The following is a 115343-nucleotide window of genomic DNA, read 5'->3' on the forward strand; positions in this document are numbered from 1 at the left end:
GTGCCGGCCGCTGGCCGGCAACCTCATGAACCTGCCAGCGCACGCTGCGTGCCGGCCGTTGGCCGGCACATGCTGTCAGGGGGCTTTTACGCCGGATGCGAGGGGCAGCCGACCAACGGTCGGCTCTACCGGTCTCTTCAGAACGGGTCGCTGCCCGGTCGCACTTCCACGCCCAACAACGAGCACAGCGCCAGCATCGCGTCGTCGTCGCGGCTGAGCGCCATCCAGCCGGCCAGGCCGTCGTTGCCGGTGTCCACGCTCCACAGCGAGTAGTTCTGCTCGCGCAGGCGGTCGTAGGCGGTGCCCATCAGCACCGAGGCATCCACCTTGGCGGCGAAATCCTCGTCATCCAGGTCGCCGCCCCAGTCCAGCTGCAGGTTCCAGCGCGCGGACAGCTCGTTGACCGCCGACATCAGCGCATCGGCATCCTCACGGTCCACCTCGAACCCGGACTGCCAGGCGATGGCGGCCATCAGCGGCGGCAGCCAGTCGGCTTCTTCGTCGATCTCCTCGCCTGCTTCCAGCACCGCCTCGCGCCAGCGGTTGAACTGCTGCAGGCCCAGCTCTTCGTCGCCCGGGTTGATCAGCACGAACAGGTTCCAGATCCGCGCCTCGAAATCGTCTTCGTCGAAATCGCGCTCTTCTTCTTCGAAGTCGAAATAATCGCTGTTGTCAGGCATGACCGGTATTCCTGTAGGCAGGCGGGCATTCTGCCGTGCAGTGGCGTTGGCAGGAAGCGAAATTCGGCCACGGGGCCGCCGCGGTTTATCCTGTACGTCTGGAAGATGGCCGTGGTGGCCATTACGACGCACTGACCATGAGCGATACCCCTCCCGATCACCTGGCGATCAACCCGACCAGTCCCTTCCATGATGGCCCCGCGCTGGAGCGTGGCGTCGGCATCCGTTTCAACGATGTCGAGCGCGACAACGTCGAAGAATATTCGGTCAGCGAAGGCTGGATCCGCGTACAGGCCGGCAAGGCCCGCGACCGCCGTGGCAACCCGATGACCATCAAGATCAAGGGCACCGTGGTGGCGTATTACCTGGACCAGAAGCCGGACGCCTGATCGACCGAACGGGGGTAGAGCCACCCCATGGGTGGCTGCTTTCCGGGCCGGGCGCAGGCCAGACCTTCGGCGTTGCGACAGCCACCCATGGGGTGGCTCTACCCGTCGGTCGGGCGCAGGCCGACATCGGGCATTGCGACAGCCACCCATGGGGTGGCTCTACCCTCCGGATTTATGGTTTACCCGCGCTGGCGGGTTTCCAGCAGGTCCAGGTTGCGGATCAGGCGGCGCGAGACCTCATCGGAGATCGTGCCGCGCCGGGTCAGCCGGAACAGTTCCTCGCGCTCGGCGGTGAGCCCGGCGCCGCGCAGCTGGCGGTAGCCTTCTTCCATCCGCCGCACCTTTTCCGGGTCCGCATCGGGTCCGTCGTCCTTCTCCAGGTTGCGCTGGTACAGCAGGCTCACCCGCGAGGCGGCGTCGTTGTACAGCTGCACGTTCTCGGTGGTCTGGTTCTGCACCAGTTGCTGGCGCATGCGTTCCACCCCGGCCAAGGCCGCCTTGGACGCCAGTCGCCGTGCCAGGTCCTCGGCCTTGCGCTCGCCCGAATCGGCCGGCAGCTCCAGGCCCTTGAGCAGGCGCGGCAGCGCCACGCTGGCCGCCACCAGCGAGAACAGGATCACCGCCGCCGCCAGGAAGATCACCAGGTCGCGCGCGGGGAACGCGCTGCCATCGGGCAGGAACAACGGCAGGGTGAGCACGCCGGCCAGGGTGATCGCACCGCGCACGCCGGCCACCGAGGTCGCCACGACGATGCGCCACGAGGTGCCTTGCCGTACTTCGCCGCGATGGCGGGCACGCAGGACGCTCCAGCGCAGCGACACCCACACCCAGGCCAGGCGCAGCACGATCAGCGTCAGGTTGATCACCACCACGTACACCAGCAACCACCACGCGCTGTGGTGGCCGCTCTCGCTGACGGTGGTGATCGCGCGATCGACGATGCCCGGCAGCTGCTCGCCGAGCAGCACGAACATGATGCCGTTGAAGCTGAACTGCAGCATCCCCCACACCGCCGCGCGCTGCACGCGCATGCTGCCGGAGACGCGACCGGTCAGCTCGACGTAGCTCATGGTGATGCCGGCGGCCACCGCCGCCAGGATGCCCGAGGCATTGGCTTCTTCAGCCAGCAGGTAGGCCGCGAACGGAATCAGCAGGTTGACCAGCAACGCCGCGCCCGGCTCTTCACCGAAACGCCGCCACAGCCAGCGCTGGAACGTCGATACCCCCAGGGTCACCGCCACGCCGATCGCCAGACCGGCCAGCGCCACCCACAGGAAGGTCAGCGAGGCGGTCGCCAGCGAGAAGCTGCCGGTCATCACCGCGGCCACCGCGAAGCGGAAACAGACCAGGCCGGACGCATCGTTCAACAACGACTCGCCTTCCAGGATGTGCATCAGGCGCTTGGGAATCGGCGCGCGCGAGGCGATTGAACCCACCGCCACCGGATCGGTCGGGGAAATGATCGCCGCCAGCGCGAAGGCCACCGCCAGCGGCATCACCGGGATCATCCAGTGGATCAGGAAGCCGGCGCCGACCACGGTGAACACCACCAGCCCGAGCGCCAGCTCCAGGATCACGCCCTTGTCGCGGAACAGGCCCTGCTTGGGAATACGCCAGCCGTCGAGGAACAGCAGCGGTGGCAGGAACAGCAGGAAGAACATTTCCGGTTCCAGCGCGTGGCCACGGTTGAACACCCCGGCGATCACCGCGCCCAGCCCGATCTGCACCAGTGGCAGTGGCAAGGACAACGGCAATACCCGGACCAGGTAGCCGCTGGCGACAACGGCCACCAGCATCGCCAGGACGACTTCAATGGTATGCATGTATTTTCCAGTGGACGGCGCGAGGGGGAGGCTGCGAGGCAGCCGGCGCCGGAAACTGCAAAAAAACTACCACACCCGTCCGCCGGAGCGAACGCCGACGCGGCCCAGGCTCAGTCGCTGGACAGCAGCTGACGCGCGCTCCAGGCAGTGACTTCGGCCTGCATTGCCGGCGTCAGCGCGTGATCGGCCGCGTAGCTGCGCAGTGCGTGCGCTACGCCCAGCGCCTGCAGACGCGCCGATGCAGCGGTAGCCAACGCGAACGGCAACGTGCGGTCATCGCGTCCGTGCAGGATCAGACCCTGCACGCCACGGTGGGCGATGTCGGCCGGGATGTGCGGTGCGATCTCCGGCAGGATGCGCCCGGACAGGATCGCAAACTGCCGCGCCACCTGCGGTGCCGTGAGCGCGATGCCTGCGCTCATGATCCCGCCCTGGCTGAAGCCGGCCACCAGCGTGTGCGCGGCATCGATGCCGAGCTGCGCCTGCTGGTCGCGCACGTACGCGATCAACAGACGACGGCTGGCCTCGGCCTGTGCGGGATCGATCACCGGCCCGTTCGCGCCGAACTGCACCGTGAACCAGCCGAAGGCATCCGCTGCGAACGCGAGCGGACCGCGTGGCAGCAGCACCTGCAAGCGTGGATCCAGCCCATGGGCCAGCGCCTGCAGTGATCGTTCATTGCTGCCCACGCCATGCAACAGCACCACCAGCCCCTGCGCCGGCCCCGTGGCCGCACGTACCACCGTATGCAGGCTGCTCACGCAGCCGCTTGGCCGTCGAAGCGATAGATGTCCATCGCCAGGAAACCGGCATCGATACCGGCATCGATGCGCTGCGCGCCCAGCACCTCGCCGCCGGCCGCGCCCATGGCCAAGTGCAGCGGCTGCAGGTGCTCGTCACTGGGGTGCGCCTGCACCGCATGCGGCGCGCGGGCGCGGTAATCCAGCAGCGCGGCACTGTCATTGGCCTCCAAGCGCTGTTCCACCCAGTCGATGAAGGGGCGCACGTACGGCGCTTCCTTGCCCTCGGCGTAGTTACCCCAGTCGTGCAGGTTGTGGGTGATGCTGCCCGAACCGATCACCAGCACACCCTGCTCGCGCAGCGGTGCCAGCGCGCGGCCCAGTGCGTACTGGTGGGTCGGCCCCAGCAGCGGCTGGATCGCCAGCGGTACCACCGGGATGTCCGCCTGCGGGTACAGGAAGCGCAGCGGCACCCACGCGCCGTGATCCAGGCCCCGGCGTGGATCTATCGCGGCAGGCAGGCCGGCAGCATCCAGCCGTGCGGCGATCTCGGCCGCCAGCGCCGGATCGCCCGGCGCCGGGTACTGCAGGTCGAACAGCGCCTGCGGGAAACCGCCGAAGTCGTGGATCGTCGGTGGCTGCGCATGCCCGCCCACCGCCGGCTGGTGGGTGAGCCAGTGCGCCGAGGCCATCACGATCGCGCGCGGACGCGGCAACTGCTTGGCCAGCGTCGCCAGGCGCTCGCCGACCAGACCGGGGTTGAGCGCGGTCATCGGCGAACCGTGGGAGATGTACAGCGAAGGCAGACGGGACATCACAGACTCCAGGAGAAGAACATCGATGCAGCCGCGCTCAGCGCGACACCAGCGTCCACTTGCCATCGCCGATGCAGAACAGCACCAGCAGTGCGAACGCCCAGAACGCCGGGTATTCCCAGCCACCGCCGGCATTGGCGAAGCTGAAACCGTTGGCGCCGTGCACGCTGACGATGGTGCCCAGCAGCAGCGGCACGCCTGCCAGCCCGACCCAGCGCGCGTAGATGCCGAGCAGCAGCGCGGCGGCCAGGGTGAGCTCCAGCGCGATGGTCAGGTAGCCGAGCGCACCGGGCAGGCCCAGCGAGGCGAAATAGGCCGCGGTGCCGGCCGGGGTGAACACCAGCAGCTTGGTCAGGCCGTGGACCAGGAACAGCGCCCCCAGGCCCCAGCGCAGCAGGCTGGCACCCAGCGGGGCAAGTGCGGAAACACGTACAGGGGACGGTTGCATGGGGCACCTCGCGGATTAGGATGGGGACAGGTTATTGCGCTCAGCCACAGCGATAAATACGATCAGACGACGCTGTTTATTACGGGAAATGAAACAATGGACACTCTCGAGGCGATGCGTGTGTTCGTGGCCGTGGTCGAGCGCAATGGCTTCAGCGCGGCGGCCCAGGCGCTGGACCTGTCCACGGCAGGGGTGACGCGGCAGATCGCGGCGCTGGAGAAGCGACTGTCCACCCGTTTGCTGAACCGCACCACCCGCCGGGTCAGCCCGACCAGCACCGGTGCGGCGTATTACGCGCAATGCGTGCAGCTGCTGGCGCAGTTCGACGCGCTGGAGGCCGGGATAGGCGCGCAGGCGCTGGAGCCGTCCGGGCTGCTGCGGGTCAACGCGCCGGTGAGCTACGGCATCGCCCGGCTGGGCCCGCTGCTGGCCGGCTACCGCGCCCGCTACCCGCAGGTGCAGCTAGAACTGTCGCTGTCCGACCGCCTGGTGGACATGGTCGAAGAAGGCTACGACGTGGCCCTGCGCATCACCCGCCAGCCGAGTCCGGCGCTGATCGCTCGCAAGCTGGCCGATACCCACATCACCCTGTGCGCGGCACCGGCCTACCTGGACGCGCATGGCCGCCCGCAGCAGCCCGAGGACCTGGCCGAGCACGAATGCCTGGGCTACAGCTACTGGGGCGGCGGCGACAGCTGGCCATTGCGCGGGCCGCGCGGCGACGTTTCCGTGGCGGTGCGCGGCGGCCTGCGCGCCAACAATGGCGATGTCCTGCGCGAAGCGGCGCTGGCCGGGATGGGCATCATCCTGCAGCCGGATTTCCTGGTCGGCGACGCCCTGGCTGACGGTCGCCTTGAACGCTTGCTGCCGGAGTGGGACGTCGCCCCGATCGGTATCTACGCGGTGTACACCAGCCGCAACCACCTTGCTCCGAAGGTGCGCAGCTTCATTGATTACCTGGTGGAAGCGTTGGGCTGAGGGTGCGCGCCTGGGTGCGTTGATCTATGCAAACAGCAGCGCTTCTGTTTTCCGGAAGGCGGGGCCCGGGTAGGGCTCGACGGGACACGCCGTGGACCCATCCATGGGGGCTCGTACACGGCATCCATGCCGTGCACGGTCCCGTCGAGCCCTACCCGGCCCCCCTCTGGACGGATAGCGGCGTGCGGTTGGGCCAGCAAAGAGAAGCACCGCCGCAGCTATCGCTGTTGATCCTCCCTCCGCAGCGTGCAGCCCGCTGTGCGGAGGGCGCCGGGAAAGGCGCCGCTTTTTGCCGTCAGCGCTACAGCGCGTCGACGGTATCCAGCCGGGCGATCACCTCGGCCAGCGGCGACGGCCGTCCCAGCAGGTAGCCCTGAACCTGATCGCACCCATGCGCCGCCAGCCACTGGTGCTGGCCCGGCGTCTCCACGCCCTCGGCGATCACCGTCAGCCCCATGCTGTGCCCCAGCGACAACAGCGCACGGCAGATGGACGCATTGCGCGGATTGGTTTCCACGTCCGCCACGAAACTGCGGTCGATCTTCAGGATGTCCAACGGCAGGTGCTGCAGATAGGACATGTTCGAATAGCCTGTGCCGAAATCATCCAGCGAAATGCAGATCCCCTGCTCATGCAGCCGCTGCATCGTCTGCTTGGCCTGGGCCGGCTTGCGCATCAGGCTGCTCTCGGTCAGCTCCACCTGCAGCGCCCCGCGCTCCAGCCCGAACTCCTGGCTGGCGCGCGCGAACTCGGCCACCAGATCGCTGTTGAAGAACTGCACCGCCGATACATTCACCGCGATAGGCAACGGCTTGCCCGCATCGGCCAACTGCCGCTGCGCCGCCGCCGCCGCCCGGATCACCCAGCGTCCCAGCGCCAGGATCAGCCCGGTGTCCTCGCACAGCTGGATGAACTCGCCCGGCGGAATGAAACTGCCGTCGGCCTGCGGCCAGCGAAGCAAGGCCTCCAGCGCGGCCGGCGTGCCATCGCTGGCATGGCAGATCGGCTGGAAATACAGCTGGAACTCGGTGTCGATGGCGCTGTGGATGCGACCGGCCAGGCGCAGTCGCTCGGCCAGGCGCGAGGTCACCGTGTTGTCGAACCACGCAATCACGCTGCCCTCGTCGCGCGCGGCATGCGCGGCCTGCGCCGCCATCCCGATCACCTGTTCGGCCGGCACGTTGTCGCCATCGAACTTCACCGCCACACCGATACGCGGCTCGAACTGATGCAACCAATCCTGCCCGCGCACCGGCTCGGACACGGTCTGCACCAGCGTGTCCAGCGCGGTCTGGCGCTCGTGGTCGTCGCGGATGGCGAAGATGAAATCCTCCGCCGGCTGGAACGCCAGCAGTCCGTAGCGCGTGCCCAGCCCGCCCAGGCGTTTGGCCATGGCCTGCAGCACCACCTCGCCCACCTCGCGGCCGAGCGTATCGGCGACCAGCTGCAGGCCACGGAACTGCACGTAGGCGATCGTGTAGCTACCGCCCTCCTCGTCCAGCTGCGCGGCCAGCGCGCGGGTGTTGAGCAGGCCCGTGGCCGGGTTATGGGTGGCGTGGTAGGCCAGGTCGCGCTCGTAGGCCAGCCGCTCGCTGATGTCCTCGGCCAGCACCAGGCAGGCCTGGCGGCCATCGAAATCCAGCCGCGACAGGTGCGCGCGCACTTCGAACAGCGTGCCGTCCTTGCGCCGGTGCATGCGTATCTGGGCGTCCTGCGGGTCGCCCAGCGTGGCCCGCGAAATCGCGCCACGGATCTCATCCCAGCCTTCGCGCGGGCGGATGTCGAGGATGCTCATCGACAGGAATTCATCGCGGCTGTAGCCGTACTGCTGCACCGCCGCTTCGTTGACTTCCATGAAGCGCAGCGTGTCCGGGTCGAACACCCAGAACGGCGCCGGGTTGCGGTCGAACAGCAGGCGGAACTGGCGCTCGGCCTGCTGCACCCGCGCCAGCGCCTGCACCCGCTCGCTGACATCGGTCAGCGCGCCGATCATGCGCCGTTGCCGGTCCACCACCGCCACCCGCTGGCCGCGCGCCGACACCCAGCGCGTGGCGCCACCGGGCAACACCACCCGGAACATTTCATCGAGCACGCCATTGCCGGCGAAGGCCGCATCGAAGGCCTGCTGCATGCGCTCGGCATCCTCGCGGTGCACCCGCGCGAAGAAGGCCGCCACCGGCAGGCTCTCGATATCGATGCCGAAGATCTCGCGCGCCAACGGCGACCAACGCAGCAGCGAGGCATCCTCATCGACATACCAGGTGCAGACCTTGCCGACCTGATGGGCCATCAGCAGTTCGGCATGGCCGGTGCGCAGTTCCTCGGTCAGCGCGTCCTGGCTGCGGGTGGCGCGGCGCAGGCTGACATACACCAGCGCGAACATGCCCCAATACAGCAGGTACAGCGCCACCGAGGCCTGCACGTAGGGCCACCACGGCGCGAGCACGTCATCGCGTCCCAGCCCGGCATACACCGCGATCGGGTACTGGCCCAGCGTGGTCAGCGTGGAAATGCGCTCGATGTTGTCGATGCTGCTGGTCTCGATGCCCAGCGGAGTGACCGCATCGCGGCGCAGCATCTCGCGCCTGCCCAGGCTGAAGCGCTGCCCGGTCAGCCCCACGGCGTCCGGACTGCGCGCCAGCACGTAGCCCTGCGCGTCGGTGATCGAGATGACGCCGTGCTCGCCGGTATCCAGCCCGCCGATGATCGACTGCAGCTCGCTGGTGTGCAGCCGGCTCAACAGCCAGCGGTCATCGCCCATGCGCAGTGCCAGCGGCAACACCCAACGCTGTGCGTTGCGTTGCTGCGGCGGGCCCATGTACAGGCGGCTCTCGCTGCCGCGATTGGCGTCGGTAACCCACAGCGGCAGGTACAGGTCGCCACTGCCGCTGGTCAGTGCGCGGCCGTACTGGTCCACCACCACGATGCTGTCCAGTTCGGCGTGGCGCTGCAGCACGCCGCTGATCGCATCATCAAGCAGGTCAGGCGCCTGCGCCGGCACCCGCTCGAACAGCAGCGCGCCGTCCTCGGCGATGCCCAGCATGGCCCGTTCCAGATTGCGCAGTTCCAACCGCAGCAGGCGCTGCGAACCGGCGGCGAGCGCCGAGCTCTGGCGCTGCGCAGCTTCCTGGCGGCGCTGGTAATCGTTGCCCAGCATCGCCGTCAGGCCCACGGCGAGCAGCACGCCCAGGCCGACGCCCAGCCACACGATCGTGCGCAGTGGACGCGCCAATGCGTGGTTCAACGCGGGCATCGACGACCTCTCCCGCAGCGATGGGCTGACTTCATGCGTAACGCTTCCTGGTTTCCCCAAACCTGAGCGGCCGAAGCCTGGGAATCTTGACCGCTCCGTTAAGCGGTCCGACGCCTTGACACGCAGCATGCACCAGCGCGTGCGGCACGGGAAGGCCCGGATGTGCCGGATCGGGCCGTTCACGTTGACAAAGCCAAGGCGCGCCCCAACCGCCGGATGCAACGGCCGGGGCCGGCGCAACCAGCCCGGGCCGGGGAGATTAGACTTGGGGTTTCCTCCGTTGCCTGAGACGTCCATGCCCACGCTGCGCCGCCCCACCCTGATGCTCGCCATTGCCGCCAGCCTGTCGCTGGGCCTGAGCGCCTGCGACCGCGACGCGGCCGCCCCTGCCGCCACCGCGCCGGACACCGCCGCCACCGCCGCACCGGCCGCGCCCAAGCCGCAGCTGGGCAGCTTCGGCTTCGATGCCGCCGGCATGGACCGCAGCGTCGCCGCCGGCGATGACTTCTTCGGCTTCGCCAACGGCACCTGGGTGAAGAACACCGAGATTCCCGCCGACCGCTCCAGCTACGGCAGCTTCAATGTCATCTCCGAGAAAACCCTGGCCGATACCCGCGCCATCCTCGAAGGAGCCGCTGCCGATACCAAGGCCAGCGGCGAGACCAAGCTGATCGGCGACTACTACGCCGCGTTCATGGATGAGGCCGGCATCGAATCGCGCGGCGTGGCGGCGGTGAAGCCGGAGTTGGACGCGATCGGCGGCATCGCCGACAAGGCCGCGCTGGCCACCACCCTGGGCGGCACCCTGCGCGCCGACGTGGACCTGCTGAATGCGACCAACTTCTACACCGACCGCCTGTTCGGGGTGTGGGTGTCGGTGGACCTGCTGCAGCCGGACCGCAACGCGCCCTACCTGGTGCAGGGCGGCCTGGGCTTGCCGGACCGCGATTTCTACCTGCAGGGCGGCCGCATGGCCGAGTTGCGCAAACAGTACCAGACCTATATCGCGCAGATGCTGCAGCTGGCCAGCGTCGCCGATCCGGCGGCCAAGGCGCAGCGCATCCTGGCGCTGGAGACCAAAATCGCCCAGGCCCATGCCTCCCAGGAAGACACCAACGACGTGGCCAAGGGCGCCAACGCCTGGAAGCAGGCCGACCTGAGCGCGAAGGCGCCGGGCATGGACTGGCCGGCCTTCCTGGCCGGGGCCAAGCTGGATGCGCAGCAGGACTTCATTGTGTGGCAGCCCAAGGCCGTGGCCGGCATTTCGCGCCTGGTGGCCACCGAGCCGCTGGACGTGTGGAAGGACTACCTGGCGTTCCACGCGCTGGACCGCGCCGCGCCGTACCTGCCCAAGGCCTTCGCCGACGCGCGCTTCGCCTTCCACGGCACCACCCTCAACGGCACGCCGCAGCAGAGCGAGCGCTGGAAGCGTGCGGTGGACGACAGCAACCACGCCGTCGGCGAGGCGATCGGCAAACTGTACGTGGAGCGTCACTTCGACCCGGCCACCAAGGCACGTGCCGATGAAATGGCCAAGAACATCATCGCCGCGTTCGCCAAGCGCATCGATGCGCTGGACTGGATGTCGCCGCAGACCAAGGCGCACGCCAAGGCCAAGGTGGCCGGGCTGACCGTCGGCATGGGCTACCCGGACACGTGGCGCGACTACACCGGCCTTGAAATCAAGCGCGACGACGCGCTGGGCAATGCGGCACGCGCCGAGCAGTTCGAATACCAGCGCAACATCGCCAAGCTCGGCAAGCCGGTGGACCACAGCGAGTGGGCGATGCTGCCGCAGACGATCAACGCGATGAACGTGCCACTGGAGAACCGGCTGGTGTTCCCGGCCGCGATCCTGCAGCCGCCGTTCTTCGACGGTGCGGCCGACGATGCGGTCAACTACGGTGCGATCGGTGCGGTGATCGGCCACGAGATCAGCCACGGGTTCGACAATGCCGGTGCGCTGTTCGATGAGACCGGCAAGCTGCACAACTGGTGGACGCCGGACGATCTGAAGAAGTTCAACGCGGCCGGCGATGCGCTGGCGGCGCAGTTCAGCAGCTACCAGCCCTTCCCGGGCGTGTCGGTGAACGGGCGTCTGACGCTGGGCGAGAACATCGCCGACGTAGCCGGTCTGGCCACGGCCTACGATGCGTACCAGTTGTCGCTGCAGGGCAAGCCGGGGCAGACTGTGGAAGGCTTCACCCCCGATCAGCGCTTCTTCCTGGGCTTCGCGCAGGCCTGGCGCAGCAAGGCGCGCGAGCAGGCGTTGCGCAATTCGCTGCTGACCAACGTGCACGCACCGGGCCAGTTCCGCGCGCTGACGGTGCGCAACCTGGACGCGTGGTACCCGGCCTTCGAGGTGAAGGAAGGCCAGAAGCTGTACCTGGCACCGGACAAGCGGGTCAAAGTGTGGTGATGGGTTTTATCGCGTTGCGATGAAATGCAGGGAAACGGGCGCTTCGGCGCCCGTTTTTTTTGTCTTCCTGCTGCAGCGTTCTGCATTGAAGAGCAGAAGCCAGATCAATAGCAGAGGGTGTGCGCTTCTACTGGCTTGGGCGGGTACGGGCGGAAGTGTGCCGTTGCGCACCGAAACAGCCGAGGGAAAATCGCCGCGCAGGCCCGCATCGGACCGTGATTCTTGAAGTGCGCCTCTTCGCTTCTTTGCCCCGCGCTTCTTTGCTCTGTGTCTGTGCCCTTCGCTTTGTGCCTTCAAGTCTTGCCCATGGCCACCAGCCAACTGTCGAGGGTGGGGGTGTGTGGGTTCGCGGGACCCTCAAGCCGCATGGATGCGGCTTGGGAGCCTACACGGACGTACTTGCGGCGTGTCCCGCCAATCTACCCACGCCAGGCAAAACCATCACACCCGCAGCGCCGAGCCTCCAGCTCCGGTTCCGGCTCCCGCTCCGGCTCCAGCTCCCGATCCCCCTCTTCCCAGCACCACATCCCCCCACCCAGTACACTCCCCGCCCGCTCCCCGCTTTTCGTTGCCTGCCCGATGACCGACCCGATCCGACTCGACAAACGCCTCACCAGCCTGATCGGCTGCTCCCGTGGCGACGCCCAGCGCTACATCGAAGGCGGCTGGGTGACCGTGGACGGCAAGGTAGTCGAACAACCCCAGACCCTGGTCACCGACGAAACCATCGTCCTGCGCGAAAACGCCGAGGCCACCCGCACCGAAACCGTCAGCATGCTGCTGCACAAGCCCGCCGGCATGCGCGCCGACGAACTCAGCGCCCTGGTCACCCCCGACAGCCGCAGCGACCTCGATGCCACCGGCGTCACCCTCCTGCAGCGCCATTTCCACGCCCTGCAGCTGGTCATGCCGCTGGCCGACGAAGACAGCGGCCTGGTCGTGGTCAGCCAGGACGGCCGCGTCGTCTCGCACCTCAAGGATCGCGGCGCCACGCTCGAACAGGAATACCTGGTCGAAGTCAGCGGCGAACTGGTTCCGTACGGCATGAAGCGCCTCGCCCACGGCCTGAGCTTCCGCAACTGGCCACTGCCCCCCTGCAAGGTCAGCTGGCAGAACGAAACCCGCCTGCGTTTCGCCATCAAACCGGTACAACCGGGCCAGCTGCGCGATATGTGCCGCCAGGTCGGGTTGGAGGTGATCAGCGTCCGGCGCCTGCGCATCGGCCGCGTCGCCATGGGCAAACTCGCCCCGGGCCAGTGGCGCTACCTGGCGCCGGACGAACGCTTCTGAGCCGTATCGCGCGGCCCTGCACTCGCAGTGCACGCCGCGCCCGCTTAGCATCGGCGCATGACTGAAAAAAAGCCGCTCTGGCGCCGGATGCTGCGCTGGCTGGGAATCGTACTGGCCGTGCTGGTGCTGCTGGTGCTCAGTGGTCTGCTGCTCGCCGACCATCTCACCCCCAAGGCGATGGGCCCGCACAGCACCGTGCTGCCGCCGCAGCCCGGCCAGACCGCCATCGATCGCGAACTGGTACGGCTGCAGGCCGAGCATCCCGGCCAGTCCGGCGTGGCCTTCCTGGCCGATGGCCTGGACGCCTTTGCCGCCCGCGCGGTGATCACCCGCCACGCCGGGCGCAGCCTGGATCTGCAGTACTACATCTGGCACGACGACATGGTCGGGCACCTGATGGCGCAGGAGCTGTACCAGGCCGCAGAACGCGGCGTGCGCGTGCGCATCCTGCTTGATGACATGAACGCGCAGGACAAGGATGCGCTGATGATGGCGCTCGATCGGCACCCCAACATCGAAATCCGCCTGTACAACCCGTTCCGCAACCGCAACGGCCTGTGGCGGCTGGTGGAGATGGTGCAGCGCTTCTTCAGCGTCAACCATCGCATGCACAACAAGTCCTGGATCGCCGATGGCCGGGTCGCGATCGTCGGCGGCCGCAACATTGGTGAGGAGTACTTCAGCGCGCGTGCGGATGTGAACTTCCGCGACCTCGACCTGCTCGTCGCCGGCAAGGCCGTGTCCCAGGCCAATGACATCTTCGATGCGTACTGGAACAGCGAGACCGCGGTGCCGATCGCTGCGCTGGCGTTCTACACCCCGGCGCAGCTGCGCCTGCTGGTGCGCGAATCCGCGCACGAGGCCAAGCTCACCGCCGCGCAGCCCTACCTGCGCCGGGTCGAGCAATCGCAGTCTGCGCACTCCTACTACCGCGATACGGTGGACCTGCACTGGTCGACGACGGTGGAGATCGCCTCCGATCCACCGATGAAGCATCGCCGCGACGACCAGGCCAACTGGCTGGTCACCCGGCTGGTGCGCGAACTGCAGGCCACCGAGCACAAGGCGTTGCTGATTTCGCCCTATTTCGTACCGGGTGAGGAAGGTACCGAAGGCATGGCCGCGATGGTCCAGCGTGGGGCAACGGTCGGGGTGGTGACCAACTCGCTGGCTGCCAACGACGTGGCCGCCGTGCATGGCGGATATATGCACTATCGCGCGCCACTGCTGCGTAGCGGCGTGCACCTGTACGAGCTCAAGGCGCACACCCCTGCCGGCAACGGCGGGCTGTTCGGCAGCAGCGGCGCCAGCCTGCACACCAAGGCGTTCATGCTCGATGATCGGCGCGGCTTCGTCGGCTCGTTCAACCTGGACCCGCGCTCGGCGTATCTCAACACCGAGATGGGCGTGCTGTTCGACGATGCGGTGCTCGCCGCGCAGCTGCGCGCAGAATACCTGCGCCTGGCCGATCCGAAGCAGAGTTACTGGGTGACCCTGGATGCGCAGGACCGGGTGCGTTGGCTGGACCGTGCCGCACAACCGCCGGTGCTGCTCGACCACGAACCGGACACCTCGTTATGGCTGCGCGCAAGTGCGCGGGCGATCAGCTGGTTGCCGTTGGAATCACAGCTGTAAGCGGGCGCTGAACGGTGGCCACGCATGGCGTGGCGCTTACACCCGCACTCCGTCAATCCATCAGCAACACCGCCGGTAGTGCCACGCCATGCGTGGCAAGCGCTGGCTCCGGGCAGCAGGGCCATGCGCGCCCGGCACCCCTCACCGACTGCACGGCTCAGACCTCGATCGGCTCATCAACGTCCAGCGTCTCCACCGCGCGCCCGTGCAGACGCCGCCAGATCCACTGCAGCGCGTGCGCCGGGGTGGCGTGCTGCTGCTCCAGGATCGCCAGCGCCTGGGCCTGGCCGATGCTGCCGTGCCGGCACAGCAGGCTGGCCGCCGCCGCCGCCCGTGCGAAGCGCAGGCTGGCCGACAACCCCGCCTGCGCATCGTCACCGCCGCGCAGCAACGTTTCATGCACCGAAGGCGGCAATTCCCAGGCCGCCGCGATGCGGCTGGCCACCGGCAGGGTCCAGGCATCCAGCAACTGCGCGGCCAGCGCGCGCGAGGGTGCCGCCCCGTCCTGCCCTGCGCAGGCATCGAGCAGATGGCGCATCACCAGCGCGGCCCCCAGCCCCTGGGTCAGGCCCAGCCACTGCGCGGCGAACGCATCTTCGTGGGTCACCAGCCGCGCGTGATCGGCGGCCGCGCGCGAGGCCAGCAGCGCATGCTCCCAGATCACCGTGCCGAACTGAGGGAAGGCCTCGCAGTGCAGCTGCATCACCGGCTGCACCAGCACCGCGCTGATGATCTGGCGGATGCCCTCGGTCCCCACCAACGTCACCGCCCGCTGCAGGCTGTCCACCGGCTTGGCCTGCAGGCGATAGACGGGGCTGTTGGCGATGCGCAGCAGGTTGCCGGTCAACACCGGGTCCTGCCCGATGATGGCGGCCATCGCGCGCGCCGACGCATCGTCGTCGTTGACCGTCTGGATCAGCTGCGGCAACAGTTGCGGGCGCCGCGGCAGATGCCGGGCCGACCAGTCGCGCTGTTCCAGGGCGGCCACCACCGCCGCATGCAGCGCCGGATCGCCCGGCCCGGGCGTCGCATCCGCGTCACCGCTGCGCGAGACCAGGGCCAGCGCATGCAGCCCCGACTGCAGCAGCGCCGTCGCCGGCACCTCGCCGCGCCCCGGCGACGCCGCCGAGGCGTTCCCCGAGCGGTCACCCGTTGCGGTCAGCCACTCAGTGCCGGTTTCCGGACAGCGCGCGGCACGCCAGCGCACGATGCCCAGCGCAAGCGCACCGGCGCCCAACAGCCCTGCCCCCATCATCACGAGCATGCTCATCCGTGCCGCCGTCCTGGCCGATACCGTCTCTGTATTGTCGCCACTGCACCCACGTCGTCCGTCCTGGCATTGCTGGTACTGCGCACCGTTGCCACGGCATCGGCCTGATCTTCAGCAACTTTAATGACCTGCCCCACCGACGCCTGGGTCGACGCCTGTCAGCGGCCCATCCTGAACCCTGACAACACCCTCCGTCGGAATGCTCTAGAATGGCGCCGCGCGACCCGTCACCCGATCAGACGAAGTCGCTTTTTTTGTTTTGCAACCCACCTTTTGCTGGTTCGTTCGCCGCCGTTCGCCACCGTTCGCACCATCGGAGTCGCCATGTTATTTGAAACCCTCGAAACTTCCGGTCACGAACAAGTGGTGTTCTGCCACAACCGCGATGCCGGCCTGAGGGCGATCATCGCCATCCACAACACCACCCTGGGCCCGGCCCTGGGCGGCGTGCGCATGCGCCCTTACGCCAGCACCGACGATGCACTGGCCGACGCGCTGCGCCTGAGCCGCACCATGACCTACAAGAACGCCCTGGCCGGGTTGAACGTGGGCGGTGGCAAGGCGGTGATCATCGGCGACCCGCGCCAGGACAAGAGCGAGGTGCTGTTCCGCGCGTTCGGGCGTTATGTCGATTCGCTGGGCGGTCGCTACATCACCGCCGAGGACGTCGGCACCGACGTCAACGACATGGAAAACATCTACCTGGAGAGCGAGTTCGTCACCGGCGTACACCAGGTCCATGGCGGCTCGGGCGACCCTGCGCCGTTCACGGCCTATGGCGCCTTGCAGGCGCTGATGGCGTCGATGCAGCACAAGCTGGGGCACGAAGAAGTCGGCAAGGCCAGCATCGCCGTGCAGGGCCTGGGCCACATCGGCATGGAACTGGTGAAGCTGCTGCGCGATCGCGGCGCCAAGCTGTTCGTCACCGATCTGAACAGCGCACTGGTCGACCGCGCGGTCACCGAGTACGGTGCCGAGGCGGTCAAGCCGGACGACATCTACGACGTCAACGCCGATGTGTTCGCGCCCTGCGCGCTGGAGGGCGCGATCAACCCGCAGACGCTTCCGCGGTTGAAGTGCCGGATCGTCTGCGGCACCGCCAACAACCAGCTGTCCAGCCTGGAAGTAGGCGATGAACTGCATGCGCGCGGCATCCTCTATGCCCCTGACTATGCGGTCAACGCCGGCGGCGTGATGAACGTTTCGCTGGAGATCGACGGCTACAACCGCGAGCGCGCCATGCGCCTGATCCGCAGTATCTACCACAACCTTGGCAGGATCTTCGCGCTGTCCCAGAGCGAGAACATCGCCCCACAGCGCGCGGCCGACCAGATCGCCGAAACGCGCATCCAGTCGATCGGCAAGCTGAAGATGCCGCTGGGTCGCACCCGGCCGCGACTGGGGACGCTGCGCGGCAACTGATCGCGCGCGACAGCGACACCCATGAAGAAGGGCGCGATGCAATCGCGCCCTTCTTCATGTGAGACAACCGCGTGCAGGCCCGTGTTGGCACCGGCACGCGGTGGGTCAGAACGCTGCCGTGTAGCGCAGCGCGACCTGGCTCAGGTCGCCGCGCGGCCCGAAGCGCTGGTCGTAGCCGAACGACACGCGGGTGTTGCGGCTCAGCCAGGATTCGACCGACAGCCCGAACAGACCGCCCGAGCGCGCCGGCTGCAGGCCGGCCAGCGGCGCCCAGGCGTCCACGCCGACGAAGCTGGCATCCTGGGTCAGGCCATCACTGGACAGCAACTGCTGCCATTCGGCATAACCGCGCAGCGACCAGCTGCCCCACTGGCGTTCGGCGCGGACGCCGGCCAGTGCCTGGCTGCGCGTGCTCAGGTTGCCTTCGGTCCGCAGGCCGAAGCCCAGGCCCCCCTGCTCGGTGAAGCGGTCGCTGTCCACGCGCGAGTAATCCGCGCCAAGGTATGGCGTCAGCGACGCACGGTCTCCGCCAAAGCGATAGCCGGTTTCCACGCTGGCCGCACTGAAGCTGCCGCCATAACGGGCGTTGACCCCGTACTGACCGGCCCCCAGCAGCAGTTGGCGATCGATTTCGCGATTGAACTGACCGGCACCCACCTGGCCCAGCGCGTAGGCGCGGCCGGCGTTCCAACCGGCGTACAGCTGCGCCTGCGACTGGCGATCGCGGCCACGATCACTGCCCCAGTCGCGGCTGTTGTGGGTGCGGGTTTCACCGAAGGCAAAGCCCATCACGCCATTGCTGACCAGCGCCATGTCCTGGCCCATCATCCAGCCGCGGGTATCGGCGCCACTGGCCGAGAAGCTGCCCTGCCCGACTTCGCCCAGCTGGCTCTGCCAGGCGCCACGCAGGCGCGGCGCGCCCTGCACCTGGCCGAAGCGCGCCGACAATGCACGTCGGTTGAGATCGATGCTGTCGAACGTGGCGGCCGTGGCCAGCGCGTGGGCGGTGCCGGACAGGCTGTCCAGGCTGGCCTGCAGCGCCTGGTCGCCCTGCACGCGCTGCAGTTCGCCTGCGCCGTCGGCGAAGGCGCTGCCGGCCAGACCGCCACCGTCGAGCACTTCGAAGGCCGACTCCACCCGGGCCGCCGACGCCAATGCGGTGCCGCCCAGGCCGGCGTTGAGGCTCGCCGAGGTGACACTGATCCGGTCGGTGGTCAGGGTGACATCGTTGCTCGCATGGGTCAGCGACATCTGCAGCAGCGTCGTGGACTGGCTGAGATTGTGGGTGACGCCCGCAAAGGTGCCAATGACGCCCTGGTCGGCATGCAGCACGCGCTGCGTACGACCATCCTGCGGCACATAGCCACTGAGGATGGCATCGACGTAGACATTGCCCGCCAGCGTGGCGGTACCGGTGATGTTGAGCGGATTTGAACCCAGCGCAATCATCAGCTGGCCCGTGGAGCGCTGTACGTAGTTGCCTTCGATGGTGGCGGTGACATTGGCTTCGCGCACGATCACCGACGCGCCGTTGTCGACGTTGCCCTTGACCCGTGCGTTGCCTGACAGGAACTGCAGCGCCGCCAGATTGGGGCTGCCGCTCTGCGCGACGACCACCACGTTGGACGTGATCGAGCCACCATCGCGCAACGCCACCGTTCCCCGCTCGATACGCGTATCCCCGGTGTAGGTGTTGGTGCCCGACAGGCCCAGCGCACCGGCGCCCTGCTTGATCAACCCACCGCTGCCGGTGATGTTGTTGCTCCACACCGAGTTGAGCCCGGTCTGGCTGACATCCACGGTGGTGTTGCCCCAGTCGAATCGCCCCGGCCCGTTGATCGCCTTGGCGATGTTGAGCAGGCCGTAACCGAAGGTGCTGTCCACGCCCGCCGCACCCAGATCGGTGGCGGTGCCCAGCAGCGTCTGGCGGACCAGGTCGTTGCTGAAATACGGGTACTTCTGCCACACCAGCGCAGCGGCGCCGGACACCAGCGGCGCGGCGAAGGACGTGCCGTAATTCCACAGGTATTTCGGGGTGCCGGTGGTGTAGGCCGGGTCCACGTAGACCGCCGCACCGGGCGCGGCCAGGCAGTAGCGTGCGGCCACGCCGCAGGCGTTGGCGTAGGACGCCAGCTTGCTCGCGTCGGTCGAATCCACCGCGGTCACGCTCAGCCAGCCGCGTTCCAGGTCGGCCGCCGGCAGCGTGCCGGCCGGGCCGGGCTGGCTCGGCAGCGCGGCCATGCTGGACGGATTGGGCTTGCTTTCGTTGCCGGTGGCGAACACCACCAGCCCGCCGTTGCCCAGGATGAAGGGCCGGTATTCCTGTGCGATCGGCGCGGTCGCGGACGTGTTGGTCCAGTACAGACCGCCCCAGGAGTTGTTCATCACCTTCACGCCTTGGGTGATGAGGTCCTGATGGACCCCGGCCAGGCCCAGCGCGCCGTTCACTTCGTTGCCGTTGCCGCTGCCGTCATCGGTCGGGCGGGTGTCGGCGATGATCCGCGCCGAGACGATCTGCGCGCCCGGCGCGATGCCGCCCTGCCAGGAACCCACCGCCTTGCCCGCAGCCAGTTCGGCTACGGCGGTGCCATGGCCGACCACGTCATCGATGTTGAGGTTGTTGGTGCGCGAATCGACATAGCTGTAGTTGGCCAGCACCCGCCCGGCCAGCGCCGGATGGTTGCGCATGACGCCCGAATCGACCACGCCGATGCGCACGCCCGTACCATCGAGCCCGGCAGTGCGCGCGGCGCCGGCCTGGGTGATGGTCAGATGCGCGTCGAACGCAGGCTCAAGCGGCTTGGGCGGCGGCGGCGGGGTGGTCGGTGGTGGCGTGGTCGGCGGCGGTGTTGTCGGTGGTGGGTCGATCCGCACGTTGTTGCCACCGCCACCGCCACCGCAGGCGCCCAGCGCCGCAGCCATCGCGGTGACCAGCAGAGACCGCCCCAATACTGCCTTGTTCATCCTTGCATCCCCATTGACGTGTGAAATCTCCCGCCCGGTCGGTCCTCCTGGACCTGACCGGCGGCAAGTGCCATGCCTGCGTAGCCGGCCGGTGCTGCGCAGTGTGCCGGGAAAACACGGCACCGCCAATGGCGTACGTCCCACTCTGGCCTGCGCCCGCGCGGCGCTGGCCAGCCGACCCCGGTGGTAAAGCGCGACCCCCTATACTGGGCCACCCCACGCAGTCTGCCGGGAAGCGCCCCGGGTCCTGATGCCCGCGCTCCCATTTCGCATATCGCTCACGCACCAACGAGATTGCCATGTCCAACATCGTCATCGCCGCTGCCAAACGCACCGCCATCGGTTCCTTCCTGGGCCAGTTCAACGGCGTGCCCACCCCTACCCTGGGCGCCACCGCGATTGCCGCGGCGCTGCAGCAGTCCGGGGTACCGGCCGCGGATGTTTCTGAAGTGATCATGGGCTGCGTACTGCCGGCCAACCTGGGCCAGGCGCCGGCCCGCCAGGCCGCGATCGCCGCCGGTATCCCGGTCTCCACCGGCGCCACCACGCTCAACAAGGTGTGCGGTTCGGGCATGAAGGCGATCATGCTCGGGCATGACCTGATCAAGGCCGGCTCGGCCAGCATCGTGGTGGCCGGCGGCATGGAGTCGATGTCCAATGCCCCGCACCTGATCCCCAACTCGCGCACCGGCACCCGCTTCGGCAATTTCCAGGCGATCGACCACATGGCCCACGATGGTCTGGTCAACGCCTACGACGGAAAGGCCATGGGCGAGTTCGCCGAATGTGCGGTGGACAAATACCAGGTCAGCCGCGAGGACCAGGATGCCTTCGCGATCGAATCTGTGCGCCGTGCGCAGGCCGCGCAGGCCAGCGGCGCGTTCGCCGATGAAATCGTCGCGGTGACGGTGACCACCCGCAAGGGCGAGGTCGCCTTCGACCAGGACGAGCAGCCGGGCCGCTCGGATATCGCCAAGATCCCGACCCTGCGCCCGGCCTTCAAGAAGGACGGCACGGTCACCGCCGCCAGCTCGTCGAGCATCTCCGACGGCGCTGCGGCCGTGGTGCTGCTGACCGAAGAAGACGCCCACGCGCGTGGCGTGCAGCCGCTGGCCCGGATCGTCGGCCATGCCACCCATTCGCAGGCGCCGGAGTGGTTCACCACCGCCCCGATCGGTGCGATCCAGAAACTGCTGGAAAAAACCGGCTGGACCCTGGACCAGGTCGACCTGTTCGAGATCAACGAGGCCTTTGCCGTGGTGGCCATGGCGCCAATCCGCGAACTGGGCATCCCGCACGCGAAGGTCAACGTCAACGGCGGCGCCTGCGCACTGGGCCATCCGATCGGCGCTTCCGGCGCGCGTCTGGTGGTCACCCTGGTGAACGCATTGCGCAAGCGCGGCGGAAAGCGCGGCATCGCTACCCTCTGCATTGGTGGCGGCGAAGCTACGGCGATTGCCATCGAATTGATTTGATTGAAATTAACACGCATTTCGCAAAAATGAATGCGCGATCGCTTGACAGCCAATCGTGGCTTGTCATCATGTTGCCGGGCGCGCAATAGCGCGTTGCCTAATCTAACGACGAGGATTCACACAAATGAGCATCAACAAGCTGCTGATCGCGATGGCCCTGGGCCTGGCTCTGACCGCCTGCTCCAAGCAGGAACAGGCTGCTGACGCTGCTGCTTCGGCCAACGAAGCTGCCGCTGACGCCCAGGTCGCTGCCGACCAGGCCGCTGCTGCTGGCGCCCAGACCGCCGACGCTGCCCAGGCTGCCGCCGACACCGCCACCACCGCTGCTGACGCTTCGGCTGACGCCGCTGCCCAGGCTGCTGGCGCTGCCACCGACGCTGCTGCCGGCACCGCTGCCGACGCTGCCAAGGCCGGTGAAGCCACCGCCGAGCAGGCCAAGGACGCTGCTGAAGAAGCCAAGAAGTAATAACTTCTTTCTTCAAGCAAGTCTGAAGAAGCCGCTGGTTCGCCAGCGGCTTTTTCTTTTTCTACCGACCAACGGTCGGTAGCTACGGTATGTAGGCCAACGGTCGGTAGCTGCGGCACGCCGACCAACGGTCGATAGCTACGGTATGTAGGCCAACGGTCGGTAGTTACGGTATGCAGGCCAACGGTCGCAGCTACGGTGTGCAGGCCAACGATGAGTGGCTGTCGCGCCGACGACTACAGCGCTGACCAACTGTTGGTGGCTGCCACGCGCCGACCAGTAGCAGGTAGCAGGTAGCGACCCTGTCTTCACGCGCGGATGAATAGGCTGGCCTCCCCTACGATTCCCGTATTGGAGAGCGCCATGACCATCCGTCCGTTGACCACCTCCCTGTTGGCCGCCTCCCTGCTGCTCGGCTTGGCCGCCTGCAAGGGTCCCGAAGCCGAGCAGGCCCGCCAGGATGCTGCGCAGGCCGCCGACAGCGCCAATGCGGCTGCCCGCGAAGCCGTCGACAAGGCCGCTGCATCGACCCGCAACGCCGCCGATGAGGCCGCCGCTGCCTCCGAACACGCTGCCGCCGACACCCAGCAGGCACTCGACCGCGCCGCCGCCGCCACTTCCGAGGCCGCCGGCGAAGCCAAGGACGCCGCCAAGGATGCCGCCGCCCACGCCAGTGGCGCCACTGCCGATGCCGCCGAGAAGGTTGCCGACAAGGCGCGCGACGTCGCTGACGAAGCGAAAAAGAACGCCAACGAAGCCAAGCACTGAGTCACTGCGCACGCGTGACCAGGACGCCCCTTCCCTGAAGGGGCGTTTTTCGTTTACTCAGGGCAGCGCCCGGGCGAGCACCGCGGCAAAATCCAGATCCGCTGGCAGGGTACCGAAGGCCAGCGCGTGCTCGCCGCCAAGTCGCGAGCGGATGAATGCCGCCGCGTTGGGGCTGTCCGCGCGCAGCAGCGTGGCCGCCTGCAGCAGCAGCGCCAGCCGCTCGGTGATGCTGCGCGCCTGCGTCTCCGAGGTCGTTCCCGCGAGCGTGGCACGCAGCGCCTGCAAAGCCATGTCGTAGGCCGGATCGCGGCCGAGCACGCCACCCAGCTCGGCTTCCAGCACCGGCAGCACCTGCGCCTCGCGTGACAACGCCCGCAGCACGTCCAGGCACTGGATGTTGCCACTGCCTTCCCAGATCGAATTCAACGGTGCCTGCCGGTACAACCGGGGCAGGATCGATTCCTCCACGTAGCCCGCACCGCCCAGGCACTCCTGCGCCTCGTTGACGAATACCGCCGCGCGCTTGCATACCCAGTACTTGCCCACCGCCGTGGCAATGCGCGCGAACGCGGCCTCTTCGGCACTGCTGCCGGCGCGGTCCACCGCGCGCGCCACGCGCATCGCAAAGGTCGTCGCCGCTTCCGATTCGATCGCCAGGTCGGCCAACACGTTGGCCATCAGCGGGTGCTCGCACAGGCGCTTGCCGAAGGTGTCGCGATGGCGGGCGTGGTGCAGCGCCTGCGCCAACGCCATGCGCATTTCCGCCGCAGCACCCAGCATGCAATCCAGGCGGGTCATCATCACCATGCCGATGATGGTGGCCACGCCACGGCCTTCCTCCCCGACCCGTTGCGCCCAGGCGCCACACAGTTCCACTTCACTGGAGGCGTTGGACCAGTCGCCCAGTTTGTCTTTCAGCCGCATCAGCCGGAACGCATTGCGGTTGCCGTCAGGCAGGCGGCGCGGCATCAGGAAACAGCTCAGCCCACCCGGTGCCTGCGCCAGCACCAGGAAACCATCGGACATCGGTGCGGAGAAGAACCACTTGTGCCCTACCAGCCGATAACTGCCGTCGGCCTGCGGTTCGGCGCGCGTGGTATTGCTGCGCACATCCGACCCGCCCTGCTTTTCGGTCATGCCCATGCCCAGGGTGATGCCGTGCTTGTCGGCGATCGGCACGTCGCGCGGGTCGTAATGCGGGGCCGCCGCCTTGTCGGCCCACTCGGCCAATGCCGGGTCCTGGCGCAGCACCGCGACCGCGGCGTGGGTCATGGTCAGCGGGCAGCTGGTGCCGGCCTCGGCCTGGTGGTGGAGATAACTCAGTGCCGCACGCGCGACGTGTGCGCCTGCACTGCCGTCGTACCAGGACAGCCCGGCCACGCCGTGGCTCTTGGCCGCGTCCATCAGCCGATGGTAGGCAGGATGGAACTCGACCGTATCGATGCGATGACCCTGCCCGTCGTGGGTGCGCAGCCGCGGGCGATCGCGGTTGGCATCGAAGCCGAGCTGATACAGCAGATCGCCGGCCAGCGCGCCGTACTGCGCCAGCCGTGTACTGAACGCACCGCCGCCTTCGCGCGCCACCGCCGCCGCCAAGGCCACGTCGTCGGCCCACAGGTTGCGGCCACTGAACGGCGGTGGCTGGTTGAACACCTCGTGGGTATCGAACGCGGGCAATACGGACGTCATCGCAGCGGCCTCCTGGCCTGGGGTTGGCCCGATTCTGCCGCATCGGCGTGCAGGCCGCCGTTCAGGCGGATTCTCACCTCCTGCACGAGGGCGGCGGCACAGTGCGACGCATGAGCCTGACGACGACGAACAACGATCTGGTGATGCTGCGCCCGGAGGGCTTGTATTGCCCCGCCGGCGATTTCCACATCGATCCGTGGCGACCGGTGCCGCGCGCGGTGATCACCCACGGCCACGGCGACCACGCGCGCAGCGGCATGGGCGAGTATTACTGCAGCACCGACAGTGTGCCGATCCTGCGCTGGCGGCTGGGCGATGTGCCGCTGCAGGCCCACGACTATGGCCGTGCGTTCCGGCTGGGCGATGTCGAGGTGTCGCTGCACTCGGCCGGGCATGTGCTGGGATCGGCGCAGGTGCGCATCGATGATGGCACCCAGGTCTGGGTCGCCTCGGGCGACTACAAGCGCCAGCCCGACCCCACCTGTGCACCGTTCGAGGTGGTGCCCTGCGATGTGTTCATCACCGAGGCCACCTTCGCCCTGCCGATCTACCGCTGGCAGGACACCGCCGAGGTCGCCGCGGAGATCGTGGCCTGGCGCCGTGAATGCGCCGCGCGTGGCGAGGCGGCGATCCTGCTCTGCTACGCACTGGGCAAGGCGCAGCGGGTGCTGGCCGAACTGCTGCCGCTGGACGACCAGCCCGCGTGGCTGCACGGGGCCATCGCCAATGGCGTGGCGGTCTATCGGCAGGCCGGCATCGCCATGCTGGAGACGCATACCGTGGCCGAACAGGGCCGCGAACCCGATGCCGCCGGCAAGCTGATCCTGGCCCCGCCGTCGGCGGCGGGCACCCCATGGCTGCGCCGCTTCGGCAAGCATCAACTGGGCTTCGCCTCGGGCTGGATGCGGTTGCGTGGCAACCGGCGGCGGCGCAATTACGACCGTGGCTTCGTGGTATCCGATCATGCCGACTGGCCCGCACTGCTGCAGACCATCGAACAGACCGGCGCGCGCCGCGTCATCGCCACCCATGGCAACACCGATGCGTTGATTCCGTTCCTGCGCGAGCGTGGGGTGGCCGCCGAAGCCTTCCGCACCGATTTCGGGAGCGAAGAATGAGGGCCTTCGCCGCGCTTTACCAGCGCCTGGACCGCAGCACCGCGACGCTGGACAAGCGCGCCGCACTGGTGGCGTACTTCCGCGATGCGCGCCCGCACGATGCGGCCTGGGCGCTGTACCTGCTCAGTGGCGGCAAGGTCGGCGGCGCACGGCGGAAGATTGCGGCCAGCGGCGAACTGCGCGCCTGGATCGGCGAGGCGTCCGGGTTGCCGGCGTGGTTGGTGGACGACAGCTACGACCAGGTCGGCGATCTCGCCGAGACCTTGACCCTGCTGCTCGATGATCCGCCCGAACGCAGCGCCGACCGGCCCTTGGCCGAATGGATCGAAGCGCATCTGCTCACCGTGGCCAACCAGGACGAAGCGGTGCGGCGGGCGGCGGTGGTGGCAGGCTGGCGGCAACTGCCTGCAGGCGAACGGCTGGTGTTCAACAAACTGCTGACCGGCGCGCTGCGGGTGGGTGTGTCACAGCGCGTGGTGCAGCAGGCCCTGGCCGAATTGTCGGGCATCGACATCGCCCGCATCGCCCAGCGCATGCTTGGCGAATGGGTGCCCTCGCCCGGACTGCTGGCGGCACTGCTGTCGCCCGAAGAACGTCCGGAAGATCGCCAGCAACCGTATCCGTTCTTCCTCGCCTCGCCACTGGAAGCCGAGGTCGACAGCCTCGGTCCGATCGAGGCGTGGACCCTGGAATGGAAGTGGGACGGCATCCGCCTGCAGCTGCTGCGACGCAAGGGCGAGGCAGCCTTGTGGTCGCGCGGCGAAGAGCGGCTGGATGGCCGCTTCCCGGAGATTGAAGCGGCGGCGATGGCGCTGCCCGATGGCTGCGTGATCGATGGCGAGCTGCTCGCCTGGCGCGAGGGCGACGACCAGCCGTTGCCGTTCACCGCCCTGCAGACGCGCATCCAGCGCCGCAAGCCGGGGCCGAAGACCCTGCGCGACACACCGGTGCGGGTGCTGGCCTACGACCTGCTCGAAGCCGACGGACAGGACCTGCGCACGCAACCGCTGCACGCGCGCCGCGCGCGGCTTGCCGCGCTGCTTACCGCGTTGGACGATCCGCGCATCGTGCTCTCTCCGTCCGTCTCCGTTGCGGACTGGCCGGCCGCGGCCGCACAGCGCGCGCTGGCCCGCGAGCGCGGCGTGGAAGGATTGATGCTCAAACGCCACGATTCGATCTACCAGAGCGGTCGGCGGCGCGGCGACTGGTGGAAGTGGAAGATCGATCCGCTGACCATCGACGCGGTGATGATCTACGCCCAGGCCGGTCACGGCCGGCGCAGCACGCTCTACACCGACTACACCTTCGGCGTGTGGGACGGCGACAAGCTGGTGCCGGTAGCCAAGGCCTATTCGGGCCTGGACGACAAGGAGATCCTCGCGCTGGACCGCTGGATCCGCGCCAACACCGTCGAACGCTTCGGCCCGGTGCGCAGCGTGCGCGGCGAGCAGGTGTTCGAACTCGGCTTCGAAGCGGTCAATCGCAGCAGCCGGCACAAGTCCGGCATCGCGGTGCGCTTCCCGCGCATCCTGCGCTGGCGGCAGGACAAGCCGGCCAGCGAGGCCGATACCCTGGCGCAGCTGCAGGCCCTGGCGCGGTGACCCGACGCGAGGCGATGGCGACACTGGCCACGTGGTTCGCCAGCCGCGGCTGGGCGCCGTTGCCGTTCCAGAAGGCGATGTGGCGCCACTACCTGTCCGGCGCCTCGGGCCTGCTGCACACGCCCACCGGCAGCGGCAAGACCCTGGCCATGTTCGGCGGGCCGCTGCTGCAGGCACTGGCCGACCCGCTGCCCGTCACCGTTGCCGGGCGCGCGCGCACGCCGGTGCCGGTGCTGCAGGTGCTGTGGATCACCCCGCTGCGCGCGCTCGCCAGCGATACCGCGCGCGCGTTGCGCGAGCCGCTGGCTGGCCTCGGCCTGGACTGGCAGGTCGGCCTGCGCACCGGGGACGCCAGCGCCCGTGATAAACGGCTGGCGCGCGAGGGGCGCGTGGATGTGTTGGTGACCACGCCCGAATCGTTGGCGTTGCTGCTCAGCTATCCCGACGGCATGGCGAAGATGCGCCAGTTGCGCTGCGTGGTGGTCGATGAGTGGCACGAACTGCTGGGCAACAAGCGCGGCGTGCTGCTGCAGTTGAACCTGCGCCGGCTGCGCGATGCGTTGCCCGCGCTGCAGCTGTGGGGGCTGTCGGCGACGCTGGGCAATCTGGACGAGGCCCGCGAGGTGCTGCTGCCCGATATACCCGATGCCCCCCTGGTGGCGGGCGCGCGACCGCGTCCGGTCAGCCTTGAAACATTGCTGCCCGCGCACGGTGAACGCTTCCCCTGGGCCGGCCACCTCGGGCTGTCGCAGCTGCAGCGGGTGCTGGAAAAGCTGCTGTTGGTAGGCACCAGCCTATTGTTCACCAACACCCGCGCGCAGGCCGAGTTGTGGCACCAGGCGCTGTCGGCGGTGTGGCCGGAAGACCCGGCCACGCTCGCACTGCATCATGGCTCGCTGGACCCGGCGTTGCGTCGCGAGGTTGAGCAGGGGCTGCGTGACGGACGGCTGCGCTGCGTGGTGGCCACCTCCAGCCTGGACCTGGGCGTGGATTTTCCGGCGGTGGACCAGGTGCTGCAGATCGGCAGCCCGAAAGGCATCGCACGGCTGCTGCAGCGCGCCGGCCGCGCCCGCCACCGCCCCGGCGAATCGGGCCATATTGTCTGCGTGCCCTCGCATGCGCTGGAACTGGTCGAGTATGCGGCGGCACGACGCGCGCTGGCCGCCGGGGTGATCGAAGCACGGCGCCCCCCGCGGCTGTCGCTGGATGTATTGGCCCAGCACTGCGTGAGCTGCGCGCTCGGCGGTGGCTTCCAGGCCGATGCGCTGTACGAACAGGTCCGCCGCACCCACGCGTTCGCTTCGCTGGATGATGCGCACTGGCAGGGCGTGCTCGACTTCATCGTGCAGGGCGGCCGCGCGCTGGCGCAGTACCCGGACTTCCATAAAGTGGTGCGCGACGAGGATGGCGTGTACCGCGTGCACGACCGGCGCGTCGCGCTGCGCCATCGCCTGTCCATCGGCACCATCACCAGCGATGGCAGCGTCATGGTGCAGTTTCTGCGCGGCGGCCGGCTGGGCGCGGTGGAAGAACAGTTCCTGGGACGGCTGCGGCCGGGCGATCGCTTCCAGTTCGCCGGACGCCTGCTGGAACTGGTGCGGCTGGAAAACCTCACCGCGTATGTGCGCCTGGCCAAGGGCGGCGACGGCCTGGTGCCCCGCTGGCAAGGCGGCCGCTTGCCGCTGTCCGATGCGCTGGGGCATGAAATGGAGGCCGTGTTCGACGCCCCCGTGCAGTCGCCGGAGATGCAGTGGTTGGCGCCGCTGCTGGCGTTGCAGTCGCGCTTGTCGGTGCTGCCTGCGCCGTCGCGGCTGTTGGTGGAAATGGTGCGTCGGCGCGAAGGCCAGTTCGTGTTCGTGTACCCGTTCGCCGGCCGCCAGACCAACGAAGGGCTGGCCGCGCTGATGGCGATGCGCCTGGCCCGGCAGCAGCCCAACACCTTCGGCTACGCCGCCAACGATTACGGCTTCGTGTTGTCGCCAGCCCGCGCGATCGAACTGGACGCCGAGCGCGTGCGCGACCTGCTGCAGCCGGCGAATCTGTTCGAGGACCTGCGCGACAGCCTCAACCTGGCCGAGCTGGCACGCCGGCAGTTTCGCGACATCGCGCGGGTTTCGGGCATGCTGGTGCCGGCACTGCCCGGGCGCACGCCGCGCAGTCTGCGCCAACTGCAGGCATCCAGTGGTCTGCTGTACGACGTGCTGCGTCAACACGATCCCGACCACATCCTGCTGGGCCTGGCCGAACGCGAGGTGCTGCACGCACAGCTGGACCTGGACAGCCTGGCCACCACCCTGCAGCGCTGCCAGACGCGCACACTGAGCCTGCAGTCGCCGCCCAGCCTTGGCCCACTGTCGTTCCCGCTGTGGGCCGAGCGCCTGCGCGGCCAGCTCAGCAACGAAGACTGGAAAACCCGCGTGCAGCGCGCTGCACAGCAACTGGAGACACGTCATGGCCCCTGAACTGCCGACCACCCTTGCCGGTGAGTCGCTGCTGCTGCTCGGCGCGCGCGCCCTGTATTGGCCGGCGCGCAAGGCCCTGCTGATCGCCGACCTGCACCTGGGCAAAGCCGATGTGTTCCGGCGCGCGGGCATCGGAATGCCCAGCGGCGGCACCGCGGAGGACCTGCAGCGGTTGTCGACGCTGCTGCATCGGCACGACGTGGATACGCTGTGGATCCTCGGCGATGTGCTGCATGGCGTGGCCCATCGGACCTCGTGGTATCGGCAGTGGCAGGGCTGGCGCGAACAACATGGCGCGCTGCGGATTGGCGCACTGGCCGGCAATCACGACCGCGCACTGCCCACGGCCGACCTGGGTATCGAACTGCTGGGTGAGCGCCTGCAGGCAGGCCCTTTCCTGCTGCGCCATGATCCGCAACCGCACCCCTCACTGCATGTGCTGTGTGGTCACATCCATCCGCTGGCGCGCCTGCCGGGCATGCAGCGACGCTGGCCCGCGTTCTGGCTGCGCGAGCGCTTGACCGTATTGCCGGCGTGGTCGCGCTTTTCCGCGGGTATCGCCCCGGTGCTTGCCGCAGGCGAGCAGCTGGTGGCCTGCGTGGAAGACGAGGCGATCGCCCTGCCCGCCCGTCAGGCGCGCACGGCATAGCACGCACGCCGAAGCCACCACCGACACGGTAGTGGCTTACGCTCGATTACATTGCGGGAACGAGCACGTCCGGCATCAATCGGATGTCGGCCTTGTGGGGCCGGGGCCGCACCGGTTGGCGCAGGATCTCGGCCATCATGTCGTGTGCGGCGGTACGGATGCGTTGGTGCTGCTCCGGCGCGGAATGGGTGATGAGGCTGGTGACGTGGAACTCGAATACATCGTCCATCACATCAGGCTGATCCTCGTGCAGCATCTGCAACAGTCCGCGCAGCTTGCAGATTTCGGCATCCAGGACTTCGGCCATGAACAGCATGTCACTCTCCTTCGGGGGTGCGATCGGCCCATCAAGGACCGTAGGCGCAGGCGCCGCACGCAGGCCGCGTCTACCCGTCACTTGTCGCACACACGGGGTGAGTCCACCGTCAATGGATGTTAAATGCTCCTTCATCGACGCGCTGCGCACCGCTATCAAGGGTTATCAGCAGATGCGCGCAGCGTCCTGTGCAGCCATCGCGTCGATGAAACCGGGCGACAGGCCCAGCTTGCCCAGCCACCCACGCTGGGTGCCGCTGAGCACGCGCAACATGTGACCACGACCGACCGGCAGGTTGCCCATCGGCTTGAACAACACATCACGCGCACGCGCCAGCGTGTCGCGATCGGATTGGAACAACGGCGTCAGCCAGCGGCTCCAGAAGTGATAGATGGCCACATGCGCGCGGCGCTGCGCCACGTACGCCTGCAGCGCGGCATCGCGGTCGCGGTGCGCGCGCAGCGCATCGCGCAGCGCCAACGCGTCCATCAGCGCCATGTTCACGCCCTGCCCCAGCTGCGGGCTCATCGCGTGCGCGGCATCGCCGGCCAGCACCAGCCGGTCTCGGCTCCAGCGCGACATCACCGCATCACGGTAGCCCGCACGCGCCAGCTGCGCGCCATCGCGCACGCCGTCCAGGCGCGCATGCGCCTGCGGCCACAGCGTGGCGATCTCGTCCAACCAGCGCTGCAGGCCATCGTGTTCCCACTGCGCGAACTGATCACGCGGCAGGCTCCAGAAGAAACTCAGGCGCTGCTCGTCATCGCCGGGGCGCGTGCCCACGGGAAGCAGCCCGATCATCTTGCGCGCGGCCACATAGCGCTGGCGCAGTTCCTCGTAATGCGCCCAGTCGCCACGCGGCAGCAGGCACCACAGCGCGCCCCACGGGTACTCACGGTCCAGTTGGGTGCCCTGCACGTGCGTGCGCAGCGTGGAGCCGGCGCCATCGGCGGCGATCACCAGATCGTAGGGCCCGTGCCACACGCCGCGCGCGTCGCGCAGCCGTCCCTGCGTCGTGTCGACGTCGACGATGGCGGTGTCGGCGTGCAGGTTGCCCGGATGCTCCCAGGCCTGCGCCAGCAGCGAGAACAGCGCGCCACGCTGCATGCCCACGCCGTGCAGGCGCGCGTCCAGCGTGGCATAGCCCATCTCCATCACCGTACGTCCGCACGGCGTGTCGCCATACAGGCGACGCACGGCGGCACCGTGGTGCAGCACCTGCGGCAGCAGGTCCATCTGCCACAGCACCTCCAGTCCCGTGGGCTGCAGCAGGAAGCCGGCGCCGACCGGACCGGGTGCGGCTGCGCGCTCGAAGACGTGCACGTCGTGATGGTCGCGTGAAAGCAATACCGCCAATGCCTGTCCCGCCGTGCCGTAGCCGACGATGGCGATGGTCCGTCGTGGTGATGCCATGGATGTCCTTATTCGTGATCGGCATCACGCGCGATGCCGGTTGCCGCGCAGCGGTGGGTCCGCCGACAGCTAAAAAAAACCCCGCCGAAGCGGGGTTTTCAATGCGCAGCGCGATGAATTACTCGGCCGCCGGCACGATGTTCGAGGCTTGGGCGCCCTTCGGGCCCTGGGTCACGTCATAGGTGACCTTCTGGCCTTCCTGCAGACTGCGGAAGCCCTTGGAGTTGATCGCGGAGAAGTGCGCGAAGACGTCGGCGCTGCCGTCCTCCGGCGAAATGAAGCCAAATCCCTTGGCGTCGTTGAACCACTTGACGGTACCGTTCGGCATGGTGATGCGAGACCTTCTTCAATGAATGGGTGGTGTACGCTCAACCAGCGCACTGGCGGAGTATGCAAAGCTTGCTCCGCAATGACAATCACCCCCGTGCCAATTCGCCAATCAGTTCCGGCAATCCGGCCGACGCCGCGTCCACATTGGCCAGTACCTCGGCCATCGTGATTTCATCGCCATCGCCACAGCCGGCGGCCCAGTTGGCCACGATCGCCAGGCACGCATAGTCCAGACCCAGCTCGCGGGCGAGGCTGGCTTCGGGCATGCCGGTCATGCCGACCAGATCGCAGCCATCACGCCGCATCCGCGCAATTTCCGCGTTGGTTTCCAGCCGTGGTCCCTGGGTGGCGCCGTAGCAGCCGCCGTCGTGCAGGCGCACGCCGGTGACTTTCGCCGCCGCCAACACCTTGCTGCGCAGCATCGGCGTGTAGGGATGCCCAAAGTCCACGTGCAGGACCTCGCTGCCGGGCTCTTCGCTCAGGGTGGAGATACGGCCCCAGGTGTAGTCGATCAGCTGGTCCGGGCAGGCCAGTACGCGCGGGCCGCAGTGTTCGGTGATGCCGCCGACCGTGTTGAGGGCGAGCACGCGTGTGGCACCGATCTGCTGCAGCGCGGCAAGGTTGGCGCGGTAGTTGATCTTGTGCGGCGGCAGTGAATGGCCTTCGCCATGGCGGGCCAGGAAGGCCACGCGCTGGCCGAGCAGCGTACCGACCCGGATCGGGCCGGACGGCGTGCCGTAGCGCGTCTCCACCTGGTGGCTGCTGACATCATCCAGCTGGGCCAGTTTGTAGACGCCGGTACCGCCGATGACGGCGAGTGAAATCGCTTCCATCATTCCTTCATCGCATAGATGGCCGGCACGCAGCGCAGCGTTTCGTTGACGTCCATGCCGAACCCGAACACGTAGCGGTCCGGCAGGTCGATGCCGGCGTAGTCGGCCTTGACGTCGGGCAGCGCACGGTCGTGTTGCTTGACCGTCAGCGCGGCGATGCGCACGTCGGTGGCGCCCTGCTCCAGGCACCAGGTACGCACGCCCTGCAGGGTGTAACCCTCGTCGAGGATGTCATCGACCAGCAGCACGCGACGGCCGAACAGCGCGGTGGCCGGCTTGTGCTTCCACACCAGGTCGCCGCCGGTGGTTTCACCGCGGTAACGGGTGGCGTGCAGGTAATCGAACTGCACGTCCTGACCGCGCGCGCCCAGCTCCAGCGCAAGCTGGCCGGCGAACGGCAGCGCGCCGTGCATGATCGACAGGAAGAGCGGCACTTCGCCCTCGTAATCGCGCGCGATGGCGTCGGCGATGGCGGCGATGGCCGTGTCGATGGTGGGACGGTCGACCAGCAGGTCGGCCTGGGCCAGGGCCTGGGAAATGGTGAGGTTGGGCATCAGACGGTTCTTCCAAGGGTGTCAAGCAAACGGGATTGGGTGGTGCCATGGCGGGTATCGGCCAGCAGGCCGTCCCAGCCCAGCGCGCCGCGACCGATCAGACCGATCAGCGCAGCGGTGTTGAGGGTGCGCGGCTGGACCGCGCGCAGCGATTCTTCGACCAGTTCGGGATGGCAGACCAGCACCACGTCGCAGCCGGCATCCAGGTGTGCGTCCACGCGCGCCTTCACCCCGCCTGCGGAGAACGAGGCAGCCATGCCGATGTCATCGGAGAACACCACGCCGCGGAAGCCCATCTCCCCGCGCAGGATCTGCTGGATCCAGCGCGGCGAGTAGCCGGCCGGTTCCGGCGCGACCTGCGGGTAGACCACGTGGGCCATCATCACCGCATCGGCGCCGGCGTCGATGCCGGCCGCGAACGGCACCAGGTCCAGTGCACGCAGCGCGTCCAGCGTGCGCGGGTCGGAGGCATCATCGACATGGGTGTCTTCGCGGACCGTGCCATGGCCGGGGAAGTGCTTCAGGGTGGCGGCCATGCCGACGCTGTGCATGCCCTCGATGTAGGCGCGGGTGAAGGCGGCCACCACCTGCGGATCGGCGCTGAAGGCGCGGTCGCCGATGGCGAGGTTGCCGCGGCCCAGGTCGACCACCGGGGCGAAGCTCAGGTCCACGCCACTGGCGCGTACTTCGCTGGCCATCAGCCAGGCGTGCTGGGTGGCCAGCGCCAGGGCGGCCTGCGGGTCCTGCCGGTACAGGACATCGAAACCCTGCAACGGCGGCAGCGCGCTGTAGCCCTCGCGGAAGCGCTGCACGCGTCCGCCTTCCTGGTCCACGCAGATCAGCTGCGGGCGCGGTGCGGCGGCGCGGATCGCTGCGGACAGCTCGGCGACCTGCTGGCGCGAGGCGAAATTGCGCTTGAACAGGATGACGCCGGCCACGGCGTCGTGCTGCAGCCAATCGCGCTCCTGGGCAGTGAGTTCGGTCCCGGCAACGCCGATCACGAGCATGGTCGATCTCCAATACGGGGCGCCATGATGGCGCACTGCCGCATTGTCGCAGAACCCGCGCGCGCTAGGCCACGACTGCCGGTCGCCGCATATTCACCTAGGCGCAGCCGTCCGGGCCGCAGTGGGCCCCGTCGGTCGGACCGGCGACATCGTGCGTCGCCGCGGCGATCTCGCGCAGTGCCTGCGCGAAGGCCTCCGGCGGCTGGGCGCCCTGGATGGCATAGCGATCATTGACCACGAAGGTAGGCACCGACTGGATGCCCATGGCCTGGGCCTGGGTGAGCTGGGCCTGGATCTCCTCAAGCCCCTCCTCGCCGGCCAGCAGCTCGGTCACCCGCTCGGCCGGGATGCCGCCTGCGACAGCGGCGTCGATCAGTGTCTGCGGGTCGGCCAGGTTGCGGCCTTCGACGAAATGGGCACGGAACAGCGCCTCGCCCACCGGGCCCTGCACGCCTTCACGCCCGGCCAGCCACAGCACGCGGTGCGCCGGCAGCGTGGTCACCCGCACCTGGCCCTGGTCGAAGTCCATCGGCAGGCCCTCGGCGCGCGCGGCAGTCTGGGTCTGGGACAGGATCTGTTCGGTGCGCTCGGCACTGCCGAACTTGGCGGCGTAGGCCTGCCGCAGCGGCACCGGGGTGACGCCCGCATCGGGATCGAGCAGGAACGGATGCCAGTGCACCTCCACCTGCGGGGCGTCGTCGCCCAGCAGGGCCAGGCCCTGCTGGAAACGGTGCTTGCCGATCCAGCACCAGGGGCATACCACGTCGGACCAGATATCGATTTTCATCCGACCAGACTGTGGGCCGCCCGGGGCGATTGCAAGATGGGGCTCAGCCCCGTTCAGCAGCCGACCAGCGCGAGAACGGGTGCGCGGCCAGCGCCAGGTTGTAGTAGCGGACGTGGTCGGTAACCTCGGTGCCGGCCCACGCGGGCAGGTCGATGGCCTGGTCGGCGTGTTCCAGCTCGACTTCGGCCACCACCAGCCCGGCGTTGTCGCCGAGGAACTCGTCCACCTCCCAGACCAGGCCGCCGTGATGCACCAGGTGCCGCCGCTTGTCGATCAGCCCGCCCACGCACAGCGCCAGCAACGCGCGCGCATCCGCCACCGGGATCGGGTAGTCGAACTCCTGGCGGGTGTGCCCGATCTCGCGCGACTTCATGTTGAGGAAGGCCTGCTCGCCCTGGATGCGCACGCGCACCGAGGCCTTCTGCGCGCCGCTCTCCAGGGAGGCTGTGTCGTTGAGATAGCCCTGCGCCATCGGGATCACCGCGTGCGCGGCGCTGCGCCAGCCATCGCCGGTGACGAGGTATTTGCGTTCGATTTCAATGCCCATGCGCACAGTATGCGCGATCGTGGGGAAGCGGCCGAGCCATGCTTCTATACTGTTTGGCTGCCCTGCAAGGACGCCCGATGAACCACCTGCTCGCCTCCTCGTTGCTGTCGCTGCTGCCGCTGAGCGCAGTGGCTGCCACGCCGCCGACCCACGCGCAGATCGAGGCGTCGATCCTGGCGATGATCGACGCGGAGAAGAAGCCGGCCGCCTCCACCCAGGATCTGGTGCTGCACGCGATGTTCACCCCGCGCGGGTTCGAGCACGGGCCGTGTTTCGCCAGCGCTGACGTAAGCGGCGCGTACGAGTGCCTGGTCGGCATGGAGATCGGCATCAGGACCCGCTACCGCATGCTGCGCTTGGTTCCGCAGGGCATGGGCTGGGTGTTGGAAAAAGCAGATGTGCCGGCGCCGGTTCCTCCGCGCGAACGCGCCCGTGCGCTGCTCAGCGAACGACTCGACGAGCGCATGGCCAGCATCGCGGATGCGACGGCGCGCGGGGAGATGCGGGCCTCCCAGAAGCGGCTGCAGGTCCGGGCGATTCAGGACTGCGAGCTGCGCAGCACCGACGCGGCGGAGATCACCTGCGAGGTCACCGCAGGCGATGGCACCGAGCGCGGCACCGAGCCGCAGACGTATGTGTTCGATGCACAGGGGCAGTGGCAGAACGCTCCTCTCAATGCCGATCGGTAGGCGACGCTGGGGCTGACGCGAGGCCGCCAGCGCCGCACCGCGTATCGCCTCGGCAGGGGCGACGCCAGTCGACTGCCGATGGCAGGCCTCAGCGCGACGACGGCAGGTTCCCAGCGAAGGCCCGGCATCCCCGCGCATGCAGCCCACCATTGCCCTCGATCGGGGCATGCGTTCCCGGACGCGGTCGCAGCGCCGCCCGTCGACTCGCGTCCGACCCTGCCGGCATCCGCGCCGCCGCCGGGACCGGTCCCGGCGTGCGCCTACCAGCGGTGCGTCGGTTGCCTCGTCGGCATGCGTCCACCCGCGGTGCCGACGGTTGACTCATCAGCAGGCGTCCACCCGCGGTGACGAGGGCGACCGTACCGGTCGCCGGCCTGCGGTCAGCGCTTATCGCTTCTCGAACACCGCGATGCTCTCCACGTGCGCGGTGTGGGGGAACATGTCCATCGCACCGGCGCTGACCAGCGTGAAGCCCTGCTCGTTGACCAGGTAGCCGGCATCGCGGGCCAGCGAACCCGGATGGCAGCTGACGTAGACGATGCGCTTGAACTGCTTCAACGGCAGCTGCTGCAGCACTTCAATGGCACCCGAACGCGGCGGATCCAGCAGCAGCTTGTCGAAGCCCTGGCGCATCCACGGCGTCTGCCGCTGGTCCTGGGTGAGGTCGGCGGCAAAGAACTGCGCGTTGTCCAGGCCGTTGCGCGCCGCATTTTCCTTCGCGCGCGCCACCAGCCCGGCCTCGCCCTCCACGCCGACCACTTCGCGCACGGTGCGCGCCAGCGGCAGGGTGAAGTTGCCCAACCCGCAGAACAGATCGAGCACGCGCTCGTCCGGGCCCGCGTCAAGCAGTTCCAGGGCCAGCGCGATCATCTTCACGTTGAGCTTGGCGTTGACCTGGATGAAGTCCAGCGGGCGGAACGCCAGCTCGACATCCCACGGCGCCAGCTTGAACGACAGCGGCACCTCCGCCGGCCACAGCGGGTGCACCGATTCCACGCCACCGGGCTGTAGCGAAATGGCGAAGCCATGTTCCTGCCCGAAGGCGGTCCAGGCCGCACGGTCGGCATCGGTGAGCGGCTGCATGTGGCGGATGGTCAACATGATCGCGTCATCGCCGGCGATGAATTCGATCTGCGGGATGTCGCGCTTGCCATCGAGGGTTTCGATGAACGCGGCCATCATCCCGACCTTGCTGCCGATCTCCGGGATCACGGTCAGGCACTGCGACAGGTCGGCCACAAAGCGCGGATCCTGCTCGCGGAAGCCGACCAGGGTCTTGTCCTTCTTCTCGACCCGACGCACCGAAAACCGGCCCTTGCGGCGGTAGCCCCAGCTGTCACCGACCAGCGGCGGCAACACCGTGCCGGGCGTGACGTGGCCGATCCGGGTCAGGTTGTCCATCAGCACCCGCTGCTTGGCCACGATCTGCTGCGACTCCTCCAGATGCTGCAGCACGCAACCGGCGCAGACGCCGAAATGCGGACAGCGCGGCGTCACCCGCTGCGGCGAGGGCTGCAGCACGTCCAGGGTGCGCGCTTCGTCGAAATGGCGGTTGCGGGCGGTCGGTTCAGCGCTCACCACTTCACCCGGCAGCGCGCCGGTGATGAAGGTGACCTTGCTGCCCTCGCCTTCGCGGCGGGCCACGCCACGGCCATCGTGGCTGAGGTCGAGGATGTCGGTCTGGAACGGCGTACGGTCGAGGCGGGAGCGGGTTCGGGCCACGTGGCAACAGGCTGCGGGCAAAAAGGGTGCGTATTGTCGCAGATACGCAGCTCGGACTGCCAAAAGCACCCCTGTAACCGCTTGCAGCGCGCGTGCGCATGTTTAATATGGCGCATAGCTGACATGGAGGCAGCCACAAATGCAGATGACCCCGCGGGATCCCATGCCCCGATTCCTGCTCGTCGAGGACGACACCATCAGCCGCGGCTTCTTCAAGGCCGCGCTGGAAGCTCTTCCCGCCGAGGTGGACACCGCCGATTCGTTGGCCACGGCCATGGACCGGGCTCGCAGCGGCCAGCACGACCTGTGGCTGATCGACGTCAACCTGCCCGATGGCAACGGCACCGAGCTGCTGCAGGCACTGCGCCTTTCACGCCCGGATACCCCAGCGTTGGCGCATACCGCCGATGGCGACACCAGCATCCACGCGCGGCTGCGCGATGCCGGCTTCAGCGAGACCTTGGTCAAGCCGCTCAGTGGCGAGCAGCTGCTCAAGGCGGTGCGGCGCGCCCTGGTCAACAGCCCCGGCAGCGCACCCTCGGCACTGGGCACCGGCGCGGACGCCGAGCGCGAGGACTGGGACGAAATCACCGCCCTGGCCGCGCTGAATGGGCAACGCCATCACCTGATCGCGCTGCGCGAGCTGTTCCTGGCCGAGCTGCCGGGGGTCCGTGACGCGGTCGCCCAGGCCCTGCTGCAGCAGGATGTGCGCGCGCTGCATGGGCAACTGCACCGGCTCCAGGCCAGCTGTGGGTTTGTCGGCGCCGCACGGCTGGCGCGCGCGGTGCGCCAACTGCACCAGGCGCCGCAGTCCAGTGGTGCGCATACGCGATTCCAGGCGGCAGTGGAATCGTTGCTGCATTGAGGCCGAGGCAGAGGCCAAGGCAGCCGGGCATGGCCCGGCTCTACCAGGAGCGCGCGTAGCCGGGCATGGTCCGGCCCTATCGGGAGCGCGCGCGGCCGGGCATGGCCCGGCTCTACCAGGAGCGCGCGTAGCCGGGTATGGTCCGGCCCTATCGGGAGCGCGCGCGGCCGGGCATGGCCCGGCTCTGCCGGGAACGCACGTAGCCGGGCATGGTCCGGCTCTGCCGGGAGCGCGCGTAGCCGGGCTTGGTCCGGCTCTGCCGGGAGCGCGCGTAGCCGGGCTTGGTCCGGCTCTGCCCGGAGCGGGTGATGCTCCGTTGGGCACGGTGGCGTGCCCGGACCGCTCGCCTAGCGGCGACGCGCCAGGTCTTCGAGCATTTCCCAGGACTTGAGTCCGCGCCCGCCCAGATGGTGCAGCAGCACCGCGCGCATGCCACGGCGCAGGCTGGCCAGGTCGTCAGGCCCCGGCTGGCGGTCGTCGGCGAGGGCGAGCAGTGCACTGCCGGTGGCCGTGCCCCGGCGTGGGTCGGTGCCGCGTTCGCTGAGCAGCCGGCGCGGTCCCTCCTGCGGGTCCAGTTCGTAGCGGGCGGCCGGATCGACCGGTTCGCCCTCGCTGCCATGGGCCAGATCGAAGCCGAAACCGAGCGCTTCCAGCAGGTCGCGCTCGAACCGGCGCAGGGTCCAGGCCAGCGGTTCACCGTCGCGCAGCCGTTGGCGCACGAGGCCGTAATGGTCGTACAACTCGGGCAGCGGGTCCTGGCGGGGCGCCAGGCGCATGATCAGTTCATTGATGTAGAAGCCGGCCAGCATCGTCTCGCCGCCGAGCCGAGGCGCCGCGTCGAGCGCCTCGGCGCCCCGCAGCTGGGCCAGTTCGCCGCGCTGGACCGCGCTGAAACGGATCCATTGCAGCGGCTGCAGGGCCGCGCGCAGCGCCTGGCTGCGCGGGCTGCTGACGCCGCGCGCGAGCAACCCGAGCCGGCCATGCTGCTCGGTCAGTACTTCCACCAGCAGGCTGGTCTCACGCCAGGCCCGGGCATGCAGCACGAAAGCAGGTTCGTCGTCGATGCGCATGGCTCAGCCGTCAACGGCAGGCGGGTGGCAGGCCGGCGGCCGTCCTCGGACGGCACGCCTGCCCGGCTTATTCGTAGCCGAAGGCCTTCAGTGCGGCTTCGTCGTCGGACCAGCCCTCACGCACGCGCACCCAGGTCTCCAGGAACACCTTGGCGTCGAACAACCGCTCCATCTGCATGCGCGACTTGGCGCCGATGTCCTTCAGGCGGGTGCCGCCCTTGCCGATCACGATGGCCTTCTGGCCTTCGCGTTCGACCCAGATCACCGCGCCGATGCGCAGCAGGTTGCCGTCTTCGACGAAGCGCTCGATCTCCACCGTGGTGGCATACGGCAACTCTTCGCCGAGCTGGCGCATCAGCTGCTCGCGGACCAGCTCGCCGGCCAGGAAGCGCTGGCTGCGGTCGGTGATCTCATCCTCGCCAAACATCGGCGGGGCTTCGGGCAGCAGCTTGAGCAGGTCGCGCACCAGCGCTTCCAGCCCGTTGCGCTTCTGCGCCGAAATCGGGTGCACGGCGGCGAAGTTGCGGCCTTCGGTGACCTGCTGCAGGAACGGCAGCAGCGCGGCCTTGTCCTTCAGCCTGTCGACCTTGTTGACCACCAGCACCACCGGGATGCCCGAGTCGCTGAGGACGTTGAAAGCCAGGGTGTCTTCCTCGTCCCAGCGACCGGCTTCGATCACCAGCATGCCCGCGTCCACGCCTTCCAGCGAGCCACGCGCGGCGCGGTTCATCACCCGGTTCATGGCGCGCTTCTGCACACGGTGCAGGCCGGGGGTGTCCACCAGCACCAGCTGCCCTTCCGGGTAGCTGGCAATGCCGAGCAGCCGGTGCCGCGTGGTCTGCGGGCGGTTGGAAACGATGCTGACCTTGGCGCCCACCAGGGCGTTGGTCAGGGTGGATTTACCGACATTGGGACGGCCGATGACCGCCACGCTGCCGCAACGATGGGGGATTGCTTCGCTCACTTGGAATCCAGTTGCTCGAGGGCGGCCGCAGCCGCCTGTTGTTCGGCCAGCCGTCGCGAGGCACCTTCGCCTTCGGTGCTGACAGCGGGATCGGCTACGCCGCAGCGTACCCGGAAGGTCTTGGCATGATCATCACCCGACTCTGACAGCAGCTCATAGAGCGGCAATGTCTTCTGCCGGGCCTGCAACCATTCCTGCAGGCGGGTCTTGGGGTCTTTTTCGGGCTTGCCGGTGGCCGGCAGCGTATCCATCGAGGGACCGAACCAGGGCAGCACGACGCTCTGGCACGCATGGAAGCCAGCGTCCAGGTAGATCGCGGCCACCACCGCCTCGAGCGCATCGGCCAGGATCGAGTCGCGGCGGTGCCCGCCGGTCTTCATCTCACCCGGCCCCAGGATGAGCCGGTCGCCCAGCTCCAGGGTGCGGGCGATCACCGCCAGCGCGCCTTCGCGCACCAGCTCGGCGCGGGCACGGGTCAGCGCGCCCTCGTCGGCCTTGGGCCAGCGCTGATACAGCGCCTGGGCCACCATCATGTTGACGATGCTGTCGCCGAGGAACTCCAGCCGCTCATTGTTGGGCGTGCCGGCACTGCGATGCGTCAGGGCCTGCTGGAGCAGGCCCGGATCCTGGAAGGGGTGGCCGATGGGGTCACCGCGTTGGAAAGTCTTAGTCGACACCGTTGAGGGTCAGTTCCTGGTTCGTATCAAATTTGCCAACCACATCGAGGTTGCCGAGCAGTTCACGGCGGACCTCGTAGTTGACCTTCATGTTCCAGCCACCACTGATCCGGTCGAACTTCACATTGGCCGGCTTCACGTTTTCCGAATAGCTGATGTACAACCGCTTGAAGAACATATCCTGCACGCGCGCCGGCTCCATGTTGCCGACACCCGGCTCCTTGGCCAGGCTCTTGAGTGCCGAGCGGACCGCGTAGTACTCCTGGTACATCGGGAACAGCTTCATGCCGATATACAAGCCGAAACCGACCACGATCAGGACCACGAGGAACGAGGTCAGGGTCATGCCACGCTGCGTGTTCATCGTCTTCATTGCGTTCTCCCCAGATACGCTTGTGTGATGGATCAATTGATGCTCGAGCCGATCCGCGAGGGCTCGAAACCGTCCTTGCAGAACCAACCCGAGCAGTTCAGCCAGATCAGGAACGCCTTGCCGCGCAGATTTTCCTCCGGCAGCAGACCCCAGAAACGGCCGTCATCGCTGTTGTCGCGATTGTCGCCCATCACAAGGTACTTGCCCGCCGGTACGGTCCACTGGCCTTCGCCACGCGGATAGTCGGTTTCCAGCACGGTATGGGTACGGCCCGGCAGGTGCTCGACCAGCAGCGAGCTGCCCTCGCCCTGGCCGCGATGGCCGGCGTACAGACCCTTGTTGTCGTACTTGAGCGGCTCGCCATTGAGGATCAGGCCATTGCCCTGGAACACGATCTGATCGCCCGGAATACCGATCACCCGCTTGATGAAATTCTCGCCCTTGGCCGGGTCGGTGTCCGAATGGCCCGGGAAGTGGAACACCACCACGTCGCCGCGCTTGGGCTCACCCAGCGGCACGATCTTGGCGTTGTTCAACGGCAGGCGCAGGCCGTAGGAGAACTTGTTGACCAGGATGAAATCGCCGATCAGCAGGTTGGGCATCATCGAGCTGGACGGGATCTTGTACGGTTCGGCGATGAAGCTGCGCACCACCAGCACGATCGCCAGCACCGGGAAGAACGCCCGGGCGTAGTCGACCATCACCGGCTCGGTGTCCAGCAGGCCGGCGCGCTGGGCGCGGCGCTTGGCGAAGTAGAGCTTCTCGCCGAGCAGGATCAGGCCCGAGGCCAACGTCAGTACGACCAGGAGAATCTCAAACAATTTCATGCAGTGTCCTTGGGAACGATTGCAGCGGTGCGGGGGGTGGTTCCCCGCGCGCCGGGCGACACCGTCCGGTGCCGTCTGCCGCCGCCGGGAAAGCCATCCGGCCTTACTTGTCCATCTGCAGCACGGCCAGGAAGGCTTCCTGCGGGATCTCCACGCGGCCGACCTGCTTCATGCGCTTCTTGCCTTCCTTCTGCTTCTCGAGCAACTTCTTCTTGCGCGAAACGTCGCCACCATAGCACTTGGCCAGCACGTTCTTGCGCATAGCCTTGACCGTGGTGCGGGAGATGATCTGCGAGCCGACAGCCGCCTGGATGGCCACGTCGAACTGCTGCCGCGGGATCAGTTCCTTCATCTTTTCGCACAGCTCGCGGCCGCGGCGGTCGGCATGGCTGCGGTGCACGATCAGCGACAGCGCGTCGACCTTGTCGCCGTTGATCAGCACGTCCACGCGGACGAACGGGCCGGCGTCGAAGCGCACGAAGTGATAGTCCAGCGAGGCATAGCCACGGCTGACCGACTTCAGCTTGTCGAAGAAGTCCAGCACCACTTCGGCCATCGGCAGCTCGTAGCTGATCTGTACCTGGCTGCCCAGGTAGTTGATGCCGATCTGGCTGCCGCGCTTTTCTTCGCACAGCTTGATGATGTTGCCGATGTACTCTTCGGGCGTGAGCACGTTGGCGCGGATGATCGGCTCGCGGATCTCATCGACCATGTTCACCGGCGGCAGCTTGGCCGGGTTGTCCATGTTGATGATGGTGCCGTCGGTCTTGAGCACTTCATAGACCACGGTCGGCGCGGTGCTGATCAGGTCCAGGTTGTACTCGCGCTCCAGGCGCTCCTGCACGATTTCCATGTGCAGCATGCCCAGGAAGCCGCAGCGGAAGCCGAAGCCCATCGCCTCGGAGCTTTCCGGCTCGAAGCGCAGCGCGGCATCGTTCAGGCGCAGCTTGTCCAGCGCTTCGCGCAGGTCCGGGTAGTCTTCGGCATCGACCGGGAACAGGCCGGCGAACACGCGCGGCTGCATTTCCTGGAAGCCCGGCAGCGGCGTGGACGCCGGATCGGCGGCCAGGGTCAGGGTGTCGCCGACCGGCGCGCCGTGCACGTCCTTGATGCTCGCCGTCACCCAGCCCACTTCACCGGCACCGAGCGTCGGCAGCACCTTGCGCTTGGGGGTGAACACGCCAACGTTCTCGACCTGGTGATTGCGGCCGGTGGACATCACCTGCAGCTTGTCGCCGGCCTTGATCTGGCCCTGCATCACGCGCACCAGCGAGACCACGCCCAGGTAGTTGTCGAACCACGAGTCGATGATCAGCGCCTGCAGCTTGTCGGTATCACGCGGCACCGGCGGCGGAATGCGCTGCACGATCGCCTCCAGCACGTCCACCACGTTCAGGCCGGTCTTGGCGCTGATCGCCACCGCGTCGGTGGCATCGATGCCGATCACCGCCTCGATCTCGGCCTTGGCCCGATCGATGTCGGCGGTGGGCAGATCGATCTTGTTGATCACCGGCACCACTTCCAGCCCCTGCTCGACCGCCGTGTAGCAGTTGGCCACCGACTGCGCTTCCACGCCCTGGGCCGCATCGACCACCAGCAGCGCGCCTTCGCAGGCGGCCAGCGAGCGGCTGACTTCATAGGAGAAGTCGACGTGCCCGGGGGTGTCGATGAAGTTCAGGTGGTAGGTCTGGCCGTCTTTGGCGACATACGGCAGGGAGACCGACTGGGCCTTGATGGTGATGCCACGCTCGCGCTCGATCGGGTTCGAGTCGAGCACCTGCGCCTCCATTTCACGGGCCTGGAGGCCGCCGCAAAGCTGGATGATGCGATCGGCCAGCGTGGACTTGCCGTGGTCGACGTGGGCGATGATGGAGAAGTTGCGGATGAACCGCATCGAATCAGAAGACATAGGTGGCGGCGGCGCGTCGCGTCGTCAGGATGACTGCGGATTATCGCATGGCCGGCCCGCTCCCGCGTGGGCCATTGCGGCGATTGGCGTGAATGGGCTCCCAAAACGACCGGGCCCGCCGAAGCGGGCCCGGAAACGCAGTGGTGGCGGGAATTTACTGCCCGGCCTTGACCGCCACGAAGGCGCTGTTGCCGTTGGCACGAACCAGCAGCATGACCACATCGCCCTTCTTGTAACCGGCCAGCGCCTTGTCCAGCGCCGCCACGCTGCCGACCGGCGTGCGGCCGACCTGCAGGATCACCAACCCCGGCGACAACTGTGCATCACGCGCCGATTGGCCGTTGACCCGGGTGATGCGCACGCCCTCGCCGGCCTCCAGGCCCAGCTGCTTGCGCTGCGGGGCCGTCATATCGGCCACTTCCAGCCCGAGCAGGGCATTGCTGCCCGTCTGCGGGGCCGCATCCGGGGCAGCGGATGCACGCGGGCTGCCCGCCTCGGCGTCTTCGGCCTGGGCGGTCAGCGTGGCGGTCAGCTCACGCTCCTTGCCATCGCGCACCACGCCCAGCCGCACCTTGGAACCCGGCGGCAGTGCGCCGATGGCGGGGGGAAGATCACTGAAGGTGTTGATGGGGCTGCCATTGACCGAACGGATCACATCACCCGGCTCGATACCGGCCTTGAGCGCCGCGCTGCCCGCGACCACTTCGTTGACCAGCGCGCCACGACTGTCGGACAAGCCCAGACCCTGTGCCTTGAGCCCGTCGATCGGGCCGACCGCGGCGCCCAGCTGGCCACGGGTCACCCGGCCGGTCTTCTTGATCTGCTCGACCGCGCCCATGGCCAGGTCGATCGGGATCGCGAAGCTGATGCCCATGTAGCCGCCGGAGGCGGAGAAGATCTGCGAATTGATGCCGACCACTTCGCCGCGGGTATTGAGCAGCGGACCGCCCGAGTTGCCCTGGTTGATGGCCACGTCGGTCTGGATGAATGGCACGTAGCGCTGGTCCGCGCCGCCGGTGCTGCGTCCGACCGCGCTGACCACGCCGGCGGTGACCGAGTGGTCCAGGCCGAACGGCGAGCCGATCGCGACCACCCACTGGCCCGGCTTGAGCGTATTGGAATCGCCGACGCGCACGGTCGGCAGGTTCTTGCCGTCGATCTTGAGCAGGGCCACGTCGTACTGCTGGTCGCTGCCGATCACCTTGGCGGTGAACTCGCGTCGGTCGCCGAGCTTGACCTTCACCTCGCTGGCGTCGGCGACCACGTGGTAGTTGGTCAGCACATAGCCGTCGGCGGAGATGATGAAACCCGAGCCCATGCCACGGCCCTGGATGCGCGGGCCGTCGTCCTGGCCACCGGGGCCCTGCCCCGGCATCTGGAAATCGGGGCCGAAGAAGCGGCGGAAGAATTCGGGCATCTCATCGTCGCCGCCCGGACCCATGCCACGGGCCTGGCGGTTGCTGCGCACGATGGTGGTTTCAACGTTGACCACGCCGGGCCCGACCTGTTCGACCAGGTTGGTGAAGTCCGGCAGGCCGCTGACCAGCTGGGGCGCCGGCGCGCGCGGCGCGGCGGCCGGTGCGGCGGCAGCAGGCGCGGTCGGGGCCGGCGCCTGGGCGCAGGCCATCAGCGGCAGGGTCAGGGCCAACAGGGTCATGGCCTGGGTACGCATGCGTGGGGTCATCAGACTCGAGCCTCCGGGTCAGTAAGCGGGGAAAGGGGCAGCGTTCCGGCCGAAGGGCCGGGCGCGGGACAGATCGGGAAGGGAAACGCGGTGGCGCTCAGTCGCGGTGCCTGCGTGGGGTCGGCACACTCGGTTCGGATTCCTGCAGGCGCGGTTCGAACGGGTAGAACGCGGCCTGCGGCTCCTGCGTGGAGAAACTGGCGTTGAGTGCACCCCCGGCGGGGGCCAGGGTGGAACGCGGCCACGGCCTGGCCTGCAGGCTGGCGACGTCACCGAACGGCAGCTGGCGGGTCGTCACGGTGGCATGGGCGGCAGCCGGCGGCAGGGTCGGTGCCAACGGGGCCTGGCTGGCCAGCGCACGCTGCGGCTCGGCACTGCGCGCGGCGGCGCTGCGTGCGACCTGCTGGGTGCGGGTGGCGCTGGCGCGGCGTACCGACGCCACGTCCTGGCGGCGGCTGGCGGCGGCGACCGCAGCGGCCGGGGCCGCGGCCATCGCAACGGCGGCCTCCACCGGTGCTGCCGGGGTAGCCGGGGCCGTCGGCAGCTCGGCCTGGCTGGCGATGATGGTGGTGGTCGGGGCATCCAGCGGCGGGGCCTGGCTGGGCAGCTGTTCGCGGGTCATGAACATCGCCACGGCCGCCACCGAGGCGGCCAGCGCCGCGCCACCGCCCCAGCGGCGCCAGCCACTGCGGGATTCACGGGTACGCTCGGTGGACGCGGGCGCAAGCGGCGCGGGTTCAGCGGCAACCGCGCCACGCACGCGCTCGGCGAAGTCCAGCGGTGCCGGTGCGCATGGCTGGCCGCGCAGCACGTCGCCCAGCAACTGCCACCGCTCGTGGCAGCCGGCCAGGGCGTCGTCGTGCTCGAGCCGGCGCAGCATGAACCGCGCTTCGTCGGCCGACAGGGCGCCGTCGATCAACGCCGACAGCTGCTGGCGATTGTGGGCATCGAGTTTGTCCGGCGCAGCGCCGGTGGATCCAGGGTTGTTCATGTGGTGGCTCATACGCGGCTCTTCTCGCGGGTGGCACTGCCGACATCCAGCAGTGGCCGAAGTTCAGTGTCGATCGCCTCGCGGGCGCGGAAGATCCGCGACCGCACAGTGCCGATCGGGCACCCCATCTTCTGCGCGATGTCTTCGTAACTCAGCCCGTCCACCTCGCGCAGGGTGATGGCCGATCGCAGTTCCTCCGGCAGCGCCGAGACCGCCTTCATCACCGTCTGCTCCAGTTCCTGGCGCATCAATTCGCGCTCGGGCGTGTCGGTGTCGCGCAGCCGGGTACCGCTGTCGAACTGTTCGGCATCGCCGATGTCGATGTCATCGGTGGGCGGGCGGCGGTTGTGGGCAGCAAGGTGGTTTTTGGCAGTGTTCACGGCGATCCGATGCAACCAGGTATAGAACTGGGCGTCGCCACGGAAACTGCCGATCGCGCGATACGCGCGGACGAACGTGTCCTGGGCGACGTCCTGACATTCACTCCAGTCGGCGATGTAGCGCCCGATCAGTGCAATGATCCGATGCTGGTACTTGCGCACCAGGACATCAAAGGCCGCACTCTCACCGCGCTGCACGCGCCGGACTAGTTCCAGGTCCAGCTCCTGTGGTGTTTCAACCTCGGCCATGAGGGGCCGCACTCCTGTCAGCCCGACCAACGTCGAGCACTGAGACTGCCAATCCCGGGAAAAGTTCAGCGACCGATCACACGACGCCGCACCAGCTTTTAACCACCGTTCCGTTAAGGTTCCCGTTCACGGCAATGATCCGGGCCTTCCCTTCCCCCCAGCTATAGGGATTTGACGGGGAGGAAACAACCTCTGGATCATAGCCCCCTTCTCCATACACAACCGGATGGAACGTCCCCATGCTTTCAGGCTTCGATGGGCTTCGCTTCTCACATTGGCACCCGCAGATCCGTGATGATGGTGTCGTGGTGCTCAGCCTCGACCGCCAGGACAGCAGCGTCAACGCGATGTCCCAGGACGTGCTGCTGGAACTGGGCGACCTGATCGAACGCATCGCGATGGACCCGCCCAAGGCGGTGGTCATCCAGTCGATCAAGCCGGCCGGGTTCATCGCCGGTGCCGACCTGAAGGAGTTCCAGGAATTCGACCGCCGCGGCACCGTCACTGACGCCATCCGCCGCGGCCAGAGCACCTACCAGAAGCTGGCCGAACTGCCCTGCCCGACCGTCGCGGCGATCCACGGCCATTGCCTGGGCGGCGGCACCGAGCTGGCACTGGCCTGCCGTTACCGCGTGGCCTCCAATGACGCTTCCACCCGCATCGGTCTGCCGGAGACGCAGCTGGGCATCTTCCCCGGCTGGGGTGGCAGCTCGCGCCTGCCACAACTGGTGGGCGCGCCGGCGGCAATGGACATGATGCTGACCGGCCGCACCCTCTCGGCGTCGGCCGCGCGCGGCATCGGCCTGGTCGACAAGGTCGTCGCCCCGGCGGTACTGCTGGATACGGCGGTTGCACTCGCGCTGACCGGTACCACTCGCCCGTTCAAGCAGCGCGCCACCGCGTGGGCGACCAACACCTGGCTGGCGCGGAAGCTATTGGCCCCGCAGATGGCCAAGCAGGTCGCCCGCAAGGCGCGCAAGGAGCATTACCCGGCCCCGTATGCGTTGATCAACACCTGGGCACGCACCGGTGGCAGCCCGATCCAGACCCGCCTGGACGCCGAACGTCGCGCGGTGGTGAAGCTGGCCAGCACGCCGACCGCACGCAACCTGATCCGCATCTTCTTCCTCACCGAGCGCCTCAAGGCATTGGGTGGGAAGGACCACGGCATCAGCCACGTGCACGTGGTCGGCGCCGGCGTGATGGGCGGCGACATCGCTGCGTGGTCGGCCTTCAAGGGCTTCAACGTGACCCTGCAGGATCGCGAGCAGCGCTTCATCGATCCGGCGATGGAACGCGCGCAGGCGCTGTTCGCCAAGAAGGTGAAGGACGACAGCAAGCGTCCGGCCGTGGCCGCCCGCCTCAAGGCCGACCTCGCCGGTGAGGGGGTCGCGCTGGCCGACCTGGTGATCGAGGCCATCATCGAAGACCCGCAGGCCAAGCGGTCGCTGTACCAGACGCTGGAGCCGAAGATGAAGGCCGATGCGTTGCTGACCACCAACACCTCCTCGATCCCGTTGCTCGAACTGCGCGACCACATCGAGCGCCCGGCGCAGTTCGCCGGCTTGCACTACTTCAACCCGGTCGCGCAGATGCCGCTGGTGGAAATCATCCATCACGACGGCATGGCGCCGGACACCGAACGTCGCCTGGCCGCGTTCTGCAAGGCACTGGGCAAGTTTCCAGTGCCGGTGGCCGGCACCCCGGGCTTCCTGGTCAACCGCGTGCTGTTCCCGTACATGCTGGAAGCGGCCACCGCGTACGCCGAGGGCATTCCCGGTCCCGTCATCGACAAGGCCGCGGTGAAGTTCGGCATGCCGATGGGCCCGATCGAACTGCTCGACACCGTCGGCCTGGACGTCGCTGCCGGCGTGGGCAAGGAACTGGCGCCGTTCCTGGGCCTGCAGATTCCGGCCGCATTGCAGACCGTCGAGCAGGGCAAGCGCGGCAAGAAGGATGGCCAGGGCATCTACAAATGGGAGAACGGCCGCGCGCAGAAACCCGACGTGCCGTCCAACTACGAGGCCCCGGCCGACCTCGAAGACCGCCTGATCCTGCCGCTGCTCAACGAAGCGGTGGCCTGCCTGCACGACGGCGTCGTCGCCGACGCCGACCTGCTCGATGCCGGCGTGATCTTCGGCACCGGTTTCGCCCCGTTCCGTGGCGGCCCGATCCAGTACATCCGCGCCACCGGCGCCGATGCGCTGGTGGAACGTTTGAAGGTGCTGCAGCAGCGCCACGGCGATCGCTTCGCCCCGCGCCCGGGCTGGGACGATGCCGTGTTGCGTGAGCCGGTGATCTGAGTTTCCTGCCGGCAACGATGCAATGACGACGCCACCGAAAGGTGGCGTTGTTTTTGGTTCTTCTCCCGATGGCGGAGGCGTCTTGTTCCAACGGCAGCAGGGGGCGCACGGCGATGTGGGCGTTATCGGGTAGTCAGGCGTAGTGAGAGTCTGTTGGCGTCTCCGCTCGGGTCTGTCGCGAGCGTGTGGGCCCCGTCGCGGCCGGTAGGCCCCTGGTGCAAATGTCCCCCGGCCGCGGGGCGGCCTCCTCCTTTATTTTGCCCAGGGGCCTACCGGCCGCGACGGGGCTCGGCTTGCGGTACGCAGCCGGAAGCGAGGCTTTTCTGGCCTTGGTCAGTGGGTCGGGCGCTGGGCCCACCCACCGACCACCGCGCCTGGAAAGCGTCAAAGCACGCTTCTGCCTGCCACGCGGAAGACAGAAGAACCCTGTTTTTTTGGGGCGCTGAGCGCAACACCCTGTTACCCGTTTGGGGCATGCGGCGGGATCCCCTGCATGCCATCCTGCACCCCTGCCCACGCCAGCGAGAAAGCCCGCATGACCACCATCATCGCCCCCCGCGTCCACGATATCGGCGGCCTGCAGGTGCGCCGCGCCGTGCCGACCCTGCAGGCGCGAAGCGTCGGCCCGTTCGTGTTCGTCGACCAGATGGGCCCGGCCATCCTCGGGCCCGGTACCGGCATCGACGTCCGCCCGCACCCGCACATCGGTCTGGCCACCGTCACCTTCCTCTGGTCCGGCGCGATCGGCCATCGCGACACCCTCGGCTCGGACCAGGTCATCCGCCCCGGCGACGTCAACTGGATGACCGCCGGCCGCGGCATCGCGCATTCCGAACGCACCCCGCCGCCGGAACGCGAGCACGATCACCCCATCCACGGTATGCAGACCTGGCTGGCCCTGCCCAAAAGCGCCGAAGAAACCGAACCGGCCTTCTACCACCACGCCGCCGCCACCCTGCCCCAGCAGCGCCGTGACGGCGCCTGGCTGCGCATCATCGCCGGCCGCGCCTATGGCGAAGAATCCCCGGTGAAGGTCTTCGCCGACACCCTCAACGTGGCCATCGACCTGGACCCCGGTGCGGAAATCGACCTGGATACCGGGCATGTGGAACGCTCGCTCTACATCCTCGAAGGCGAGGCGCAGCTGGACGGCGTGGACGTGCCTGCCCAGCACCTGATCATTCCCGAACACAACGCGCGCGGCCGGCTGCGCGCCAAGACGCCGGTCAAGGCGATGCTGATGGGCGGCGAACCGCTCGATGCCCCCCGTCACCTGTGGTGGAATTTCGTCTCCAGCTCGCAGGAACGCATCGAGCAGGCCAAGCACGACTGGGAGGCCGGCCGGTTCGGCAGCATTCCCGGCGATGACAAGGAATTCATCCCGCTGCCGGCGTATTGACCGCCCACCGTTCGTCGGCACCTTGACGCCACGTTCACTCCGATGAACCGCGATTCAGCTACGGTCTGCCTGCCCGCCCCGGGCGTCTGGTGGAGAACGATCCATGAGCATGGGCAAACGTCTGGCCGCGGAGTTCCTCGGCACGTTCTGGTTGGTGTTGGGCGGCTGCGGCAGCGCCGTGCTGGCGGCCACGTTCGGCGGTGATGGCAATCCACTGGGCATCGGCTTTCTCGGTGTCGCCCTGGCCTTCGGCCTGACCGTCCTCACCGGTGCCTACGCGTTCGGCCACGTGTCCGGCGCGCACTTCAATCCTGCGGTCAGCGTCGGTCTCTGGGCCGGCGGCCGCTTCCCCGGCCGCGACCTGCTGCCCTACATCGTGGCCCAGGTGCTGGGCGGCCTGTTGGCCGGCTTCATCCTGCTGCAGATCGCCTCCGGCGCGTCCGGCTTCGCCATCGATGGCAGCCAGGCCGGAGCGTTCGCCAGCAACGGCTATGGCGCGCTGTCGCCCGGTGGCTACAGCATCGCCGCCGCGTTCCTGTGCGAAGTGGTGCTCACCGCGTTCTTCCTGGTGGTCATCATGGGCGCCACCCACGGTCGTGCGCCGGCTGGCTTCGCCCCGATCGCGATCGGCCTGGCCCTGACCCTGATTCACCTGATCAGCATCCCGGTGACCAACACCTCGGTGAATCCGGCACGCTCCACGGCCGTGGCGGTGTTTGCCGGCAGTGGCGCGCTCGGCCAGCTGTGGCTGTTCTGGTTGGCCCCGCTGCTGGGCGGGCTGATCGGTGGCATCGCCTATAAATGGATCGGTGCCGAACCGCGATGAAGGGCAACGCCCGGGGTCTGCCAATGCGGATCCCGGCTCAGTCCGGATCACCTGAAACAGTTATTTGTAGATCAAGTCACATTCCGTTAAGGTCGAGATCACCACGCCGTCACTTGGCGATGGGCGCTTCCGGGACGCGCATGGGGAAATGCGCAACGTCGGCCAGGGTTGTCTGCGGCCACCGGAACGTCCTGCCAGGCCAACGCGCGGCCATTCCGACCTTGGGGGAACCAATGAACATCCTGCGCGCTGCCCTGTGCCTGAGCCTGTCGTTGTCCGCTGCGGCCGCGTCGGCCCAGTCGCCGACCGAATGTCCGTCCCTTCCTGCCAGCAGCGGCCTGCAATGGCAGCAGCAGACGCAGGCCGATCTGCTGCTGTGCAAGGCCAGCACCGGCGACGGCCGCGAAGTGCTCAGCCTGATCCTCAGCGCGCGCAATCCGGAGCTGCCGCTGAGCCGCCCGCTGCGCCAGGAAAAGGGCCTGTTCGCTGGAGAATCGCTGTATTGGTACCAGCCTGACCTGGGCGGCCAGCAGCCGCCGGGCTACGAGAACCGCCGCATCACCGTGGTGAAGTTCGACAAGAACCGCTATGCGCAGATCGCGCTGTATGCCGGCGACGCGCAGGAGCTGGGCTCACTGCAGACGCTGACCCAGGGGATGAATCTGAATCCGACCGCGGTTGCCGCAGGTCGCTGAGGAGGATGGGGATGATGCCGCCATCCCCGCACTTCACCCACGGCCTCAGCTTCACCGCGCGCGCCGGGGCGTGCCCGGCGCGGGGTGTCATCCTGCCCTGCTGCTGCCCGCGATGGCGGCACCGGAACGGAAAGCAGCCGAGCATGGCTCGGCTCTACCCCGTGACGCTGGCCTCAGAAGCGGCCTTCCTGGAAATCGACGAAAGCCTGCATCAGTTCCTGCCGGGTGTTCATCACGAACGGACCGTGGCGCATCACCGGTTCGCGCAGCGGACGCCCGGCCACCAGGATCAACCGCGTACCCTCGGCGCCGGCCTGCAGTTGCAGCAGCTCGCCACCGCCCAGCACCGCCAGCTCCTGGCGCGCGATGGGGCGCGCATCCTCGCCCTGCCCTACCGACAACCCGCCTTCGAAGACGTAGGCAAACGCGTTGTGCCCTTCGGGCAGGATGTACTCCCAGCGCGCGTCTGCGGCCAGGGTGATGTCCAGGTAGACCGGATCGGTCGCCGGCTGCACGATCGGCCCGGCCACGTCACCGACCTGGCCGGCGATCACTTTCACCTGCACGCCGTCGGCAGGCGTGGCGACCGGAATGCGCTCCGGCGCGAATTCCTGGTACTTCGGGTCGGTCATCTTGTCGCGGGCAGGCAGGTTCACCCACAGCTGGAAGCCGCGCATCTGCCCCGATTCCTGCTCGGGCATCTCCGAATGCACCAGCCCACGCCCGGCGGTCATCCACTGCACGCTGCCCGGGGTAAGCAGGCCTTCGTTGCCGTGGTTGTCCTTGTGCCGCATGCGCCCGTCGAGCATGTAGGTGACCGTCTCGAAGCCCCGGTGCGGATGACTGGGGAAACCGGCGAGGTAATCCTCGGCACGGTCGGTGCCGAATTCATCCAGCAGCAGGAACGGGTCCAGGTCGGGCAGCGACGGGCCGCCGATCACGCGGGTCAGGCGTACGCCGGCACCGTCGGAGGTGGCCATGCCACGGATGGTGCGCTGCACGCGCACGGGGGTTGGGCTGCTCATCTGAACTCCAGCAAGAAGGTCTCCAGCCAACAAGATGGGCGCACACGGCCCGGGGGCCAACCGCCACGACCGCAACCGATTGTTCCAGCGATAGCGTTCGCGCACCGTGCAGGCAGCACGCTGGACCGGCCGCCTGGCCGTGCCGTTACGTGGTCCACGTTGCGACCTACGACCAAAGTACTAGCGGCAAGCGGCCGCCTTTGCATTGACCCCGCCGGTGCCAGGGCAGACTCTTACGACGATCTCCAGGGAGACGCAATCTCATGAAAGGTTTTTCCAAGCTCGGCTGGGCGGCGCTCGCGCTGCTCGGCGCGTTCTGTCTGGGCGTGGTTGCATTGCGCCGTGGCGAACACATCAATGCGTTGTGGATCGTCGTCGCCGCAGTGTCGATCTATCTGATCGCCTACCGCTTCTACAGCCTGTTCATCGCCGACAAGGTGATGCAGCTCGACCCGACCCGGGCCACCCCGGCGGTGCTCAACAACGATGGCCTGGACTATGTCCCGACCAACAAACACGTGCTGTTCGGCCACCACTTCGCCGCCATCGCCGGTGCCGGTCCGCTGGTCGGCCCGGTGCTCGCCGCGCAGATGGGCTACCTGCCCGGCCTGCTGTGGCTGGTGGTCGGCGTGGTGCTGGCCGGGGCGGTGCAGGACTTCATGGTCCTGTTCATCTCCAGCCGCCGCAACGGGCGCTCGCTGGGTGACCTGGTCCGCGAGGAAATGGGCCAGGTGCCCGGCACCATCGCGCTGTTCGGCGCGTTCCTGATCATGATCATCATCCTGGCGGTACTGGCGATGGTGGTGGTCAAGGCCCTGGCCGAGAGTCCGTGGGGTATGTTCACGGTGATTGCGACAATGCCCATCGCGATCATGATGGGCGTGTACATGCGCTACATCCGCCCCGGCAAGATCGGCGAGATTTCGGTGGTCGGGTTGATCCTGCTGCTGGCCGCGATCTGGTTCGGCGGCAAGGTCGCCGCCGATCCGGTCTGGGGCCCGGCCTTCACCTTCACCGGCATCCAGATCACCTGGATGCTGATCGGCTACGGCTTCGTCGCCTCGGTGCTGCCGGTGTGGCTGCTGCTGGCACCCCGCGACTACCTGTCCACCTTCCTCAAGATCGGCACCATCGTGGCGCTGGCGATCGGCATCCTGATCGTGATGCCGGAACTGAAGATGCCGGCATTGACCCAGTTCGCGGCCAGCGGCGACGGCCCGGTGTGGAAGGGCGGCATGTTCCCGTTCCTGTTCATCACCATCGCCTGCGGCGCGGTGTCCGGCTTCCACGCACTCATCGCCTCGGGCACCACGCCCAAGCTGCTGGCCAATGAGCGCCACATGCGCTACATCGGCTACGGCGGCATGCTGATGGAATCCTTCGTCGCGGTGATGGCACTGGTGGCGGCCTCGATCATCGATCCGGGCATCTACTTCGCCATGAACAGCCCGGCATCGGTGATCGGTCCGGACGCGGTATCGGCCGCGCACTACATCTCCACCACCTGGGGCTTTGCGATCACCCCCGAGCAGCTGGAAGCCACCGCGTTGGCCATCGGCGAGCCGACCATCCTGCACCGTGCCGGTGGCGCACCGACGCTGGCAGTGGGTATCGCGCAGATCCTGCACCAGGCCATTCCCAGCGGCAGCAACGCGATGATGGCGTTCTGGTACCACTTCGCGATCCTGTTCGAAGCGCTGTTCATCCTGACCGCGGTCGATGCCGGGACCCGTGCCGGCCGCTTCATGCTGCAGGACCTGCTGGGCAACTTCGTGCCGGCGCTGAAGAAGACCGAGTCGTGGACGGCGAACATCATCGCCACCGCAGGCTGCGTGGCGCTGTGGGGCTACCTGCTGTACACCGGCGTCAAGGATCCCTTCGGCGGCATCCAGACCTTGTGGCCGCTGTTTGGCATCTCCAACCAGATGCTGGCCGGCATCGCGCTGATGCTGGGCACGGTGGTGCTGTTCAAGATGAAGCGCGAGCGCTTTGCCTGGGTGACCGGCGTGCCGGCGGTGTGGCTGCTGATCTGCACCACGTACGCCGGGCTGATCAAGATCTTCGACAAGAACCCGGCCCAGGGCTTCCTGGCCCAGGCGCACAAGTTCCAGGATGCGATCGCCACCGGGACCATCACCGCGCCGGCCAAGAGCCTGGACCAGATGCATCAGATCGTGGTCAACGCCTACGTCAACACGAGCCTGACCGTGCTGTTCCTGTTCGTGGTGTTCTCGATCCTGTTCTATGCGATCAAGACCATCGTGCAGGCGCGCCGCAATCCGCAGCGCAGCGACAAGGAAACCCCGTACGTGGCGCTACAGCCACACCAGATGGCAGACCTGTGATGAGTACCGAACTGGTTCCCGTTGGCCAGTACCAGGCGCACCGCCGACTGTGGCGGCGCCTGGTGCAGACCGCACGCCTGTGCTGCGGCATTCCCGACTACGACAACTACGTGCGCCACGTGCTGGAAAACCACCCCGACCGCGTACCGATGGACTACAAGACCTTCTTCCGCGAGCGCCAGGAGGCGCGTTACGGGGGCAGGAACGGTGGCCGCTGCTGTTGAAGCGGATGCCTCGTTGAAGACACCGACGGCGGCGCGAAAGCGCCGCCGTTTTTCATGGGGCCATCCGGTAAGCCTTACCGGGCTCGACGTCACCTTCGCGTTGTTGGCCGCGCCCATCCGATCGACGTAGCCCTGACCGCGCTGCAGCCGGTAGACGCTGCCCAGGTAATCGGTATCGTTGACGAACCAGGTGGCCGGCATCGCCTTGAGGAGGGCAGCGGCGGCGCACCGGCCAGCGGCCGGCACTGCCAACCGCGCGCGTCGCCGCCCCGGAATTCGTCCGGGACGGGCGACTCCCCGGGGCCGATCAGGCCCCGGCCATCCATTTCAGGATCAGGCCGGTGACATACGCCAGGCCAGTGCCGGTGGCGTAGCCGACGGTGCCGAGCAGCACCCCGACCGGCGCCAGCGAGGGATGGAACGCGGCGGCCACCACCGGTGCCGAGGCGGCCGCACCGATGTTGCCCTGCGAGCCGATGGCAAAGAAGAACAGCGGCGCGCGCAGCAGCTTGGCCGCGATCCACAGCACCAGGATGTGGGTGAGCATCCAGATCGCGCCGAGCGCGAACAGCCACGGACGATCCAGCAGCGACAGCAGATCCATCTGCATGCCGATGCAGGCGATCAGGAAATACAGGAACAGTGTTCCCAGCCGCGAGGCACCGGCCGACTCCAACCGCCGCGCGCGGGTGAAGCTCAGGCCCAGGCCGAGCGCGGTGGACAGCAACACCACCCACACGAACGCACTGTCCAGGCTGAACTGGCTGGCCCAGCTCACATTGGCCTTGAACCAGCCGCTCAGCGGCGCGGCGATGGCGTGCGCCAGGCCGACGCCGCCCAACGCGACACCGACGATCACCATCAGGTCGGTCAGGCTGGGAATGCGCGCGTTCTGCGCTTCGTAGGCCGAAATCCGCGCCTTCATCTCATCGATGGCGCGGGTGTCGGCGCCGTTGCGCGCGTCGATCTGCGGGGCGCGGTTGGCCAGGAACAGCAGCACCGCCATCCACAGGCTGGCACAGGCCACATCGACCACCGCGAATTGGCCGAAGGTGGTCGCGTCGGTGCCGAACACTTCGCGCATCGCCACCATGTTGGCGCCGCCGCCGATCCAGCTGCCGGCCAGGGCGGCCATGCCTGCCCAGGTGTCGCCGGCGACGGTTTCCGGATGGATCCAGGACATCAGCTGGAACGAGACGATCGCACCGAGCATGATGCCGAGCGTACCGGCGCAGAACATCACCAGCAGCTTGGGGCCGAGTTTCATCACCCCTTTGAGGTCGATCGACAACGTCAGCAGCACCAGCGCGGCCGGCAGCAGGACGTCGCGTGCGATCGGGTTGTACAGGGAGGTGTTGTGGCCGTCGATGATGCCGGCGGTGTTGTAGATGGCCGGGATGAAATAGCACAGCAGGAGTGCCGGTACCCAGGCGAAGATCTTTTTCAGCAGCGGGGTCGGCCCGCTCGCGGCCCAGAAGATCAGCGCGAGCGTGGCGGCGATCAGGCCGAGGCCGACAATGTCATTGGTGATCAGTGCAGTGCTGGTTTCGGTCGGCATGACGCCATCCTCTGTCGATCGAAGAAAAAAAAACGCCGCATAAAGCGGCGCCTTTCCAGAGGTTAACATCATCTTCACTCGATGCCACGCCGCGGCACCGCGTGTGGCAGTCCGATTACGTCATCGCACGCCTGGAAGCGACGCACCCAGGTCAAGGATCACCTTCGTGCCACGCGGCGCGCACGGTTCGATCTGCAACGCCCACCCCAGGTGGTCGCAGAGCTTGGCGATCAGCTCCAGACCGATCCCGCTCTGTTCGTTGCGATCGCCGCGTGCCATCCGCGCGTGCACGGCGGCGATTTCTTCCGGACTCATGCCATGACCGGGATCCTGCAGGGTGACCACCGCCGCGCGCGACAGCTGGATATGGATGGTGCCGCGGCCGCTGTTTTCGATCGCATTGCGCAGCAGGTTACCGATGGCCGCCTGCACCACGCCCAGCGGCGCGATGATCTCCGCCGGCGCCAGACCCTCCACTTCGATGCGCAGGTCCTTGTCGCCCATCAGGTGGCGATGGTCCTCGATGATGTCCGGCACCAGCTGATCCAGTGCGATGCGCTCGCCGCGCGCGGCCAGGCGCGCCGGATCACGCGCCAGCACCAGCAGCAGCTGGATCAGCTGCTCCACACCCTGCGCGGTGCGGTGCACGCGCTGCATCTGCACGCGCGCGCGGTCCGGCAGCGCCGGCTGCCCCAACGCCAGCTCGGCTGCGCCGGTGATCACCGCGATGGGCGTGCGCAGTTCGTGGCTGGTGGTGGTGATGAAGGCGCGCTCGCGCTCGACGAACTGTTCGTTGCGGGCCAGGTAATCATTGACCGCGGCGGCGATCACATACAGCTCCGAGCTGCCGCGCGGGTCAACGGTCACCCGCTGCCCCGGCACGCCGGGCTTGAGCTGATCGATGCGCGTGGCCAGCGAACGCAACGGCCGCACCAGCCGACTGACGCCGAAGGAGGCCATCAGCACGGTCACGATGATCATCACCACCCCGGCCAGCATCACCCAGCGCGTGGCGAATTCCTCCAGTTCGTGGAAGTCGTTGATGTCCAGCACAAGCGCCAGCCGGCCGAGTTTGTCGGTATCGCGGATCATGACCGCGCTGGCCCGATCGTTGACCATCACCCCGTCGTGCAGCCCGGGATGCAGCGTACGCAAGCTTTCGGGGACGCCCACACGGCCATCGAGGGTGAACAGCCGCAGCGTGTCCGAGTCCTGCCACCGGTAGTGCGGTTCGTGCTCGATATGGTTGACGATGCTGTCCAGCTCGGAGTTGAGCAGCGCGCGCCACGCCGAATGCTCGGCATGTTCATGCACGTAGTTGCCCACACTGAACACGGCGATGGAGATCATGGCCAGGTACGCCAGCAACCACCACACCAGCCGGCGGTGCAGCGGTGCGGGCTTACGCGGTCTCATTGCTGGATTCCGTGCCGATCAGGCCCAGCCGATAGCCGACGCGTGGCAAGGTATGGATCAACTTCTGCGCGGAGGCGCCATCCACGCTGCGGCGCAGTTCGTAGACGTGCGAACGCAGCAGGTCGCCATCGGGCGGCTCATCGCCCCACAGGGCGAACTCCAGCTGCTGGCGGGTCACCGCCGCGGGACTGGCACGCATCAGCACTTCCAGCAGCTTGCGGCAGGCCGGGTACAAGTGCAGCACCTTGCCGTCGCGATAGGCCTCCAGCGTGGCCAGATCCAGCTTGAGGTCGGCCACTTCCAACACCTTGCGCGGATTGCGCCCATGCGCGCGCACCATCAGCGCTTCCAGGCGCACTTCCAGTTCGGGCAGTGCGAAGGGCTTGGTCAGGTAGTCGTCGGCACCGGCCCGGAAGCCGGCGATCTTGTCGGGCAGCTCATCGCGCGCGGTGAGCATGATTACCGGCACTTCCGAGCCGTGCTCGGCACGCAGCCGGCGCAGGACTTCCGGGCCCTCCATGCGCGGCAGCATCCAGTCCAGGATGACGACGTCGTAGGCATGGCTGACCGCCAGGTGCAGGCCGGTGACGCCGTCGGGCGCGACATCCAGCACGTGGCCCAGCGATTCGAAATAGTCGAACAGGTTGGCGACCAGCTGGCGGTTGTCTTCAATGACCAGGAGCCGCATGGCAGACTCTCGTGAACGGATCGGGGCATGGTAGCCCGATCCATGTCGGAATCCGGTCGCAATGGGCCGGTTTCGACGCTTTTCCCACGCTGTCGGGGAGACAGTGGCGGTTTAGCCGAAGAGTGCCGACATGCCCGACGCAACGTTGCTGCGCCATCGCTGGCCGATCCTGGTCTGCGTGGGCATCGTGCTGGCCCTGCTGGCCGGTATCGGCATGCGCCAACCCTCCCCGCCCGACGAGCCGCGCTTCGTGCTGGCCGCGCGTGCGATGGTGGACAGCGGCAACTGGCTGCTGCCGCATCGGGGCAGCGAGCTGTACGCCGAGAAGCCGCCGGTGTTCATGTGGATGCAGGCCGCCAGCCACACCGTGTTTGGCGGCTGGAACCTGGCCTTCCTGGTGCCCTCGCTGCTGGCCGGCCTGCTGACCCTGTGGCTGACCTGGGATCTGGCGCGACGGCTGTGGAACCGGCGGGTCGCGTGGTGGGCGGTGCTCGCATTGTTCAGCTGCCTGCAGTTCGGCCTGATGGCCAAGCGTGCGCAGATCGACATGGTGCTGGTGGCGATGACGACGCTGGCGATGTGGGGCCTGCTGCGCCACCTGCTGGAGGGTCGCAACCTGGGCGCGCTGTGGCTGGCCGGTTTCGCCGCCGGGCTGGGCACGGTGACCAAGGGCGTGGGCTTCCTGCCGCTGCTGGTGCTGCTGCCGTGGGCGCTGTGGCGCTGGCGCAGCCGCGATCAGCCGCGCCCGCCTGGCGCGGCAAGCGCGCGCAGCCTGTGGTGGCTGCTGCCGGCCTTCCTGCTCGGCACGGCCGTATGGCTGGCGCCGTTGGGTATCGCGTTGTTGAACGATCCCGAGCCGAGCCTCCAGGCCTACGCACGCGAGCTGTTGTTCAAGCAGACCGGCACCCGCTATGCCAACGCCTGGCACCACGTGCAGCCGGCCTGGTACTACCTGCAGGTGATCGCCACGTTGTGGCTGCCGGGCAGCCTGCTGCTGCCCGCGCTGCTGCCCGCCTGGTGGCGGCGCCTCAAGCGCCTGGACGGCCGTTACTGGCTGCTGCTGGGCTGGTCGTTGCTGGTACTGGTGTTCTTCAGCGCCAGTCCCGGCAAGCGCGAGGTCTACATCTTCCCGATGCTGCCGCTGCTGTGCGTGGCTGCCGCGCCGTTGCTGCCGGGGCTCTTGCGTAGGACGGGTACCCGCTGGCTGCTGCTGGCCTACGTCGCCCTGCTCGCCGTGGCCGCGCTGTACATCGGCACGCAACTGCTCAGTGGCAGTGCGTGGGCACACGCGCAGCTGGCACGGCGCGAGATGCCCGCCAGCCTGCTGCCGCTGCTCGGCAGCTGGATGCTGGGTTTCGGGGGGGTGCTGATCGGCGTGATGGCCTGGCTGCGCCAGCGCCGCGCGGGTGCGCTGGTGGTGATCACGTCATTCCTGCTGTGGAATCTGTACGGCTGGGGGCTGATGCCCGCGCTGGATCCCTACAGTTCGGCATCGGCACTGATGCAGCGGGTCGGCCAGCGGATCGGTCCGGATGGGGAGCTGGGCCTGCTGGCCTGGCGCGAACAGAACCTGCTGCAGGCCGATCGCAAGGTTGCCGAGTTCGGCTTCAAGCGGCCATGGGACGAGCAGTGGCAGGATGCCGGTCCCTGGCTCGCACTGGCACCACGGACGCGCTGGCTGCTGGTGCTGGACGAGGCGATGAGCCCCTGCGTGGACCGCGCGCAGGTGATCGACATCGGCAGCAGCAATCGCAACCGCTGGAAACTGGTGCCCGGCACCGCGTGGCGTGTCGATTGCCATTCGCATCTGCAGGGTGATGCGGTGTCGACAGACGAGCCGGACTGAATGGCAGGCCTGCACAGGGCCCCCATTTAACCTGTGTCCAACATCGCTCCGACTGCTCTCCGACACGCCGCTGACGACCATGGCCGCGAATCAATTCGCCTTTGAATCGCCCATGCCCTCAGCGTCCGCCGTTCCTGTCGCCCTTTCCCACGTGGCCCCCTCCCCGGTCGCGCAGTTCCTGCGCGGCCATCTGTGGTTGCCGCTGCTGGCAACCCTGGCGGCCAGCGCGCTGTTGATGGGCTTCGGCGGCGACCAATGGCTGGCCGACCAGTTCTATCGACTCGAAGGTCATCATTGGGCCCTGCAGAACGCCTGGGTCACCAGCCATCTGGTGCACAAGGTCGGCAAGTGGACGAGCACGGCAGCAGCGCTGGCAGCGATCGTGCTGTGCACGCATGCCTGGCGCAGCGAACGCGCCGCCGCGTGGCGCTGGCCACTGCTGTATCTGGTGCTGGCGGTGGCGCTGGGCACCGGGGTGGTGTCGCTGCTCAAGTCGGTGACCAACATGGATTGCCCCTGGGACCTGGCCCGCTACGGCGGTGCGCGGGAGTACATCGGCCTGTTCGCTTCACGGCCGCACGACATGCCCCGTGGCATCTGTTTTCCTGCCGGCCATTCGAGCGCGGGATACGCATGGATCAGTCTGTACTTCTTCGCCCTGATGGTGCGACCGGCCTGGCGCTGGCGCGGGCTGGCGGTCGGGTTGGTGGCGGGCGGGGTATTCGGGCTGTCCCAGCAGCTACGCGGCGCGCACTTCCTGTCCCATGATCTGTGGACGCTGGCCACCTGCTGGCTGGTGTCGCTGCTGTTGTATCTGGCGGTGCAGCCGCTGCTGAAACGATCGCGCAGTACCCAACCGGCACTGCCACAGGGAGAGCGGGCATGAGTGCATCGGTACCCCGCACGACACGGTTCGTGGAGCTGGCACGCTGGCGCAGCTGGCGGCCGCAGCTGTCCACCGAAGCGCTGATCGCGCTCACCAGCCTGTTCTTCGCGGTGGCCTGCAATGGCCTGTTCTGGCACAGCGCCATGGCCACCCATCCGGGCAGCATCCGCTTTGCGATCTCGCTGCTGCTGTTCCTGGTGGGCGCCCACTGCCTGCTGATGGGTCTGCTGGTGTGGCGCTGGAATGCCAAGATGGTGGTGGGTCTGCTGCTGCTCGGCACCGCCATGGCGGCGCACTACATGGGCAGCTACCACATCTATCTGGATGCGGACATGCTGCGCAACGTGCTGGCCACCGACCACAAGGAAAGCCGCGAGCTGATGACCCCGGCGCTGATCGCGCCGCTCCTGTTGCTGGCCCTGCTGCCGATGCTGGTGCTGTGGCGCGTGCAGCTGGTCAAGCGCAGCTGGGGCAAGGCGCTGTTGTGGCGTGCCGGTTTCCTGCTGTTGTCGGCGGTGGTCGCATTCGGCGGGGCCATGCTTTCTTTCCAGGAAATGTCCGCGCTGATGCGCAACCAGCGCGAGGTGCGTTACCTGGCCACGCCAGGCAACTTCCTGCTGGGCCTGCCCAAGGCGCTGCGCGGCGACAACCCGATCCAGCGCGCGCCGAAGCTGCCGATCGGCACCGATGCCAAGGCCACCCCACGCGCGGCCGGCAGCCGTCCGCGTCTGCTGGTGATCGTGATGGGCGAAACCGCCCGGGCGCAGAACTGGGGGCTCAACGGCTACGCCAAGCAGACCACGCCGGAACTGGCACAGGCCAGCGTGATCAACTTCCCGGACATGCACTCCTGCGGCACCAGCACCGAGGTGTCGCTGCCGTGCCTGTTCTCGCCGTATGGCCGCCACGACTACGACGAAAAGAAGATCCGCGCGCACCAGTCGCTGCTGCATGTGCTGGAGTACGCCGGCATCAAGACGTTGTGGCGCGACAACCAGTCCGGGTGCAAGGGCGTCTGCGAAGGCCTGGCGATGCAACCGCTGGATGATGCGAAGAACCCACAGCTGTGCGCCAACGGCCGCTGCATGGACGAAATCCTGATCGACGACCTGGCCAGCCAGGTGCGCGCCACCCCCGGCGACCGGGTGGTGGTGCTGCATCAGCTGGGCAACCACGGCCCGAGCTATTTCGAGCGCTATCCGGCGCGCTTCCGCCGCTTCACGCCGACCTGCGACACCGCCGACCTGGGCAAGTGCAGCCGCGAGCAGATCACCAACAGCTACGACAATGCACTGCTGTATACCGATCACCTGCTCAGCCGCACCATCGGCACGCTGCAGGGCATGGACGACTACGACACGGCGATGATCTACCTGTCCGACCACGGCGAGTCGTTGGGCGAAAAGGGCTTGTACCTGCACGGTGTGCCCTACGCGATCGCACCGCAGGAACAGACCCGGGTGCCGATGACGATGTGGTTCTCGCCCGCGTTTGCCGCCAACCGCGGGCTCAACCTTGCCTGCGTGCGCCAGCGTGCGGGCAAATACACCGACCACGACAACCTGTTTCCGTCGGTGCTGGGATTGATGCAGGTCAAGACGTCGGTGTACGAACGTGGCCGCGATCTGTTTGCCGGGTGCGAGGTTTGACCCGTTCAACGCGTAGTCGAGTGTCCGGCGCCTGAAGGTGAGAGCTGTCAGCTTTTCGCTCTTCCGTTTGGGGCGAGGCAGGCCATACCGTGGCGGGACGCGCCGTAAACCCATCCATGGGGGCTCGACGTGCGCCATCCATGGCGCCCGACGGTCCCGCCACGGTATCGCCTGCCTCGCCCCCCAGGGTGTGCGTCGGCGGAAGGTCGAGCAAAGACGCCCTGCCTGCGAGTTGGTCTTGCGCCGTTGTTTCTCCATGCGCACCGACCCGCACCCCGTAATACGGACGCCACGCCGTCGACGTTGACGCTACCCGGTCGACCGGGACCGTGCTGCCCTGCCCCTTGCGGTGCGCCCGGTGCTTCACTAGCCTTCGCCGGTCTGTCACCACCCAAGGATGTCCCCGTGAACCACCGCCCGCTCCTGCTGGCCCTGGCTGTCGGCGCTGCCGCACTGACCCTGGCGGCCTGCCAGAAGGAACCCACCCCGGCTGACGCCCCCGCGGCGACCAGCGCCAAGCCGGGCGAGACCGCCGACCAGTTCATTGCCCGCGTCAACGCCGAGTACAAGGCCATGTACCCGGAAATGACCTCCGCCCAGTGGCTGTCTTCGACCTACATCAACGAAGATTCCGAACGCGTGGCGGCCAAGGCCAACGAGCGCTGGCTCACCGTCCTCAACGGCTGGATCACCCAGGCCGCCAGGTACGACGGCCAGCCCATGAGCGAAGACACCAAGCGCCAGATCCACCTGCTCAAGCTCATGACCTCCATGCCTGCCCCGCGCGACCCGGCCAAGCTGTCCGAGCTCACCCGCATCGCCAGCCGCATGGAAGGCGCCTACGGCTCGGGCAAGTACTGCACCGACGATGCCAACCCGCAGAGCTGCCGCCAGCTCGGCGACCTGGAACAGGTCCTTGCGCGCAGCCGCGACTACGACAAGCAGCTCGACGCCTGGCAGGGCTGGCACGCCACCACCAAGCCGATGCGGGCCGACTACCAGCGCTTCGTCGGCCTGGTCAACGAAGGCGCCAAGGAAATGGGCTTCGCCGATGCCGGCCAGATGTGGCGCAGCGGCTATGACATGCCACCGGAGCAGATCGGCCCGGAAACCGACCGCCTGTGGGAACAGGTCAAGCCGATGTACGAGCAGCTGCACTGCTACGCACGTACCAAGCTCGATGCCACCTACGGCAAGGACAAGGCCGAGACCGGGGGCGGCATGATCGCCGCCCACCTGCTCGGCAACATGTGGCAGCAGGACTGGTCCAACCTGTGGGACCAGCTGGAACCGTACCCCGGCGCCGGCAGCCTGGACATCACCGCCGCGCTGGAAAAGCAGTACCAGGCCAACCTGAGCGGCGCGCTGGCCAAGGCCGGCAGCGGTGCCAACGTGGAGGCGCTGTACAAGGCCCAGCGTGAGGCCGAACTGCGCACCGCCAAGCAGATGACCGAACGTGCGCAGGACTTCTACGTCTCGCTGGGCATGCCGGCACTGCCGAAGTCGTACTGGGACAAGACCCAGTTCATCAAGCCGCTGGACCGCGACGTGGTCTGCCACGCCAGCGCGTGGGACATGAACATGGACGGCGATGTGCGCACCAAGATGTGCATCAAGCCGACCGAAGAAAACTTCACCACCATCTACCATGAGCTGGGCCACATCTATTACGACCTGGCCTACAACCCGCTGCCGCCGCTGTTCCAGGGCGGTGCCAACGATGGCTTCCACGAAGCGATCGGCGACACCATCGTGCTGGCGATGACCCCGCAATACCTCAACTCCATCGGCCTGGTCGACAAGCCGCAGGAAAGCCGCGAAGCGACCATCAACGCGCAGATGCGCATGGCCCTCAGCGGCGTGTCGTTCCTGCCGTTCGGGCTGATGATCGACCGCTGGCGCTGGGGCGTGTTCGATGGTTCGATCACGCCGGACCATTACAACCAGGCCTGGTGGGACCTCAAGGCCAAGTACCAGGGCGTGGCCCCGGTCGGGGCGCGCGGTGAGGAGTTCTTCGATCCGGGTGCCAAGTACCACGTGCCGGGCAACACGCCGTACACGCGCTACTTCCTGGCGCGCATCCTGCAGTTCCAGTTCTACAAGGGCCTGTGCGATGCCTCCGGCTACAAGGGCCCGCTGCACCAGTGCAGCTTCTACGGCAACAAGGAAGCCGGGCAGAAGTTCTGGGCGATGCTGAGCAAGGGTGCCAGCCAGCCGTGGCAGGCCACGCTGCGCGAGATCACCGGCGGCGACAAGCTCGATGCCGGCCCGATGATCGAGTACTTCACCCCGGTCAACGAGTGGCTAAAGCAGCAGAATCAGGGCCAGATGTGTGGCTGGCAGGCCGCGGGCGCCACCGCGGCGGCCAAGCCGGCAACGGCAGCCCCTGTGGCACGCTGACCGTCCGCGCACGTCGATGAACGAAAAAGCCGGCCCGTGGGCCGGCTTTTTTTGTGGTCGGTAGTGCCGAGCCATGCTCGGCAAACGCGCGGCGCGCGTCGGGTGTTATCGGCGTCGGTGCGAAAGGCAGCCACGCATGGCGTGGCTCTACCCGGACGAAAGGTTGCATTGTGGGAATGACGAGGCCGCGGGGATCCGAACGCCGCGCTCAGGAATGCGCAGGACGCTTCAGGCTGGCGGCAAGTTCCACCTTGAACTGCTCGAAATCCCTGCCGTCGGCCGTCGCCTCGGCATGCGCGGCATCCTTCAGGGCGTCCGAGTAGACCAGGCGTACCGGCGTGCCTTGGCGCTCGTGCAGTTCGGCGGCCTGCATGATCAGCGCCAGCACGCGCGCCGCGCTCGGGGTCTGGCCGGCGATGCGGCCATCCATGCCCAGTACCCACTCGCCGTCGCGGCGGACGATGCCGGCCAGCAGCGTGCGCTGCTGGTCACGCAGCTCGGCATGCGGCTCCACCGGCGGGGTGGCGGCCTGCTCGCGGTTGGCAGCCTGGGTTTCGCGGCGCCGGCGGATGTCGCGGCGCAGTTTGGAGGTGGTCGACATCTGGAACGTCCGGACTGCATCAAAGCGCAAAGGATACCGCACGGGCCCGGCCGGGCCCGTTGAGGGCCGCCGCCCGGCTCGGTCCCGCACCTTGCCGTGGCGCCGATAGCCCATGACGGTGATGGCCTGCCGATCGATGCCGCAGCCCTCGACCAGGTGCCGCCGGATCGCCAGCACCACGCCGGCCACGCCCGCGTCGCCCGCCATCGTAGCGTGCGCGTGCGCTTATTCGATCGGCGTCAGCACGTCACGGCGGCGCTCGCAGTGCCGCTCCCAGTACCAGAAGCTGCCACCGATGGCGAAGAAGCCCGCGTAGCCCAAGGCCAGGTGCAGCGGGCTGCTGCTGAGCATCGGCGAAACCACGCCGGCCACCACGGTGTTGATCATCAGCTGGATGAACATCTGCATCGAGGAGGCCAGGCCGCGCTGATGCGGGTACATGTCCAGCACGGCGAGCGCCAGGATCGGGAAGATCAAGGCCATGCCGACGCCGCCCAGGAAAATCGGCATCACCGCCCACGGCAGCGCGATCTGCGGTACCGATACCACGTAGCCCACGTTCAGCAGCGCCGAGACGGCGCACAACGCAAACCCGATCGCGATCTGCCGCTGCGCCACGATCCGCCCAGCCATGCGCCCGGACAGGAACGAGCCCACGGTCATGCCGCCGATGGTGGGGATGAACAACCAGGCAAAGCCGCCCTCGCCCAGCTTGAGGTGTTGCATCACAAACACCGGTGCCGAGGCGATGTACAGGAAGATGCCGGAGAAATTGAACGCGCCTGCCGCGGCCAGGCGCAGCAGGCGCGGGTTGGAGCCCATCCGCACATAGCTGCGCAGCAGTTCGCGCATCGACAGCGGCGTGCGCGCTTGGACCGGGTGGGTTTCCGGCAGCCATTTGCCGGTGGCCAGCAGCAGCACCACGCCGAACAGCACCAGGAACCAGAAGATCAGCGGCCAGTCGCCGCCGCCGAGCAGGATCCAGCCGCCGATGATCGGCGCGATGGCCGGGGCGACGCCGAAGATCATCGACACCTGGCTCATCAGACGCTGCGCGTCGGCACCGTGGTACAGATCGCGGATCACTGCGCGGCCGACGATCACCCCGACCCCGGCGGTGACGCCCTGCAGCGCGCGGAACACCAGCAGCGTGGTCATGTCGCGCGACAGCGCGCAGCCGATCGAGGCGCCGATGAACAGCACCAGCCCGCCGATGATCACCCGCTTGCGTCCGAACGCATCGGACAACGGGCCGTGCGCCAGGCTCATCAGGCCGTAGAACAGCAGGTACACGCTGATGGTCTGCTGCACGGCCACCTGGTCGACCTGCATGCGGTCGCCGAGCAGCAGGAAGGCCGGGAAAATGGTATCGATCGAGAACGGACCGAACATCGCCAGGCCTGCGAGCAGCAGGGCAAGGCGGCGGTTCGAGGGTGAGGCGGGCGTCATGCGGTCTTCCGTCTGGGCCGTGCGCACTGCACGGCGGGCGCAAGCCCGGAACGGGCGGCACCAGATGAATACGAGGGTCCGATGATGATAGGCCTTTGTACCGCCGGGCACCATCGCCGGAGGCCCGAGAGGGGCGCCCATACCACCCCGTATTCATGTGCCATGGGGACGCAGCTGAGAAAGCCGCTGGGCTATAATTGGCGGGCACCATGGTGGGAGAAGCGGACACCCGCTGCCGAAGGCGCAACGCCCGTAATCGCTCAGGCCCGATACCACCCGTACCAAAACTCTGGAGAGACCGGCCCATTGCCGGCGCCGAAGGGGCACGAAGCACGCAGACGCGCGCTTTTAAACTCTCAGGCAAAAGGACAGAGGGGCACCCAGGAAGACCGCAAGGTCCGGTGGATCGCTGTCGCCCGCGACGCGCCCTGGCCCCGGCTGCCTTCCGAACGTGCGTGCCCACTCTTCGAGATGCCAGCCATGTCCCAGAACACTCCTTCCCTGCGCGAGCTTGAACACAGCCACGCGTTCGTCGAACGCCACATCGGCCCCAACGACGCTGAAATCGCGCAGATGCTCGACGTGGTCGGCCACGCCTCGCTGGACGCGCTGACCGATGCGATCGTCCCGGCCGGGATCAAGTCGCCGGCCCCGCTGGACCTGCCCGAGTCGCTGACCGAAGTGCAGGCGCTGGCCAAGATCCGCGCCATCGCCGACAAGAACCAGGTGTTCCGCACCTTCATCGGCCAGGGCTACTACGGCACGCTGACCCCGAACGTCATCCTGCGCAACGTGCTGGAAAACCCGGCGTGGTACACCGCCTACACCCCGTACCAGGCCGAGATTTCGCAGGGCCGCATGGAAGCGCTGATCAACTTCCAGACCCTGTGCGCCGACCTGACCGGCATGGAGATCGCCAACGCCTCGCTGCTGGATGAAGCCACCGCCGCCGCTGAAGCGATGACCCTGGCCAAGCGTTCGGCCAAGTCCAAGTCCGACACCTTCTTCGTGCACGACGCCGTGCACCCGCAGACGCTGGAACTGCTGCGCACCCGCGCCGAGCCGATGGGCATCGTGCTGCGCGTGGGCACCCCGGCTGAGGCCTTGGAAGCGGAAGCCTACGGCGTGCTGCTGCAGTACCCGGACACCTTCGGCCATATCGGCGACTACAAGGCGCTGGCCGATGCCGTGCACGCCCGTGGCGGCCTGGTCGCGGTGGCGACCGACCTGCTCGCGCTGACCCTGATCGCCGCCCCCGGCGAATGGGGCGCGGACATCGTGGTCGGCAACTCGCAGCGTTTCGGCGTGCCGTTTGGTTTCGGTGGCCCGCATGCCGCCTTCATGGCCTGCCGCGACGCCTACAAGCGCTCGATGCCGGGCCGCCTGATCGGCGTCTCGGTGGATGCGCAGGGCAATGCCGCCTACCGCCTGACCCTGCAGACGCGCGAGCAGCATATCCGCCGTGAGAAGGCCACTTCCAACATCTGCACCGCGCAGGTGCTGCTGGCGGTAATGGCCTCGATGTATGCCGTGTACCACGGCCCGGAAGGTCTGACCCGCATCGCCCGCCGCACCCATCGCCTGGCCGCGATCCTGGCCAGCGCACTGCGCGCTGCCGGCGTCAATGTGGGCGAGCATTTCTTCGACACCCTGCATGTCAAGGACGTCGATGCCAAGGCGATCCACGCCAAGGCCGCGGCCGCACGCATCAACCTGCGTGCGATCGACAGCGATGCGGTCGGCATCAGCCTGGATGAAACCGCTACCCGTGCCGACATCGTCGCGCTCGGCCAGCTGTTCGGCGCCACCGTCGATGTGGACGCGCTGGACGCGGCCACCGCCGATGCGCTGCCGGCCGGTCTGGTGCGCACCAGCGCCTTCCTGACCCACCCGGTGTTCAACACCCACCACAGCGAGCACGAACTGCTGCGTTACCTGCGTTCGCTGGCGGACAAGGACCTGGCCATGGATCGCACCATGATCCCGCTGGGCAGCTGCACCATGAAGCTCAACGCCACCGCCGAGATGATCCCGGTGACCTGGCCGGAGTTCGCCAACATCCATCCGCTGGCCCCGGCCGACCAGGCCACCGGTTACAAGGAACTGATCGACGGACTGGAAGCGATGCTGGTGGAATGCACCGGCTACGACGCGGTCAGCCTGCAGCCGAACTCCGGCGCGCAGGGTGAATATGCCGGCCTGCTGGCGATCCGCGCCTACCACCGCTCGCGCGGTGAGGGCCATCGCGACGTCTGCCTGATCCCCGATTCCGCACACGGCACCAACCCGGCCTCGGCACAGATGTGCGGCATGAAGGTCGTGGTGACCAAGACCGATGCCAACGGCAACGTCGATCTGGACGACATCCGCGTCAACGCGGAGAAGTACAGCGACCGCCTGGCCGCGCTGATGATCACCTACCCGTCCACGCACGGCGTGTTCGAGGAAGAGGTGGTGGAGATCTGCGAAATCGTGCACAAGCACGGCGGCCAGGTGTACACCGACGGCGCCAACATGAACGCCCTGGTCGGCGTGGCCAAGCCCGGCAAGTGGGGCTCGGACGTGTCGCACCTGAACCTGCACAAGACCTTCTGCATTCCGCACGGCGGCGGCGGCCCGGGCGTGGGCCCGTGTGCGGTCAAGTCGCACCTGGCGCCGTTCCTGCCCAAGGTGCTGGGCGGCGAAGGCGATGTCGGCATGGTCAGCGCGGCCAGCTTCGGCAGCGCCTCGATCCTGCCGATCAGCTGGATGTACATCACCCTGATGGGCACCGCCGGCCTGCGCAAGGCCACCCAGGTCGCGCTGCTCAACGCCAACTACATCGCCAAGCGCCTGGCCCCGCACTTCAAGACCCTGTACACCGGCCGCAATGGCCTGGTGGCACATGAGTGCATCCTGGACGTGCGTCCGCTGGAGAAGACCTCCGGCATCGGCGCCGAGGACGTGGCCAAGCGCCTCATCGACTTCGGCTTCCACGCCCCGACGCTGAGCTTCCCGGTCGCCGGCACGCTGATGGTGGAACCGACCGAGAGCGAATCGCTGCACGAGCTGGACCGCTTCATCAACGCGATGATCCAGATCCGCGAGGAAATCGCCGCCATCGAAGACGGCCGCCTGGACCGCGAGGACAACCCGCTCAGGCACGCCCCGCACACCGCCACGGCGGTCTCGGCCAGCGAGTGGTCGCACGCCTACCCGCGCGAACTGGCGGCCTTCCCGCTGGCCAGCCTGCGCCAGCAGAAGTACTGGCCGCCGGTGGCGCGCGTGGACAACGTGTACGGCGACAAGAACGTGATGTGCGCCTGCATCCCGGTGGATGCGTACAAGGAAGACGAGGGCGTGGAGGTCTAAGCCTCCCTGCCCGGATGCAACGAAGAACGGCCCGCGCAAGCGGGCCGTTTTTGTTGGCGGTTGCTGGCCGTGAGCCGGCTCCCCCAAGACGCGTGATGCCTCCCGGTAGTGCCGGCCGCTGGCCGGCTCCCACGGATGCCGATTGGCATGGTGCAGAGCCGGCCAGCGGCCGGCACTACCGGTCAATCGGTCAATCGGTCAATCGGTCAACCGGTCAATCGATCAATCGATCAATCGGCCTGACGGCTGGCGCGCACGCGCCGCGCCACTTCGCTGCTGATCGCGATCACCGCGGTCAGTGCGGCCATCGACAGGAACTGCAGGCGGGTGTGCGATTCGGACAGCAGCAGGCCGAAGATCAGCGCCAGCACGCCCAGGCCGATCACGGTCAGATAGGGGTAGCCGGCCATGCGGAACGGCAGGCGGGTGCCATCGCGATTGGCGCGATGCCGCAGGATCAGCTGCGACAGCAGCGAGATCGTCCACACCAGCAGGCAGGTGGACCCCACGATGTTGAGCAGCACCGGCAGCACCCTGTCCGGAAACAGCAGCTCCATCACGGTGGCGGCAAAGCCGAACAGCACGCTGGCCAGCACCGCGATGATCGGCACCTGGCGCGGGTCGGCCCAGCCGAGCACGGCCGGTGCCTCCTGGCGCTGGGCCAGCGAATACATCATGCGTGAGGCGCCATAGAGGTTGGCATTGAGCGCCGACAGCAGCGCGATCACCGCGATCAGCGTGATCGCCGTGGCCGCACCGGGGATGTTGGCCACCTGCAGCACCGCGGCGAACGGCGACTTCAGCGCCTCGCTGGTCCACGGCACCACGGCGATGATCACGCTCAGCGAGCCGATGTAGAACACCAGGATGCGCCAGGCCACGGTACGGATGGCCCGCGCGATGCTGCGCTCGGGGTCTTCGGTTTCCGCTGCGGCCACCGCCACGATCTCGGTGCCCCCGAAAGCGAACACCACCACCAGCAGCGCCGCGCCCACGCCAGCCAGCCCCTTGGGCGCGAAGCCGCCATGCCCGGTGAAGTTGGACAGGCCCGGCGAGGCGACGTCCGGCAGCCAGCCCAGCAGCAGCGCGATGCCGATCAGGATGAAGGCGACGATCGCCACCACCTTGAGGATCGCGAACCAGAATTCGAACTCGCCGAAGTTCTTTACCCCGAGCAGGTTGATCGCGGTGAAGAACAGCATGAAGGCCAGCGCGGCCATCGGCACCGGCACCGCCGGCCAGACGGTGGCCAGCAGACCGGCCGCACCCACCGCCTCGGCCGCGATGACAATGACCAACTGCACCCACCACAGCCAGCCCACCGTGGCCCCGGCGGTGGCGCCCATGGCATCGGCGGCGTACACCGAAAACGCGCCGCTGGTCGGCTTGGCCGCGGCCATTTCGCCGAGCGCGTTCATCACGATGATCACCAGCGCACCGGCGACCAGATAAGACATCAGCACCGCCGGGCCGGCGGCCTGCACGCCCACGCCCGATCCAAGGAACAGGCCGGCGCCGATGGCGCTGCCCAGGCCCATCATGATCAGCTGGCGGGGTTTGAGCGCGTGGCCCAGTCGGGTGTCGGCAGGCGCGGTGGCAGGCGTCGGAGTCTGGGATGCGGGCATCGGAATCGCAGGCGGGCAACAGGTGCGACACGATACCCTGTCCAGCCGGCCGGCGGGATAGGCCACAAGGCCCGCCCCGGCTCAGGTTTCGGCGCGCTCGCCGATCTGCGCCCGGTAGCCGCGCGGGGACACCCCGACCTCGGCCTTGAACTTGCGGGTGAACGCGCTCTGGTCGGTGAAGCCGCAGGCCTGGCCGATGCTGGCGATGCTGTCCGGCCCGTGCAGCAGGTGCACCGCCATCTGGATGCGCAGGCGGGTCAGCACCTGCTGTGGGGTCATCTGGAACACCTTGCGGAAGGTACGCTCCAGTTTGGACAGCGAGAACCCGGTGATGTCCAGCAGGGTCTGCATGCGCACGTTCTCGGCGTAATGCGCGTTCAGATGCGCCAGCGCCAGCCGCAGCTGCTCGTACTGGGTGCCCAGGCTGTCTTTCTGACCCAGGTCGCGCGAGATGCCGATCAGGCCCCTGATCTGCCCGTCCACCAGCAGCGGGCGCTTGCAGGTCAGGCACCAACCCGGCTCGCGGTTGGCGAACAGATGCAGCTCCATCAGGTTTTCGATCACCTTGCCGGCCAGGACCTGCTCGTCCTGGGTGGCGTAGTCGGCGCCCAGCCCGGTCGGGTAGATCTCCGCGGCGGTACGCCCGATCACCTCCTTGCGCGACTTCAGCCCGAGCCGGCGCAGCATGGTCTGGTTGATGTGCGTATAGCGCCCGTCGCGGTCCTTCATGAAGAACAGCACGTCGGGGATCGCATCGAACAGGGCTTCGATGTCGGCAGGTTCAACGCGCATGCGAGGGCGGGCGGCAGGAGGACACGCCGCCAAGGATACGCGCCCTGCCGCGCCCACCCAACGCCGCATGTGAAGCGCGGGTGCATGCAGCGCCCGAATTGAGCACCGGCGATTAACGGCGGCCGCGCCAGTGTTGGGCATTGCCTTCCCGCCAGCCCGGAGCCACCCATGGCCGCCAGCAAGCCCCGCACCAAGAACACCCCTCCTCCCGCCGACAGCCGTGGCGAAGGCGACGAACTGCACCAGCACGCCGGTGGCGGCCATCCCGCGCTGACCACCAACCAGGGCATCCCGGTCGGCGACAACCAGAACTCGCTGCGCGCCACCCCGCGTGGGCCCACGCTGCTGGAAGACTTCATCCTGCGCGAGAAGATCACCCACTTCGACCATGAGCGCATCCCCGAGCGCATCGTGCACGCCCGTGGCAGTGCCGCGCACGGCTACTTCGAACTGACTCGTTCGCTGCAGGAATTCACCCGCGCGCGCGTGCTCACCGAGGTTGGCGTGCGTACGCCGGTGTTCACCCGTTTCTCGACCGTGGCCGGCGGTGCCGGATCCGTGGATACCCCGCGCGATGTGCGCGGCTTCGCCGTCAAGTTCTACACCCGCGAAGGCAACTGGGATCTGGTGGGCAACAACATCCCGGTGTTCTTCATCCAGGATGCGATCAAGTTCCCCGACCTGATCCACGCAGTGAAGATGGAACCGGACCGCGCCTTCCCGCAGGCGGCCAGCGCGCATGACACGTTCTGGGATTTCATCTCGCTGATGCCCGAGTCGATGCACATGATCATGTGGGCGATGAGCGACCGCGCGATTCCGCGCTCGCTGCGGATGATCGAGGGCTTCGGCATCCACAGCTTCCGCCTGCTCAACGAGGAAGGCGAATCGACCTTCGTCAAATTCCATTGGCGGCCGAAGCTGGGCATCCAGTCCACGGTGTGGGACGAGGCGGTCAAGCTGCAGGGTGCCGACAACGACTTCCACCGTCGCGACCTCTTCGAAGCGATCACCGCCGGCGATTTCCCCGAATGGGAGCTGGCGGTGCAGCTGTTCAGCGAGGAAGACGCCGAGGCTTTCCCGTTCGATCACCTGGACCCGACCAAGATCATCCCCGAGTCGCTGGTGCCGCTGACGGTGATCGGGCGGATGGTGCTGGACCGCTGGCCGGACAACTTCTTCGCCGAGACCGAGCAGGTGGCCTACTGCCCCGCCAACGTGCCACCGGGGATCGACTTCAGCAACGATCCGCTGCTGCAGGGGCGCCTGTTCTCCTACCTGGATACCCAGCTCAGTCGCCTGGGCGGGCCCAACTTCCACCAGATCCCGGTCAATGCGCCCAAGTGCCCGTTCGCCAACCATCAGCGCGATGGGCACATGCAGATGGGCATCCCGAAGGGGCGCGTCGCCTACGACCCGAGTTCGCTGCAGGATGACAGCCCGCGCGAAGTAGTCGATGGTTTCCCCAGCCACGCCACCGCGCCCGATGACGGGGTGAAGGGGCGCGTGCGGGCTGAGAGCTTCGCCGATCACTACAGCCAGGCGCGCATGTTCTTCCGCAGCCTGGAAGCACCCGAGCAGGCGCATCTGGCGTCGGCGCTGGTGTTCGAGCTGTCCAAGGTGGAAACGGTCAAGGTGCGCGAGCGCACGGTGAGCCACCTGCGCAACATCGACGAGTCGCTGGCCAAACGCGTGGCCGCGGGACTTGCGATGCCGGCCCTGCCCGAGCCTGCGCCGACGGCCACGCCTGCCCAGGATTTCCCGAAGGCGCAGGAAGTGCGCGTGATCGGCCGCACCAAGGACCTGCTCAAGGGCCGCTGCATCGGCATCCTGTTCGACGAGGGGTCCGATGCAGGCTTGATCAGCAACCTGCGCAAGGCTGCCGACAAGGCCGGTGCCAAGGTCAAGCTGGTCGCGCCGAAGATCGGCGGCGGCAAACTCAGCGACGGCAAGGTGCTTGCCGCAGATGGGCAGCTCGCCGGTACGCCGTCGGTGGTGTTCGATGCGGTGGCCGTGGTGCTCAGCAACGAGGCGGCCAAGCGCCTGCAGAAGGAATCGGCAGCGGTGGATTTCGTGGCCGACGCCTGGGCCCACCTGAAGGCGATTGCCGCCGATGAGGGCGCGCAGGCGCTGCTCAAGGCCGCGCGCGTGGGCAACGATGCGGGCGTGGTGGAAGCCGAGGACGCCAAGGGCTTCCTTGCGGCGGCGGCGACGCGGCAGTGGGCGCGGGAGCCGAAGGTGCGCACGCTGGCTTGATCCTCTTCCATCCCCACAGGAGACATCCCCATGCCGCGTGGTGACAAATCCAGCTACACCGACAAGCAGAAGCGCCAGGCCGAGCACATCGAAGAAAGCGAGAAGGAACACGGCCGCGGCGAGGACGCGGCCGAGCGCATCGCCTGGGCCACCGTCAACAAGCAGGATGGGGGTGGCAAGAAGCGCGCGCCGGTCAAAAAGGCAACCACGACATCGTCTGCGAAGACAGCGACTCGGAAGGCAGCCAAGACGTCGACCGCCTCGAAGGTTGCGAAAAAGGTAGCGGTGAAGAAGACCGCCGCCGGCAGAAGCGTAGCGAAAAAGGCATCGACGTCGGCGACGAAAACTACGACGACATCAGCGAAGAAGACGACGACGAAGACGGCGGCAAAGAAGGCAACGAAGGCAACGAAGAAGACTGCAACGACGTCGGCCACAACGAAGACGGCCGCGAAGAAGACAGCTGCCGGCAAGACGGCGAAGAAATCGGCCGTAAAAAAGGCGGCGGCGAAGAAGGCCCCCGCGCGCAAAGCCACCAGCAAAGCCGCCACAAAGAAGACGGTGGCCAGCACGTCGACAAAAAAGGTCGCAACGAAAACCGCGCGCAGGAGCACCACGCGGACGCCTGCGAAAAAATCCGCCCGCTGAAGCGACAAAGGGATGCGGCAGCATCGCGCTGCCGCGTCTGTTGCAGGGCCGCCTTGCCCTGCCCCGCCGGGATCGTGCTCAGCGCGACGCGGGCGCCGGTTTCCCCGCTGGCGGTGCCTTGACCCGCACCGGCACCACCACCGACTGCATCCGCTTGATTGCCGAAATCGGCACCGCTTCGGCGCGGTGCTGTTGCGGCCACCACAGGAACACGAACGCGCTGCTGCTGCCCAGCAGCCGTGCATCACCGGCCAGCGGCGCGCTGTCGCCCGCCAGGTGCACCATGACCTTGCTGCCCTGCCCCGCGTCGCGGATGTTCTCGGCCTTGTTCATGGAGTAGATGGCCGCGCCCAGCGCCATGAAGCAGGCCACTGCGATGCACAGGCCGGTCAGCGGCCGCAGCCCGGAGATGTCCCAGCTGGTCAGCGGCGACTGCGAGAACAACATCCGCCATCCCCAGTGCCGCGCGCGCAGCGCCTCCACCTTGGCCGGGTTGCGCCGACGCACGGTGTCCGGCCAGCCAGCCACGATGGCCAGCGCGATGCCGCCGGCCAGGATCCCCGCATAGGCCGGATCGCGCAGGCCGGCCACCAGGAAGTCGCTGATCTGCAGGTAGTCCAGGATGGAGAGCTGGAAGCGCAGGTAGAAGAAGTAGCTCGACCACAGCCCGAGCAGCGACAGCAGCACGTAACCGGCGCTCACGATCAACGCCGGTTCCTGGCGCAGCAGCCGCCACAGCACCATCACCACCGAATCTTCATTGCCCTGCACCACCGGCAGGACCGACCAGTCGGTGGGCGCCGTCTCGGCCGGTACCGTCGGCTGGCCGGCACCCAGGTGCGCGATGGCCCGCACGTCGCCGTGGATGTCGCCCTGATCCCTGCTTTCCATGCGCCCCCCCCTGGTGAGCGCAGAGCATCGCCGAAATCGCGGCGGTGCGGAAGTCGGGGCCCGGGGTGTACGCGACCGCCCGGCAAGCCGCCGCGGTTGCGGGTCGGCCGATTCTCGAGGGCATCGGCGGTCGATGATCCACACAGGGTTGACGCCTTCCATGATGCATCGGCGATACTCGCCTCACGCCGCAGGACGCGGCGATTCAAGGAACGATCATGCGCAGCGCTTCGCTACTGGCCATGCTGGCCGTGTTGTTACCTGCAACCGCGATGGCCCAAAGCGGCTGGCGCGACGCCGATGGCACACCGGTGCCGCAGACCGAGGCGGCCCGTTCCGAAGGCGGCTTCGCCGCGTCGCTGGTGATCACCGACGATGCCGACTGGCAGCAGAAGTGGGAGACGCCACCGGAGCACACCCCTTCGCTGCGCGGTGCCGACAGCGTCGGCCTGGGGGGCGAACTGTACGTGCTCACCCTGCTGTCCAATCCGATGCTGGACGCGAAGGGCGACACCAACGTCGTCTGCGGTGTTGAAATCCAGCGTCCCGACGGCAGCTACGACGCGCAGCACCCGCAGACGCCCTGCTTCAAAACCCGGCTGCACACCGATCCGACCCTGGTGTACATGACGGGCATGGTGGTGAAAATGCGGGTCGAAGCCGGTGATCCGCCGGGCGTCTGGACCGTGCGGATGAAGGTCAAGGACATCAACCGCAACGTCGAGCTGCCGTTGCAGTCCACCTTCGAGGTGCGGGATCGCTGAGGCCCCGCATCGGCGTCGGGCCAGTTCCGCCGCCACGCGTTCGCCGCGGAGGCGACCCGGGATCCGGATGCAGCGGCGTCCTGCCGCCGCATCCCTCCGTCAGGTCGATCAGGCCGCGCGCCGCACCGCCACGCCCAGCGCACTGCCCTGCTCCAGCTTGAACACCGCCACCGATTCGATCAGCGCATGTGCCTGCTGTTCCAGCGCGCGGCTGGCTGCGGTGGCTTCTTCCACCAGTGCCGCGTTCTGCTGGGTCACCTGGTCCATCTGCACCACCACCTGGTTGACCTGCTCGATGCCGGCCGCCTGTTCCTTGGTGGCCGCGGCAATGTCGCTCATCAACTGATTGGTGCGCGAGCTGGCCTGGGTCAGGCGCGCGATCGCCGCCTCGGATTCCACGGTGACGCTCAGGCCGGTCTTGACCTTCTCGCTGGATGCGTCGATCAGGTCCTTGATCTCCTTGGCGGCAGTGCCGGCACGCTGTGCGAGCGTGCGCACTTCGCTGGCGACCACGGCGAAACCGCGACCGTTCTCGCCGGCGCGCGCCGCTTCGACCGCCGCATTCAAGGCCAGGATGTTGGTCTGGAAGGCGATGCCATCGATCACCGAGGAGATCTCGCCGATGCGCGCCGAGGAGGTGTCGATCTCGCTCATGACCTTGGCCATCTGCGCGATCGCCTGCTCGGTGGCACGTACCGCGGCACCGGCCGCGTGCGCTTCGTGGTCGGCCTGGTTGGCCAGTTCGGCGTTCTGGCGCACGGTGGAGGTCAGCTCTTCCATCGAGGCGGCCGCCTCTTCCAGGTTGGCGGCCTGCTGTTCGGTGCGGCGCGACAGATCGTTGTGGCCGGCGGCCAGTTCCTGCGCGGCGTCGTTGATGCTGCCGGCCGCGCCCTGGATCTGCTGGACGATGCCGGTCAGCTGGGCGGCGGTCACGTTGGCATCGTCGCGCATCTGCGCGAACACGCCTTCGTAATGACCGCTCATGCGCGAGGTCAGGTCACCGGTGGAGATGGCACGCAGCACCTGCGACAGGTCGGCGATGCTCGACTGCGAACTGGCCATCATGCCGTTGAGGTTGGCGACCATCGCGCGGAACTGGAACTGGAACGCAGCCTCATCACCGCGCACCGAGAAATCGCCGGCACGCGCGGCGCTGGCCAGCGTGTCGATCTGCGCGTTGATCGCCATCAGGCTGGCCTTGACCGTGGCCATGGTGCGGGTCAGCAGCGCCTTCTCGCCGGGGTAGCTGTCCAGGTCGCGGCGGAGGTCGCCGACGGCATAGTCGGCCATCACATCGACCATGTGCGACTGCACGGCCACGTGCGAGCCGACCAGTTCATTGGTGGCGCGCAGCATGCGGCCGTAGTCGCCCGGCAGTGCGTCGGCATCCATGCGGTAGCTGATCGCACCGGCTTCGTGCTGCTGTGCCATCTGCAGCTGGGCGGTGATCGCGGCCTGCACGTTCTGGCGCACGCTGCCCATCGCATGGCCGAGCAGGGTCAGCTCATCACGACCGCCGAGGCGGAAATCCTGCTCCAGCTCGCCCTTGGCCATCTGGTCGGCCAGCCGGACCGCACGCGCCAGCGGCCCGGTCAGGCTGCGGCCGATCAGGATCGAGGCGGCAATGCCCACCAGCAGCGCGACGCCGCCCAGAACCAGCAGCTGCAGCAACGTGCGCTCGCCCAGGCGGATCGCTTCGGCGGCGGCTTCGCGGCTTTCTTTTTCTTCATACGTGACGCCATCGGCGAGCGCCTTGTTCCAGCCGCTGGCCGCTTCCTGCACCGGGCCCAGGGTCAGCGCGACCGCGCCGGGAAAGTCGCCCTGCGCCATCAGTTCGCTGGTCTGCTTGTTCAACGGGCGCGCAGTGGCGCGCCTGGCGGCAATGGCCGCGCCCATCTGCTTGCCCTGCGCATCGCTCGGCAGCGCCTGGTAGGCGGTCCAGCTGGCCTCGTAACGCTTGACCAGCGCGGCGATGCGCGCCTCATCGGCCTCACGCTCCTGGCCCTGGCGGATCAGCATCTCCCGGCGCACGACCATCATCTGGTTGTTGGCGTCGAGCATCTCCGAGAGCAGGCGCACCTTGGCCACGCCCACCTCGACCACCTCCTGCATTGCGTGCTTCTGCACCGCGCTGCCGGTGGCACCGGTGGCGACCACGGCCGCAACCAGCAGCAACAACAGGCCAAAGCCCGTACCTAGACGCCAGACGACGCTGACGTTCCTCAACAAATCCATGACTGCATCCAAACGTGGGGGGTGCCGGGTTATCGGCCCACGCGGACATGTTCTTGATCACACAGCCTTAACGGAACGGCGGCGGTTCACGTTGGGGGGCGTTGCTGACGCGTACAACGCCAAGCGGGCCGTGGGCACGCGCGCCGTCAGCCGTCCAATCCTAATGCCAGGCGCACCTGGTCCCAGGCGATGATCAAATCCAGTACCAAGCGCTCACTAACGTCGAGTTCGCCCTCGTACTCGGCGATGTTGCGCTGCTGATGGCACTTGTCCAGCACACGCCATACCTCCGGCCCCAAGGCGAGCGTATGCGGGAGTAGCTGGAAGACGATGTAGCGTTGCGCCGGGCGAAAGCCATGCTGTCGCAGCGCGCTCAGGCACAGCGCATGGGCCGCGTTGTAGGCCAGGTCGAAGCGGCTCTCCAGAGAAAGCGATGCGTTACGCGCGTCGTGCAACCGGGCGAGTCCTGATCGCTGCAACCCTTCGATTTCCCGGCGATCAGGCGGTTCGGCACTGAGTGATTTACCCGGTCCGGCCAGATTGTGCAGCGCTGAGATCATCATGTTCTCCAATGATCCAGATCTTGGTCTGCTCCAGCACACGCATCAAGAAGGAATTTTTATCGTGAATCCGCGATGTAAATTCAGCGCTTGAATACAGGGTCGGATTTACGGGGCGACCCAGCTTCAGTTCGGTCCCATCCAACGCTTGCATCACATCGGCATAGCCGAGGGTATCGGACAGGATCATCAGATCGATGTCGCTGCGCGCGGTATCGGTGCGCTTGGCCATGGAGCCATAGACGAACGCGGCGGCGATCTTGTCCTGTAGCGGCAGCAATGCCTCGCGCAGCGGTGCGGCCAGGCCGATGGTCTTCTGCACGATCGCCACCAGTTCGTCATGGATCGGTGCCTCGCCGTTGGCCTGGTAGCGCTTCTGGTTACCCGATGCCCTGACGCTGACCAGCCCGGCAGCAGCCAGCTTGGCCAACTCCCGCTGTACCGCGCCGGATCCCGCGCCGATCGATGCAATCAGCTCCGAAACCCCGAATGCGCGATGCGGCTGTCCGAACAACATCCCCAGCACGCGTTGCTGGGTCTGGGTGAAAAGAGCGTCGGCCAAGCCAGGTGATCGGTTGGACGACAAGCGACTTGAGGGAGATTTTGTACCCATATTGGGTACGTTAATACCCATATTGGGTATTTGCAAGCGGTACGGGTTCCAGGCGCGTGGCACTGGAACATCGAAAAGCCCCGCTTTCGCGGGGCTTTTGGATGTTGCGTCAGGCGTGTCGGTGGGCGCTGCTGCCGAGCATGGCTCGGCACTACCACCGGCGCTGGTTCAGGCGAACGGGTCCTGCAGGACCATGGTGTGGTCGCGGTCCGGGCCGGTGGAGACGATGCTCACCGGGCAACCGGCCAGCTCTTCCAGCGCGCGCAGATAGGCGCGGGCGGCCGGCGGCAGGTCGTCCCAGTTGGTGATGCCGTGGGTGTTTTCGGTCCAGCCCGGGAACTCCAGGTACACCGGGGTGCACTCTTCCCAGCCCTGCGCGTCCAGCGGGGCGTATTCGGTGCGCTTGCCGCGGTATTCGTAGGCGATGCAGACCTTGAGCTTTTCCATGCCGTCGAGCACGTCCAGCTTGGTGATGCACAGGCCGCTGATGCCGTTGATGGCCACGGCGCGCTTGAGCGCGACGATGTCCATCCAGCCGCAGCGACGCGGACGGCCGGTCGAGGCGCCGTACTCGGCACCGCGGTCGCGGATGCCCTGGCCGACTTCATCGTCCAGTTCGGTCGGGAACGGACCGCCGCCGACGCGGGTGGCGTAGGCCTTGGCAATGCCCAGCACGTAGTCGATCGCATCGGCGCCCACGCCGGCACCGGCCAGTGCGCCGCCGACGGTGGTGTTGGAGCTGGTGACGTACGGGTAGGTGCCGTGGTCGATGTCCAGCAGCGCACCCTGGGCGCCTTCAAACAGCACGCGCTTACCCTGCTTGCGCAGGTCGTGCAGGATGCCGGCGACGTCGGATTTCATCGGCTCGACGTATTCGCCGAAGGCCAGTGCTTCGTCGTAGGTCTTCTGGAAGTCGACCGCGTCGGTCTTGAGGTAATTGGTCAGCACGAAGTTGTGGTAATCCAGCGCGGTGCGCAGGAGTTCTTCCAACTGGGCCGGGTAATGCAGGTCGGCGATGCGGATGCCGCGACGCGCCACCTTGTCTTCGTACGCCGGACCGATGCCACGGCCGGTGGTGCCGATCGCCTTGCCGCCGGCAGCGCGTTCGCGCGCCTGGTCCAGGGCGATGTGGTACGGCATGATCAGCGGCGCGGCCGGGGAGATCTTCAGGCGCGAGCGCACTTCCACGCCGGAGGTTTCCAGCTCGGCGATTTCCTTCTGCAGCGCGGCCGGGGAGATCACCACGCCGTTGCCGATCAGGCACAGCGCGTCGGCACGCAGGATGCCCGACGGGATCAGGTGCAGCACGGTCTTCTTGCCATTGATGACAAGCGTGTGGCCGGCATTGTGGCCGCCCTGGAAGCGCACGACGGCGCCGATTTCCTCGGTGAGCAGATCGACGATCTTGCCCTTGCCTTCATCGCCCCACTGGGCACCCAACACGACAACTGACTGACCCATGACGGGTAACTCCTTGCTTTTGTGCGGCCATCGGGGCCGCGGGTTTGGGACCATGGCCGGGCGCGGACCATCACGGGGTGGCGGGCTCCAACGGGGAGCGCGCCGGCAATGGGGTGCCCAGACACGGAAAAAGCCGGACGAGTGACTCTGAAACAGAGTGCCCGTCCGGCTTTTGTGCATTATCCGGGTTTCCGGTGGGGGTTGCCACCCCGGGGGCCGGCGGACTTCACCGGCCGGTCAGAACCGCCGCATGGGTGGTGCCGGCCGCTGGCCGGCTCCAGGCCATCCCGGGAGCCGGCCAGCGGCCGGCACTACCGGACAAGGCCGTGCCCGCTCAGTGCTTCAACCACCACAGGGTGGTCAGCCCGGCCAGCAGGATCACCCCGCCCCAGGTACGCAGGGCGGCGCTGCGCAGCATCAGCAGTTGTTCGGCCATGCGCTTCCAGGCCAACGGGGCGGCGAACAGGAACAGGCCCTCCAGGATCGCGACCAGGCACAGGGCGGAGAAAAAGTCGTTCATGGCGCTCCAAATAAAACGGGGACCCGGTCTGCACCGGGTCCCCGTGGGTTGCTACCGCCTGCGACCTCAGCGATCGCTCTTGAGGTACTGCAGGAACGGGTCGTTCTTGTCGAGCACGATCACGCCGTTGCCGTCGGCCATGGAGCCACGGTAGGCCTCCAGGCTGCGGTAGAAGGCGTAGAACGACGGATCGGCAGAACCGGCCTTGCCGTAGATCCGCGCCGCTTCGGCATCGCCGGTACCGCGCATCTGCTGGGCATCACGCTCGGCTTCGGCCACGATCACGGTGCTGTCGCGGTCGGCCTGGGCGCGGATGGTCAGCGACTGCTCCTCACCCTCGGCGCGCAGCTTGGCCGCTTCCTGCTTGCGCTGGGCGCGCATGCGCTCGTACACATCGTTGATCACCTGGCTGTCGGTGGGCAGGTCGATCTGCTTGATGCGCAGGTCGATGATCTGCATGCCCAGGTCTTTGACCGACTTGTTGATGCCGGTCAGCTGGTTGGCGATCAGTTCGCTGCGGTCACCGGACACCAGTTGCTGCAACGTGCGCGAGTTGATCTGGTTGCGCAGCGAGTCGGTGATGATCGGGGCCAGGCGCGCATTGGCCACGGTGGCGTCGCCGCCGGTGGCACGGTAGTAGTCGCGCACGTCGGAGATGTACCCGATGGCGAAGAAGTCGACGCTGACGTCCTTCTGCTCGGCGGTGAAGTAACGCGCCGGCGCGGTGTCGAGCACCTGGAAGCGGCGGTCGAACACCCGCACCGTTTCCACCAGCGGCACCTTGAAGTGCAGGCCCGGTTTGATGTCCGCGCGCACCACCTTGCCCAGGTTGAGCACCATCGCGGTCTGGTCTTCGCGGACCACGTACACCGAGCCCAGCAGGGCCAGCAGGGCGGCCACGGCCAGCCCGATCCAAAGGGAACTCTTCATCGGCTGACTCCTTCACGACCGGTGGGGCGGGTGGTCGGACGTTCGGTGTTGCGCACGCCATCCACCGGCGTGCTGGCCGGCAGCGACGGCAGCATCACTTCCGGGGTCACGGGCGGGGCAGCCGGGGCGGCCGCACCGCCACGGGTGTCGGCCGGCATCGGCACGTAGATCAGCTGGCGGCCATCGCCGCCGATGATCTTGCGGTTCTGGCCGAGCACCTGCTCCACCGTTTCCAGCCACAGGCGCTTGCGGGTGACTTCCGGGGCGTCCTTGTACTGGACCTGGAGCAGGCTGAAGCGCTCGGCATCACCCTGGGCCTTGGAGACCACGGCCTGCTTGTAGCCCTCGGCGGTGGTGCGCGCACGCGAGGCCTGGCCACGCGCTTCGGGCACGACCTTGGCCGCGTAGGCCTGGGCTTCGTTGATCAGCCGTTCCTTGACCTGCTGGGCGCCGTTGACCTCGTCGAAGGCCGGCTTCACTTCCTCCGGCGGACGCGCATCGGGCAGGGTCAGCCCGGTCACCGACAGGCCGGTACGGTAGGCCTTCAGCGAGGCCTGCAGGCGCTCTTCGGCGACCACGGCCAGCGGGCCGCGGTTGTTGAGCACTGCATTGAGGTCGGCACGCCCCACCTGCTCGCGGACCGCGCTCTGCGCCGACTGCTCCAGCACCTGGTCGGCCGAGACCGAGCCGAACAGGTACAGGCGCGGATCGTCGATGCGGTACTGCACGTTGACCGAGACGTTGACGATGTTCTCGTCGCGGGTCAGCACCGGGACCTGGCTGCTGAAGGTCTTGATCTGGGTGGCGTTGACCTTGTTGACCGACTCGATCGGCCACGGCAGTTTGAAGTTGGGGCCGGGCTGCAGGATCCGCGAGAACTGGCCGAAGCGCAGCACCACGCCGAGTTCCTGCTCGCCGATCAGCTGGAAGCTGGAGAACAGCAGCAGCAGGACCGCCGCAACGCCCACCCAACGCAGGATGCCGCCATCGAACAGGTCCTTGAGTGGCCCGGGGAAACCGCCCCAACCGCCGCCATTGCCGCTACCGCGAGGTCCAAATGGACCCCGTCGATTCTCGTCGGGACCTTGTCCGCCCTTGTTGCCGCCGGGTGTATTCCAGGCCATGCACGCTCCATCAGTGAAAGGTTGCCTGCGGGTCATTCCGCACCGTCAACCGTAAATCCTGCTCGATTCTACAAGATGGGGCGGATTGACAGGATTGGAAGGGCCAAGCGGCAGCGGGTCGCGATTCATCCCCCCCTGCCCCACGCCCGCCGGGCCGGAGCGGGTAAGGTGTTGCCTCCCTCCCCGTCAGGCATCTTCATGGCCATCCCCGCCCGGTTCAACGCCTTCCGCATCCACCACGACGACCGCGGCCACCACAGCGGCATCGAAGCGATGGGGCTGGACCAGCTCAGCCCCGGCGAGGTGGTGATCCGCGCGCAGTGGTCCTCGGTGAACTACAAGGACGCGCTGGCCGGGACGGGCAAGGGCCGGATCCTGCGCCGCTTCCCCCTGGTGGGCGGGATCGATGTGGCCGGTACGGTGGTCGCCTCGACCGATCCGGCATTTCGCGAGGGCGATGCGGTGCTGGCCACCGGCTGCGGGCTCAGCGAGACCCGCGACGGCGGCTACAGCCAGTACGTGCGCCTGGAATCGAGCGCGGTGATCGCCCAGCCGGCCGGGTTGAGCCCGCGCGAGGCCATGGTACTGGGCACCGCCGGCTTCACCGCGGCGCTGGCGCTGCTGCGCATGACCGACAACCGGCTCACCCCCGCGCATGGTCCCTTGGCGGTGACCGGCGCCACCGGCGGGGTCGGCTCGCTGGCGGTGGACATCTTCAGCCGCGCCGGCTTCGAGGTACACGCCATCAGCGGCAAGGCCGACCAGGCCGACTACCTGCACGCCATCGGCGCCCGCCAGGTACTGCCGCGCGAGGTGCTGGCCACCTCCAAGCCGATGGAATCCCCCCGCTTCGGTGGCGGGCTGGACAATGCCGGCGGACCGATGCTGGCCAGCCTGCTGGCCCAGACGGCGCCCTATGGCAGCGTGGTCAGCGCGGGCCTGGCCGCCAGCCCGGCGCTGGAGATGACGGTGATGCCCTTCATCCTGCGCGGCGTCTCGCTGCTGGGCGTGTCGTCGGCGGCGGCACCGCGCGGGTTGCGCGAGCAGGTCTGGGAGAACCTCGCCGGGGCATGGAAGCCGCGCCACCTTGACGCGATCTGCACGCGTGAAGTGGGTCTGGAGCAGGTGCACGAGGTCTTCGACACGATGCTGGAAGGCGGGTCGCGCGGGCGTACCGTGGTGCGGATCGACTGAGCGTCGCAGGCAGGCGACGGACGGCAGGCCGGATGCTTCCGGCCTTGTGCGCGCAGCACTACACTGCGGGCATTACATGGGGAACAACATGGCACGCATTCTGATTGTCGACGATTCACCGTCGCAGCTGCTGGGGATACAGCGGATCGTCGAAAAGCTCGGGCACGAGATCCTGACCGCCACCGATGGCGCGGCGGGCGTGGAAGCCGCCAAGGCGCAGCTGCCCGACCTGGTGCTGATGGATGTGGTGATGCCCAACCTCAACGGTTTCCAGGCCACCCGCACACTGGCGCGCGATGCCACCACCAAGCACATTCCGGTGATCCTGGTGACCACCAAGGACCAGGACACCGACCGCATGTGGGGCATGCGCCAAGGTGCCAAGGCCTACATCACCAAGCCGTTCTCCGAAGACGAGCTGTCCGAAGTGCTGGAACGGGTCTTCAGCAACCAGGAACCGCCAGCGGCGTGATGCCGGCGCGGTGAGCCGCCCGGAGGGGAGCCGACCAATGGGCGGCTCCTACCCCGGCCGTCGCAGATGCACCGTGCCCGCGCGTACCTGCCGCTGGCCAGTGCACAACCGCAGTAGGTACCGACCGTTGGTCGGTACACCCTTCAATCAGGTCTTCTCGCCAAACGCCTTGGCCAACGCCTTGTAGGCCTTCTTCTGTGCCTCTTCGGTCGGGGCCGGAGCCACGATCTCCAGCTCGACGATCTGATCGCCGTCCGGATTGCCCGGCAGGCCGCGCCCCCGCAGGCGCAACTTGCGCCCGGCATCGGACTCGGCCGGCACCTTCAATTCCACCGAGCCGCCCAGCGTGGGCACGCTGATGCTGGTGCCCAGCGCGGCCTGCCACGGCGTCACCTGCAGGGTGTACAGGATGTTGCGGCCGTCCACCTCGAACTGCGGGTGCTCGGCGTACTCCACTTCCAACAGCAGGTTGCCGCCGCCGGTGCCCTGCCCGGCCAGGCGAATCACCTGGCCCGGACGGATGCCCTTGGGCACGCGCACATCCAGCTGCCTGCCGTTGACGTTGATGCGCAGGCTGTCGCCCTGGTGGGCCGCTTCCAGCGGCACGGACAGCTTGGCGCGGGTGTCACGCGTGGGCTGCGGGCCCTGGCTGGCACCGCCGAAGCCGCTGGCGCGGCCGCCACCGCCGCCGCGCTGACGCGCGAACAGGCTTTCGAAGAAATCGCTGAAGCCACCGCCGCCGGCACCGCCGCCGAACACTTCCTCATAGTCGAAGCCCTGGCCACCACCGTAGTTCGGCGGCGCATGGAACTCCTCGCCGGGCCGGTAGCCCTGCGCCTTGAGCTGATCGTAGGCGGCGCGCTTCTGCGGGTCGCGCAGCGCTTCATAGGCCTCGTTGACGGCCTTGAACTTGTCTTCCGCGCCGGCCTCCTTGCTGACGTCGGGATGGTACTTGCGCGCCAACCGGCGGTAGGCGGTCTTGATTTCCGCATCGCCCGCACTCGGTTCCACCCCGAGCGTGGCGTAGTAATCCTTGAATTCCATCGATACACCTCGAATAAGTTCGGTCGTCCGCGCCGGCGGACACCGTCCCGACAATTCTAGCGGCTGGCGCCGGCCGTGCCGTGACGCCCCGGCATGATCCTGCGCAATGCGCCCACGCCCCAGGGCGCCCATGCTGGCCCCTGCGCCACCGCGCTGCCGTTGAAATGGGTCTGCGACGGCGGTTTTCAACGTTTTGACGCCGCCATCCCACCCCGCTCACTACGCTGGACGCGTCCAAGGAGTCCGCATGACCATCCAAGCAGGCGATCGCATTCCCGAAGTCACCCTCAAGCGTATCCGCGAGGGCATGGAGACCCTCGATACCCATGCCCTGTTCGACGGCCGCCGCGCGGTGCTGTTCGGGGTACCCGGCGCGTTCACCCCCACCTGTTCGGCCCGGCATCTGCCCGGCTACGTCGAGCACTTCGCCGATTTCCGCCATCGTGGTATCGACGTGTTCTGCATGGCGGTCAACGATCCATTCGTGATGAAGGCGTGGGCCGAGAGCCAACACGTGCCCGATGGCCTGCAGATGCTGTCCGACGGCAATGGCGAATTCACCCGCGCGCTCGGCCTGGAGATGGATGCCAGCAGCTCCGGGATGGGCCTGCGCTCGCGTCGCTTCGCGCTGTATGTCGAGGACGGCGTCGTGCGCCAGACCTTCGTCGAGGAACCCGGCCAGTTCGAGGTGTCCTCGGCAACTCACGTGCTGGCGCATCTGCCCAGCTGAATCCACGCAACAAAGGAAACCGGCCAGCCATGTCAAAGCCAGCCAAGCAGAACCCCACCCCCGCCGCCGCCGCCCAACGCGCCGATGCCTCGCGCCCGCCGGGCATCAGCGATACCGCCACGCTGCGCGCCAAGGCACGCAAGGACATCGAAGACGGCGCCATCACCGACAGCTACAGCGCTGACCGCAAGGCGGTGATCAAGCTGCTCAACGACGCGCTCGCCACCGAGTACGTATGCGTGCTGCGCTACTACCGCCATTACTTCATGGCCAAGGGCATGCTCGCTGATTCGATCAAGGCCGAGTTCCTCGAACACGCCCAGCAGGAACAGGCGCACGCCGGCAAGCTGGCCGAACGCATCGTGCAACTGGGCGGCGAGCCCGACCTCAACCCGGACACGCTGACCAGGCGTTCGCACGCCGAGTACAAGGAAGGCAAGAACCTGCGCGACATGGTCCGCGAGAACCTGATCGCCGAGCGCATCGCCATCGACAGCTATCGCGAAATGATCAATTTCGTCGGCGACAAGGACACCACCACCAAGCGCATCCTTGAAGAAATTCTTGCCCAGGAAGAAGAACACGCCGACGAGTTCGCCGACCTGCTGGATGGCTGGATCGGGGAATAACACCGCCTGTACAACCCCGGGCATCAAGGAACGGTAGTGCCGGCCGCTGGCCGGCTCCGCAGCCCACCCAGATCGCGAGTAATGCCGGCCGCTGGCCGGCTCGCAGCCCCCTAAGATCACGAGTAGTGCCGGCAGCTGGCCGGCTCGCAGCCCCCCCAAATCGCGCGTAGTGCCGGCCGCTGGCCGGCTCCGCAGTGCGACGCGCCGGCCAACGGCCGGCACGACCGCCCCGCGTCCAGCAGCACGCGCATCACCGCAGTATCCGGAAGCGCACCTGCGTCCAGGCACCATCGGACGCCAGCGCGGTGAGGGTATGCTCGCCCACTTCGTCGAAATCGCGCTGGAACAGGCGCGCGCCCTCGGTGCGTGCGATCCAGCGCCCATCGAGCAGCCAGTCCACGCTGTTGTCATTGCCCAGCGCACGCAGCTGGAGGCGCACGCCGTGTTCGGCGTTTGGCGCGCGCGCCAGCGTGGCGCGGTCGTTGAGGCCTTCGATATGCAGGCTGCCGCCACTCTCGCGGCCATCCTCGCTGCAGTCCGGCGACAGCGCCGGCAGCTGCGCCGCGCGCCGTTGCGCCAACGGCAGCCACGGCGACAGCAACGCCGGCCAGCGGGCGATCTCGCGCGTTTCGGTCTCATGCGGCAGCCGGCAGTCCGGGGACACCCGCAGCCCGCTGCGCGCATCCACACTGAAGCGCTGGCGCCCCGGCTGCCACAGGCGCGCGTCGCGTTCGGCGAAGGTCGGTGGCACCACCCCATCAAGCACGAAGGCATCCAGGCGACGCTGGCACAACGCGTCTTCGGTGCGTTCGGCGAGTTCACCGGTCGGCCAGCAGATCGCTTCACGGGTCACGTTCGGTGGCATCGGGGCGCCACTCGCGTCCCCGGCCTGGCGCGGCAGGCTGTCCACCACTTCAAACATCAGCGGCAACGCGGTGACCGCACCGTACTGGCCCGGCAGCGGCGTGCCATCCGGCCGCCCCACCCACACCCCCACGGTGTAGTGACGGGTGCTGCCGATGGCCCACGCGTCGCGGTAACCGTAACTGGTGCCGGTCTTCCAGGCCACCCGTGGGCGCCCGGTGACATCGAAGGTGCCGCTGCCATACCCCGGGCGCGGATTGGACTCGAGCACCTCGCGGGTGATCCACGCCGCACCGGGCGACATCAGGCGGCGTTCGATCACTGGATCGTCGGCGGTATAGCGCACCCGTCCGGCGATGCCGTGGCGGTTGAATGCGGCGAACGCGCCGACCAGATCCTCCAGCCGCGCGCCGGTACCGCCCAGGATCAGCGACAGGTTCGGCGCGCTGCCATGCGGGAAGCGCAGGTTGATGCCGGCGTGCGACAGCCGCGCGGCAAACCTTGCCGAGCCGACCCGGTCGAGCAGATCAACCGCCGGAACATTGAGCGACAGCCGCAGCGCCGTGGCCGAACTCACCGGCCCGTTGAAGGCCGAATCGAAGTTGCCGGGGCGGTAACCGCCGAACGCCTGCGGGGCGTCCACCATCAGGCTTTCCGAATGGATCAGCCCGTCATCCAGCGCCATGCCATACAGGAAGGGTTTGAGCGTGGAGCCCGGCGAGCGCCAGGCCTGCACCATGTCCACGTGGCCCAGCCGCTGCTTGTCGCCGAAGGCCACCGACCCCACGTACGCGCGTGCCTCCAGCGTGCGGTTGTCGATCACCAGCAACGCGGCGGACGTGCGTTCGGGCAGCTGCGAGAAGTACGAGGACACGCGCTCTTCCAGCGTGCGCTGCAGGCCGATGTCCAGCGTGCTTTCGATGCGCGCCGCGCGCGGCTGTGCCGAGCGCAGCCGCTGCGCCAGCAATGCGGCGTGCAGCGGCGGCTGTAGCGCGCGGGTGACCACCGGCTCGATGCGCGCATCGTCCACCTCCTCGCGGCTCCACACGCCCAGCGCGACCATGCGCTCGAGCACCTTGTCGCGGGCGCGTCGCGCGGCCTCGGGGTGCCGGTCCGGGCGCAACCGGCTGGGCGCCTGCGGCAGCACCGCCAACAACGCCGCCTCGGCCTGCGACAACCGCGCCGCCGGTTTGCCCAGATAGGCCCAGCTGGCGGCCTCGACCCCTTCGATGGTGCCCCCGTAGGGCGCCCGTTCCAGGTACAGCGCCAGGATCTGCGCCTTGCTCAGGTGCACTTCCAGCTGCACCGCGCGCAGCATCTGCTTGGCCTTGCCCCACGGCGTGCGCGAATGCGGATCGAGGATGCGCGCGACCTGCATGGTCAGCGTGGAGCCACCGGACACGATCCGCCCCTGCAGCAGCCACTGCTTGCCGGCGCGCAGCAGCCCCCACGGGTTGATGCCCGGGTGGCGCCAGAACCAGCGGTCCTCATAGTTGAGCAGGGCCTGCAGATACAACGGCGAGACGCTGTCGGCCGAGGCCGGATAGCGCCAGACGCCGTCGGCATCGGCGAACGCGCGCAGCGGCGTGCCGTCGCGGGCCACCACCAGCGTGCTGGTGTCGCGCGCTTTCGGCAGGGGCGGCGGGAAGGCCAGGTCCAGCACCAGCACCAGCGCCAGCAGCAACGCGGTGCCCCAGCGCAACGCCGGCCACAGCCAGTGCCGCGCCGTGGTGGTCAGACGCCTGGAAAGGATGGGTTTCATCGGTTGGACGACAGGACTACGCGGGCCATCGCCTCAGCGATGGCCCGCACCCGGCTCAGGGCTGGACCACGGTCATCGTGGTCGGGTTGCTGCGGCCCACGCCACGCAGGTCGGGACGGTACATGTCCTCCACCAGCGGCGGCGGCACCGTGTAGGTGCCCGGGGTGACCGCGCGTACCAGGTAGAACACCTTGGCGGTGCTGCCCTTGGACAGCTTCAGCGCGGCCACGTAGCGGTCGTCGCGGAACTCCTCGTGGCGCAGCGTGGCCGCATCGCCGCGGTCGTTGACGTTGAGCCCGTCCACCACCACGTCGGCCCACTGCTTGGCATCGCCCAGGTTGAAGTTTTCGATCTCCAGGCCGGCCGGCAGCAGGTCGGTCAGCAGCGCATCGGGCATGTCCAGGTTCGGGGTGATGCTGACCCGCACGATCAGCGCCTCGCCTTCCTTCAGCGCACGTGGCGTCCACGGCCTGCCATCGGTGGTGTACCAGGTGCGCTCCACGCCAAGGCTGCGGCTGTCCGGCTCCGGCGCGGTACGCGGGATGCCGGCCACTTCCAGGCTGGCGAACATCGGCGGTTCGCCCTGCGGGGTGAAACGCACGCCCTTGGCCAGTGCGGCGTAGTCGAAACTGCGGCCGAACATGCGCCGCGCGGCGATCGCTTCCACCTGACCGCCCACGGCCAGCTCGCCGGACACCAGCTTCTTCTGGTTGGCCGCCAACGCCTTGCCCAGGCGCGCGATGGCGACCTGCTCCTGCGTGCTCAGCCACATCCAGCCACTGTTGCGCCGCGCATCCAGCGCACGGCCAAGATCGACCGCACGCGCGTCATAGGCCGGCTTGGACAGCTTGCGCTCGTGCAGCAGCGCGATCATCAAGGCGTCATCGCGCACCTCGCTGCCGTAGTCGCCGAAGTACTGCGGACGCTCGCTGCCAGGCTTGGCAAAGCCGGCGGCGATGGCCGCATCACCACGCTTGTGGTCGCCCTGCAGCGACAGCGCGATGCCCAGGTGCACCAGCGGCAGCCCGGTCAGCGCCTTGCTGCGCTCGTTGTCGTACAGCGCGCGCAGCGTGCCCAGCGGCGCGCGGTTGACCCGTGCCAGCACGTAGCCGGAATAAGCCTGGTTGGCGAACTTGAGGTTCTCGCGCCGGTCTTCGCCGTAGAACTGGTTGCCGCCGGACAGCAGGTCTTCGCTCAGGCGGTTGAGCGCCTTCTGCAGCACGTTGTCGGGCACCGCGAAACCGGCGTCCTTGGCGTCGAGGAGGAACTCGGCGATGTACGGGGTCAGCCACGGATTGACGTAGCCGTCGTCGCCCCACATCGAGAAGTTGCCGTTGGCCACCTGCATCGAGGCCAGCCGGCCGAACGCGCCTTCCATGCGTTCGCGCCGGGCCTTGGCATCCAGTCCGTCGGCACCGAGCATCGCCGAGGTCGCCTCGTCCAGCATCAGCGCGGCATAGCCCTTGCTGGTGGTCTGCTCGGCACAACCGTAGGGGTACTTCAACGCGCCGTTGAGCGCGCTGGCGAAGGGAATCGGCGGCAGCGCGCTGACCAGCATGCGCGCGGTCACCGAGTCGTCCATCAGGCCATCGGCCAGGCCGGTGCCCATCTCCACCGCCGCCAGTGGATCCAGCGTGCGGGTCTGCGCGCGCAGCACCTGCGGCCAGGCCGCACGCACCGGCAGGTCATAGCGGCGGTCCACCTTGAAGCCGTTGCCGTCCACCCGCACCCGCACCTTGGCCACGGTGTAGCCCTCGCGCGCGGTCAGCGGGAAGCTCAGCGTGGTCTTGGCATCGGCCTTGAGCTGCAGCGTGCGGCTGGGTTCGCCCAGGGTGAGCGGACCGATGCCATCGACCTGTACCTTGAACTCGCCCGGCTTGCCGGTGAAGTTCTGCACGTCCAGGGTGACCGTGCTGCGATCGCCCGGCGCCATCACCCGCGGCATGCTGGCTTCGGCCAGGATCGGCGCGCGCACGATGGTCTCCATGTCGCGCTTGCCGTACTGATCATCGGAATACACCAGCGCGGAGATGCGCAGCGTGCCGTTGAAGTCCGGCACCTTCAGCGCAATCCGCGCGATGCCCTTGGCATCGAGCTTCACCGGGCCGGAGAACAGGTCCACGGTCTGCACCCGCGCGGTCGGACGCTTGGCCTGCGGCATCGCCGCCAGCGCCATGTCGCCACCGAACTTGAGCTTGCCGCTGCTGCCGTCGAAGCTTTCGATCACCCGGCTGTAGATGTCGTAGGCATCCACGCCCAGCCGTCGCTGCGCGAAGAAGTGGCCGGCCGCATCGGGCACCGGGAAGCGGGTGATGTTGAGGATGCCCACGTCCACCGCCGAGACGGTCACATGCGCGACCTTGCCCGCCAGCTGCGGCGCACTCACCGCCACCGGCAGGGTCTGCTCGGGGCGCATCTGCTTGGGTGCGGACAAGCCGACCGCGATCTGCCGCGCCTTGCGGTCCATCGGCACGTGCACCACGCCGACCGCGCGGGCCGGGGTGATCTTGCTCGGCGCGCTGCCACCGCGGAACACCAACGCGGTGATGTAGACATCGTGGCGTTCCCACTCGGCGGTGACCGGGATGTCGAAGGTGCTGCCCGGCTTGGCGTCGATCTCCTGCACGTACAGCATCTTGTCGCTTTCCACCATCAGGATCCCCTTGCCGGCATGCGGCGGGGTGACGGTGACGCGGACCTTGTCGCCGGCCTTGTAGCCGGTCTTGTCCAGGCCCAGCTTGACCTTGTCCGGACGCGCATCCAGGCCGCGGTTGTCATCGTTCCAGCTCCAGCCGGCGCGGAACGGATAGCGGCTGGTCAACCCGGTGCCCGGGTCGAACACGTCCAGGCGGTACTCGCCCCATTCCACCGGGAAATCGATCGCGGCGGCCGCACTGCCGGCATCGACGGTGCGGGTCTCCTTGTTCTCGAAGCGGCGGGTGAAATCGTAGTCCCAGCGGTTGTCGTTGAAGGTCCAGTGGTAATCGCGCAGCTCGCGCACCAGCGTGACTTTGAGGCCCTTGGCCGGCTGCGGCTTGCCGGCCGCGTCCACCCGCATCAGTTCGAAGCGGGCATTGCTGTTGGCATCGGCACCGTCATCGGGGTTGAACAGCGGGCGCACGCCCACCAGTGCCGGCGCCGGCCACATCACCCGCTTGAGGGTGCGGGTGACGGTGCGTCCACCGGTCTCGTACACGCTGCCGGACACCACCACCGCGATCGGCGCGGTCGGCTTGACCTCGTCGGGCAGGGCCACGTCCTGGCGCAGCTTGCCGTCGGCGGGGAATTCGGTGTCGATGATGTCGCGCGCTTCGCGCGGCAGTTCCATCGTGGGGTCGCCGAAGAAATAGCCCGGCAGCGCTTCCACCGGCGACTGCTCTGCGGCCACGGCCAGGCGCGCGGTGAAGCGGTTGCCGTCGGCCGGCGCGCCATACAGGTAGGCCGCATCGGCCATCAGCTTGAGCGGTTCACCCGGCTTGAGGGTCTTCTGCGCGCTGTCCAGATCCAGCTTCATACGCTCGGGCAGGAACTCCTCGATGCGCAGGGTCATGCCCTGGATGGCTTCCTTGCTGGCCGGATTGGTGCGGAATTCCACCTGCCAGCGGCCGGTCGGCGCTTCGGCCGGGATCAGCTGTTCGAAGCTCAGGTAGCCTTGGTCGCCCGGTTGCAGGCGGGTCTCGCGGAAGGTCTTGCCGTCGGGCTGTTTCAGCCGCAGGAACACCGGCTGCGGCTTGACCGGCTTGCCGTCGTTGTCGCGCAGCAGGGCGGAAATGCGGACGGTCTCGCCCGGGCGGTACAGGTCACGCCCGGACCAGGCAAACACGTCGAACCAGGCGTTGTCGCGACCGGCCACGGCAAACTCGCTCAGGTCCAGCGCCGGCTGGTTGAACGGCAGCATCGAGGTATCCGCGCCGCTGCTGGCGATCAGCACGTGGCTGGCATCCAGGGTGTAGTTGAGCAGCGCATTGCCGTTGCCATCGGTGCTGCCCTTGAGCACCACCTCGCCCTTGCCATCCAGGATGCGCAGGTCGATCTTCTTCAGCGCCGCGCCACTCTGCAGCGAGGCGGTGTGTACGAACAGCTTGTCCTTGTAGGCGCGGGTGTGCAGGCCGATGTCGCTGACGGTGAAGAAGGCGGTGTCGAACTCGCTGTCGAACGAGCCGCTGCGCTTCATCACTGCAAAGTACAGGCCCGGCGCCTGCAACTCCTTGATGTCCTGGGTAGGCAGGTAGGTCAGCACGCGCTCGTTCTGCTTGCCACCGAGCACGAAGCGGTTGACGTACACCGGCTCGGCGAGCTTGGACATCGGGGTCTTTTCACCGTACTCGCTGTCCAGTTCCCAGCTGCCGCGACGCCCGCCGCGCTGGTACTGGCTGAAGAAGCTGGGCAGCTCCTTCTCGCGCACGCGCAGGAACTCCACGTCCACTTCCTGCACGTTCACCGACACCACCGGCAGGCCGCGGCTGTCCCTGGCCGGCAGCACGCTGCCCTGCGAGGCAAAGCCGGCAGCCGGCTTGAGCTCCCCGCTGAACACCTTCTGGCGCAGTTCCTTGCCGATCCGGCTGCCGTCGGCGGCGAGCAGGTCGGCCGACACGATCAGGTTGTATTCCTTGGCCGCTTCCACGAACGGGTAGCGCAGCGTCAGGCCGTCATCGGAGAGCGTCCAACTGCTGTCCTCGGTGCCCACCTTTTCGGCGAACCGGACCAGTTTGTCGAAGTCCTGGGTGCCCACCAGCGGCCGCGAGAACTCCAGCGCCAGCGAGACGCCGTCGCCCTTCTGGTCGGGATAGGCCCGCACCAGGGTGAACTCGCTGATCTTGTCGGCCTTGGCCGTGATCGGCGCGCCGGACGGTGTCGGCAGCTGGCCGCTGTCGTTGCGCTTGCAGCCCCCGATACCGATGGCCAGGCCGGCGACCAGCGCCAGCCCCGCGATTCCCTTCCAGCTCCACTGCCCGATCCGACTGCGGCTAGCCATGACGTCGCTCCTTGAACAAGGCGGCCAGTATAAGGGCCGGCCCACCCCGAACGGCGGCGGCGCCCTTACCCGCGCGACGACAATCCCGACGCGCAACGACAATCCCGACGCGCGGTAGTGCCGAGCCATGCTCGGCAACCGCGCGCCAGCGCGGAAAACCGGTCCGAAGCCGCTCTCCTGCCGATCGATGCGGTTTCCCCGCGGTTTAAACGCGGGCAGCAGGCGATGTGCGGCGTACGGCCAGTCCGCCGGCAAGTCCGTCGCCCAGTCCGCCGGCAGGCGCAGCCGAGCATGGCTCGGCTCTACCCGGTAGCTGCCCGCGAGGGGCAGACGAGGATGGCGTCGTTCCCCGGGCAACCCAACGCGCAACGGTAGTGCCGAGCCATGCTCGGCAACCGCGCGCCAGCGCGGAACACCGGTCCGAAGCCGTTCTCCAGCCGACCGATGCGACTTCCCGGAGGTTTAAACGCGGGCAGGAGGCGCATGTCCGGCGTACGCCAGTCCGCCGGCGAGAGCAGCCGAGCATGGCTCGGCTCTACCCGGTACCTGCCCGCGAGGGGCAGACGAGCGTGGCGCCGTTGCCCGGGCAACCCGACGCGCAACGGTAGTGCCGAGCCATGCTCGGCAACCGCGCGCCAGCGCGGCAAACCCGTCCGAAGCCGTTCTCCAGCCGACCGATGCGGCTTCCCCGGGGTTTAAACGCGGACAGCAGGCGGATGTCCGGCGTGCGCCAGTCCGCCGACCAGTCCGCCGGCAGGCGCAGCCGAGCATGGCTCGGCTCTACCCGGCCACGTAGAGGTCCACATACTCATGCACCGGCATGGCCTCCAGCGCCACCGGGTCCAGCGAGGCATCCAGGATGCGGCGCTGCTGCTGGGTCGGGAAGGTGGCGGCCAAGTGGGCGCGGAACTTGTCCTCCAGCAACGGGATGCCTTCGGCACGGCGGCGGGCGTGGCCCAGCGGGTACTCCACTTCAGCGTCCAGGCGGCTGCCGTCGTTGAACACCACCTCCAGCGCGTTGGCAATGCTGCGCTTGTCCGGGTCGAGGTAGTCGGCGGTGTAGCGCGGCTCCTCCACGCAGGTGATCCTGGCGCGCAGCGGGTCGATACGCGGGTCGGCGGCGACATCGTCCTCGTAGTCTTCGGCGACCAGCCGGCCGAAGATCAACGCGATGGCGACCATGTACTGCACGCAGTGGTCGCGATCGGCCGGATTATGCAACGGGCCGGGCTTGTCGATGATGCGCAGGCACGCCTGCTGGGTGCGCAGGGTGATCTGCGCGATGTCCTCGCTGCGCTTGCCGGCCGCGCGCATCCGCGCGTGCAGCTGCATCGCCGCTTCCACCGCGGTCTGCCCGTGGAACTCGGCCGGGTAGCTGATCTTGAACAGCACGTTCTCCATTACGTAGCTGCCATACGCGCGCTGGAAGCGGAACGCCTGACCGCCGAAGGACACATCGTAGAAGCCCCAGGTCGGCGCGGTCAGCGCGCTGGGGTAGCCCATTTCACCGGCCGCAGCCATCAGCGACAGCCGCACCGCGCGGCTGGTGGCATCGCCGGCGGCCCAGCTTTTGCGGGATCCGGTGTTGGGCGCATGACGGTAGGTGCGCAGCGACTGGCCATCCACCCAGGCCAGCGACAGCGCGTTGAGCATGCGCTCGCGGTCCAGCCCCAGCAGGTGCGACACCACGGCAGTGGAGGCCACCTTGACCAGCACCACATGGTCCAGGCCGACGCGGTTGAACGCGTTTTCCAAGGCGAGGCACCCCTGGATCTCGTGCGCCTTGACCATCGCCGCCAGCACGTCGCGCATGGTCAGTGGCGGCCGGCGCAAGGCCTCGGCATTGCGGCTGAGCCAGTCGGCCGTGGCCAGGATGCCGCCGAGATTGTCGGACGGATGGCCCCACTCGGCGGCAAGCCAGGTGTCGTTGAAATCCAGCCAGCGCACCATCGCGCCGATGTTGAAGGCGCCCTGCACCGGGTCCAGCTCGAAGCGCGTCCCGGGTACCCGCGCGCCATTGATCACGCGCATGCCAGGGACCAGCGGCCCGAGCAGCTTGCTGCAGGCCGGGAACGCCAGCGCGGCCAGGCCACAGCCCAGGGTGTCGATCAGGCAGTGGCGTGCGGTGGTATACGCCAGCGGCGACGCCACACGGAAGTCACGCACGTAATCGACGATGTCGGTCATCACCGTATCCCACGGCGGGCGTTGGTTGGCGTTGCTGTCGGGACCGGACATCGCGATCTCCTGTTGAACCTACACCGTGTCGGCGGGGACCCGCACTGCGCCTTCCATCAAGACGCGTGCACTGCGGCTCATGATGGCCTTGGTGACCGTCCACTGCCCGTCAACGAACGCGGCCTGCGCGCCCACCCGCAGCGTGCCGGAGGGATGCCCGAAGGTCACCGCCTCACGCGCGCCACCGCCCGCGGCCAGGTTGACCAGCGTGCCGGGGATCGCCGCAGCGGTGCCGATGGCCACCGCCGCGGTGCCCATCATCGCGTGATGCAGCTTGCCCATGGACAGCGCGCGCGCGTGCAGGTCGATGTCGCCGGCGGCGATGCGCTTGCCGCTGGAGGACAGGTAATCCTGTGCCGGCGCCACGAAGGCCACCTTGGGCGTGTGCTGGCGGGTGGCGGCCTGGTCGATGCTGTCGATCAGGCCCATGCGCACCGCACCGTGCGCGCGGATCGCTTCGAAGCGGGCCAGCGCCGCGTTGTCTTCGTTGATCGCCGGCTGCAGCTCGGTGCCGGTGTAGCCCAGGTCGGCGGCGTTGAGGAAGAGGGTCGGAATGCCGGCGGTGATCATCGTCACCGGGAAGCTGCCCACGCCGGGCACGTCCAGGGTGTCGACCAGGTTGCCGGTGGGGAACATTGCCCCGCCGTCGCCATCGTCGGAGGGATCCAGGAACTCCAGTTGGATCTCCGCCGCCGGGAAGGTCACCCCATCCAGCTCGAAATCGCCGGTTTCCTGCACCTGCCCATCGACGATCGGCACGTGCGCCAGAATGGTCTTGCCGATGTTGGCCTGCCAGATCCGCACCGTGCAGGTGCCGTTGTGCGGGATGCGCGCCGGATCGATGAAGCCGTTACTGATCGCGAACGGGCCGACGGCCGTACTGAGGTTGCCGCAGTTGCCGCTCCAGTCGACGAACGCGGTCTCGATCGCGACCTGGCCGTACAGATAGTCCACGTCATGATCCGGCACCGATGCGGCGGCGATGATCACGCACTTGCTGGTGCTCGACGTCGCCCCGCCCATGCCGTCGGTGTGCTTGCCGTAGGGATCGGGCGAACCGATCACGCGCATCAGCAGGGCATCGCGGGCCGGGCCTGGCACCTGCGCAGCGGCAGGCAGGTCGGTCAGCGTGAAGAACACACCCTTGCTGGTGCCACCGCGCATGTAGGTGGCGGGAATGCGGAGCTGGGGGAGAAACGCCATATCGAAGTCCTGATGGAAAGACGGCCCGGTGCAGGGCCGTCGTGATGCGGGTGGAATCAGGCGACCTGCGCCGATTCCAGGAAGTCCTGGGCGAACCGCTGCAGCACGCCGCCAGCCTCGTAGATCGACACCTCCTCGGCGGTATCCAGCCGGCAGGTGACCGGCACCCGCAGCTGTTCACCGTTGCGGCGATGGATGACCAGGGTCAGCTCGGCGCGCGGCACGCGATCGCCGAGCACGTCGAAGGTTTCGGTGCCATCGATGCCCAGCGTCTTGCGGTTGACGCCTTCCTTGAACTCCAGCGGCAGCACGCCCATGCCGATCAGGTTGGTACGGTGGATGCGCTCGAAGCCTTCGGCCGCGATCGCCTCCACGCCGGCCAGCCGCACGCCCTTGGCGGCCCAGTCGCGCGAGCTGCCCTGGCCGTAGTCGGCGCCGGCGATGATGATCAGCGGCTGCTTGCGCGACATGTAGGTTTCGATGGCTTCCCACATGCGGGTGACCTGGCCTTCCGGCTCCACGCGCGCCAACGAGCCCTGCGTGACCTGGCCGTCGATCACGGCCATTTCATTGATCAGCTTCGGGTTGGCGAAGGTGGCACGCTGCGCGGTGAGGTGATCGCCACGGTGGGTCGCGTAGGAATTGAAGTCTTCCTCGGGCAGGCCCATCTTCGCCAGGTACTCACCGGCCGCGCTGCTGGCCATGATCGCGTTCGACGGTGACAGGTGATCGGTAGTGATGTTGTCGCCGAGCACCGCCAGCGGGCGCATGCCGGTCAGGCTGCGCGCACCGGCCAGCGCGCCTTCCCAGTACGGCGGGCGGCGGATGTAGGTGCTCTGCGGGCGCCAGTCGTACAGCGGGCTGATCGGTGCGCCATGTTCCACCTTGAAGGTGAACATCGGGTCGTAGACCTTGCGGAATTGCTCGGGCTTGACGCTGGCCTTGACCACCGCGTCGATCTCGGCATCGCTCGGCCACAGGTCCTTCAGCGTGATCGGGTTGCCGTCGGCGTCATGGCCGAGCGCGTCCTTCTCGATATCGAAGCGCACCGTACCGGCAATGGCATAGGCGACCACCAGCGGCGGCGAAGCCAGGAAGGCCTGCTTGGCATACGGGTGGATGCGGCCATCGAAGTTGCGGTTGCCCGAGAGCACGGCGGTGGCATACAGGTCGCGGTCGATCACTTCCTGCTGGATCTTCGGGTCCAACGCGCCGCTCATGCCGTTACACGTGGTGCAGGCAAAGGCGACGATGCCAAAGCCCATCTGCTCCAGTTCGGTCAGCAGGCCGGCCTCTTCCAGATACAGCTGCACCGCCTTGGAGCCGGGCGCCAGCGAGCTCTTCACCCACGGCTTGCGGGTCAGGCCGGCGCGGTTGGCGTTGCGGGCCAGCAATGCGGCAGAAATCACGTTGCGCGGATTGCTGGTGTTGGTGCAGCTGGTGATCGCGGCGATGATCACCGCGCCATCGGGCATCAGGCCATCGGCCTGTTCCTGCTTGCCCGAGGCCAGCTTGCCTTCATCGGCGATGCCGCGCGCAGCCAGGTCGGTGGTCGCCACACGCTTGTGCGGGTTGGACGGGCCGGCCATGTTGCGCACCACGGTGGAGAGGTCGAACTGCAGCACGCGCTCGTACTGCGCGGTGACCAGATCGTCAGCCCAGAGGCCGGTGGCCTTGGCGTAGGTTTCCACCAGGGCGACCTGGGCATCTTCGCGGCCGGTCAGCCGCAGGTAGTCCAGGGTCTGCTGGTCGATGTAGAACATCGCCGCGGTGGCACCGAACTCCGGCGTCATGTTGGATATCGTGGCGCGGTCACCGATGGTCAGCGCGTTGGCGCCCTCCCCGTAGAACTCGATCCACGCACCGACCACGCGCTCCTTGCGCAGGAATTCGGTCAGCGCCAGCACCACGTCGGTGCAGGTGATGCCCGGCTGCGGGCGGCCGGTCAGCTCCACGCCGATGATGTCGGGCAGGCGCATCCAGGACGCCCGGCCGAGCATCACGCTCTCCGCTTCCAGCCCGCCCACGCCGATGGCGATCACGCCCAACGCGTCCACGTGCGGGGTGTGGCTGTCGGTGCCCACGCAGGTATCCGGGAAGGCCACGCCATCGCGCACCTGCACGACCGGCGACATCTTCTCCAGATTGATCTGGTGCATGATCCCGTTGCCCGGCGGAATCACGTCGACGTTCTTGAACGCCTTCTTGGTCCAGTTGATGAAGTGGAAACGGTCTTCATTGCGGCGATCTTCGACGGCGCGGTTCTTTTCGAACGCAGCTTTGTCAAAGCCGGGGAATTCCACCGCCAGCGAGTGATCGACGATCAGCTGGGTGGGTACCACCGGATTGATCTGGGCCGGGTCGCCACCGGCATCGGCAATCGCATCGCGCAGGCCGGCAAGGTCCACCAGCGCGGTCTGGCCAAGGATGTCGTGGCACACCACGCGTGCGGGGAACCACGGAAAATCCAGGTCCTGGCGGCGCTCGATCAGCTGCCGCAGCGAGGCGTCCAACGTGGCCGGGTCGCAGCGGCGCACCAGGTTTTCGGCCAGCACGCGCGAGGTGTACGGCAGCGTGGCATAGGCACCGGGCTGCAGCGCGTCGACGGCGGCACGGGTATCGAAATAGTCCAGCGCGGTGCCGGGGAGGTTCTTGCGGTACTGAGTATTCATGGCTGGCGATAGCTGCTTGTTGGCGGGCCGGGGCGTCGTGACACCGGCGAAGAAGGAGTAGCGACGCCGCAACGGAGCAGACCGGCATCGCGCCGGCCTGTTCCGCAAAGCACCCGCGAACGGGTGCGGTACGTCTGTCTTACTTGCGCTGGTCGATCGGCACGAAGGCCTGGTCTTCCGGGCCGGTGTAGTTCGCGCTCGGGCGGATGATCTTGCCGTCGATGCGCTGCTCGATGATGTGCGCGCTCCAACCGGAGGTGCGCGCGATCACGAACAGCGGGGTGAACATCGCCGTCGGCACGCCCATCATGTGGTAGCTGACCGCGCTGAACCAATCCAGGTTCGGGAACATCTTCTTGATGTCCCACATCACCGACTCCAGACGCTCGGCGATGTCGTACATCTTGACGTTCTGCTGTTCGGCGGACAGATCGCGCGCGACTTCCTTGATGATGTTGTTGCGCGGATCGCTGACGGTGTAGACCGGGTGGCCGAAACCGATCACGACTTCCTTGCGCTCCACACGGGCCTTGATGTCGGCCTCGGCATCGTCCGGGCTGTCGTAGCGCTTCTGCACTTCGAAGGCCACTTCATTGGCACCGCCGTGCTTGGGACCGCGCAGGGCACCGATGCCGCCGGTGATCGCGCTGTACATGTCGCTGCCGGTGCCGGCGATGACGCGGCAGGCGAAGGTCGACGCGTTGAACTCGTGTTCGGCGTACAGGATCAACGAGGTGTGCATCGCCTTGACCCACGAATCCTGCGGCTTCTCACCGTGCAGCAGATGCAGGAAATGGCCACCGATGGAGTCATCGTCGGTCTCCACGTCGATCGCACGGCCGTTGTGGCTCCAGTGGTACCAGTACAGCAGCATCGAGCCCAGGCAGGCCATCAGCTTGTCGGCGATGTCGCGCGCGCCCGGATGGTTGTGGTCGTCCTTCTCCGGCGACACGCAGCCGAGCACGGACACGCCTGTGCGCATCACGTCCATCGGGTGCGCCGACGGCGGCAGCTCTTCCAGCGCGGCCTTGACCGCGGCCGGGATGCCACGCAGCGACTTCAGCTTGGTTTTGTAGGCAACCAGCTCAGCACGGGTCGGCAGCTTGCCGTGGACCAGCAGATGCGCGATTTCCTCGAACTCGCTGGTGTTGGCCAGATCGGCGATGTCATACCCGCGGTAATGCAGGTCGTTGCCGCTGCGGCCGACGGTGCACAGCGCGGTGTTACCGGCGGCGGTGCCCGACAGGGCGACGGATTTCTTCGGCTTGAAGCCGGGGGCGGTAGTGGTGTCGCTCATGATCCCTCCAGAAAACAGTGTGCGGTCTTACTTCTTGGCGGCAAACAACGCATCGAGCTGCTGCTCGAAAGCGTGGTAACCGATACGGTCGTACAGCTCTTCGCGCGTCTGCATCGCCTCCACCACATTACGCTGGTGGCCCTCGCGGCGGATGGTCGCATACACGTTCTCTGCCGCCTTGTTGGCGGCGCGGAACGCGGACAGCGGGAACAGCTGGATGGCCACGCCGGCCGAGGCCAGTTCATCGCGGCTGAACAGCGGGGTGGCACCGAACTCGGTGATGTTGGCCAGCACCGGCACCTTCACCGCATCGACGAAGCGGCGGTAGGTGTCCAGGTCATAGGCGGCCTCGGCGAAGATGCCGTCGGCACCGGCCTCGACGCAGGCGATGGCGCGTTCGATGGCCGCGTCCACGCCATCGACCTGGATGGCATCGGTGCGCGCGATCAGGAAGAAGTCCGGATCGGTCTTCGCATCGGCGGCGGCCTTGACCCGGTCCACCATCTCGCCCTGCGACACGATCTCCTTGCCCGGGCGATGACCGCAGCGCTTGGCGCCGACCTGGTCTTCGATATGGCAGGCGGCCGCGCCGGCCTTGATCAGCGACTTCACCGTGCGCGCGATATTGAATGCGCTGGGGCCAAAGCCGGTGTCGATATCCACCATCAGCGGCAGGTCGCACACATCGGTAATGCGGCGCACGTCGATCAGCACGTCTTCCAGGGTGTTGATGCCCAGGTCCGGCAGGCCCAGCGAGCCGGCCGCGACGCCGCCGCCGGACAGGTAGATCGCGCGATAGCCGGCGCGCTTGGCCAGCAGGGCATGGTTGGCGTTGATCGCGCCGATCACCTGCAACGGCGATTCGGCAGCCAGTGCGGCGCGGAAGCGCGCGCCAGCGGAGGAAACAGGGGTGCTCATTCGGCATTCCATCGTGGTTGACCCCTGTACAGGCGCAAGGGCCGTGCCAAGTGACAAGTGCCTGATTTGATTGAGAGCGGCGCGGGGCAGGCATGTTTCATCATGAAACATTGAAACACCTGTAACATGTCTGGAACTGAAACATTGAAAACGCCCATGTCCATCAGTCTGCCCCGCCACCGTTCGCGCCTTGCCGATCCCGACCCCGGCGCCCTGCCGGTGATCTGGACGGTGAGTGTGTCGCGCCTGACCGGCCTGCTCGGTGATGTGATCCCCGAGTTCGACCGCCGCGCGCGCATCGTGCCGATCAACCTCGGTTTCGAGGAGGCCGTGGATGTCATCGGCCAGCGCCTGCGTCGCGAGCATTGCGACGTGGTGATCGCCGGCGGCTCGAACGCGGCCTACCTGCGCAGCCGGCTGGAGGTGCCGCTGGTACCGATCCAGGCCAACGGCTTCGACCTGATGGAAGCGCTGGCGCGCGCGCGCCGGATCGCCCCGCGGATCGGGCTGGTGACCCATGCCACCGACGTACCTACCTTCGGCAGCTTCCAGCACAGCTTCGGGCTGGATATCGAACACCGTCGCTTCGTCACCCGCGAGGACGCCCGCGACTGCATCGCCGACCTGCGCGCCAACGGCATCGAAGTGATCGTCGGCACCGGCATGGCCATCGACTACGCCGAACAGGTCGGCCTGCCCGGCGTCTTGCTGTACTCGGCCGATTCGGTGCGCCAGGCCTTCGAACACGCATTGGAGCTGACCCAGACCCTGGCCCGTTCCGGCGCCAGCGCACCGCGCCGACGCGGTCCCATCAAACGCCCGCACAGCGACCACGCCCTGCTCGGCGACAGCGCGGCCATGCAGCAGGTGCGCGAGCGCATCGCGCTGTACGCCCCGCACGACAGTACCGTGCTGGTAACCGGTGCAACCGGCACCGGCAAGGAGCTGGTCGCCCGCCAGCTGCACGCCGGCAGCGGCCGACGCGGGCGCTTGGTGGCGCTCAACTGCGGGGCGATCAGCGAATCGCTGCTGGAAGCGGAACTGTTCGGCTACAACGAAGGCGCCTTCACCGGCGCGCGCCGCGGTGGCCGCGTCGGCCTGGTGGAGGCGGCCGATGGCGGCACGCTGTTCCTGGATGAAATCGGCGAATTGCCGCTGCCGCTGCAGACCCGCCTGCTGCGCGTGCTGGAAGAACGCGAGGTGCTGCGGGTGGGCGCGACCGAACCCACGCCAGTGGACGTGCGTGTGATCGCCGCGACCCTGCAGACGCTGGAATCGCTGGTGGAGGCGCAGCGTTTCCGCCGCGATCTGTATTACCGGCTGGCCGCGCTGCGGATCGCACTGCCGTCCCTGCACGAACGGCGCGAGGACGTGCCGCTGCTGGTGGCGCATTTCTTCCGGCTGCTCGGCGCGATGGACGCCCCACTCACCCCCGATGCCCTGCAGCGGCTTGGCGAGTACCCCTGGCCGGGCAACGTGCGCGAACTGCGCAACATGATCGACCGGCTGCGCATCCATTGGCAGCAAGGGCACGGTGAACTGTCGATGGCACAGATGCTGGCGTGGCTTCCCGAACTGAACGGCAGCACGGCATCTTCACCCCCCGCGCCCACGGCGCCGAGCCGGGGCACGCCCGGCACGCCCCGGCCGGACGCGGCCACCCTGCAGCGCCTGCTCGCCGCCTGCGGCGGCAACCGTGAAAAGGTCGCCGAGCAACTGGGGGTCTCCCGTACCACGCTGTGGCGATGGCTGCGCCAGCACGCGCCGGCGTAGCGTTGCGATCGGCCCTTACGGGAACAACATCCGCTTGCTCCACTGCCCGTCCGCATCCGCTTCATAGCACCAGCGCTCATGCAGGCGGAACTGCGCGCCGTACCAGAACTCGATCCGCTGCGGCACCACGCGCAGTCCACTCCAGCCCTCCGGGCGCGGCAGGTCGCGACCCTCGAAGCTGGCCTCCGTGGTGGCCACGCGCGCGTCGAATTCCTCGCGCGAGGACAGCGTTTGCGACTGCAGCGAGGCCCACGCACCGATCTGGCTCATGCGCGGCCGCGAGGCGAAATACGCATCGGCTTCGGCATCCTCCACCTGCTCCACGCGCCCCTCGATGCGCACCTGGATGCCGGCCTCGCGCAGGCTGCGCCACAGGAACAGCAGCGCCGCGCGCGGATTGGCACGCAGTTCGCGGCCCTTGTGGCTGTCCAGGTGCGTGTAGAACACGAAGCCGCGTGCGTCGAAGGCCTTGAGCAGCACGGTGCGCGCCGACGGCTGGCCGCTGCTGTCGGCGGTGGCCACGGTCATCGCGTTGGGTTCGATTTCCGCGCTGCCCTTGGCTTCCTCGAACAGCGCGGCGAAGGTGGACAGCGCTTGGGTATACAGATCGGTCATGGTTGGTTTCTTGCCACCTGATTTGGGTTTATTGTCACCGCATGCCTGCCGCCACGTACATGCCCAGCAACAGAGGCTTTCCGCAAGCCCTGGTCGCGCAGGCGCTGGAGGACGCGCTGGGCGCCGGCGTCGAGGTCCCAGTATTGGCGATCAGCGGCCTGCAGGGCAGCGGCAAATCGACGCTGGCCGCGCAGGTCGTGGCCCTGGCGGAAGCCCGCGGTCTGCGGGCGGCCATGTTCTCCATCGACGATGTCTACCTGACCCGCGCCCAGCGCCAGCGCCTGGCCCGCGAGGTGCACCCGCTGCTGCTCACCCGCGGGCCGCCCGGCACCCACGACCTGCCGCTGGCGCATGCCACCTTCGACGCCATCGCCGCGCGCCAGCCGGTTGTGCTGCCGCGCTTCGACAAACTGGCTGACGAACGCGTCGCACGGTCACTCTGGCCGCGCGTGGACGGCCCACTGGAGCTGCTGGTCTTCGAGGGCTGGTTCCTCGGCACGCCGGCCCAGACCGAGGCCGAACTGATGCCGCCGCTGAACGCCCTGGAACGCGACGCGGACCCGGACGGACGCTGGCGCCACTGGTGCAACCAGGCCCTGGCCGCGGACTACCCCGCGCTGTGGCAGCGCTGCGACCGCCTGTGGTTCCTGCAGCCGCCGGATTTTGCAGTGATCCCGCGCTGGCGCTGGCAGCAGGAACAGAACATGCAGGCCGCCCAGCCCGAGCGCAGCAGCATGAGCCGCGCGCAGCTGGAGCGCTTCGTGCAGTATTACGAACGGGTCAGCCGGCAGGCACTGCGCACCCTGCCCGCCCTGGCCGACCGGGTCATTGCGCTGGACGAGCAGCGTCGCATCGTGTCCCCGGCCTGATCGCCGGGCGGGAACCCCGGCGCCCGATCAGCCCACCAGGAAGGTCACCCGCAGATTGACCCGCCACTCGGTGATGTTGCCCTCGCCATCGGTCACGACCTTGGTTTCATTGATCCAGGCGCCCTGGATACCCTTGACCGTCTCGGAGACCTTCTTCAGTCCACTGCGCACGGCGTCCTCGACGCTGGTCTTGGAGGAGGCATTGATCTCGATGATTTTGGCCACTGACATGGGCACGCTCCGGCAACGCGCGGGACATTCCGCGCTCCCCACGATGGCGGCCTGCGCGTAAAGGCCGTGGCACGGAGATGTTAGGATCGCGGGTAATGAATCCCGCCCCGAACCTGATCCTGATCGGCCCGATGGGCGCCGGCAAAACCTGCATCGGGCGTCGCCTGGCCGAGCGCTTCACGCTGGATTTCGTCGACGCCGACCAGGCCATCGTCGATGCCGCCGGCGCCAGCATCGCGACCATCTTCGAGCACTCCGGCGAAGCCGGCTTCCGCCAGCACGAACGCCAGGTGCTGCAGGCGCTGCTGGCCGGCCGCAACCAGCTGGTCTCCACCGGCGGCGGCGCGGTGCTGGATGCCGGCAATCGCCAGACCATCGCCGCGCACGGCTTTGTGGTGTACCTGCGGGTGAGTGTACCGGCCCAGCTGGAACGGCTGGCGCGCGACCGCACCCGTCCCCTGCTGCAGCGTCCGGACCGCGAACAGGTGCTGCACGAGATGGCCGCGCTGCGCGACCCGCTCTACCGCGAGCTGGCCGACCTCACCCTGGACACCGACCTTTACACCCCCGCCGAGGCCACCGCGCAGCTGGTACTGCGCCTGGCCGCGCAATGGCAGCGACAGGAAACACCCGCATGACCCCCGCCCCCCGCACCGTCGCCGTTGGCGGCGACACCCCCTACACCATCCACATCGGCCCCAACCTGCTGGGCCAGGGCGCGCTGCTCGCCCAGCACGTGCGCGGCCGCCATGTGCTGCTGCTCAGCGATTCGTCGGTGGCGCCGCTATACCTGGCCGGGGTGAAATCGGCCCTGCTCGACGCACGCCCGGACCTGCTGATCGGCGAAATGGTGCTGCCGGCCGGCGAAGCCTCCAAGACCCTGGCCAACTTCGGCGCGGCGATCACCGCCCTGGCATCGCTGGGCGCCACCCGCGATGCCTGCGCCATGGCACTCGGCGGCGGCGTCGTCGGCGACCTGGCCGGCTTTGCCGCCGCCTGCTGGATGCGCGGGGTGGACTGCGTGCAGTTGCCGACCTCGCTGCTGGCGATGGTCGATTCCTCGGTCGGCGGCAAGACCGCCGTGGACATTCCCGAAGGCAAGAACCTGGTCGGCGCGTTCCACCCGCCGCGCGCGGTGATCGCCGACACTGCGGCCCTGCGCACCCTGCCGCCGCGCGAACTGCGCGCCGGGCTGGCCGAAGTGATCAAGTACGGCGCCATCGGCGATCCGCTGTTCTTCCGCTGGTTGCAGGCCGAACACGCCGCGCTGCTGGCCGGCGATGACGCCGCGTTGGCCCAGGCGATCGCGCGCAGTTGCGAACACAAGGCCGAGATCGTCGCCCGCGATCCACTGGAAAAGGGCGAACGCGCCCTGCTCAACCTCGGCCACACCTTCGGCCATGCCATCGAAACCGAACAGGGCTACGGCGCGCCCGGCAACGACAACCTCAACCATGGCGAAGCAGTCGCGGTGGGCATGGTGCTCGCTGCTCGCCTGTCCGCCCGGCTGGGCATGAGCAGCGAGGCCGACACCGACCAGCTGCGCGACCTGCTGCTGCGCTACGAACTGCCGGTGGAAATTCCCGCCGGTCTGGCGCCCGACGCGCTGCTGGCGCGCATGCGCCTGGACAAGAAGAACCTCGCCGGTCGGCTGCGCCTGGTGCTGTGGCGCGGCATCGGCCACGCCGAAGTGGTGGCCGACGTCGACGAAGCCGACGTCCTGACCGTGTTGGCCACCGGCTGAGCCTGCGACCGTTCGCCGCAGGCACGGCGGGCCAGCACGGCCCGTCCCCGCGTTCGCGGCTACAATCGCGGTCATGCGTGTCTTCCTGCAGCAACACCCCAGCGCCACCGAACCGGCGCGCTATCTCCAGCTGACCCTGCAACCGGATCTGTTCGGCGGCTGGGAACTGCTGCGTGAATCGGGCCTGGTCGGCGGTCGCGCGCAGCTGCGGCGCGAGCTGTTCCTGCAGGCTGAGCCGGCCCACCGCGCGTTCGAGAAGGCGCGCGATGCCCAGCTCCAGCGCGGCTACCAGATCACCTACACCAGTGGCGTCACGCCGCGCTGAGCGCCGCAGCCCGTCGCTCCATCACCCCGGCCCTGCGCCACCAGATTCCAAGGAAGCGTTGCATGACCAGCCCCTCCCGCCATGATCGCCTGCTGCGCGCCCTGCGCCGCGAACCGGTGGACTGCACCCCCGTCTGGCTGATGCGCCAGGCCGGCCGATACCTGCCCGAATACCGCGCCACCCGCGGCAAGGCCGGCAGCTTCCTGGCCATGGCCAAGAACCCGGACATCGCCTGCGAAGTCACCCTGCAGCCGTTGCGTCGTTTCGACCTGGACGCGGCGATCCTGTTCTCCGACATCCTCACCATTCCCGATGCGATGGGCCTGGAGCTGTACTTCGTCGACGGCGAAGGCCCCAAGTTCCGCCACCCCGTGCGCGACGCTGCCGCCATCGCCAAGCTGGCCGTGCCGGACATGGAAACCGAGCTGCGCTACGTGATGGATGCAGTGCGCGTGATCCGCCGCGAGCTGGACGGCAAGGTGCCGCTGATCGGCTTCTCCGGCAGCCCGTGGACGCTGGCCTGCTACATGGTCGAAGGCGGCGGCAGCAAGGACTTCGCCCGCATCAAGGCCATGGCCCTGAACGAACCGGCCGCCCTGCACCAGCTGCTCTCGGTGGTCACCGACGCGGTCATCGCCTACCTCGCCGCCCAACGTGCCGCCGGCGCCCAGGTGCTGCAGGTCTTCGACACCTGGGGCGGCGTGCTCAGCCCCGGCATGTACCGTGAATTCTCGCTGCGCTACCTCACCCGCATCGCCCAGGAACTCGAACGCGGCCAGGGCGACCAGCGCACGCCGCTGATCCTGTTCGGCAAGGGCACCGGCCTGCATTTGGGCGCACTGGCCGACACCGGCGCCGACGCCCTCGGCGTGGACTGGACCCTCGATCTGTCCGACGCGCTCGCCCGCACCGGCGGCCGCGTCGCCCTGCAAGGCAACCTGGACCCCGCCACCCTGTACGGCAACCCCGCGGCCATCGAACGCGCCGCCGCTCGGGTGCTCGACAGCTACGCCGACGGCAACGGCGGCTCCCGCGAAGGCCACGTATTCAACCTGGGCCACGGCATGTCCCCGGACATGAACCCCGAACACGTAGGCGTGCTGGTCGAGGCCGTGCACCGGTTGAGCAAGCGCTGATTGGTCTGCGCGGAGGGCAGCCGACCAACGGTCGGCTCTACCCCCAACCACCGCGCCGCCGGCCGTCACACCCAACCGCCCCACCGCGACGGTCACGCCCAACCACATCCCAACCGGCGGTCACATCAAGCCACCGCGCAACCGGCGGTCACGCCCAAGCACACCGCAACCGCCGGTCACACCCAACGACCCCGCCACCGGTAGAGCCACCCCATGGGTGGCTACACGTAGAGCCGGAAAGAACAGCAGCCACGCGAGCCCGTGTATCGGTTGATGTAAGCGTTGATCGATCGGCGCCGAAGGCAGCCGACCAACGGTCGGCTCTACCCCGCACCATCCCACAATCACACCCAACCACCTCGAAACCGGCGGTCACGCCCAACCATCCCGCAACCGGCTGGGCCACCCGATGAGTGGTTACCAGCAGCACCAAAAGAACAGCGGCCACGCATGGCGTGGCTCCACCGCTGTTGCCATGCACACCGACAGAGTATCGGGGCTGGCTCTCCAGCTTCTGAAACAACTTTGCCAATCCAGTCCACAACCCCATCTTGACCGCACCCTGATCCCGCATCGGCGATCATGTGCCCCTCGTTGATGAAGGTGCGCACGATGACGACCAGCAGCTACGCCTCGATCCGGCCCCTGTTGTGGCTGGTATCGCTGGCGATCTTCATGCAGATGCTGGACTCCACCATCGTCAACACCGCCCTCCCCGCCATGGCCCGCAGCCTCGGCGAAAGCCCCCTGCAGATGCAGTCGGTCGTTTTCAGCTACGCCCTCGCCGTGGCCACCTTCATCCCCGCCTCCGGCTGGATCGCTGACCGCTTCGGCACCCGGCGCACCTTCCTCGTTGCCATCATCCTGTTCACCCTCGGCTCGCTCGCCTGCGCCCTCGCCCAGACCCTGCACCAGCTCGTCGGCGCACGCGTCCTGCAGGGCGTCGGCGGCGCCATGCTGCTCCCCGTCGGCCGCCTCGCCGTCATGCGCTCGGTCTCGCGCGAAGAGTTCCTCCGCGCCATGAGCTTCAT

General features: G+C 67.7%; 93 protein-coding genes and 1 riboswitch (1 of these 94 running past the window's edge). Of the genes, 40 read left to right on the top strand and 53 right to left on the bottom strand.

Features of this window, described 5'->3' with window-relative positions; genetic code table 11:
- Positions 1-137: 137 nt before the first annotated feature.
- The gene (locus NR101_RS10055; RefSeq protein ID WP_256775142.1) at positions 138-680 is read right to left on the bottom strand and encodes a hypothetical protein; all 543 of its coding nucleotides are present in this window, start codon (positions 678-680) and stop codon (positions 138-140) included.
- Between the two features lie 137 nt (positions 681-817).
- Here NR101_RS10055 and NR101_RS10060 point away from each other — a divergent pair, with 137 nt between their 5' ends.
- Complete coding sequence (locus NR101_RS10060) at positions 818-1069, top strand: DUF3297 family protein (protein WP_256775141.1); 252 nt, start codon at positions 818-820, stop codon at positions 1067-1069.
- Positions 1070-1248: 179 nt separating this feature from the next.
- On the opposite strand, the gene NR101_RS10065 is transcribed toward NR101_RS10060, so the two are convergent.
- From NR101_RS10065 to NR101_RS10080, 4 genes are all read right to left on the bottom strand, one after another.
- Positions 1249-2892, bottom strand: coding sequence for a Na+/H+ antiporter (locus NR101_RS10065; RefSeq protein ID WP_256775140.1), 1644 nt, complete (start codon positions 2890-2892; stop codon positions 1249-1251).
- Positions 2893-3002: 110 nt separating this feature from the next.
- Positions 3003-3653 carry a phospholipase gene (locus tag NR101_RS10070; protein ID WP_256775139.1) on the bottom strand — a complete coding sequence of 217 codons (651 nt, stop codon included), beginning with the start codon at positions 3651-3653 and terminating at the stop codon, positions 3003-3005.
- Positions 3650-4447 carry a class III extradiol ring-cleavage dioxygenase gene (locus NR101_RS10075; RefSeq protein ID WP_256775138.1) on the bottom strand — a complete coding sequence of 266 codons (798 nt, stop codon included), beginning with the start codon at positions 4445-4447 and terminating at the stop codon, positions 3650-3652. Before NR101_RS10075 ends, NR101_RS10070 begins: the two co-directional genes overlap by 4 nt.
- Before the next feature lie 37 nt (positions 4448-4484).
- A complete protein-coding gene (locus tag NR101_RS10080) occupies positions 4485-4895 on the bottom strand; it encodes a DoxX family protein (protein ID WP_256775137.1) in 411 nt (136 codons plus the stop codon).
- Positions 4896-4991: 96 nt separating this feature from the next.
- On the opposite strand from NR101_RS10080, the gene NR101_RS10085 reads away from it, so the two are divergent.
- On the top strand, positions 4992-5873 hold the full coding sequence (locus NR101_RS10085; protein WP_256775136.1) for a LysR family transcriptional regulator: 882 nt from the start codon (positions 4992-4994) through the stop codon (positions 5871-5873).
- Between the two features lie 301 nt (positions 5874-6174).
- Here the strand turns inward: NR101_RS10085 and NR101_RS10090 are convergent, their stop codons facing one another.
- Positions 6175-9126, bottom strand: a complete 2952-nt coding sequence (locus NR101_RS10090) for an EAL domain-containing protein (RefSeq protein WP_256775135.1) — start codon at positions 9124-9126, stop codon at positions 6175-6177.
- 295 nt (positions 9127-9421) lie between these two features.
- Between NR101_RS10090 and NR101_RS10095 the strand changes: the two genes are divergently transcribed.
- The 3 genes from NR101_RS10095 (at position 9422) to NR101_RS10105 (ending at position 14470) form a co-directional block, all read left to right on the top strand.
- Entirely contained in the window at positions 9422-11545 is a 2124-nt protein-coding gene (locus tag NR101_RS10095) for a M13 family metallopeptidase (protein WP_256775134.1), read from the top strand.
- A gap of 579 nt (positions 11546-12124) precedes the next feature.
- Positions 12125-12835 carry an rRNA pseudouridine synthase gene (locus NR101_RS10100; protein WP_256775867.1) on the top strand — a complete coding sequence of 237 codons (711 nt, stop codon included), beginning with the start codon at positions 12125-12127 and terminating at the stop codon, positions 12833-12835.
- Between the two features lie 57 nt (positions 12836-12892).
- Complete coding sequence (locus tag NR101_RS10105; protein ID WP_256775866.1) at positions 12893-14470, top strand: phospholipase D family protein; 1578 nt, start codon at positions 12893-12895, stop codon at positions 14468-14470.
- A gap of 157 nt (positions 14471-14627) precedes the next feature.
- On the opposite strand, the gene NR101_RS10110 is transcribed toward NR101_RS10105, so the two are convergent.
- On the bottom strand, positions 14628-15740 hold the full coding sequence (locus NR101_RS10110; protein ID WP_256775865.1) for an HDOD domain-containing protein: 1113 nt from the start codon (positions 15738-15740) through the stop codon (positions 14628-14630).
- A 324-nt stretch (positions 15741-16064) separates the two neighbouring features.
- Here NR101_RS10110 and NR101_RS10115 point away from each other — a divergent pair, with 324 nt between their 5' ends.
- Complete coding sequence (locus NR101_RS10115; protein WP_256775864.1) at positions 16065-17162, top strand: Glu/Leu/Phe/Val dehydrogenase dimerization domain-containing protein; 1098 nt, start codon at positions 16065-16067, stop codon at positions 17160-17162.
- Positions 17163-17267: 105 nt separating this feature from the next.
- On the opposite strand, the gene NR101_RS10120 is transcribed toward NR101_RS10115, so the two are convergent.
- Positions 17268-20126, bottom strand: a complete 2859-nt coding sequence (locus NR101_RS10120) for an autotransporter serine protease (RefSeq protein ID WP_256775863.1) — start codon at positions 20124-20126, stop codon at positions 17268-17270.
- Positions 20127-20425: 299 nt separating this feature from the next.
- On the opposite strand from NR101_RS10120, the gene NR101_RS10125 reads away from it, so the two are divergent.
- From NR101_RS10125 to NR101_RS10135, 3 genes are all read left to right on the top strand, one after another.
- Entirely contained in the window at positions 20426-21601 is a 1176-nt protein-coding gene (locus NR101_RS10125) for a thiolase family protein (RefSeq protein WP_256775862.1), read from the top strand.
- Positions 21602-21725: 124 nt separating this feature from the next.
- On the top strand, positions 21726-22067 hold the full coding sequence (locus NR101_RS10130; protein WP_256775861.1) for a hypothetical protein: 342 nt from the start codon (positions 21726-21728) through the stop codon (positions 22065-22067).
- A 363-nt stretch (positions 22068-22430) separates the two neighbouring features.
- Positions 22431-22835: a hypothetical protein gene (locus NR101_RS10135; protein ID WP_256775860.1), complete on the top strand. Its 405-nt coding sequence runs from the start codon at positions 22431-22433 to the stop codon at positions 22833-22835.
- Between the two features lie 57 nt (positions 22836-22892).
- Here NR101_RS10135 and NR101_RS10140 read toward each other — a convergent pair whose 3' ends face one another.
- A complete protein-coding gene (locus NR101_RS10140) occupies positions 22893-24524 on the bottom strand; it encodes an isovaleryl-CoA dehydrogenase (protein ID WP_256775859.1) in 1632 nt (543 codons plus the stop codon).
- A gap of 110 nt (positions 24525-24634) precedes the next feature.
- On the opposite strand from NR101_RS10140, the gene NR101_RS10145 reads away from it, so the two are divergent.
- The 4 genes from NR101_RS10145 to pdeM are packed head-to-tail and all read left to right on the top strand — an operon-like array spanning position 24635 to position 30354.
- Positions 24635-25642, top strand: a complete 1008-nt coding sequence (locus tag NR101_RS10145; protein ID WP_256775858.1) for a ligase-associated DNA damage response exonuclease — start codon at positions 24635-24637, stop codon at positions 25640-25642.
- Positions 25639-27243: an ATP-dependent DNA ligase gene (locus NR101_RS10150; protein ID WP_256775857.1), complete on the top strand. Its 1605-nt coding sequence runs from the start codon at positions 25639-25641 to the stop codon at positions 27241-27243. Before NR101_RS10145 ends, NR101_RS10150 begins: the two co-directional genes overlap by 4 nt.
- A gap of 14 nt (positions 27244-27257) precedes the next feature.
- Positions 27258-29705: a ligase-associated DNA damage response DEXH box helicase gene (locus NR101_RS10155; protein ID WP_256775918.1), complete on the top strand. Its 2448-nt coding sequence runs from the start codon at positions 27258-27260 to the stop codon at positions 29703-29705.
- Complete coding sequence (gene pdeM, locus NR101_RS10160) at positions 29695-30354, top strand: ligase-associated DNA damage response endonuclease PdeM (protein ID WP_256775856.1); 660 nt, start codon at positions 29695-29697, stop codon at positions 30352-30354. The genes NR101_RS10155 and pdeM overlap by 11 nt, the downstream gene beginning before the upstream one ends.
- 46 nt (positions 30355-30400) lie before the next feature.
- Here pdeM and NR101_RS10165 read toward each other — a convergent pair whose 3' ends face one another.
- The 8 genes from NR101_RS10165 to NR101_RS10200 all read right to left on the bottom strand — a co-directional run bounded on the left by NR101_RS10165 (position 30401) and on the right by NR101_RS10200 (position 36141).
- The gene (locus tag NR101_RS10165; protein WP_256775855.1) at positions 30401-30670 is read right to left on the bottom strand and encodes a hypothetical protein; all 270 of its coding nucleotides are present in this window, start codon (positions 30668-30670) and stop codon (positions 30401-30403) included.
- A gap of 165 nt (positions 30671-30835) precedes the next feature.
- A complete protein-coding gene (locus NR101_RS10170) occupies positions 30836-32083 on the bottom strand; it encodes an NAD(P)/FAD-dependent oxidoreductase (protein ID WP_256775854.1) in 1248 nt (415 codons plus the stop codon).
- A gap of 118 nt (positions 32084-32201) precedes the next feature.
- Positions 32202-32411, bottom strand: a complete 210-nt coding sequence (locus NR101_RS10175) for a cold-shock protein (RefSeq protein ID WP_256775853.1) — start codon at positions 32409-32411, stop codon at positions 32202-32204.
- An 88-nt stretch (positions 32412-32499) separates the two neighbouring features.
- Positions 32500-33246 carry an S-methyl-5'-thioinosine phosphorylase gene (locus tag NR101_RS10180; RefSeq protein WP_256775852.1) on the bottom strand — a complete coding sequence of 249 codons (747 nt, stop codon included), beginning with the start codon at positions 33244-33246 and terminating at the stop codon, positions 32500-32502.
- Positions 33246-33800: a hypoxanthine-guanine phosphoribosyltransferase gene (locus NR101_RS10185; protein WP_256775851.1), complete on the bottom strand. Its 555-nt coding sequence runs from the start codon at positions 33798-33800 to the stop codon at positions 33246-33248. The genes NR101_RS10180 and NR101_RS10185 overlap by 1 nt, the downstream gene beginning before the upstream one ends.
- Positions 33800-34807 carry a beta-N-acetylhexosaminidase gene (gene nagZ / locus NR101_RS10190; protein ID WP_256775850.1) on the bottom strand — a complete coding sequence of 336 codons (1008 nt, stop codon included), beginning with the start codon at positions 34805-34807 and terminating at the stop codon, positions 33800-33802. Before nagZ ends, NR101_RS10185 begins: the two co-directional genes overlap by 1 nt.
- Positions 34808-34904: 97 nt before the next feature.
- Positions 34905-35594: a DsbA family oxidoreductase gene (locus tag NR101_RS10195; RefSeq protein ID WP_256775849.1), complete on the bottom strand. Its 690-nt coding sequence runs from the start codon at positions 35592-35594 to the stop codon at positions 34905-34907.
- Positions 35595-35637: 43 nt separating this feature from the next.
- A complete protein-coding gene (locus NR101_RS10200; protein ID WP_256775848.1) occupies positions 35638-36141 on the bottom strand; it encodes a CYTH domain-containing protein in 504 nt (167 codons plus the stop codon).
- Positions 36142-36218: 77 nt separating this feature from the next.
- Here NR101_RS10200 and NR101_RS10205 point away from each other — a divergent pair, with 77 nt between their 5' ends.
- Positions 36219-36830 carry a hypothetical protein gene (locus NR101_RS10205; protein ID WP_256775847.1) on the top strand — a complete coding sequence of 204 codons (612 nt, stop codon included), beginning with the start codon at positions 36219-36221 and terminating at the stop codon, positions 36828-36830.
- 387 nt (positions 36831-37217) lie between these two features.
- On the opposite strand, the gene rlmD is transcribed toward NR101_RS10205, so the two are convergent.
- The gene (rlmD, locus tag NR101_RS10210; RefSeq protein WP_256775846.1) at positions 37218-38552 is read right to left on the bottom strand and encodes a 23S rRNA (uracil(1939)-C(5))-methyltransferase RlmD; all 1335 of its coding nucleotides are present in this window, start codon (positions 38550-38552) and stop codon (positions 37218-37220) included.
- 139 nt (positions 38553-38691) lie between these two features.
- Between rlmD and NR101_RS10215 the strand changes: the two genes are divergently transcribed.
- Entirely contained in the window at positions 38692-39417 is a 726-nt protein-coding gene (locus tag NR101_RS10215; protein ID WP_256775845.1) for a response regulator, read from the top strand.
- A gap of 347 nt (positions 39418-39764) precedes the next feature.
- On the opposite strand, the gene recO is transcribed toward NR101_RS10215, so the two are convergent.
- From recO to rpoE, 9 genes are all read right to left on the bottom strand, one after another.
- Complete coding sequence (gene recO / locus NR101_RS10220) at positions 39765-40487, bottom strand: DNA repair protein RecO (RefSeq protein ID WP_256775844.1); 723 nt, start codon at positions 40485-40487, stop codon at positions 39765-39767.
- Positions 40488-40554: 67 nt separating this feature from the next.
- A complete protein-coding gene (era, locus tag NR101_RS10225) occupies positions 40555-41451 on the bottom strand; it encodes a GTPase Era (RefSeq protein ID WP_256775843.1) in 897 nt (298 codons plus the stop codon).
- Positions 41448-42128, bottom strand: coding sequence for a ribonuclease III (rnc, locus tag NR101_RS10230; protein WP_256775842.1), 681 nt, complete (start codon positions 42126-42128; stop codon positions 41448-41450). Before rnc ends, era begins: the two co-directional genes overlap by 4 nt.
- On the bottom strand, positions 42118-42501 hold the full coding sequence (locus tag NR101_RS10235) for a DUF4845 domain-containing protein (RefSeq protein ID WP_256775841.1): 384 nt from the start codon (positions 42499-42501) through the stop codon (positions 42118-42120). Before NR101_RS10235 ends, rnc begins: the two co-directional genes overlap by 11 nt.
- A gap of 32 nt (positions 42502-42533) precedes the next feature.
- The gene (gene lepB, locus NR101_RS10240) at positions 42534-43328 is read right to left on the bottom strand and encodes a signal peptidase I (protein ID WP_256775840.1); all 795 of its coding nucleotides are present in this window, start codon (positions 43326-43328) and stop codon (positions 42534-42536) included.
- Between the two features lie 103 nt (positions 43329-43431).
- Entirely contained in the window at positions 43432-45222 is a 1791-nt protein-coding gene (gene lepA, locus NR101_RS10245; RefSeq protein ID WP_256775917.1) for a translation elongation factor 4, read from the bottom strand.
- Positions 45223-45391: 169 nt separating this feature from the next.
- On the bottom strand, positions 45392-46921 hold the full coding sequence (locus tag NR101_RS10250; protein WP_256775839.1) for a DegQ family serine endoprotease: 1530 nt from the start codon (positions 46919-46921) through the stop codon (positions 45392-45394).
- A gap of 97 nt (positions 46922-47018) precedes the next feature.
- The gene (locus NR101_RS10255; RefSeq protein WP_256775838.1) at positions 47019-47912 is read right to left on the bottom strand and encodes a sigma-E factor negative regulatory protein; all 894 of its coding nucleotides are present in this window, start codon (positions 47910-47912) and stop codon (positions 47019-47021) included.
- A gap of 8 nt (positions 47913-47920) precedes the next feature.
- Positions 47921-48541: an RNA polymerase sigma factor RpoE gene (gene rpoE / locus NR101_RS10260; RefSeq protein ID WP_256775837.1), complete on the bottom strand. Its 621-nt coding sequence runs from the start codon at positions 48539-48541 to the stop codon at positions 47921-47923.
- A gap of 239 nt (positions 48542-48780) precedes the next feature.
- Between rpoE and NR101_RS10265 the strand changes: the two genes are divergently transcribed.
- From NR101_RS10265 to NR101_RS10280, 4 genes are all read left to right on the top strand, one after another.
- Positions 48781-50844, top strand: coding sequence for a 3-hydroxyacyl-CoA dehydrogenase NAD-binding domain-containing protein (locus NR101_RS10265; protein ID WP_256775836.1), 2064 nt, complete (start codon positions 48781-48783; stop codon positions 50842-50844).
- Positions 50845-51379: 535 nt separating this feature from the next.
- Complete coding sequence (locus NR101_RS10270; protein WP_256775760.1) at positions 51380-52243, top strand: pirin family protein; 864 nt, start codon at positions 51380-51382, stop codon at positions 52241-52243.
- 103 nt (positions 52244-52346) lie between these two features.
- Entirely contained in the window at positions 52347-53069 is a 723-nt protein-coding gene (gene aqpZ / locus NR101_RS10275; RefSeq protein ID WP_256775761.1) for an aquaporin Z, read from the top strand.
- A gap of 233 nt (positions 53070-53302) precedes the next feature.
- On the top strand, positions 53303-53764 hold the full coding sequence (locus tag NR101_RS10280; protein ID WP_256775762.1) for a hypothetical protein: 462 nt from the start codon (positions 53303-53305) through the stop codon (positions 53762-53764).
- A 173-nt stretch (positions 53765-53937) separates the two neighbouring features.
- Here NR101_RS10280 and NR101_RS10285 read toward each other — a convergent pair whose 3' ends face one another.
- Positions 53938-54789 (bottom strand): pirin family protein, encoded by an 852-nt coding sequence (locus NR101_RS10285; protein ID WP_256775763.1) that lies wholly within the window; start codon positions 54787-54789, stop codon positions 53938-53940.
- Between the two features lie 263 nt (positions 54790-55052).
- On the opposite strand from NR101_RS10285, the gene NR101_RS10290 reads away from it, so the two are divergent.
- A complete protein-coding gene (locus tag NR101_RS10290; RefSeq protein ID WP_256775764.1) occupies positions 55053-57134 on the top strand; it encodes a carbon starvation CstA family protein in 2082 nt (693 codons plus the stop codon).
- Positions 57134-57358 carry a CstA-like transporter-associated (seleno)protein gene (locus NR101_RS10295; RefSeq protein WP_256775765.1) on the top strand — a complete coding sequence of 75 codons (225 nt, stop codon included), beginning with the start codon at positions 57134-57136 and terminating at the stop codon, positions 57356-57358. Before NR101_RS10290 ends, NR101_RS10295 begins: the two co-directional genes overlap by 1 nt.
- Before the next feature lie 307 nt (positions 57359-57665).
- On the opposite strand, the gene NR101_RS10300 is transcribed toward NR101_RS10295, so the two are convergent.
- The 3 genes from NR101_RS10300 to NR101_RS10310 form a co-directional block, all read right to left on the bottom strand.
- The gene (locus tag NR101_RS10300; protein ID WP_256775766.1) at positions 57666-58916 is read right to left on the bottom strand and encodes a DUF819 family protein; all 1251 of its coding nucleotides are present in this window, start codon (positions 58914-58916) and stop codon (positions 57666-57668) included.
- A 120-nt stretch (positions 58917-59036) separates the two neighbouring features.
- Complete coding sequence (locus NR101_RS10305) at positions 59037-60332, bottom strand: HAMP domain-containing sensor histidine kinase (RefSeq protein WP_256775767.1); 1296 nt, start codon at positions 60330-60332, stop codon at positions 59037-59039.
- The gene (locus tag NR101_RS10310) at positions 60319-61020 is read right to left on the bottom strand and encodes a response regulator transcription factor (RefSeq protein WP_256775768.1); all 702 of its coding nucleotides are present in this window, start codon (positions 61018-61020) and stop codon (positions 60319-60321) included. The genes NR101_RS10305 and NR101_RS10310 overlap by 14 nt, the downstream gene beginning before the upstream one ends.
- 130 nt (positions 61021-61150) lie before the next feature.
- Between NR101_RS10310 and NR101_RS10315 the strand changes: the two genes are divergently transcribed.
- From NR101_RS10315 to NR101_RS10330, 4 genes are all read left to right on the top strand, one after another.
- The gene (locus NR101_RS10315; RefSeq protein ID WP_256775769.1) at positions 61151-62866 is read left to right on the top strand and encodes a glycosyltransferase family 39 protein; all 1716 of its coding nucleotides are present in this window, start codon (positions 61151-61153) and stop codon (positions 62864-62866) included.
- Between the two features lie 235 nt (positions 62867-63101).
- Positions 63102-63752 carry a phosphatase PAP2 family protein gene (locus NR101_RS10320; protein WP_256775831.1) on the top strand — a complete coding sequence of 217 codons (651 nt, stop codon included), beginning with the start codon at positions 63102-63104 and terminating at the stop codon, positions 63750-63752.
- Positions 63749-65401, top strand: coding sequence for a phosphoethanolamine--lipid A transferase (locus NR101_RS10325; RefSeq protein ID WP_256775770.1), 1653 nt, complete (start codon positions 63749-63751; stop codon positions 65399-65401). Before NR101_RS10320 ends, NR101_RS10325 begins: the two co-directional genes overlap by 4 nt.
- 405 nt (positions 65402-65806) lie before the next feature.
- Positions 65807-67801: a M2 family metallopeptidase gene (locus NR101_RS10330; protein WP_256775771.1), complete on the top strand. Its 1995-nt coding sequence runs from the start codon at positions 65807-65809 to the stop codon at positions 67799-67801.
- Positions 67802-68009: 208 nt separating this feature from the next.
- Here the strand turns inward: NR101_RS10330 and NR101_RS10335 are convergent, their stop codons facing one another.
- Positions 68010-68402, bottom strand: a complete 393-nt coding sequence (locus NR101_RS10335) for a hypothetical protein (protein WP_256775772.1) — start codon at positions 68400-68402, stop codon at positions 68010-68012.
- A gap of 225 nt (positions 68403-68627) precedes the next feature.
- Positions 68628-69851, bottom strand: a complete 1224-nt coding sequence (locus NR101_RS10340; protein ID WP_256775773.1) for a multidrug effflux MFS transporter — start codon at positions 69849-69851, stop codon at positions 68628-68630.
- Between the two features lie 279 nt (positions 69852-70130).
- A riboswitch (glycine riboswitch) is annotated at positions 70131-70233 on the top strand.
- A gap of 89 nt (positions 70234-70322) precedes the next feature.
- Between NR101_RS10340 and gcvP the strand changes: the two genes are divergently transcribed.
- Positions 70323-73202 carry an aminomethyl-transferring glycine dehydrogenase gene (gene gcvP / locus NR101_RS10345; protein WP_256775774.1) on the top strand — a complete coding sequence of 960 codons (2880 nt, stop codon included), beginning with the start codon at positions 70323-70325 and terminating at the stop codon, positions 73200-73202.
- Positions 73203-73432: 230 nt separating this feature from the next.
- On the opposite strand, the gene NR101_RS10350 is transcribed toward gcvP, so the two are convergent.
- Entirely contained in the window at positions 73433-74827 is a 1395-nt protein-coding gene (locus NR101_RS10350; protein WP_256775775.1) for an amino acid permease, read from the bottom strand.
- A gap of 81 nt (positions 74828-74908) precedes the next feature.
- Positions 74909-75619, bottom strand: coding sequence for an AraC family transcriptional regulator (locus tag NR101_RS10355; RefSeq protein ID WP_256775776.1), 711 nt, complete (start codon positions 75617-75619; stop codon positions 74909-74911).
- A gap of 168 nt (positions 75620-75787) precedes the next feature.
- Between NR101_RS10355 and NR101_RS10360 the strand changes: the two genes are divergently transcribed.
- Both NR101_RS10360 and NR101_RS10365 read left to right on the top strand, forming a co-directional pair.
- Entirely contained in the window at positions 75788-77875 is a 2088-nt protein-coding gene (locus NR101_RS10360; protein WP_256775777.1) for a catalase, read from the top strand.
- Positions 77876-77905: 30 nt separating this feature from the next.
- On the top strand, positions 77906-78523 hold the full coding sequence (locus tag NR101_RS10365; protein WP_256775778.1) for a HupB: 618 nt from the start codon (positions 77906-77908) through the stop codon (positions 78521-78523).
- A 78-nt stretch (positions 78524-78601) separates the two neighbouring features.
- Here NR101_RS10365 and NR101_RS10370 read toward each other — a convergent pair whose 3' ends face one another.
- The gene (locus tag NR101_RS10370; protein WP_256775779.1) at positions 78602-79414 is read right to left on the bottom strand and encodes a hypothetical protein; all 813 of its coding nucleotides are present in this window, start codon (positions 79412-79414) and stop codon (positions 78602-78604) included.
- Positions 79415-79632: 218 nt separating this feature from the next.
- On the opposite strand from NR101_RS10370, the gene NR101_RS10375 reads away from it, so the two are divergent.
- The gene (locus NR101_RS10375; protein ID WP_256775780.1) at positions 79633-80178 is read left to right on the top strand and encodes a hypothetical protein; all 546 of its coding nucleotides are present in this window, start codon (positions 79633-79635) and stop codon (positions 80176-80178) included.
- 108 nt (positions 80179-80286) lie between these two features.
- Here the strand turns inward: NR101_RS10375 and NR101_RS10380 are convergent, their stop codons facing one another.
- From NR101_RS10380 to hflK, 7 genes are all read right to left on the bottom strand, one after another.
- Complete coding sequence (locus NR101_RS10380) at positions 80287-82413, bottom strand: methyl-accepting chemotaxis protein (RefSeq protein WP_256775781.1); 2127 nt, start codon at positions 82411-82413, stop codon at positions 80287-80289.
- Positions 82414-82559: 146 nt separating this feature from the next.
- Entirely contained in the window at positions 82560-82973 is a 414-nt protein-coding gene (locus tag NR101_RS10385; protein ID WP_256775782.1) for a hypothetical protein, read from the bottom strand.
- On the bottom strand, positions 82936-83535 hold the full coding sequence (locus NR101_RS10390) for a transcriptional regulator (RefSeq protein ID WP_256775783.1): 600 nt from the start codon (positions 83533-83535) through the stop codon (positions 82936-82938). The genes NR101_RS10385 and NR101_RS10390 overlap by 38 nt, the downstream gene beginning before the upstream one ends.
- Positions 83536-83754: 219 nt before the next feature.
- On the bottom strand, positions 83755-85047 hold the full coding sequence (locus NR101_RS10395; protein WP_038686937.1) for an adenylosuccinate synthase: 1293 nt from the start codon (positions 85045-85047) through the stop codon (positions 83755-83757).
- A gap of 334 nt (positions 85048-85381) precedes the next feature.
- Positions 85382-85567: a DUF2065 family protein gene (locus NR101_RS10400; RefSeq protein WP_256775784.1), complete on the bottom strand. Its 186-nt coding sequence runs from the start codon at positions 85565-85567 to the stop codon at positions 85382-85384.
- A 66-nt stretch (positions 85568-85633) separates the two neighbouring features.
- Positions 85634-86497 carry a protease modulator HflC gene (locus NR101_RS10405; protein ID WP_256775785.1) on the bottom strand — a complete coding sequence of 288 codons (864 nt, stop codon included), beginning with the start codon at positions 86495-86497 and terminating at the stop codon, positions 85634-85636.
- Positions 86494-87621 carry an FtsH protease activity modulator HflK gene (gene hflK, locus NR101_RS10410; protein ID WP_256777736.1) on the bottom strand — a complete coding sequence of 376 codons (1128 nt, stop codon included), beginning with the start codon at positions 87619-87621 and terminating at the stop codon, positions 86494-86496. The genes NR101_RS10405 and hflK overlap by 4 nt, the downstream gene beginning before the upstream one ends.
- A 198-nt stretch (positions 87622-87819) precedes the next feature.
- Here hflK and NR101_RS10415 point away from each other — a divergent pair, with 198 nt between their 5' ends.
- Positions 87820-88815 carry a YhdH/YhfP family quinone oxidoreductase gene (locus NR101_RS10415; protein ID WP_256777737.1) on the top strand — a complete coding sequence of 332 codons (996 nt, stop codon included), beginning with the start codon at positions 87820-87822 and terminating at the stop codon, positions 88813-88815.
- Positions 88816-88903: 88 nt separating this feature from the next.
- Positions 88904-89287 carry a twitching motility response regulator PilH gene (pilH, locus tag NR101_RS10420; protein ID WP_256775788.1) on the top strand — a complete coding sequence of 128 codons (384 nt, stop codon included), beginning with the start codon at positions 88904-88906 and terminating at the stop codon, positions 89285-89287.
- 147 nt (positions 89288-89434) lie between these two features.
- On the opposite strand, the gene NR101_RS10425 is transcribed toward pilH, so the two are convergent.
- Positions 89435-90331, bottom strand: coding sequence for a DnaJ C-terminal domain-containing protein (locus NR101_RS10425; RefSeq protein ID WP_256775789.1), 897 nt, complete (start codon positions 90329-90331; stop codon positions 89435-89437).
- A gap of 247 nt (positions 90332-90578) precedes the next feature.
- Here NR101_RS10425 and NR101_RS10430 point away from each other — a divergent pair, with 247 nt between their 5' ends.
- Positions 90579-91061 carry a peroxiredoxin gene (locus NR101_RS10430; protein WP_256775790.1) on the top strand — a complete coding sequence of 161 codons (483 nt, stop codon included), beginning with the start codon at positions 90579-90581 and terminating at the stop codon, positions 91059-91061.
- A 29-nt stretch (positions 91062-91090) separates the two neighbouring features.
- Positions 91091-91690: a ferritin-like domain-containing protein gene (locus tag NR101_RS10435; RefSeq protein ID WP_256775791.1), complete on the top strand. Its 600-nt coding sequence runs from the start codon at positions 91091-91093 to the stop codon at positions 91688-91690.
- Between the two features lie 250 nt (positions 91691-91940).
- On the opposite strand, the gene pbpC is transcribed toward NR101_RS10435, so the two are convergent.
- The 7 genes from pbpC to prpB form a co-directional block, all read right to left on the bottom strand.
- Entirely contained in the window at positions 91941-94316 is a 2376-nt protein-coding gene (gene pbpC, locus NR101_RS10440) for a penicillin-binding protein 1C (protein WP_256775792.1), read from the bottom strand.
- Between the two features lie 55 nt (positions 94317-94371).
- Complete coding sequence (locus NR101_RS10445; protein ID WP_256775793.1) at positions 94372-99291, bottom strand: alpha-2-macroglobulin; 4920 nt, start codon at positions 99289-99291, stop codon at positions 94372-94374.
- 780 nt (positions 99292-100071) lie between these two features.
- Entirely contained in the window at positions 100072-101529 is a 1458-nt protein-coding gene (locus tag NR101_RS10450) for a bifunctional 2-methylcitrate dehydratase/aconitate hydratase (RefSeq protein WP_256775794.1), read from the bottom strand.
- 18 nt (positions 101530-101547) lie between these two features.
- A complete protein-coding gene (prpF, locus tag NR101_RS10455) occupies positions 101548-102732 on the bottom strand; it encodes a 2-methylaconitate cis-trans isomerase PrpF (protein WP_256775795.1) in 1185 nt (394 codons plus the stop codon).
- A 56-nt stretch (positions 102733-102788) separates the two neighbouring features.
- Positions 102789-105404, bottom strand: coding sequence for a Fe/S-dependent 2-methylisocitrate dehydratase AcnD (acnD, locus tag NR101_RS10460; protein WP_256775796.1), 2616 nt, complete (start codon positions 105402-105404; stop codon positions 102789-102791).
- A gap of 139 nt (positions 105405-105543) precedes the next feature.
- Complete coding sequence (prpC, locus tag NR101_RS10465) at positions 105544-106701, bottom strand: 2-methylcitrate synthase (protein ID WP_123730477.1); 1158 nt, start codon at positions 106699-106701, stop codon at positions 105544-105546.
- A 27-nt stretch (positions 106702-106728) separates the two neighbouring features.
- A complete protein-coding gene (prpB, locus tag NR101_RS10470; RefSeq protein ID WP_256775797.1) occupies positions 106729-107619 on the bottom strand; it encodes a methylisocitrate lyase in 891 nt (296 codons plus the stop codon).
- A 162-nt stretch (positions 107620-107781) separates the two neighbouring features.
- Between prpB and prpR the strand changes: the two genes are divergently transcribed.
- Positions 107782-109392, top strand: coding sequence for a propionate catabolism operon regulatory protein PrpR (gene prpR, locus NR101_RS10475; RefSeq protein ID WP_256775832.1), 1611 nt, complete (start codon positions 107782-107784; stop codon positions 109390-109392).
- Between the two features lie 15 nt (positions 109393-109407).
- Here the strand turns inward: prpR and pdxH are convergent, their stop codons facing one another.
- The gene (gene pdxH / locus NR101_RS10480; RefSeq protein ID WP_256775798.1) at positions 109408-110007 is read right to left on the bottom strand and encodes a pyridoxamine 5'-phosphate oxidase; all 600 of its coding nucleotides are present in this window, start codon (positions 110005-110007) and stop codon (positions 109408-109410) included.
- Positions 110008-110048: 41 nt separating this feature from the next.
- On the opposite strand from pdxH, the gene NR101_RS10485 reads away from it, so the two are divergent.
- The gene (locus NR101_RS10485; RefSeq protein WP_256775799.1) at positions 110049-110876 is read left to right on the top strand and encodes a kinase; all 828 of its coding nucleotides are present in this window, start codon (positions 110049-110051) and stop codon (positions 110874-110876) included.
- Positions 110877-110903: 27 nt separating this feature from the next.
- On the opposite strand, the gene NR101_RS10490 is transcribed toward NR101_RS10485, so the two are convergent.
- On the bottom strand, positions 110904-111107 hold the full coding sequence (locus NR101_RS10490; RefSeq protein WP_121038908.1) for a dodecin family protein: 204 nt from the start codon (positions 111105-111107) through the stop codon (positions 110904-110906).
- A 95-nt stretch (positions 111108-111202) separates the two neighbouring features.
- Between NR101_RS10490 and NR101_RS10495 the strand changes: the two genes are divergently transcribed.
- The 5 genes from NR101_RS10495 to mdtD form a co-directional block, all read left to right on the top strand.
- The gene (locus NR101_RS10495; RefSeq protein ID WP_256775800.1) at positions 111203-111745 is read left to right on the top strand and encodes a shikimate kinase; all 543 of its coding nucleotides are present in this window, start codon (positions 111203-111205) and stop codon (positions 111743-111745) included.
- Complete coding sequence (aroB, locus tag NR101_RS10500) at positions 111742-112851, top strand: 3-dehydroquinate synthase (protein WP_256775801.1); 1110 nt, start codon at positions 111742-111744, stop codon at positions 112849-112851. Before NR101_RS10495 ends, aroB begins: the two co-directional genes overlap by 4 nt.
- A gap of 73 nt (positions 112852-112924) precedes the next feature.
- The gene (locus tag NR101_RS10505) at positions 112925-113176 is read left to right on the top strand and encodes a WGR domain-containing protein (RefSeq protein ID WP_256775802.1); all 252 of its coding nucleotides are present in this window, start codon (positions 112925-112927) and stop codon (positions 113174-113176) included.
- A 62-nt stretch (positions 113177-113238) separates the two neighbouring features.
- Positions 113239-114312 (top strand): uroporphyrinogen decarboxylase, encoded by a 1074-nt coding sequence (gene hemE, locus NR101_RS10510; protein WP_256775803.1) that lies wholly within the window; start codon positions 113239-113241, stop codon positions 114310-114312.
- 612 nt (positions 114313-114924) lie between these two features.
- On the top strand, positions 114925-115343 hold the beginning of the coding sequence (gene mdtD / locus NR101_RS10515) for a multidrug transporter subunit MdtD (RefSeq protein ID WP_256775804.1). 985 nt of this gene lie beyond the right edge of the window; the window shows 419 of its 1404 coding nt (coding positions 1-419); the start codon lies at positions 114925-114927; its stop codon lies beyond the right edge, outside the window.

Origin of the sequence: Stenotrophomonas sp. Ste86 (genome assembly GCF_024519465.1) — a bacterium.
Classification (GTDB): Bacteria; Pseudomonadota; Gammaproteobacteria; order Xanthomonadales; family Xanthomonadaceae; genus Stenotrophomonas.

Bases quoted from the DNA above. Each gene is read 5' to 3' on its own strand.
- NR101_RS10055 (WP_256775142.1), bottom strand. From the start codon at position 680: ATGCCTGACAACAGCGATTATTTCGACTTCGAAGAAGAAGAGCGCGAT.
- NR101_RS10060 (WP_256775141.1), top strand. From the start codon at position 818: ATGAGCGATACCCCTCCCGATCACCTGGCGATCAACCCGACCAGTCCC.
- NR101_RS10065 (WP_256775140.1), bottom strand. From the start codon at position 2,892: ATGCATACCATTGAAGTCGTCCTGGCGATGCTGGTGGCCGTTGTCGCC.
- NR101_RS10075 (WP_256775138.1), bottom strand. From the start codon at position 4,447: ATGTCCCGTCTGCCTTCGCTGTACATCTCCCACGGTTCGCCGATGACC.
- NR101_RS10080 (WP_256775137.1), bottom strand. From the start codon at position 4,895: ATGCAACCGTCCCCTGTACGTGTTTCCGCACTTGCCCCGCTGGGTGCC.
- NR101_RS10085 (WP_256775136.1), top strand. From the start codon at position 4,992: ATGGACACTCTCGAGGCGATGCGTGTGTTCGTGGCCGTGGTCGAGCGC.
- NR101_RS10090 (WP_256775135.1), bottom strand. From the start codon at position 9,126: ATGCCCGCGTTGAACCACGCATTGGCGCGTCCACTGCGCACGATCGTG.
- NR101_RS10095 (WP_256775134.1), top strand. From the start codon at position 9,422: ATGCCCACGCTGCGCCGCCCCACCCTGATGCTCGCCATTGCCGCCAGC.
- NR101_RS10100 (WP_256775867.1), top strand. From the start codon at position 12,125: ATGACCGACCCGATCCGACTCGACAAACGCCTCACCAGCCTGATCGGC.
- NR101_RS10105 (WP_256775866.1), top strand. From the start codon at position 12,893: ATGACTGAAAAAAAGCCGCTCTGGCGCCGGATGCTGCGCTGGCTGGGA.
- NR101_RS10110 (WP_256775865.1), bottom strand. From the start codon at position 15,740: ATGAGCATGCTCGTGATGATGGGGGCAGGGCTGTTGGGCGCCGGTGCG.
- NR101_RS10115 (WP_256775864.1), top strand. From the start codon at position 16,065: ATGTTATTTGAAACCCTCGAAACTTCCGGTCACGAACAAGTGGTGTTC.
- NR101_RS10120 (WP_256775863.1), bottom strand. From the start codon at position 20,126: ATGAACAAGGCAGTATTGGGGCGGTCTCTGCTGGTCACCGCGATGGCT.
- NR101_RS10125 (WP_256775862.1), top strand. From the start codon at position 20,426: ATGTCCAACATCGTCATCGCCGCTGCCAAACGCACCGCCATCGGTTCC.
- NR101_RS10130 (WP_256775861.1), top strand. From the start codon at position 21,726: ATGAGCATCAACAAGCTGCTGATCGCGATGGCCCTGGGCCTGGCTCTG.
- NR101_RS10135 (WP_256775860.1), top strand. From the start codon at position 22,431: ATGACCATCCGTCCGTTGACCACCTCCCTGTTGGCCGCCTCCCTGCTG.
- NR101_RS10140 (WP_256775859.1), bottom strand. From the start codon at position 24,524: ATGACGTCCGTATTGCCCGCGTTCGATACCCACGAGGTGTTCAACCAG.
- NR101_RS10145 (WP_256775858.1), top strand. From the start codon at position 24,635: ATGAGCCTGACGACGACGAACAACGATCTGGTGATGCTGCGCCCGGAG.
- NR101_RS10150 (WP_256775857.1), top strand. From the start codon at position 25,639: ATGAGGGCCTTCGCCGCGCTTTACCAGCGCCTGGACCGCAGCACCGCG.
- NR101_RS10155 (WP_256775918.1), top strand. From the start codon at position 27,258: ATGGCGACACTGGCCACGTGGTTCGCCAGCCGCGGCTGGGCGCCGTTG.
- pdeM (WP_256775856.1), top strand. From the start codon at position 29,695: ATGGCCCCTGAACTGCCGACCACCCTTGCCGGTGAGTCGCTGCTGCTG.
- NR101_RS10165 (WP_256775855.1), bottom strand. From the start codon at position 30,670: ATGCTGTTCATGGCCGAAGTCCTGGATGCCGAAATCTGCAAGCTGCGC.
- NR101_RS10170 (WP_256775854.1), bottom strand. From the start codon at position 32,083: ATGGCATCACCACGACGGACCATCGCCATCGTCGGCTACGGCACGGCG.
- NR101_RS10175 (WP_256775853.1), bottom strand. From the start codon at position 32,411: ATGCCGAACGGTACCGTCAAGTGGTTCAACGACGCCAAGGGATTTGGC.
- NR101_RS10180 (WP_256775852.1), bottom strand. From the start codon at position 33,246: ATGGAAGCGATTTCACTCGCCGTCATCGGCGGTACCGGCGTCTACAAA.
- NR101_RS10185 (WP_256775851.1), bottom strand. From the start codon at position 33,800: ATGCCCAACCTCACCATTTCCCAGGCCCTGGCCCAGGCCGACCTGCTG.
- nagZ (WP_256775850.1), bottom strand. From the start codon at position 34,807: ATGCTCGTGATCGGCGTTGCCGGGACCGAACTCACTGCCCAGGAGCGC.
- NR101_RS10195 (WP_256775849.1), bottom strand. From the start codon at position 35,594: ATGAAAATCGATATCTGGTCCGACGTGGTATGCCCCTGGTGCTGGATC.
- NR101_RS10200 (WP_256775848.1), bottom strand. From the start codon at position 36,141: ATGGGCATTGAAATCGAACGCAAATACCTCGTCACCGGCGATGGCTGG.
- NR101_RS10205 (WP_256775847.1), top strand. From the start codon at position 36,219: ATGAACCACCTGCTCGCCTCCTCGTTGCTGTCGCTGCTGCCGCTGAGC.
- NR101_RS10215 (WP_256775845.1), top strand. From the start codon at position 38,692: ATGCAGATGACCCCGCGGGATCCCATGCCCCGATTCCTGCTCGTCGAG.
- recO (WP_256775844.1), bottom strand. From the start codon at position 40,487: ATGCGCATCGACGACGAACCTGCTTTCGTGCTGCATGCCCGGGCCTGG.
- NR101_RS10235 (WP_256775841.1), bottom strand. From the start codon at position 42,501: ATGAAGACGATGAACACGCAGCGTGGCATGACCCTGACCTCGTTCCTC.
- lepB (WP_256775840.1), bottom strand. From the start codon at position 43,328: ATGAAATTGTTTGAGATTCTCCTGGTCGTACTGACGTTGGCCTCGGGC.
- lepA (WP_256775917.1), bottom strand. From the start codon at position 45,222: ATGCGGTTCATCCGCAACTTCTCCATCATCGCCCACGTCGACCACGGC.
- NR101_RS10250 (WP_256775839.1), bottom strand. From the start codon at position 46,921: ATGACCCCACGCATGCGTACCCAGGCCATGACCCTGTTGGCCCTGACC.
- NR101_RS10255 (WP_256775838.1), bottom strand. From the start codon at position 47,912: ATGAACAACCCTGGATCCACCGGCGCTGCGCCGGACAAACTCGATGCC.
- rpoE (WP_256775837.1), bottom strand. From the start codon at position 48,541: ATGGCCGAGGTTGAAACACCACAGGAGCTGGACCTGGAACTAGTCCGG.
- NR101_RS10265 (WP_256775836.1), top strand. From the start codon at position 48,781: ATGCTTTCAGGCTTCGATGGGCTTCGCTTCTCACATTGGCACCCGCAG.
- NR101_RS10270 (WP_256775760.1), top strand. From the start codon at position 51,380: ATGACCACCATCATCGCCCCCCGCGTCCACGATATCGGCGGCCTGCAG.
- aqpZ (WP_256775761.1), top strand. From the start codon at position 52,347: ATGAGCATGGGCAAACGTCTGGCCGCGGAGTTCCTCGGCACGTTCTGG.
- NR101_RS10280 (WP_256775762.1), top strand. From the start codon at position 53,303: ATGAACATCCTGCGCGCTGCCCTGTGCCTGAGCCTGTCGTTGTCCGCT.
- NR101_RS10285 (WP_256775763.1), bottom strand. From the start codon at position 54,789: ATGAGCAGCCCAACCCCCGTGCGCGTGCAGCGCACCATCCGTGGCATG.
- NR101_RS10290 (WP_256775764.1), top strand. From the start codon at position 55,053: ATGAAAGGTTTTTCCAAGCTCGGCTGGGCGGCGCTCGCGCTGCTCGGC.
- NR101_RS10295 (WP_256775765.1), top strand. From the start codon at position 57,134: ATGAGTACCGAACTGGTTCCCGTTGGCCAGTACCAGGCGCACCGCCGA.
- NR101_RS10300 (WP_256775766.1), bottom strand. From the start codon at position 58,916: ATGCCGACCGAAACCAGCACTGCACTGATCACCAATGACATTGTCGGC.
- NR101_RS10305 (WP_256775767.1), bottom strand. From the start codon at position 60,332: ATGAGACCGCGTAAGCCCGCACCGCTGCACCGCCGGCTGGTGTGGTGG.
- NR101_RS10310 (WP_256775768.1), bottom strand. From the start codon at position 61,020: ATGCGGCTCCTGGTCATTGAAGACAACCGCCAGCTGGTCGCCAACCTG.
- NR101_RS10315 (WP_256775769.1), top strand. From the start codon at position 61,151: ATGCCCGACGCAACGTTGCTGCGCCATCGCTGGCCGATCCTGGTCTGC.
- NR101_RS10320 (WP_256775831.1), top strand. From the start codon at position 63,102: ATGGGCTTCGGCGGCGACCAATGGCTGGCCGACCAGTTCTATCGACTC.
- NR101_RS10325 (WP_256775770.1), top strand. From the start codon at position 63,749: ATGAGTGCATCGGTACCCCGCACGACACGGTTCGTGGAGCTGGCACGC.
- NR101_RS10335 (WP_256775772.1), bottom strand. From the start codon at position 68,402: ATGTCGACCACCTCCAAACTGCGCCGCGACATCCGCCGGCGCCGCGAA.
- NR101_RS10340 (WP_256775773.1), bottom strand. From the start codon at position 69,851: ATGACGCCCGCCTCACCCTCGAACCGCCGCCTTGCCCTGCTGCTCGCA.
- gcvP (WP_256775774.1), top strand. From the start codon at position 70,323: ATGCCAGCCATGTCCCAGAACACTCCTTCCCTGCGCGAGCTTGAACAC.
- NR101_RS10350 (WP_256775775.1), bottom strand. From the start codon at position 74,827: ATGCCCGCATCCCAGACTCCGACGCCTGCCACCGCGCCTGCCGACACC.
- NR101_RS10355 (WP_256775776.1), bottom strand. From the start codon at position 75,619: ATGCGCGTTGAACCTGCCGACATCGAAGCCCTGTTCGATGCGATCCCC.
- NR101_RS10360 (WP_256775777.1), top strand. From the start codon at position 75,788: ATGGCCGCCAGCAAGCCCCGCACCAAGAACACCCCTCCTCCCGCCGAC.
- NR101_RS10365 (WP_256775778.1), top strand. From the start codon at position 77,906: ATGCCGCGTGGTGACAAATCCAGCTACACCGACAAGCAGAAGCGCCAG.
- NR101_RS10370 (WP_256775779.1), bottom strand. From the start codon at position 79,414: ATGGAAAGCAGGGATCAGGGCGACATCCACGGCGACGTGCGGGCCATC.
- NR101_RS10375 (WP_256775780.1), top strand. From the start codon at position 79,633: ATGCGCAGCGCTTCGCTACTGGCCATGCTGGCCGTGTTGTTACCTGCA.
- NR101_RS10380 (WP_256775781.1), bottom strand. From the start codon at position 82,413: ATGGATTTGTTGAGGAACGTCAGCGTCGTCTGGCGTCTAGGTACGGGC.
- NR101_RS10385 (WP_256775782.1), bottom strand. From the start codon at position 82,973: ATGATCTCAGCGCTGCACAATCTGGCCGGACCGGGTAAATCACTCAGT.
- NR101_RS10395 (WP_038686937.1), bottom strand. From the start codon at position 85,047: ATGGGTCAGTCAGTTGTCGTGTTGGGTGCCCAGTGGGGCGATGAAGGC.
- NR101_RS10400 (WP_256775784.1), bottom strand. From the start codon at position 85,567: ATGAACGACTTTTTCTCCGCCCTGTGCCTGGTCGCGATCCTGGAGGGC.
- NR101_RS10405 (WP_256775785.1), bottom strand. From the start codon at position 86,497: ATGAAGAGTTCCCTTTGGATCGGGCTGGCCGTGGCCGCCCTGCTGGCC.
- hflK (WP_256777736.1), bottom strand. From the start codon at position 87,621: ATGGCCTGGAATACACCCGGCGGCAACAAGGGCGGACAAGGTCCCGAC.
- NR101_RS10415 (WP_256777737.1), top strand. From the start codon at position 87,820: ATGGCCATCCCCGCCCGGTTCAACGCCTTCCGCATCCACCACGACGAC.
- pilH (WP_256775788.1), top strand. From the start codon at position 88,904: ATGGCACGCATTCTGATTGTCGACGATTCACCGTCGCAGCTGCTGGGG.
- NR101_RS10425 (WP_256775789.1), bottom strand. From the start codon at position 90,331: ATGGAATTCAAGGATTACTACGCCACGCTCGGGGTGGAACCGAGTGCG.
- NR101_RS10430 (WP_256775790.1), top strand. From the start codon at position 90,579: ATGACCATCCAAGCAGGCGATCGCATTCCCGAAGTCACCCTCAAGCGT.
- NR101_RS10435 (WP_256775791.1), top strand. From the start codon at position 91,091: ATGTCAAAGCCAGCCAAGCAGAACCCCACCCCCGCCGCCGCCGCCCAA.
- pbpC (WP_256775792.1), bottom strand. From the start codon at position 94,316: ATGAAACCCATCCTTTCCAGGCGTCTGACCACCACGGCGCGGCACTGG.
- NR101_RS10445 (WP_256775793.1), bottom strand. From the start codon at position 99,291: ATGGCTAGCCGCAGTCGGATCGGGCAGTGGAGCTGGAAGGGAATCGCG.
- NR101_RS10450 (WP_256775794.1), bottom strand. From the start codon at position 101,529: ATGTCCGGTCCCGACAGCAACGCCAACCAACGCCCGCCGTGGGATACG.
- prpF (WP_256775795.1), bottom strand. From the start codon at position 102,732: ATGGCGTTTCTCCCCCAGCTCCGCATTCCCGCCACCTACATGCGCGGT.
- acnD (WP_256775796.1), bottom strand. From the start codon at position 105,404: ATGAATACTCAGTACCGCAAGAACCTCCCCGGCACCGCGCTGGACTAT.
- prpC (WP_123730477.1), bottom strand. From the start codon at position 106,701: ATGAGCGACACCACTACCGCCCCCGGCTTCAAGCCGAAGAAATCCGTC.
- prpB (WP_256775797.1), bottom strand. From the start codon at position 107,619: ATGAGCACCCCTGTTTCCTCCGCTGGCGCGCGCTTCCGCGCCGCACTG.
- pdxH (WP_256775798.1), bottom strand. From the start codon at position 110,007: ATGACCGATCTGTATACCCAAGCGCTGTCCACCTTCGCCGCGCTGTTC.
- NR101_RS10485 (WP_256775799.1), top strand. From the start codon at position 110,049: ATGCCTGCCGCCACGTACATGCCCAGCAACAGAGGCTTTCCGCAAGCC.
- NR101_RS10490 (WP_121038908.1), bottom strand. From the start codon at position 111,107: ATGTCAGTGGCCAAAATCATCGAGATCAATGCCTCCTCCAAGACCAGC.
- NR101_RS10495 (WP_256775800.1), top strand. From the start codon at position 111,203: ATGAATCCCGCCCCGAACCTGATCCTGATCGGCCCGATGGGCGCCGGC.
- aroB (WP_256775801.1), top strand. From the start codon at position 111,742: ATGACCCCCGCCCCCCGCACCGTCGCCGTTGGCGGCGACACCCCCTAC.
- NR101_RS10505 (WP_256775802.1), top strand. From the start codon at position 112,925: ATGCGTGTCTTCCTGCAGCAACACCCCAGCGCCACCGAACCGGCGCGC.
- hemE (WP_256775803.1), top strand. From the start codon at position 113,239: ATGACCAGCCCCTCCCGCCATGATCGCCTGCTGCGCGCCCTGCGCCGC.